The 112,718-nt window shown below is 73.0% G+C and carries 102 protein-coding genes and 1 pseudogene (1 of these 103 running past the window's edge); 49 read left to right on the top strand and 54 right to left on the bottom strand.

The features are described 5' to 3' along the window. Positions 1–499: 499 nt before the first annotated feature. On the top strand, positions 500–1,174 hold the full coding sequence (locus tag ABZ924_RS09250) for a hypothetical protein (protein ID WP_361906202.1): 675 nt from the start codon (positions 500–502) through the stop codon (positions 1,172–1,174). A gap of 191 nt (positions 1,175–1,365) precedes the next feature. Here ABZ924_RS09250 and ABZ924_RS09255 read toward each other — a convergent pair whose 3' ends face one another. Then, on the bottom strand, positions 1,366–2,913 hold the full coding sequence (locus ABZ924_RS09255) for a hypothetical protein (RefSeq protein ID WP_361906204.1): 1,548 nt from the start codon (positions 2,911–2,913) through the stop codon (positions 1,366–1,368). A 205-nt stretch (positions 2,914–3,118) separates the two neighbouring features. Here ABZ924_RS09255 and ABZ924_RS09260 point away from each other — a divergent pair, with 205 nt between their 5' ends. Further along, a complete protein-coding gene (locus ABZ924_RS09260) occupies positions 3,119–3,535 on the top strand; it encodes a hypothetical protein (protein WP_361906206.1) in 417 nt (138 codons plus the stop codon). Between the two features lie 49 nt (positions 3,536–3,584). On the opposite strand, the gene ABZ924_RS09265 is transcribed toward ABZ924_RS09260, so the two are convergent. Both ABZ924_RS09265 and ABZ924_RS09270 read right to left on the bottom strand, forming a co-directional pair. Next, the gene (locus tag ABZ924_RS09265) at positions 3,585–4,496 is read right to left on the bottom strand and encodes a helix-turn-helix transcriptional regulator (RefSeq protein ID WP_361906208.1); all 912 of its coding nucleotides are present in this window, start codon (positions 4,494–4,496) and stop codon (positions 3,585–3,587) included. A gap of 86 nt (positions 4,497–4,582) precedes the next feature. Beyond that, positions 4,583–5,428 (bottom strand): SDR family oxidoreductase, encoded by an 846-nt coding sequence (locus tag ABZ924_RS09270; RefSeq protein WP_361906210.1) that lies wholly within the window; start codon positions 5,426–5,428, stop codon positions 4,583–4,585. A 916-nt stretch (positions 5,429–6,344) separates the two neighbouring features. Here ABZ924_RS09270 and ABZ924_RS09275 point away from each other — a divergent pair. Further along, the gene (locus ABZ924_RS09275) at positions 6,345–8,243 is read left to right on the top strand and encodes a serine hydrolase (protein WP_361906212.1); all 1,899 of its coding nucleotides are present in this window, start codon (positions 6,345–6,347) and stop codon (positions 8,241–8,243) included. A gap of 119 nt (positions 8,244–8,362) precedes the next feature. On the opposite strand, the gene ABZ924_RS09280 is transcribed toward ABZ924_RS09275, so the two are convergent. After that, positions 8,363–8,788: a hypothetical protein gene (locus tag ABZ924_RS09280; RefSeq protein WP_361906214.1), complete on the bottom strand. Its 426-nt coding sequence runs from the start codon at positions 8,786–8,788 to the stop codon at positions 8,363–8,365. Between the two features lie 221 nt (positions 8,789–9,009). On the opposite strand from ABZ924_RS09280, the gene ABZ924_RS09285 reads away from it, so the two are divergent. Then, the gene (locus ABZ924_RS09285) at positions 9,010–10,242 is read left to right on the top strand and encodes a glycosyltransferase (protein WP_361906439.1); all 1,233 of its coding nucleotides are present in this window, start codon (positions 9,010–9,012) and stop codon (positions 10,240–10,242) included. 24 nt (positions 10,243–10,266) lie between these two features. Here the strand turns inward: ABZ924_RS09285 and ABZ924_RS09290 are convergent, their stop codons facing one another. Further along, a complete protein-coding gene (locus tag ABZ924_RS09290) occupies positions 10,267–11,214 on the bottom strand; it encodes an NmrA/HSCARG family protein (RefSeq protein ID WP_361906215.1) in 948 nt (315 codons plus the stop codon). A gap of 191 nt (positions 11,215–11,405) precedes the next feature. On the opposite strand from ABZ924_RS09290, the gene ABZ924_RS09295 reads away from it, so the two are divergent. The 5 genes from ABZ924_RS09295 to ABZ924_RS09315 all read left to right on the top strand — a co-directional run bounded on the left by ABZ924_RS09295 (position 11,406) and on the right by ABZ924_RS09315 (position 13,980). After that, positions 11,406–11,576, top strand: a complete 171-nt coding sequence (locus tag ABZ924_RS09295) for a CsbD family protein (protein ID WP_361906217.1) — start codon at positions 11,406–11,408, stop codon at positions 11,574–11,576. 155 nt (positions 11,577–11,731) lie between these two features. Continuing rightward, positions 11,732–12,208: a metalloregulator ArsR/SmtB family transcription factor gene (locus ABZ924_RS09300; protein WP_361906219.1), complete on the top strand. Its 477-nt coding sequence runs from the start codon at positions 11,732–11,734 to the stop codon at positions 12,206–12,208. Then, positions 12,205–12,624 (top strand): SRPBCC domain-containing protein, encoded by a 420-nt coding sequence (locus ABZ924_RS09305; RefSeq protein ID WP_361906221.1) that lies wholly within the window; start codon positions 12,205–12,207, stop codon positions 12,622–12,624. Before ABZ924_RS09300 ends, ABZ924_RS09305 begins: the two co-directional genes overlap by 4 nt. Positions 12,625–12,760: 136 nt before the next feature. Next, positions 12,761–13,171 (top strand): hypothetical protein, encoded by a 411-nt coding sequence (locus tag ABZ924_RS09310; RefSeq protein WP_361906223.1) that lies wholly within the window; start codon positions 12,761–12,763, stop codon positions 13,169–13,171. A 101-nt stretch (positions 13,172–13,272) separates the two neighbouring features. Then, positions 13,273–13,980 carry a hypothetical protein gene (locus ABZ924_RS09315; RefSeq protein ID WP_361906225.1) on the top strand — a complete coding sequence of 236 codons (708 nt, stop codon included), beginning with the start codon at positions 13,273–13,275 and terminating at the stop codon, positions 13,978–13,980. Positions 13,981–13,982: 2 nt separating this feature from the next. Here the strand turns inward: ABZ924_RS09315 and ABZ924_RS09320 are convergent, their stop codons facing one another. From ABZ924_RS09320 to cseB, 4 genes are all read right to left on the bottom strand, one after another. After that, positions 13,983–16,547, bottom strand: coding sequence for an FtsX-like permease family protein (locus ABZ924_RS09320; RefSeq protein ID WP_361906227.1), 2,565 nt, complete (start codon positions 16,545–16,547; stop codon positions 13,983–13,985). Between the two features lie 72 nt (positions 16,548–16,619). Then, positions 16,620–17,375, bottom strand: a complete 756-nt coding sequence (locus tag ABZ924_RS09325) for an ABC transporter ATP-binding protein (protein WP_361906441.1) — start codon at positions 17,373–17,375, stop codon at positions 16,620–16,622. 228 nt (positions 17,376–17,603) lie between these two features. Beyond that, positions 17,604–18,845: a HAMP domain-containing sensor histidine kinase gene (locus tag ABZ924_RS09330; RefSeq protein ID WP_361906443.1), complete on the bottom strand. Its 1,242-nt coding sequence runs from the start codon at positions 18,843–18,845 to the stop codon at positions 17,604–17,606. Between the two features lie 107 nt (positions 18,846–18,952). After that, the gene (gene cseB, locus ABZ924_RS09335; RefSeq protein WP_361906229.1) at positions 18,953–19,696 is read right to left on the bottom strand and encodes a two-component system response regulator CseB; all 744 of its coding nucleotides are present in this window, start codon (positions 19,694–19,696) and stop codon (positions 18,953–18,955) included. 503 nt (positions 19,697–20,199) lie between these two features. Here cseB and ABZ924_RS09340 point away from each other — a divergent pair. After that, complete coding sequence (locus ABZ924_RS09340; protein WP_361906231.1) at positions 20,200–20,973, top strand: oxygenase MpaB family protein; 774 nt, start codon at positions 20,200–20,202, stop codon at positions 20,971–20,973. Positions 20,974–21,133: 160 nt separating this feature from the next. Then, positions 21,134–22,705: a serine/threonine-protein kinase gene (locus tag ABZ924_RS09345; protein WP_361906233.1), complete on the top strand. Its 1,572-nt coding sequence runs from the start codon at positions 21,134–21,136 to the stop codon at positions 22,703–22,705. 53 nt (positions 22,706–22,758) lie between these two features. On the opposite strand, the gene ABZ924_RS09350 is transcribed toward ABZ924_RS09345, so the two are convergent. The 3 genes from ABZ924_RS09350 to ABZ924_RS09360 form a co-directional block, all read right to left on the bottom strand. Continuing rightward, the gene (locus ABZ924_RS09350; RefSeq protein WP_361906235.1) at positions 22,759–23,859 is read right to left on the bottom strand and encodes a hypothetical protein; all 1,101 of its coding nucleotides are present in this window, start codon (positions 23,857–23,859) and stop codon (positions 22,759–22,761) included. 82 nt (positions 23,860–23,941) lie between these two features. Further along, entirely contained in the window at positions 23,942–24,499 is a 558-nt protein-coding gene (locus tag ABZ924_RS09355; RefSeq protein ID WP_361906237.1) for a hypothetical protein, read from the bottom strand. 39 nt (positions 24,500–24,538) lie between these two features. Next, positions 24,539–24,946 carry a nuclear transport factor 2 family protein gene (locus ABZ924_RS09360; RefSeq protein WP_361906239.1) on the bottom strand — a complete coding sequence of 136 codons (408 nt, stop codon included), beginning with the start codon at positions 24,944–24,946 and terminating at the stop codon, positions 24,539–24,541. Positions 24,947–25,225: 279 nt separating this feature from the next. On the opposite strand from ABZ924_RS09360, the gene ABZ924_RS09365 reads away from it, so the two are divergent. Next, positions 25,226–25,615, top strand: a complete 390-nt coding sequence (locus ABZ924_RS09365; protein ID WP_361906241.1) for a hypothetical protein — start codon at positions 25,226–25,228, stop codon at positions 25,613–25,615. Positions 25,616–25,704: 89 nt separating this feature from the next. Next, positions 25,705–28,935: an amidohydrolase family protein gene (locus tag ABZ924_RS09370; RefSeq protein ID WP_361906242.1), complete on the top strand. Its 3,231-nt coding sequence runs from the start codon at positions 25,705–25,707 to the stop codon at positions 28,933–28,935. Positions 28,936–28,995: 60 nt separating this feature from the next. Here the strand turns inward: ABZ924_RS09370 and ABZ924_RS09375 are convergent, their stop codons facing one another. Continuing rightward, the gene (locus ABZ924_RS09375) at positions 28,996–29,883 is read right to left on the bottom strand and encodes a hypothetical protein (protein WP_361906244.1); all 888 of its coding nucleotides are present in this window, start codon (positions 29,881–29,883) and stop codon (positions 28,996–28,998) included. A gap of 264 nt (positions 29,884–30,147) precedes the next feature. Between ABZ924_RS09375 and ABZ924_RS09380 the strand changes: the two genes are divergently transcribed. Next, the gene (locus ABZ924_RS09380) at positions 30,148–31,713 is read left to right on the top strand and encodes a M4 family metallopeptidase (RefSeq protein WP_361906246.1); all 1,566 of its coding nucleotides are present in this window, start codon (positions 30,148–30,150) and stop codon (positions 31,711–31,713) included. A 94-nt stretch (positions 31,714–31,807) separates the two neighbouring features. Here ABZ924_RS09380 and ABZ924_RS09385 read toward each other — a convergent pair whose 3' ends face one another. From ABZ924_RS09385 to ABZ924_RS09395, 3 genes are read right to left on the bottom strand one after another with little or no spacing between them, the layout of a single operon-like run. Next, on the bottom strand, positions 31,808–33,241 hold the full coding sequence (locus tag ABZ924_RS09385) for an extracellular solute-binding protein (RefSeq protein ID WP_361906248.1): 1,434 nt from the start codon (positions 33,239–33,241) through the stop codon (positions 31,808–31,810). Continuing rightward, the gene (locus ABZ924_RS09390; RefSeq protein ID WP_361906250.1) at positions 33,238–35,979 is read right to left on the bottom strand and encodes a VWA domain-containing protein; all 2,742 of its coding nucleotides are present in this window, start codon (positions 35,977–35,979) and stop codon (positions 33,238–33,240) included. Before ABZ924_RS09390 ends, ABZ924_RS09385 begins: the two co-directional genes overlap by 4 nt. Before the next feature lie 3 nt (positions 35,980–35,982). Further along, a complete protein-coding gene (locus ABZ924_RS09395; protein ID WP_361906252.1) occupies positions 35,983–36,327 on the bottom strand; it encodes a hypothetical protein in 345 nt (114 codons plus the stop codon). Between the two features lie 283 nt (positions 36,328–36,610). Here ABZ924_RS09395 and ABZ924_RS09400 point away from each other — a divergent pair, with 283 nt between their 5' ends. Continuing rightward, positions 36,611–37,702: a PP2C family protein-serine/threonine phosphatase gene (locus ABZ924_RS09400; protein WP_361906254.1), complete on the top strand. Its 1,092-nt coding sequence runs from the start codon at positions 36,611–36,613 to the stop codon at positions 37,700–37,702. Positions 37,703–37,821: 119 nt separating this feature from the next. Continuing rightward, positions 37,822–38,730 (top strand): PhzF family phenazine biosynthesis protein, encoded by a 909-nt coding sequence (locus ABZ924_RS09405; protein WP_361906256.1) that lies wholly within the window; start codon positions 37,822–37,824, stop codon positions 38,728–38,730. Between the two features lie 29 nt (positions 38,731–38,759). Here the strand turns inward: ABZ924_RS09405 and ABZ924_RS09410 are convergent, their stop codons facing one another. After that, complete coding sequence (locus ABZ924_RS09410; RefSeq protein WP_361906258.1) at positions 38,760–39,893, bottom strand: alpha/beta fold hydrolase; 1,134 nt, start codon at positions 39,891–39,893, stop codon at positions 38,760–38,762. A gap of 84 nt (positions 39,894–39,977) precedes the next feature. On the opposite strand from ABZ924_RS09410, the gene ABZ924_RS09415 reads away from it, so the two are divergent. After that, positions 39,978–40,961 carry a winged helix-turn-helix domain-containing protein gene (locus tag ABZ924_RS09415; RefSeq protein ID WP_361906260.1) on the top strand — a complete coding sequence of 328 codons (984 nt, stop codon included), beginning with the start codon at positions 39,978–39,980 and terminating at the stop codon, positions 40,959–40,961. 235 nt (positions 40,962–41,196) lie between these two features. Beyond that, a complete protein-coding gene (locus ABZ924_RS09420; protein ID WP_361906262.1) occupies positions 41,197–42,654 on the top strand; it encodes a M1 family metallopeptidase in 1,458 nt (485 codons plus the stop codon). 17 nt (positions 42,655–42,671) lie between these two features. Here the strand turns inward: ABZ924_RS09420 and ABZ924_RS09425 are convergent, their stop codons facing one another. Beyond that, on the bottom strand, positions 42,672–43,172 hold the full coding sequence (locus ABZ924_RS09425; protein WP_361906264.1) for a peptidoglycan recognition family protein: 501 nt from the start codon (positions 43,170–43,172) through the stop codon (positions 42,672–42,674). A gap of 617 nt (positions 43,173–43,789) precedes the next feature. On the opposite strand from ABZ924_RS09425, the gene ABZ924_RS09430 reads away from it, so the two are divergent. From ABZ924_RS09430 to ABZ924_RS09455, 6 genes are all read left to right on the top strand, one after another. Beyond that, positions 43,790–44,986 carry a DUF1343 domain-containing protein gene (locus ABZ924_RS09430; RefSeq protein ID WP_361906266.1) on the top strand — a complete coding sequence of 399 codons (1,197 nt, stop codon included), beginning with the start codon at positions 43,790–43,792 and terminating at the stop codon, positions 44,984–44,986. An 87-nt stretch (positions 44,987–45,073) separates the two neighbouring features. Then, positions 45,074–46,054, top strand: coding sequence for a GNAT family N-acetyltransferase (locus tag ABZ924_RS09435; protein WP_361906268.1), 981 nt, complete (start codon positions 45,074–45,076; stop codon positions 46,052–46,054). Continuing rightward, positions 46,051–47,409 carry an ABC transporter substrate-binding protein gene (locus tag ABZ924_RS09440; protein ID WP_361906270.1) on the top strand — a complete coding sequence of 453 codons (1,359 nt, stop codon included), beginning with the start codon at positions 46,051–46,053 and terminating at the stop codon, positions 47,407–47,409. Before ABZ924_RS09435 ends, ABZ924_RS09440 begins: the two co-directional genes overlap by 4 nt. After that, complete coding sequence (locus ABZ924_RS09445; RefSeq protein WP_361906272.1) at positions 47,403–48,368, top strand: sugar ABC transporter permease; 966 nt, start codon at positions 47,403–47,405, stop codon at positions 48,366–48,368. Before ABZ924_RS09440 ends, ABZ924_RS09445 begins: the two co-directional genes overlap by 7 nt. Then, complete coding sequence (locus tag ABZ924_RS09450) at positions 48,365–49,234, top strand: carbohydrate ABC transporter permease (RefSeq protein WP_361906274.1); 870 nt, start codon at positions 48,365–48,367, stop codon at positions 49,232–49,234. The genes ABZ924_RS09445 and ABZ924_RS09450 overlap by 4 nt, the downstream gene beginning before the upstream one ends. Continuing rightward, positions 49,231–51,942, top strand: a complete 2,712-nt coding sequence (locus ABZ924_RS09455) for an exo-beta-D-glucosaminidase (RefSeq protein ID WP_361906275.1) — start codon at positions 49,231–49,233, stop codon at positions 51,940–51,942. The genes ABZ924_RS09450 and ABZ924_RS09455 overlap by 4 nt, the downstream gene beginning before the upstream one ends. A gap of 39 nt (positions 51,943–51,981) precedes the next feature. Here ABZ924_RS09455 and ABZ924_RS09460 read toward each other — a convergent pair whose 3' ends face one another. From ABZ924_RS09460 to ABZ924_RS09480, 5 genes are all read right to left on the bottom strand, one after another. Then, positions 51,982–52,419 (bottom strand): DUF6234 family protein, encoded by a 438-nt coding sequence (locus tag ABZ924_RS09460; protein WP_361906277.1) that lies wholly within the window; start codon positions 52,417–52,419, stop codon positions 51,982–51,984. A 143-nt stretch (positions 52,420–52,562) separates the two neighbouring features. Next, a complete protein-coding gene (locus ABZ924_RS09465; RefSeq protein WP_361906279.1) occupies positions 52,563–53,132 on the bottom strand; it encodes a hypothetical protein in 570 nt (189 codons plus the stop codon). Between the two features lie 131 nt (positions 53,133–53,263). Further along, positions 53,264–54,616, bottom strand: a complete 1,353-nt coding sequence (locus tag ABZ924_RS09470) for a S28 family serine protease (protein ID WP_361906281.1) — start codon at positions 54,614–54,616, stop codon at positions 53,264–53,266. A 107-nt stretch (positions 54,617–54,723) separates the two neighbouring features. Further along, entirely contained in the window at positions 54,724–55,134 is a 411-nt protein-coding gene (locus tag ABZ924_RS09475; RefSeq protein WP_361906283.1) for a carboxymuconolactone decarboxylase family protein, read from the bottom strand. Further along, positions 55,131–55,796, bottom strand: a complete 666-nt coding sequence (locus tag ABZ924_RS09480; protein WP_361906285.1) for a class II aldolase/adducin family protein — start codon at positions 55,794–55,796, stop codon at positions 55,131–55,133. Before ABZ924_RS09480 ends, ABZ924_RS09475 begins: the two co-directional genes overlap by 4 nt. Before the next feature lie 137 nt (positions 55,797–55,933). On the opposite strand from ABZ924_RS09480, the gene ABZ924_RS09485 reads away from it, so the two are divergent. Both ABZ924_RS09485 and ligA read left to right on the top strand, forming a co-directional pair. Then, positions 55,934–56,326 carry a MerR family transcriptional regulator gene (locus ABZ924_RS09485; protein ID WP_361906287.1) on the top strand — a complete coding sequence of 131 codons (393 nt, stop codon included), beginning with the start codon at positions 55,934–55,936 and terminating at the stop codon, positions 56,324–56,326. A gap of 91 nt (positions 56,327–56,417) precedes the next feature. Then, on the top strand, positions 56,418–58,481 hold the full coding sequence (gene ligA, locus ABZ924_RS09490; protein WP_361906288.1) for an NAD-dependent DNA ligase LigA: 2,064 nt from the start codon (positions 56,418–56,420) through the stop codon (positions 58,479–58,481). 43 nt (positions 58,482–58,524) lie between these two features. On the opposite strand, the gene ABZ924_RS09495 is transcribed toward ligA, so the two are convergent. Then, positions 58,525–59,574, bottom strand: a complete 1,050-nt coding sequence (locus tag ABZ924_RS09495; protein ID WP_361906290.1) for a helix-turn-helix domain-containing protein — start codon at positions 59,572–59,574, stop codon at positions 58,525–58,527. A 154-nt stretch (positions 59,575–59,728) separates the two neighbouring features. Between ABZ924_RS09495 and ABZ924_RS09500 the strand changes: the two genes are divergently transcribed. Next, positions 59,729–60,559 (top strand): dienelactone hydrolase family protein, encoded by an 831-nt coding sequence (locus ABZ924_RS09500; protein WP_361906292.1) that lies wholly within the window; start codon positions 59,729–59,731, stop codon positions 60,557–60,559. A 28-nt stretch (positions 60,560–60,587) separates the two neighbouring features. Here ABZ924_RS09500 and ABZ924_RS09505 read toward each other — a convergent pair whose 3' ends face one another. The 6 genes from ABZ924_RS09505 to ABZ924_RS09530 form a co-directional block, all read right to left on the bottom strand. Then, a complete protein-coding gene (locus ABZ924_RS09505; protein WP_361906294.1) occupies positions 60,588–61,823 on the bottom strand; it encodes a GNAT family N-acetyltransferase in 1,236 nt (411 codons plus the stop codon). Positions 61,824–62,003: 180 nt separating this feature from the next. After that, a complete protein-coding gene (locus ABZ924_RS09510) occupies positions 62,004–62,471 on the bottom strand; it encodes a hypothetical protein (protein ID WP_361906296.1) in 468 nt (155 codons plus the stop codon). 131 nt (positions 62,472–62,602) lie between these two features. Beyond that, entirely contained in the window at positions 62,603–63,487 is an 885-nt protein-coding gene (locus ABZ924_RS09515; protein ID WP_361906298.1) for an aldo/keto reductase, read from the bottom strand. A 51-nt stretch (positions 63,488–63,538) separates the two neighbouring features. After that, positions 63,539–64,480 carry an NAD-dependent epimerase/dehydratase family protein gene (locus ABZ924_RS09520; protein ID WP_361906300.1) on the bottom strand — a complete coding sequence of 314 codons (942 nt, stop codon included), beginning with the start codon at positions 64,478–64,480 and terminating at the stop codon, positions 63,539–63,541. Positions 64,481–64,575: 95 nt separating this feature from the next. After that, entirely contained in the window at positions 64,576–65,304 is a 729-nt protein-coding gene (locus ABZ924_RS09525; RefSeq protein ID WP_361906302.1) for a hypothetical protein, read from the bottom strand. Positions 65,305–65,391: 87 nt separating this feature from the next. After that, complete coding sequence (locus ABZ924_RS09530) at positions 65,392–65,994, bottom strand: TIGR03086 family metal-binding protein (protein WP_361906304.1); 603 nt, start codon at positions 65,992–65,994, stop codon at positions 65,392–65,394. A 275-nt stretch (positions 65,995–66,269) separates the two neighbouring features. Between ABZ924_RS09530 and ABZ924_RS09535 the strand changes: the two genes are divergently transcribed. After that, positions 66,270–67,676 (top strand): amidohydrolase family protein, encoded by a 1,407-nt coding sequence (locus ABZ924_RS09535; protein ID WP_361906306.1) that lies wholly within the window; start codon positions 66,270–66,272, stop codon positions 67,674–67,676. Positions 67,677–67,687: 11 nt separating this feature from the next. Here ABZ924_RS09535 and ABZ924_RS09540 read toward each other — a convergent pair whose 3' ends face one another. Both ABZ924_RS09540 and ABZ924_RS09545 read right to left on the bottom strand, forming a co-directional pair. Then, entirely contained in the window at positions 67,688–68,557 is an 870-nt protein-coding gene (locus ABZ924_RS09540) for a helix-turn-helix transcriptional regulator (RefSeq protein ID WP_361906308.1), read from the bottom strand. Positions 68,558–68,648: 91 nt separating this feature from the next. Further along, on the bottom strand, positions 68,649–70,070 hold the full coding sequence (locus tag ABZ924_RS09545) for an amidase (RefSeq protein ID WP_361906445.1): 1,422 nt from the start codon (positions 70,068–70,070) through the stop codon (positions 68,649–68,651). A gap of 181 nt (positions 70,071–70,251) precedes the next feature. On the opposite strand from ABZ924_RS09545, the gene ABZ924_RS09550 reads away from it, so the two are divergent. From ABZ924_RS09550 to ABZ924_RS09565, 4 genes are all read left to right on the top strand, one after another. Further along, on the top strand, positions 70,252–70,866 hold the full coding sequence (locus tag ABZ924_RS09550) for a TetR/AcrR family transcriptional regulator (protein WP_361906310.1): 615 nt from the start codon (positions 70,252–70,254) through the stop codon (positions 70,864–70,866). A 114-nt stretch (positions 70,867–70,980) separates the two neighbouring features. Next, positions 70,981–72,264 carry an NAD(P)/FAD-dependent oxidoreductase gene (locus ABZ924_RS09555; RefSeq protein WP_361906311.1) on the top strand — a complete coding sequence of 428 codons (1,284 nt, stop codon included), beginning with the start codon at positions 70,981–70,983 and terminating at the stop codon, positions 72,262–72,264. A gap of 67 nt (positions 72,265–72,331) precedes the next feature. Continuing rightward, the gene (locus ABZ924_RS09560; protein WP_361906313.1) at positions 72,332–74,272 is read left to right on the top strand and encodes an SMI1/KNR4 family protein; all 1,941 of its coding nucleotides are present in this window, start codon (positions 72,332–72,334) and stop codon (positions 74,270–74,272) included. A 37-nt stretch (positions 74,273–74,309) separates the two neighbouring features. After that, complete coding sequence (locus ABZ924_RS09565; RefSeq protein ID WP_361906315.1) at positions 74,310–74,585, top strand: DUF5958 family protein; 276 nt, start codon at positions 74,310–74,312, stop codon at positions 74,583–74,585. 253 nt (positions 74,586–74,838) lie between these two features. Here ABZ924_RS09565 and ABZ924_RS09570 read toward each other — a convergent pair whose 3' ends face one another. Together ABZ924_RS09570 and ABZ924_RS09575 are read right to left on the bottom strand one after the other, a co-directional pair. Continuing rightward, positions 74,839–75,324: a hypothetical protein gene (locus ABZ924_RS09570; RefSeq protein WP_361906317.1), complete on the bottom strand. Its 486-nt coding sequence runs from the start codon at positions 75,322–75,324 to the stop codon at positions 74,839–74,841. A gap of 83 nt (positions 75,325–75,407) precedes the next feature. Further along, the gene (locus ABZ924_RS09575) at positions 75,408–76,217 is read right to left on the bottom strand and encodes an SDR family oxidoreductase (RefSeq protein WP_361906319.1); all 810 of its coding nucleotides are present in this window, start codon (positions 76,215–76,217) and stop codon (positions 75,408–75,410) included. 151 nt (positions 76,218–76,368) lie between these two features. On the opposite strand from ABZ924_RS09575, the gene ABZ924_RS09580 reads away from it, so the two are divergent. Next, positions 76,369–76,980, top strand: a complete 612-nt coding sequence (locus tag ABZ924_RS09580) for a helix-turn-helix domain-containing protein (protein WP_361906321.1) — start codon at positions 76,369–76,371, stop codon at positions 76,978–76,980. A gap of 19 nt (positions 76,981–76,999) precedes the next feature. Here the strand turns inward: ABZ924_RS09580 and ABZ924_RS09585 are convergent, their stop codons facing one another. Continuing rightward, positions 77,000–77,398: a DUF4345 domain-containing protein gene (locus ABZ924_RS09585; RefSeq protein ID WP_361906323.1), complete on the bottom strand. Its 399-nt coding sequence runs from the start codon at positions 77,396–77,398 to the stop codon at positions 77,000–77,002. 83 nt (positions 77,399–77,481) lie between these two features. Between ABZ924_RS09585 and ABZ924_RS09590 the strand changes: the two genes are divergently transcribed. Next, positions 77,482–78,120 (top strand): helix-turn-helix domain-containing protein, encoded by a 639-nt coding sequence (locus ABZ924_RS09590; RefSeq protein WP_361906325.1) that lies wholly within the window; start codon positions 77,482–77,484, stop codon positions 78,118–78,120. An 88-nt stretch (positions 78,121–78,208) separates the two neighbouring features. Here ABZ924_RS09590 and ABZ924_RS09595 read toward each other — a convergent pair whose 3' ends face one another. Further along, a complete protein-coding gene (locus ABZ924_RS09595; RefSeq protein WP_361906327.1) occupies positions 78,209–79,330 on the bottom strand; it encodes a nucleotide disphospho-sugar-binding domain-containing protein in 1,122 nt (373 codons plus the stop codon). A 222-nt stretch (positions 79,331–79,552) separates the two neighbouring features. On the opposite strand from ABZ924_RS09595, the gene ABZ924_RS09600 reads away from it, so the two are divergent. Beyond that, positions 79,553–80,191 carry a signal protein gene (locus ABZ924_RS09600; protein ID WP_361906329.1) on the top strand — a complete coding sequence of 213 codons (639 nt, stop codon included), beginning with the start codon at positions 79,553–79,555 and terminating at the stop codon, positions 80,189–80,191. A gap of 10 nt (positions 80,192–80,201) precedes the next feature. Here the strand turns inward: ABZ924_RS09600 and ABZ924_RS09605 are convergent, their stop codons facing one another. Further along, complete coding sequence (locus tag ABZ924_RS09605; RefSeq protein ID WP_361906331.1) at positions 80,202–81,398, bottom strand: erythromycin esterase family protein; 1,197 nt, start codon at positions 81,396–81,398, stop codon at positions 80,202–80,204. A gap of 58 nt (positions 81,399–81,456) precedes the next feature. On the opposite strand from ABZ924_RS09605, the gene ABZ924_RS09610 reads away from it, so the two are divergent. Next, complete coding sequence (locus ABZ924_RS09610) at positions 81,457–82,206, top strand: TioE family transcriptional regulator (protein ID WP_361906333.1); 750 nt, start codon at positions 81,457–81,459, stop codon at positions 82,204–82,206. A 15-nt stretch (positions 82,207–82,221) separates the two neighbouring features. On the opposite strand, the gene ABZ924_RS09615 is transcribed toward ABZ924_RS09610, so the two are convergent. The 4 genes from ABZ924_RS09615 to ABZ924_RS09630 form a co-directional block, all read right to left on the bottom strand. Further along, on the bottom strand, positions 82,222–83,109 hold the full coding sequence (locus ABZ924_RS09615; RefSeq protein WP_361906335.1) for a nuclease: 888 nt from the start codon (positions 83,107–83,109) through the stop codon (positions 82,222–82,224). Between the two features lie 195 nt (positions 83,110–83,304). Continuing rightward, positions 83,305–83,499: a hypothetical protein gene (locus ABZ924_RS09620; protein ID WP_361906337.1), complete on the bottom strand. Its 195-nt coding sequence runs from the start codon at positions 83,497–83,499 to the stop codon at positions 83,305–83,307. A gap of 39 nt (positions 83,500–83,538) precedes the next feature. Next, positions 83,539–84,507, bottom strand: a complete 969-nt coding sequence (locus ABZ924_RS09625) for an aldo/keto reductase (protein ID WP_361906339.1) — start codon at positions 84,505–84,507, stop codon at positions 83,539–83,541. Positions 84,508–84,547: 40 nt separating this feature from the next. Further along, positions 84,548–85,183 carry an NAD(P)H-dependent oxidoreductase gene (locus ABZ924_RS09630; protein WP_361906341.1) on the bottom strand — a complete coding sequence of 212 codons (636 nt, stop codon included), beginning with the start codon at positions 85,181–85,183 and terminating at the stop codon, positions 84,548–84,550. 112 nt (positions 85,184–85,295) lie between these two features. On the opposite strand from ABZ924_RS09630, the gene ABZ924_RS09635 reads away from it, so the two are divergent. After that, complete coding sequence (locus ABZ924_RS09635; RefSeq protein WP_361906343.1) at positions 85,296–86,156, top strand: helix-turn-helix transcriptional regulator; 861 nt, start codon at positions 85,296–85,298, stop codon at positions 86,154–86,156. A 72-nt stretch (positions 86,157–86,228) separates the two neighbouring features. Here the strand turns inward: ABZ924_RS09635 and ABZ924_RS09640 are convergent, their stop codons facing one another. Genes ABZ924_RS09640 through ABZ924_RS09655 form a run of 4 tightly spaced genes read right to left on the bottom strand, consistent with a single transcriptional unit; the run spans position 86,229 to position 89,789 of the window. After that, positions 86,229–87,458 (bottom strand): ABC transporter permease, encoded by a 1,230-nt coding sequence (locus ABZ924_RS09640; protein WP_361906345.1) that lies wholly within the window; start codon positions 87,456–87,458, stop codon positions 86,229–86,231. Continuing rightward, positions 87,455–88,165, bottom strand: coding sequence for an ABC transporter ATP-binding protein (locus ABZ924_RS09645; protein ID WP_361906347.1), 711 nt, complete (start codon positions 88,163–88,165; stop codon positions 87,455–87,457). Before ABZ924_RS09645 ends, ABZ924_RS09640 begins: the two co-directional genes overlap by 4 nt. Next, positions 88,162–89,286 (bottom strand): peptidoglycan-binding protein, encoded by a 1,125-nt coding sequence (locus ABZ924_RS09650; protein ID WP_361906349.1) that lies wholly within the window; start codon positions 89,284–89,286, stop codon positions 88,162–88,164. Before ABZ924_RS09650 ends, ABZ924_RS09645 begins: the two co-directional genes overlap by 4 nt. Beyond that, positions 89,271–89,789 carry a hypothetical protein gene (locus ABZ924_RS09655; RefSeq protein ID WP_361906351.1) on the bottom strand — a complete coding sequence of 173 codons (519 nt, stop codon included), beginning with the start codon at positions 89,787–89,789 and terminating at the stop codon, positions 89,271–89,273. The genes ABZ924_RS09650 and ABZ924_RS09655 overlap by 16 nt, the downstream gene beginning before the upstream one ends. Positions 89,790–89,878: 89 nt before the next feature. On the opposite strand from ABZ924_RS09655, the gene ABZ924_RS09660 reads away from it, so the two are divergent. From ABZ924_RS09660 to ABZ924_RS09670, 3 genes are read left to right on the top strand one after another with little or no spacing between them, the layout of a single operon-like run. Next, on the top strand, positions 89,879–90,544 hold the full coding sequence (locus ABZ924_RS09660; protein WP_361906353.1) for a response regulator transcription factor: 666 nt from the start codon (positions 89,879–89,881) through the stop codon (positions 90,542–90,544). Positions 90,545–90,549: 5 nt separating this feature from the next. Then, positions 90,550–91,908 carry a HAMP domain-containing sensor histidine kinase gene (locus ABZ924_RS09665; RefSeq protein WP_361906355.1) on the top strand — a complete coding sequence of 453 codons (1,359 nt, stop codon included), beginning with the start codon at positions 90,550–90,552 and terminating at the stop codon, positions 91,906–91,908. A 40-nt stretch (positions 91,909–91,948) separates the two neighbouring features. Beyond that, complete coding sequence (locus ABZ924_RS09670) at positions 91,949–92,752, top strand: polysaccharide deacetylase family protein (protein ID WP_361906357.1); 804 nt, start codon at positions 91,949–91,951, stop codon at positions 92,750–92,752. A gap of 17 nt (positions 92,753–92,769) precedes the next feature. On the opposite strand, the gene ABZ924_RS09675 is transcribed toward ABZ924_RS09670, so the two are convergent. Beyond that, positions 92,770–94,002 carry an FAD-dependent oxidoreductase gene (locus ABZ924_RS09675; protein ID WP_361906359.1) on the bottom strand — a complete coding sequence of 411 codons (1,233 nt, stop codon included), beginning with the start codon at positions 94,000–94,002 and terminating at the stop codon, positions 92,770–92,772. A gap of 88 nt (positions 94,003–94,090) precedes the next feature. Next, a complete protein-coding gene (locus ABZ924_RS09680) occupies positions 94,091–95,068 on the bottom strand; it encodes a nitronate monooxygenase family protein (RefSeq protein WP_361906361.1) in 978 nt (325 codons plus the stop codon). Positions 95,069–95,236: 168 nt separating this feature from the next. Here ABZ924_RS09680 and ABZ924_RS09685 point away from each other — a divergent pair, with 168 nt between their 5' ends. After that, entirely contained in the window at positions 95,237–96,094 is an 858-nt protein-coding gene (locus ABZ924_RS09685; protein WP_361906363.1) for a MerR family transcriptional regulator, read from the top strand. After that, positions 96,057–97,286 carry a glycosyltransferase gene (locus ABZ924_RS09690; RefSeq protein WP_361906365.1) on the top strand — a complete coding sequence of 410 codons (1,230 nt, stop codon included), beginning with the start codon at positions 96,057–96,059 and terminating at the stop codon, positions 97,284–97,286. The genes ABZ924_RS09685 and ABZ924_RS09690 overlap by 38 nt, the downstream gene beginning before the upstream one ends. A gap of 497 nt (positions 97,287–97,783) precedes the next feature. On the opposite strand, the gene gap is transcribed toward ABZ924_RS09690, so the two are convergent. After that, positions 97,784–98,782: a type I glyceraldehyde-3-phosphate dehydrogenase gene (gene gap / locus ABZ924_RS09695; RefSeq protein WP_361906367.1), complete on the bottom strand. Its 999-nt coding sequence runs from the start codon at positions 98,780–98,782 to the stop codon at positions 97,784–97,786. A gap of 120 nt (positions 98,783–98,902) precedes the next feature. After that, positions 98,903–99,949 (bottom strand): helix-turn-helix domain-containing protein, encoded by a 1,047-nt coding sequence (locus tag ABZ924_RS09700; protein ID WP_361906369.1) that lies wholly within the window; start codon positions 99,947–99,949, stop codon positions 98,903–98,905. Between the two features lie 79 nt (positions 99,950–100,028). Here ABZ924_RS09700 and ABZ924_RS09705 point away from each other — a divergent pair, with 79 nt between their 5' ends. Continuing rightward, entirely contained in the window at positions 100,029–102,245 is a 2,217-nt protein-coding gene (locus ABZ924_RS09705; protein ID WP_361906371.1) for a hypothetical protein, read from the top strand. Positions 102,246–102,433: 188 nt separating this feature from the next. Here the strand turns inward: ABZ924_RS09705 and ABZ924_RS09710 are convergent, their stop codons facing one another. The 3 genes and pseudogenes from ABZ924_RS09710 to ABZ924_RS09720 all read right to left on the bottom strand — a co-directional run bounded on the left by ABZ924_RS09710 (position 102,434) and on the right by ABZ924_RS09720 (position 106,874). After that, complete coding sequence (locus ABZ924_RS09710; RefSeq protein WP_361906373.1) at positions 102,434–103,657, bottom strand: M20 family metallopeptidase; 1,224 nt, start codon at positions 103,655–103,657, stop codon at positions 102,434–102,436. 122 nt (positions 103,658–103,779) lie between these two features. After that, entirely contained in the window at positions 103,780–105,951 is a 2,172-nt protein-coding gene (locus ABZ924_RS09715; protein WP_361906375.1) for a tetratricopeptide repeat protein, read from the bottom strand. 600 nt (positions 105,952–106,551) lie between these two features. Beyond that, a pseudogene (locus tag ABZ924_RS09720) lies at positions 106,552–106,874 on the bottom strand (winged helix-turn-helix domain-containing protein). 143 nt (positions 106,875–107,017) lie between these two features. Between ABZ924_RS09720 and ABZ924_RS09725 the strand changes: the two are divergent. From ABZ924_RS09725 to ABZ924_RS09750, 6 genes are all read left to right on the top strand, one after another. Further along, complete coding sequence (locus ABZ924_RS09725; RefSeq protein WP_361906377.1) at positions 107,018–107,281, top strand: GlsB/YeaQ/YmgE family stress response membrane protein; 264 nt, start codon at positions 107,018–107,020, stop codon at positions 107,279–107,281. 251 nt (positions 107,282–107,532) lie between these two features. Next, positions 107,533–107,706: a hypothetical protein gene (locus tag ABZ924_RS09730; RefSeq protein ID WP_361906379.1), complete on the top strand. Its 174-nt coding sequence runs from the start codon at positions 107,533–107,535 to the stop codon at positions 107,704–107,706. 196 nt (positions 107,707–107,902) lie between these two features. Continuing rightward, a complete protein-coding gene (locus ABZ924_RS09735) occupies positions 107,903–108,406 on the top strand; it encodes a hypothetical protein (RefSeq protein WP_361906381.1) in 504 nt (167 codons plus the stop codon). 121 nt (positions 108,407–108,527) lie between these two features. Then, positions 108,528–108,905, top strand: a complete 378-nt coding sequence (locus ABZ924_RS09740) for a CU044_2847 family protein (RefSeq protein ID WP_361906383.1) — start codon at positions 108,528–108,530, stop codon at positions 108,903–108,905. 331 nt (positions 108,906–109,236) lie between these two features. After that, positions 109,237–110,790, top strand: coding sequence for an AAA family ATPase (locus tag ABZ924_RS09745; protein WP_361906385.1), 1,554 nt, complete (start codon positions 109,237–109,239; stop codon positions 110,788–110,790). A 27-nt stretch (positions 110,791–110,817) separates the two neighbouring features. Beyond that, positions 110,818–111,795 carry an aldo/keto reductase gene (locus ABZ924_RS09750; RefSeq protein ID WP_361906386.1) on the top strand — a complete coding sequence of 326 codons (978 nt, stop codon included), beginning with the start codon at positions 110,818–110,820 and terminating at the stop codon, positions 111,793–111,795. Between the two features lie 2 nt (positions 111,796–111,797). On the opposite strand, the gene ABZ924_RS09755 is transcribed toward ABZ924_RS09750, so the two are convergent. Together ABZ924_RS09755 and ABZ924_RS09760 are read right to left on the bottom strand one after the other, a co-directional pair. After that, the gene (locus ABZ924_RS09755) at positions 111,798–112,208 is read right to left on the bottom strand and encodes a VOC family protein (protein WP_361906447.1); all 411 of its coding nucleotides are present in this window, start codon (positions 112,206–112,208) and stop codon (positions 111,798–111,800) included. Between the two features lie 159 nt (positions 112,209–112,367). Further along, positions 112,368–112,718, bottom strand: partial view of a hypothetical protein gene (locus ABZ924_RS09760; protein WP_361906388.1) — the 3' portion only. The gene runs 1,020 nt beyond the window's last position; the window shows 351 of its 1,371 coding nt (coding positions 1,021–1,371); its start codon lies beyond the right edge, outside the window; its stop codon occupies positions 112,368–112,370.

The following is a 112,718-nucleotide window of genomic DNA, read 5'->3' on the forward strand; positions in this document are numbered from 1 at the left end:
CTGCGACGACAACCAGTTAGCCAGCCCCCGAACCCCCTGGCAACGACCCCCCTCTACGACCGCCCATCGCAGCCGGCGAGCGAGAGCTTCCGCCGACCGAAAGCTCTCCGGGCAGGTGAGAGCGGGTTTCCCGCCGGGTCGGGGACCTACTATCCGGGCGCGAATGTGACGCAGGTCCTGTGGGGCGCCTCACCGCCCAGGAGCCGGAATGTCACCTTCCGTGGCCGGTTGTGCCCTTTTAGGGCTGTGTCCCGGGCTACTTTCGGCCCCCGGGGATCGGAGTGCACCGGTGCCCTCGGCCTCCCGCCTGCGTCGCTCTCCGCAGGCCCCGCAACCATGCTCAGGTGCGCCGCGTGTGGTCCGGTGGGGCTGATTTCGCCTGCCTCGCCGCACCGCAGGTAAGGGGGACCTGATGCAGGAGCCGACCGGGGGCACGACATCGCCGTCGAGGCCGGGCACGAGACGGACCGGGACGGTGAGAGGCCGTGTGGGGCGCGCCGTGTTCCGCCTCTTCATGGCCGCTCTGATCACGCTGCTCGCCGTACGCACCTACGAGGAGACGGGCGTCGCACTGGCGCGCGCGAACGGATCGCTGCGCACGGCTGAGGCCACCATCACGGAGCTCACGTCCCACACGGAGTCCGGGAGAAGCGGTGGGGGCCAGGACGGTGGCAGCGGAGACTGGTTCGTTCACACCGAGTACGTGATCGCACTGCGGGTCGACGGCGAGCTGAAGACGGTGGGCGGCGTGCCGGGCCGTGCCGCATCCGGCCTTCGGGAGGGGCAGCAGGTCGCGGCGGGCATGTGGCGGGGGCGGATCGTGGAGATCGACGGGCGTGATATGTGGCCCGGTTGGCACCCCGGGGCGTGGGACATCACGCTGTTCGTGCTGTATCCCCTGGTCATGGGGTACCTGATCGCCCTCGCCGTGGCCGGCGCCGCCCGGCTCGCCCACCTCGGCGGCCGGGGACGGCTGGAGAGGCACGACCGGTTCGGGCCCTGGATGCTCGGGTTCCTCGTCGGAGTGGCGGCGATCCTCGCGCTCCTGGTGTGGGCGGCTTTCGGGAACCGCGCCGCGTTCTGGCCGCTCGTACCCGTCGGCGCCGGAACTGCGGCCGCGCTGGCGCGGCTGGGGGTGGTGGTCCGGCAGGCCCGGTCGGAACGGGATGAGTGAGACCTTGGACTCCGGATCCGGCTGAGGCGCCCCTCCCGGTCGCGCCAACCCCTGCGGTGTAGTCCCACGGACGCATTCCAGCAGCGGATCCGGCCCCGTCAGCTGATGGCCGGCACGATCGCCACCGGTCCGGACGCTGCCGCCGACGGCCCAGGGCGGTCGCGCTGCCCGCCCGGGCCCGGCGGGCAGTACTAGGATTGAGCGCCCTTGAGCCGGCGGTTGACCTCCTCGTTGATGCGGCGGTTCAGTTCGGCCAGCTGCTCTGGGGTGTAAGCAGTGAGGTCGCCGAGGTCCGGTGGGTTGGCCTTGGGGCTGTCCTTTTGTTTTTGGCCCTCGCGGCGTTTGAGCTCCTGCTCCTCAGGGGAGCCGGGCGCCGCGTACGCGCACCGGATCAGCGCGCCGTCGGCGGCCTTCAGGCAGGTCGCCTCGCGGCCCGCGACCTGGCCCTTGCCCTCCACCCGGTAGCGGATGTCCTGTTCGCTGCCGATCGTCGCGGTCCATGTGCTCCCGCCGGTGGGCACCACCTCGAAGACCATGTCGTCGTTGTAGCAGCAGACGTCCCGGTACTCCGCCTTGATCAGCGCGACGATCGCCTTGGGCGAGGACCAGGTCGGATCGAGCCGGTGGACGGTCAGGGGCGCCAGTTGGCCTCCTTGATGGCGCGCCGGCACCGTCGACACGGCGACGACGGAGCTGGCCTCGCCCTGCGGTGTGAGCGGGGTGACGTACACGCTGCGCCCGCTGGTGTCGGCGTAGCGCAGGGTGAACTCCGAGTCGTTCCCCTCGTTCGCCCCGTCCTCGGACGCGTCCCAGCCGCTGCGCTCGAACCACCAGTCGGCGAAGCCTCCGACGGCGGCGGTCGCCTCCCGTTGCCGTGCGGCGAGGCTCAGCGGGTAGGAGGGGCCGGGTACCTCGGCCGTGTCGGTGGTGATGGTGACCTTGCCCGTCCGCCCGTTGTAGAGGGCTACTCCGGCGGGTCGCTCCGTGACGACCAGGACCCCGGTCTGGCGCTTGAGGGGTACGACCACGATGGGCGTGTCGCCCGAGCAGGTCACGTAGGCGTCCTTGGCCTTGAAGCGGACCCAGCGCTTCTGGGCGGAGATCTTGCGGCCCAGGTTGTGGCTGAACCAGCCGCTTATGCGTGCGTCCGCCACGTCCACGTCGAACGAGCAGCGCTGCTGCGAGCGGTTGGTGCCGCCGAGCGGAATGTCCTGCACGAGGCCCACTTCGTACCCGGACAGCCAGCCGCTCCGCTCGACCAGGGTGGCGAACCTGTCCGAGTCGGGCAGGTAGGTGATGTCGGAGATCTCACCGGTGACGTCGCCCAGGTGCGGGGCGGCCTGCGCCTTGCCCACGAGGAAGGGGGCGCGGGGTGCCAGCTGGGGCACGGGCTCGGTGACCACCTGCGTGTGGGCCATGTAGGCGCGGTCCTGCAGGTACGAGCCGTAGATCAGCCAGAAGACGGCGAGCCCGATGCCGACGACGACGCCCAGGCAACCGAGGGCCTGCGCCGCGTCGCTCGGCTCCCCGGCGGGCTCGCCGCGCCGCCTGCGAAGGAGCCACTGCACCAGCCGTACCAGGACGACGAACGCCGCGGCCAGCAGCGGCAGGGCCAGCCATGCGAAGAACTTCCGCAACTCCCACACCAGGATGGTGGTGTAGTACGGGGCGTACAGCGGCGCACATGCCGCCAGGATCACCAACCCCGCTGGTATGCCCATACGCATGGCCCTGCTCATCAGCGCTCTCCCCCACCCGCCGCCTGGTTCAGCCCAATTGTGTAGTGCTGGGCGTGCCTTGTCATGGCTGTACGGAATTTACTCCGGGCCGGCGCCTGCACACCCGGCGCCTGAGCGGGCAGGGGGCGATCAGCGAGGATGAGCGATCGACCCCCGGATGCCGTGGCAGCACCATGCGGGGCAGGAGCCGAGGACGAGGAGCAGGATGATCACGCAGGGAGTGGCGATCGCAACGCGGTGCGATGCCTGCGGCGGTGTACTGGAACGCGACATCGGCCAGTTCGTCGACCGCGGGCGCCTGTGGTGGGGAATTGAGGCAGGCTGCCGGGCATGCGCCGCCGGGTGGTGCGAACAGGGCAGCGGCCGCGAGACGCCGGAGGAGATCCGCCAGGCACTCCTGGCCGAACATGGAGCTGCCCGGCTCCGGCTGACAGGGCCCGAGGCGAGTCCGGTGGCTGTCCTGCGTGTTCTTCGGGAGGTGCATGACCTGACACTCGCGCAGGCGAGGGCCTCGGCGGACGAGTTGCGGACGACCGGGCTGGTGGGAACGCTGGTCGAGATGGAACTCATGGCCGCCCGGCTCCGGCAGCGCTCGGTGGGGGCGGTGGTCGAGCCGTGCTGACCTTCGGCAGCGAAACGTGGGCAGCCCGATCGGTCAACGGCCGCGCCGGCTAGCGATGCGGTGATCTGGAGGGGAGGGCCTGGGACGGGGCCGACCAGGCCAGCAGCATGCGCAGGGCGTCCTGCGCGGGGCTGCCCGGCTCGGCGGTGTAGGTGATGAGCGCCTGGTCGGGGTCGTCGGCCGCGCGCAGCGTCTCGTACGAGAGCTCCAGCTCGCCGACGATGGGGTGGTGGAAGCGCTTGCGGCCCGAGGTCTTGTCCTGTACGGGGTGTTCGGCCCACCAGCGGCGGAACTCCTCGCTGCGCACGGACAGTTCGCCGATCAGCCGGGCCAGCTCCGGGTCCCCCGGTCGGCGCCCGGCCTCGAGGTGCAGGTAGGCCACGTTCTCGCGGGCGCAGCCGGTCCAGTCCGCGTACAGCTCGCGGGCCGCCGGGTTGAGGAAGGTGTTGCGGGCGATGTTGCGCTCGGCCGGGTCGAGGGCGCCGAAGTCGCCGAGCAGCGCGCTCGCCGCCGGGTTCCATGCCAGGACGTCCATCCGGCATCCCATCACCATTGCCGGCACGTCGTGCAGTCCGTCCAGCAGCAGGCGCAGCGTCGGCCGCACCTGCTGGGTGCCGGCGCGCGGGTGGTTCGCGGCCGGGGAGGCCGCACCGACCGGGCGGCGGGCGCGGCGGGCCAGGTGGTGCAGGTGCCGGGTCTCGTCCTCGGTCAGCCGCAGCGCGCGGGCGAGCGCGTCGAGGATCGCGGCCGACGGGTTGGGCACCCGGTCCTGCTCCATCCGCGTGTAGTAGTCCACGCTCACCCCGGCGAGCTGCGCGGTCTCCTCGCGGCGCAGGCCCGCGACCCGGCGCCGGCCGCCGTAGTCGGGCAGCGCGACGTCCTCGGGGGTCAGGCGGGAGCGGCGGGTGCGCAGGAAGCCGCCCAGGCTGGTGGCGGCGGTCGTCGTCGGGTTCGCGGTCATGGACCCGATTGTCGCCCGCGGACCGGGTGCGCTGCCTGGCCCTGCCAGGACCAGGCAGCGCGGGTGACGCCGGCCGGCGGAAGGGCTCAGACGGCCCTGCCCTGCTCCGGCCCGCCCGCCCCGGCCGGGATCGCGGTCGTCAGGCCGCCGTCGACGACGATGTCCTGGGCGGTGATGTACGAGGAGCGCGGGGACAGCAGGAAGGCCACCGCCTCGGCGACCTCCTCGGCCGCGCCCAGCCGGCCCAGGGGGACCGTGGCGGCCAGGGCCTGGTGCACGTCGGGGTCGTCGGGGATGTTGTCGTGGAACATCTCGGTGACGATGTAGCCCGGGCTGACCGAGTTGACCCGGATGCCCTGCCCTGCCAGGTCGGTGGCGAGGGTGCGGGCGAGGTTGTGCACGGCCGCCTTGGTGGCCGCGTACACCGGGGCCACGGCCATGCCGCGGTACAGGGTCCACGAGGCGTTGATCACCACGGAGCCGCCGCCCGCCGCGCCGAGCAGCGGCAGGGTCTTCCGGACGGTGAAGAACGCGCCCTTGAAATTGACGTCGACCAGGTGGTCGAAGTCCTTTTCGGTCACCTCGGCGGCGCGCTGGAACAGCCCGACACCGGCGTTGGCGAACACCCCGTCCAGCCGGCCGTACCGGGCGCCGACGGTGTCGGTCAGCCGGTCGAGGTCGGCGGGGTCCGCGGCGTCGGAGCGGACGGCGAGGAGGCGCTGACCGCCGTCCGCGTACGGGGCCAGCCCGGCCGCGGCGCGGGCCAGCCGGGCCTCGTCCCGGCCAGTGACGACCACGTCGGCCCCGGAGGCGAGCAGCAGCCGGGCGGTGGCCAGGCCCATTCCGCTCGTGCCCCCGGTGATCAGGATGGTGCGGCCCGCGAAGTCGGCAGGACGCGGGAACTCGGTTGCTGTGGCAGTGGTTTCGGTCATGACGTCAGCCTCGCCCGGCGGTCCGGGGGCGAGCCAGGCCCGCCTGAACCCGGGTCTCCCGGGACCACCCACGGCTGCCGGCGCGCCTGCGTCGGCCGCGGCGTGGGGGCGGCGTTCGTCCGGCATGCCGGGCCGAAAAGACACAAGATCGACCAGAGGGAACGATCCGTGCGCTGCATACATCTAGCAATACGGCGGGGCTCCGGAGGGGCCTCGCCGCACGGTATCTGCACGGTGTGAGTGGCAAGGCGGGGCTGGGATGAAGGCGACATCGGTGGCGGGCAGTACTCCGGACGACCCGGAGCTCGAGAGGACCAGCAAAGATGCGGGGGCGGCCGCTGACGACACGGTTGCGGAACCGGACGCTGCGGACATGGGCGAGGCCGAAGAGCAGCCTGCCGTCGTGTCGTCCCCGGCCGACGACGAGGATGCGGACGAGGGCGGGGAGGCCGACGAGCCGGAGCCTGCGCCCGACGCTGCCCGGCAGAAGACGGATGACGGTCCCGGTGCCGACCGTACGGGCGCGGTTTCGCCGCCCGCACCCGGCCCTGCCGTAGGCGGCGACGAAGCCGCGAGCAGCGAAGCGAAGGCCCGTCCCTCGGTCGGCAGTCACGACGACGACGCGGTCGAAACGGGGAGGGGGCCCGGCAGCAGCACGCAGTCCGCTCAGGCGACCGCCGCGTCCGGCGACACCCCCGCGGCCAAGGGAAAGGCTGACCGCTCCTCGGGCGTTGGGAAGCCCGCGGTCGACAGCAAGGCTGAGGCTCGTGCCGGGGGCGAGGACAGTGCCGACGCCGAAGCGGGGGCCGCCCGGGGCGCCACCAAGCCGGAGGCTGGTGCCGCTGCCGTGGCCGCGGGCGATGGGGATGCGGAAGCCCCAGCCGGGCAGGGGAGCGACGAGACACAAGTGCTCGCCATGCCCGCACGCAGCGCCGCCAAGCCCGAGAGCGACAGCGAGGACGACACCGCGCACGGCGGCACGGGAACCGGCGCGTCGGGCGATCAGTCCAGGAGTGGGACTCGATCCACCCCTGACGCCGAGGCCGGGGCTGGTGACGATGAGGACGATGAGGTGGCCGATGGCACCCTCACGCTCGGCAAGCCGGCGCGCGACAAGGTCAAGGCCGCGACCGAGCCCACGGCGCGCGCCGACGCCGCGGCCTCGGGGGCCGACTCCGACGGCGGAGGCGAGGACACGCGAACCGTCGGGTTCCGCGCGCCCGACGCTGCCGTGACGGGCCGGAAGCCGAAGGCAGAGGTCGCGGCGGCCGGGTCCGGGGACGGCAGCGCCGACGCCGACAGCGACGGGGCGGAGGCCCGAGGAGACCGGCCCGACACCGACACCGACACCGAGGCCGAGGACGGCGGCCGGAAGGTGCCCGCGTGGGCCCGGGGCGAGGAGGGCGACTCCGAGCGGACCAGCAAGTTCGTCGCCCTCAAGCCGCTCGACGTGCCGGCGCCCCCCGCGCCGCGGCCCCAACCGCGCCCCGAGGCCCCCGAGCCCACGACGCCCAAGGCGCCGCTGGATCTGCTGGCCGAGCTCACCAACACCCCTCCCCCGCCGGAGACCCCCCGCCGGACCGTGCTGCGCCGCGTCAAGGTGTGGACGCCGATCCTGCTGCTCCTCGCCGGGGGCTCCGTCGGCGCCCAGTTGCTGCGTCCGCTCCCCGCCCCGCGGCTGGTCGCCGCGGAGGCAGCCCACTCCGTCGACGGGCAGTTCTCCATACCCTGGCCCGCCAAGGGCCAGGGGGCAGTCCGCGTCCCGGGCTCCGGCGAGGTCGGCACGTTCGGTGAGCAGAAGCCCGTCCCCACGGCCAGTGTGGCCAAGGTGATGACGGCTTACGTGATCCTCAAGGGCCACCCCCTGCGCAACAACGAGCCGGGTCCCGACATCACGGTCGACGCGAAGGCCGTGGCCGAGGGCAACTCCGAGAACGAGTCCCGGATCCAGGGGCTCACGGCCGGGTCGAAGTTCAGCCAGCAGGACATGCTGAAGATGCTGATGATCCCGTCGGGCAACAACATCGGCCGACTGCTGGCCCGCTGGGACACCGGCAGCGACTCCGAGGCCGCGTTCGTGGAGAAGATGAACGCCGCCGCCAGGGAGCTCGGGATGAAGGACACCACCTACACGGACCCCAGCGGCCTGGACGCCGGCACCGTCAGCACCGCCACCGACCAGTTGAAGCTGGCCGAGGCGGTGATGAAGAACGAGGTCTTCCGCGCGATCGTCGCGATGCCCAGCGCACCCATCAAGGGGCTGGCCGAGCCTCTCATCAACAACAACGAGCTGCTCAGCGTGCAGGGCCTCAGTGTCTACGGGATCAAGACCGGATCCAGCACACCGGCCGGCGGAACGCTGATGTGGGCGGCGCGCAAGTCGGTCGGCGACGAGACCCCGCTGATCCTCGGCACGCTGATGGAGCAGCGCGTGGAGGGCCCGGACCCGAACGCGAAGAAGAGCCTGGCCCTCGTGCTGGCGAACAGCAGGAAGATCATCGAAGCGCTACGGACGGCCCTGGCGTCCACCCCGCTCGTCCGCAAGGGCGACACGGTCGGTTACGTGGACGACGGCCTCGGCGGCCGTACGCCGCTCGTGGCCACCAAGGACCTGAACGTGATCGGCGTTCCGGGCCAGCAGTTCAAGCTCACGCTCGGCGCCGGCACCTCGCAGCTGCCGCACCAGGCGAAGGCCGGTACGGAGGTGGGCACCCTGACCGCCGGTGAGGGTGAGGGGGCCAAGAGCGTGCCGGTGGCCGTCCGGACCGCCCTGCCCGAGCCCTCCGTCCGCGCCCGGCTGACCCGCCTCGGGTGAGCGGGCCCGCCCGCCGGTCCGGCCGCGGGGCCGGGCCGGCGGGCGGGTTCCGGGAGCGTGTCGGAGGCCCCGGGGCAGCCTCGTGGCGGCCGCGTGCCACCACTCCGGGGCTCTCGGGCCTACATCTTCCGGCAGGTGACCTTTGCGCGGTGGTACGGGAAGGTGACGGTGTTGCCCTTCCAGCCCACGCTCCACGGCGACAGCTCCTTGCCGCTGCCTTCACCGAACTCCATGCCCATCAGGTCCTTCGTCTCTCCGGGCACACCGCTCACGTGGTACGGGCCGTCGTCACCCTTGACCTCCAGCTTGCCGCCGGAAAGCTGCCAGGTCCCGGAGCTGCCCTCGCGCCCGCCCTGGCTCACCTGGTACGTCCCGTCCCCCACGGTCACCGTCGCGGAGAGCCCGCGGGCGCCGGCGGCGATCGTGCAGTCCCACGTGCCCTTCGCGGCCTCCTCCAGGGACTTCTCCCCGGCGCAGGCCACCACGGCGAGCGCCATCGGCACCCCCACGGCTCCGACGGCCGCCCACTTCGTCCAGCGCTTCATCGCCCAGTCCCCCCAAGCTCTCCGACTTCCTGTGCGAGCCGGACCCTACCTGAAGTTGATCAAGGAACGCGAAGCCGCCCCGCGCGAGCGGCAACCGGCTGCCTCCCGTCAACCCGAGTCGGCCACCCAGCCGTTTCGGAGGATTTCCGTGCCGCCCGTGCGGGGGCGTGCGGCCGGGGTGCGGACCGGCCGCCACACTGGCGCGCGTGAGGATTGCCATCATGACGGCGGGATCCCGAGGGGACGTCGGACCGTACACGGGTCTGGGGGCCGGACTGGCCCGGGCCGGGCACGAGGTCACCCTGGTCACCCACGGCCTGTTCGAACCGCTGGTGGCCGGGTCGGGGGTGCGCTTCCAGGCCGTTCCCGGGGATCCGAGGGCCGAACTGCACTCGGCGCGCGGTCGGGGGCTGCACCGGAGCCGGAGCGGGGCCGCCAAGCTGCTGCGGGCCGTGGCACTGGCGAGGAGCGTCGCGCCCGGGATGACGCGGCCGATGGTGCATGCGGCGCGCGACGCGGACGTCGTACTGGCCGGGGGAACGGTCGCGCCGCTGGCCTACGCCATCGCCCAGGGCCTCTCCCGGCCCAGCATGGGCCTGTTCCTGCAGCCGCTGCACGGGACCCGCGCGTTCCCGCCGCCGATGCTCGGCACCCGATCCCTGGGCCCGTTGGGCAACCGGATCGGCGGGCACGCCGTCGCCGCGGCCGTCGACCACGTCTTCACCCGGGCAGCACGCATCCTGGCCGCGGACCACGGCCTGCCTTCGAGCCGCCTGTCCGCGGCCCGCCGCGCCCGCGAGCGGGAGGGCTGGCCCGTGTGGCACGGCTTCAGCGAGCTGGTCGTTCCCCGGCCCCGTGACTGGCGTCCCGGCCTGGGGATCTCCGGCTACTGGTGGCCCCACGACAGCGTCAGCCGGCTCCCACCGGATCTGGAGGACTTCCTCGGCTCCGGCCCCGCCCCGGTCTACGTGGGGCTGGGAAGCGCCACCACCCCCGACCCGCGCCGCGTCAGTGCCGACATCGTCACCGCCCTGCGGTCCGCGGGCCTGCGCGGCGTGATCCAGGAAGGCTGGGCAGGGCTCTGCGCCGCCCGGGACGACATGATCACCATCGGTGACGTTCCGCATTCCCTGCTGTTCCCCCGCATGGCGGCCGTCGTCCACCACGCCGGAGCCGGGACGACCGGCGCAGCCCTGCGCGCGGGTGTTCCCTGCGTGCCCGTTCCCGTCCAGTTCGACGGCCATTTCTGGGCCCGCCGCCTCGTGGAGCTGGGCACTGCCCCCGGGGTGGTGCCGTTGCGGCACCTCACCCCCGGCGCCCTCGGCTCCGCGCTCCGGCAGGCGGTGACCGTCCCCTCGTACCGCGAGCGCGCCCGGGAGGTCGCCCGCCGGCTGGCAGGCGAGGACGGTGTTGCTCCGGTCGCCGCCGCCCTGGACCGGCTGGTGGGCGCCTGACGGGTGCGGGTCGGGGGGCAGGCCTCAGGTCAGGTGGAACTGGTCGCGGTGCGCGTACAGCCAGGTCCGGAAGTCCTGGAGGCCGGGGTGGAGGGCGCGGGCGGCGTCGAGGTCGCGGGCGGCGGTGAAACCGTGCTCGCAGTCGGCGTAGTACTGGAACATGTTGCCGACTTCGTCTGCGCCCGGGAATCCGAGCGCGCGGAAGGCGTCCGCCGTCAGGGGCCGGTACCGCACGGGCTCTCCGAGCACGTCGGTCATGGCCGCGGCCATGTCGGCGACGGTCAGGTGCTCCCCGGCGATGCTGATGGTGGCGGCGATGAAGTCGGTGCCGCCTTGGAAGATGGCCAGGGCGATCCGGCCGATGTCGTCGACTGCGATGCCGGAGAGCCTGCTGTCGCCCATGGGAAAGGTGAGTTCGAAGGCGCCGTCCTCGCCGCGGCGCGGGGCGAACATCGACAGCAGGTTCTCCCAGTAGAACGTGGTCCGCAGGAAGGTGGTGGGGACGCCGGCGTCGGTGAAGAAGTGGTCGGCCTCCGCCTTGGCGTCGAAGTGCGGCACTTTGTACGAGCCCTGCAGCGTGGGCATCCGGTCGTCGTCGAGCGGAATGCACTCGCGCGTGTCGTCCAGGGTGGACCAGATCGCGTGCTGCACCCCGGCGTGTCCCGCCGCCCGGGCCAATGCCTGCGCCTGTGCCTGCTCGTGGGCCGCGGACATGTCCTCCCAGAAGTTCGTCACCAGGTAGGCGCCGTAGGCACCGTCCAGGGCCGATTGCAGGCTCGCCTCGTCGTCCATGTCCGCACGGACGATCTCCGCGCCGAGCCGTTCCAGCTGCCCGGCCCTGTCCGAATCCGGCCTGCGGGTCACGGCCCGGACCGTGAAACCGCTGTCCTTGTCCTCCAGGACGGCGCGGGCGAGGGACCCGCCCTGGTGCCCCGTCGCGCCGAACACGGTGATGACCCGCTTGCCGTCCATCGCCAGCACCTCTTCCCTGCCGCAGCCGCCCACAGAACCTGGTAGCGAAACCTACGGTCGCGAAGGCTCCCGCTCGTGCCGCACACGCCGACACCCGTGCTGTTGCCGCTCCAGAGGCGGTGCCCGGAGGTGTAGCGGGCCCCGCACGGGGCAGGCGGCAGCAAAAGGTTCCGATTCGGAGGTGAGCCTTGATGGCCAAGGAGAAGAAGGCCAAGAACATCGGAAAGAACGTCAAGGGCAAGGTCAAGGAAGCCACCGGCAAGGCAGTCGGCAACGAGAGCCTCGAAATGAAGGGGAAAGCCGAGCAGACTGCCGCGAATGCCAAGCAGACCGCCCAGAAGGCCAAGGACACCCTGACCTGACCGTCCGGCAGGCTGGGTGGAGGCCGTCGTCCTTCGAGGACGGCGGCCTCCGACTGCGCCGGCCCCGCAGGCTGCTGTGCGGCCTCGGCCCGGCGGCGCGCACGACGCGTCGGGAAAAGTTGACATGTCGGAGAGTCCCGACGCATCCTGGGGTCATGGAACCCGTCGACGTCTACAGCGCCCTGGCCAATCCGGTCCGGCGCACCTTGCTCGAAAGGCTGCGCGGCGGCGCCCGGGCGGCCGGTGACCTGGCCAAGGACTTCTCCCTGAGCCGGCCGGCCGTCTCCGAGCACCTCGCCGTACTGCGGAAGGCGGGGCTGGTCCGCGAGGAGCCCCGGGGGCGCCACCGCTACTACCACCTGCAAGCGGAGCCCCTCGCCGAGGTCGGCGCCTGGCTGCATCCCTTCGAGCGCTACTGGCACGGCCGCATGAGCGCACTGAGCGACGTGCTCGACGGCCTCGACGTGCTCGACGTGCTCGACGAACCGGGCGAGAACGACCGGCACGGCCGGGACGGCGAGGTCGCCGGCAGTGACCCGTCCGACGCCCCGGCGGGGTCCGCAGCCCACACCGCCCCCGGTACCACCACCCCCCGCACCCACACCCGCACCACAGAGGACGACGCCCCATGAGCACCGAACCCCGGACCATCCACTGCGACCGGTTCATCGCCCACCCTCCGCAGGCCGTGTGGCGGGCGCTCACCGAGCCGGACCTCCACGCGCGCTGGTGGGCCGCCGGCGACGTCCGCGCGGAGGTCGGGCACCGGTTCACCCTCGACATGGGGCCGTGGGGCCACCAGGAGTGCGAGGTCATCGCGGTCGACCCGGAGCGCATGCTGAGCTACAGCTTCGCCCCGGGCACCCTGGACACCACCATCACCTGGCGCCTCGTCCCGGAAGGAACCGGTACCCGCCTCCTCCTCGACCACTCCGGCTTCGACCTCGAATCGCCGCTGGCGAGGGCGGCGTACGAAGGCATGGGCGGCGGCTGGCCGGCCGTCCTGGAGCGGATCGAGCCGGCGCTCGACGACGCGGCCGCCCGCTGATCCGGGCCGCGGGGGCGTTCTGCGTCACGGCTCCCGCGTCCGCGGGGCGGCCGGGCGGGCAGCCGGCCGGGGGAACCGCGGTGCCCTCGCCGTCCGGTTACCCGCCCGCCGGACCGGGAGCTGGTTGGCTGGGCGGGTGAAGTACTTCGTGACGGTCCAGGCGAGCCAGGCGGACTACGACGCGATGACGGGGAAGGCCACACCCTCCTCTCCCTCGTGGAGGCGTCACGAGCTCCTGGCGATGGTCACCTTCATGGACCGGCTGAACTCGGAACTCGCCGCATCCGGGGAGCTCTTGGACGGGCAGGGGTTCACCGCGCCGGCCGAGGCCCGGTTCGTCACCGGCGGGCCCGGGCGCGAACCGGCGGTCACGGACCACCCGTACGACGACGGCGACGTCGTGACCGCGGGCTACTGGCTGCTGGATTGCTCCGGCCTCGACCGGGTCACCGAGATCGCGGCCCGCATCACGCAGTGTCCGGTGCCGGCGGGAACCCCCGAGTACCCCGTGGTGATCCGTCCGGTCGGCGAGGGCCCGCCGGTCTGAGCAACGGGCCCGGCCGGCCGGTTCCTTCGGGACCCCGTTGTCAGTGGCGGGTACGAAGATGTGACCGTACCGCTGAACAGGCACCATCCGAGGGGATCTCCATGTCCGCACCCGCTCCTGCCCCCGCCCCCGCGTCCCTTCCCTTCGCCGCCGGATGGTGCGCCACCGATCTGGGCTCCTACCGGCCGTGCGCATACACCTACGAGGTCTACCCCCTGGAGAGCCTGCCCCCGCTGGACTCCGGCCGCCTCGACGGCAGCTTCTCCTGGCTGGGCGGCCCGGGGGCAGCGGACGGACCGCAGTCGGAGCATGCGGAACAGCTCGCGCGCACGGAGGCGGCCCTGTCGGCCGTCGGCCTGCACCTGCCCGCCGACTTCCGCGCCTTCCACGGCAGCGCCGGCCTCTGCCGCGCCTTCGACGAGGTGTCGGTGACGGCCTGCTGGAGCGACCTGTCCGGCCCTCTGGAGAGCCCGGCCGAGGACGGCGCCCGCCTCGTGCGGTTCCTTCGGGACCAGCAGGACTGCGTCATCTGGTACCTCTACCTGCGCCCCGACCGCGAGGCGTTCGTGGTCGCCTCCCCTCTCGACCTCGAACGCGCCGAACAGGAGCTGGAGGAGGCGCAGCGGGCGGAGTTCCGCACCGCAGCAGCCGGTTCGCTGCTGCGGTGCGCCTCGACCTTCGAGGAATTCGCCTACCGCTTCGTGGTCGAGAACGAGTTGTGGATGCACCTGAACACCACCGGCCCCGATGCCGAGCTCGCCCCTCATCTGCAGGAGTACCTCGGCCACTACGCACCCGCGGCCGGCTGACCTCATCCCTCCGCGACGGCTTCGAGGGGGCTGAGTGCGGCTGCCCGGCGGGCGGGGACGGTGGCCGCGAGTGCGCCGGTCGCCAGGGACAGCAGGCAGATCAGGAGCAGCGTCCCCCACGGCAGGGCCAGCGCGTACTGCTCGATCGCGCCGCCTGCGAGCGAGCCGACCGCCCAGGCGCCGAACAGGCCGCCGGTCAGGCCGAGGAGGGTGCCGAACGCCGCGACCGTCACCGCCTCCAGGCGGATCATCCGCCGGATTCCGGCGCGGTCCATGCCGAGGGCGCGCAGGGCGCCGATCTCGCGGGTCCGTTCGGCGACGGACATGGCCAGGGTGTTCACGATGCCGAGCCCGCCGATCACTGCGCCGATGGCGAGCATTCCGTACATGACGCCCAGCAGGTCCGCCATGGTGCCGGCGGCCTCGCGGACGATCTGCTGCCGGTCCTGCACCTTCAGCAGCGGGTTGTTGCCCACGGCGGCGCGCAGCCGGCCTTCGACGGTCCCTGAGGCCGCGCCGGGGTCGGTGCGGACGAGGACACGCTGGACGGAGCCGGGCAGAAGGCTGTGCCCCGCCACCTCGGTCCGGGCGCCGAGCGCGTCGCGGGCGACGGGGTTGTCCCGGTAGACGCCCACGACGGTGTACTTCTCGAACTGCCGGCTCTGGCCCATGCCGGCGGCCAGCTGACCGCCCGTGGTCACGCCGGCGGCCTTGGCGGTGGTGCTGGAGACGGCGATCCGGCCCGGTCCGAGGTCCTTGGCGGAGCCGCTGACGAAGTGGAGCTTCATGACGGCGCCGACGGTTTCGGGGTCGACGCCGGAGATCTCGCGGACCCCGCCACCGGTGAACAGGGTGGAGTCCGTGACGGCGCTCGCGGTGCGCACCCCGGCGGTGCCGGCCACCCGCCGTACGGCGTCGGGGTCGACGGCCGTCATGGTGGAGCGGGTGCTGATCACGTAGTCGGCGTCGAGTCCGGCGGCGGCCTGGCGGTCGAGGGCCTGCCCGGTGGAGTGTCCGATGACGGCGAGGCCGGCGACCAGCGCGGTGCTGATCAACAGGGTGGCGGCGGTGGCCGCGGTGCGCCGCGGGTCGCGCAGGGCGTTCTCACGGGCGAGCTGCCCGGTGATCCCGCTGCGGCCGGTCAGCCGTCCGGTCAGCCGGATCACCGGGACGGCGAGCAGCGGGGCGAGGACGATCAGGGCGACGGTGAGGAGGAGGCAGTCGGCCATCGCGTCCTGCAGGTTCTCCTCGGAGGCGTCCTTGGCGCCCGTGAGGGAGATCAGCCGGCCCGCGCCGAGGGCGAGGAGGGTCAGGCCCGTCACGGCGCGGATACGGGGACGGCCGGCGCCGGAGGACTCGCCGGCCGTGCGCATCGCCTCGACGGGCGCGACCTTCGCCGCCCTGCGGGAGGGCAGCCACGCGGCGAGCACGGTGACGCCCACGCCCACGCCGAGGGCCGCCGCGAGGGAACGCGGGGCGACCACCAGAGGGCCCTGCGGCAGGGTGTCCTCTCCGGTGCTCAGGAGGCCGGGCAGCACCGAGGCGATGGCGAGGCCGAGCAGGAAGCCCGCCGCCGACGCGACCAGGCCGACCAGGGCGGCCTCCAGCAGGATGGAGCGCGACACCTGGCGGCGGGAGGCGCCGATCGCGCGCAGCAGCGCGATCTCACGGGTGCGCCGCGCCACGAGCATGGTGAAGGTGTTGACGATGAGGAACGAGCCGATGAACAGCGAGACCCCGGCGAAGACCATCGGCACCTTCTGGTAGCCCCTGGTCAGGGTGTTGACGAGGATGGCCTGCTGGGCTGCCAGGGCGGCCCCGGTGGTGGCCTCGGCGCGGTCGGCCGGCAGGACGTCGGTGACGCGGCGGGCGAGTTCGGCAGGGGCGGTGCCGGGCGCGGCGGTCAGGTCGAGGCCGGTGTAGTGGCCCGGTGTCGCGAACAGCTGCTGTGCGGTCTCCCGGTCGAACAGGGTGAGGGTGCCGCCGGCGGTCACGCGCGTGTCGTCGGTGGTGACGATGCCGACGAGGCGCTTGGTCATCACCGGGCCGTCGGTGGCCAGCGTGAGCGCGTCCCCGAGGTGGAACCGCCCGGCGGCGGCCGTGCCGCGGTCCACGGCGATCTCGCCGCTGCCGGCCGGGGCGCGGCCTTCGACGAGCGGGTAGCGGGCGTCCTTGCCGTCCGAGCCTGGGACGTAGGCGGCGGCCGGGTTCGACCAGGCCCGGCCGGCCCGAAGCGGTGTGCCGTCCGCCGCGGTCAGGACGGCCGCCCCGTCGACGGACGGCCGTACGGCGGCGACACCGGGCACGGCGGCCAGTGTGCGGACCAGGGTGTCGTCGAGCACGTCGGCCTGCTGGTCGGCAGGCGCCCCGGGCGGGGGCGTCTTCGCGGTCACGGTGACCGCGATGCCGGCGAAGTTCTTCGAGGCGGCGGCGCGGTGGGCGGCGGCGGTGGAGTCCGCAAAGACGAGGGTGCCGCTGACGAACGCGACTCCGAGGCAGACGGCGAGGACGGTCATGGCCAGGCGGGCCTTGTGGGCCAGGATGTTGCGCAGGGCTGTTCTCAGCATGGGGTTCCGGGGGGTCGGGCTCGACGGCGGCGAGCGGTGGGCCGGTTGGATCCTGGGTGAAGGGTCGAGGGGTCAGCCGGCGTGCGGGGGGCGGGCGCCGGAGGCGGGTTCCGCGCAGTGGTCCGGGTTTCCGCCGGGCAGACGCCGCATCAGGTCCAGGACCCGGCCCGGGGTGGGACGGGTCATCTCGTCGACCAGGCGGCCGTCGGAGAGGAAGACCACGCGGTCGGCGTAGCCGGCGGCGACGGGGTCGTGGGTGACCATGACCACGGTCTGGCCCAGCTCGCGTACCGAGTCGCGCAGGAAGCCGAGGACTTCGGCCCCGGCGCGGGAGTCGAGGTTGCCGGTGGGTTCGTCACCGAAGACGATCGCGGGGCGGGAGGCGAGGGCGCGGGCCACCGCCACGCGCTGCTGCTGCCCGCCGGACAGCTGTGCGGGGCGGTGGCCGAGGCGCTCGGTGAGGCCCACCATGGAGATCACGTGGTCCAGCCACTGCCGGTCCGGGCGGCGCCCGGCGATGGCCGTCGGCAGCGTGATGTTCTCCAGCGCGGTCAGCGTCGGCAGCAGGTTGAACGCCTGGAAGACGAACCCGATGCGGTCGCGCCGCAGCTGCGTGAGCTGCCGGTCCCCCAGGGTGCTCAGTTCGGTGGTGCCCACGCGCACGGATCCGGAGGTGGGGGAATCGAGTCCGGCGGCGCAGTGCATCAGGGTGGACTTGCCGCAGCCGGACGGTCCCATGATCGCGGTGAACTCGGCCTCCCTGAAGGCGATGCTCACCCGGTCCAGGGCCACGACCCGGGTGTCGCCGCTGCCGTAGACCTTGGTCAGGTCGGCGGTGGCGGCCGCGACGCCGGGCGGGGCGTGCGGCGTCGCGTACGGGGCGACGGAATGCGCGGTCACGGGGACTCCTCTTCGAGTGCGGGCGTACGTACTCGAAGGGTGTCCGTGCAACGTATCGGGGCCGGGGCCGCCGTGTATCAGTGGCCGCTCCGCTGTGCAGCAGTTCTGCAGCCGGGCGGCACCCGGGGCTTCGCAGCGGTTCGGTGCGCCGTCCGGTCAGGCCGGCAGGTGCAGCGCGGCGACGGCGCCGCCGTCCGGGGCGTTGTCCAGGCGCAGTTCGGCCCCCAGGACGCGGGCCTGTCCCAAGGCGATGGTCAGGCCCAGGCCGTGGCCCGCGCCGCGTTCGCGCGCGCCGGTGTGGAAGCGGCGCGGGCCGTGGAGCAGCAGGTCCTGGGGGAAGCCGGGCCCGTGGTCGCGTACGACGACCGTGCGCCCCCGGACGGTGACCTGTACGGGGGCGGCACCGTGCCGGTGGGCGTTGACGACGAGGTTGCCGATGATCCGCTCGAGCCGGCGCGGGTCGGTCTCCACGGACGCCCCGGCCGGGCCCGCCGCCGCGTTCTGCGCCGGTCCGTCCTCGGTGAGGGTGAGTTCGGTGTCGAGGCCGGTGCGCGCCACCGCCTCCGAGACGACGGCGCCGAGCGGCACCCGCGCGCGCAGCGGTCGCTCGGCACCGGCGTCCAGGCGGGAAATCTCCAGCAGGTCCTCGACGAGGCCGCGCAGATCGCGTACCCGGGTACGGATCAGGTCCTCCGTCTCCCCCGGCCCCAGCAGGTCGGAGGCGGCCAGCAGACCGCCGACGGGGGTGCGCAGTTCGTGGGCCACGTCCGCGGTGAACCGGCGCTCGGTCTGCAGCCGTCGGCTGAGGGTGTCGGCCATGAGGTCGACGGTGGCGGCGATGTCGGCCACCTCGTCGCCGCCGGGGGTGGGGCCGGTGCGGGCGTCGAAGTCGCCGCCGGAGATCCGGGCCGCGGTCCGGGCGACCCGCCGCAGCCTGCGGGCGAGCAGCCCGGCCCCGTAGACCGACAGGGGTGTCGCCGCCGCGAGCGCGATCAGCGAGGCCGTCACCATCGTCATGTCGAGCTCACGCAGGGTGTGGAGATCGGGGCCCATGTTGATCTGGACGGCGAGGACCGGGCTGCCGGGGCCGCCGGTCCGCTGGGCGCCCCAGACGCTCGGGCCGAGATTTCCCTCCACCCGCCCGTCGTAGGCCGTATGGCGCCTGTCGTCGGCCGGGTGGCGCAGGGCGGTCGGCAGGCCGGCCGGATCGAGCTCGGCACCGTCCGACAGCGCTCCCGTGCGCCGGTAGACGTCCGCGGCCGAGTAGAGCGCGTTGACGGCGCGCGCCTCGGCCCGGTCGCGGACGTCGTCCGCGGTCCACCGGTGGACCAGGACACCGACGGTGGCCGCGACCAGGCAGGCGGTGGCCGCGGCCAGCGCGGCGATCTTCCAGCGCAGGGACCCACGGGTCGACCATGGCCCGCGCGGCTCGTGCGGCCTGTTCGACTCGTTCGGCCTGTTCGGCCTGCTCGGCTCGTTCGGCCTGTGCAACGCGCGCACCGGCCTCAGCGCCTGAACTTGTAGCCGAATCCGCGGACCGTCTCGATCCGGTCCCGGCCCACCTTCCGGCGCAGCCGCTGCACGCACAGGTCCACGACCCGGCTGTCCCCGTCCCAGCCGTAGTCCCATACGTCGCGCAGCAGGGTGTGCCGCTCCAGTACCACTCCGGGGCGGGCGGCGAACTCCAGCAGCAGCTTCAACTCGGTCGGGGTCAGCGCCACCGGGCTTCCCGCGACGAACACCTCCATGCCGGCGGTGTCGATGCTCAGGTCCCCGAACACCAGCACCTCTGCGGCGGACGGCGAACGCCCGCCCCCGGTCGGCCCCGGCTGCGGCTCCGGGGCGGCCGGATAGGTCGCCCGCCGCAGCAGCGAGCGGATGCGGGCCACCAGCACGTACGTCTCCACCGGCTTGACCACGTAGTCGTCCGCGCCGGCCTCCAGGCCGGCGACGACGTCCAGGCCGTCGCCCCGCGCGGACATCATCAGCACCGGCACCAAACTGGTCTCCCGGACCCTGCGGCACAGGCCGATGCCGTCCAGACCGGGAAGCATCACGTCGAGGATCAGCAGGTCGAAGGCTCCGTCGCGGAAGGCCTCCAGCCCCGCCAGCCCGTCGGCAGCGGTCTTCACCTCGTAGCCGTAGCGCTCCAGCGCCAGGGCGAAGGACCGGCGCATCAGGTCGTCGTCCTCCACCAGCAGGACGCGCACGGGCTGCGCGGAACCTGCAGCCGGGAGGGACGAGGACACGCGGAGGACTCCTGTACGCACGATCACGAGGCACCGGCCCCGGGTGCGCTCACGGGCAGCCGGGGTCCGAAAAGGAACGATACGGCAGACTCCCGACCCGCCGACCCCGGCCCGAACCCTCGCCGACCTGCCGGGCCCCTCCCGCCCCCGTGCACCCGGATGCCGGGCGAGGTATCGATTCGGCTTGGGCCCTCCGGGCGACACCCCCTGTGGGGAGGGGTGGACGGGCCGCCAGAACGGGCACGGACACGGCCGGGCCGCAGCCACCGGCGTCCGGCCGGTCCTGTTGTCTCCCCCCACTTCCCCTCACTCTGTTTCCGCGGAGGTACGGCCATGATCGGCTGCGTGCGTACTTCGCCGCCAGCCAGGTCCTGCCCGAGTGGGCGGACCAGGCGCTGAGCCGGCGCGGGCAGGGGCTCCTCGGCCGCTACCAGGGGCACATCGCCTCGAACCTGCTCTGCGCTTCGCTCCCGCTGTGCTACGGCTGCGCGAACGGCGCGCAGGTGCTGCACCTGTCGACCCGGCTGACCGAGGGGGTGTTCCGCAGGCTGATGGAGACGGCTCAGTTCGTCGTCGACGTACTGGAGACCGGCGGTCTGGGCCCGGCCGGCCGCGGGATCCGCTCCGCACAGACGATCCGGCTGCTGCACGCCACGATGCGCTACCACCTGTCGCGCCACGACGCCTGGGACACGGCCTGGGGCGTCCCCGTCAACCAGGAGGACCTGGCGGGCACGTTGATGAGCTTCTCGGTGGTCATCCCGAAGGGCCTCGCCAAGCTGGGCGTGGAGCTCCCCGCGGCCGACCGGGACGCGTACTTCCACCTGTGGCGGGTCGTCGGGCACGTCCTCGGCATCGACGAGCGCCTCAACGCCGATCGGTTCGAGGACGCAGCCGCTCTGATGGACACGATCCTGAGGCGCCAGCAGCGGCCCTCCGAGGCGGGTACCCGGCTGACGAAGGGGGTGCTGGACTTCATCCGCGAGTGTCTGCCCGGCCCGATGTTCGCCGGGGTCGGCCCGAGCCTGATCCGCCATCTGGCCGGGGACCACGCCGCGGACGTCGTCTCCGTGCCGCCGGCCGACTTCCGCAAGCTCGCCCTGCAGGCCACCGACCCGCTGAGCTTCGGTTACGGCAAGAGCGGAGACGCCGTTCCGCTGCTCGCCAAGGCATCCAACGAACTGGGCCTGGCCGTCTTCAAGCAGGGCCTGAAGATGACCAACAAGGGTCAGCGCTACCGCTGGCAGGTGCCGACCGGTCTCGCCCCCGCGAACTGACCCCGGGCAGTCCCTCTCCGCTCCCTCCCCCGGCCGGGGCGGTGCGCCTGCGCACCCCTAGGCCGCCTCGGCCCGTCGGCCCGTCGGTACGTCGCCTAGGGTGGCCCGCAGGACGGCCCGTGTGCGGCGGGTCGCAACGGCCATGGATTGCAGGGGATTTGTGGAGGCACTGCGGCCCGGCGACCCGCCGGAGATCGGCGGCTACCGCCTGCTGGCGCGGCTCGGCGAGGGAGGCATGGGCGAGGTTTTCCTGGCCCGTACCGTCTCCGGCCGGCCCCTGGCCCTGAAGACCGTGCACCGCGATCTGGGCCTCCAGCCGGACTTCGCCGAACGCTTCGCCGGGGAGATACGCACCAACGACCGCGTGCGGTGCGCCTGGACGGTCGCCGTGGTGGACTTCAGCCCGCCCGGCACGGCACCGCAGTGGCTGGCGACGGAGTACGTTGCCGCCCCGTCCCTCGGCGACTGGGTGCGCACGCACGGGCCGCTGGCCCCACCCGCCGTGGTGTGCCTGGCACGGGAGCTGTCGGCCGCGCTCGTCGCCGTGCGAGCGGCAGGGGTCGTACACCGCGACATCAAACCGGGGAACGTACTGCTCGGCCCGGAGCGGCCCTACCTCATCGACTTCGGCATCGCCCGCGCAGCTCAGGACCCGCGCCGCACCCGGACGGGCGCGGTGGTCGGCACGCCCGGCTTCCTGGCGCCGGAGCAGGCGACCGGCGGCGTCGCGGGGGCCCCGGCGGACGTGTTCTCCCTCGCTGCGGTCCTCGTGTACGCGGCCACGGGGCGCAGCCCGTTCCTGGCTGCGGGTGAGGAGCTGGACCTGCCGGCCCTGCTGTACCGGATCGTCCACGACGAGCCCCTGCTCGACGGCGTACCGCAGGAGATCCTTCCTCTGGTGGGGGAATGCCTGGCCAAGGATCCCGGAGGGCGTCCGACCGCCGAGGAGATACGGGCACGGCTCGACGCCGCTGAGGGGCCGGACTGGAGCGGAGCGGTGCCGCCGGCCCTCCCCGCCGAGGTCGCCCGCCGGGAGGCCGAACTCCGGCTCCTGCTCACCCCGCCCCCTTCCGGGGCCGGATCCGTCCCGGCCCCTCCGCCTCCTCCCGGTGCGCCGCCGGAGGTCCCCGTCACGGCGCCCGAGAGAGCGCTGACCTCCCGGGCCCGGGTGTCGCGCCGGCCCGTGCTGCTCGGCGCTGCCGCCGGCGCGGCCGTACTGGCGGCCGCCGCCGTCCTCCCGCTCCGGTTCCCCTGGAGCGGCGACGGAGCCCGGACCGCTCCCCCTTCGGGCAGCCCGGCCGCCTCCCCGTCCGGTTCCTCGCCTTCGGGGCAGGCCCTGCCCGCGTCGTGGGCGGGTACGTGGTCCGGCGTCGGCCCCGGTACTCCGGACGCGGACGGCGTCCTGCGCGCCCGGACGGGACAGTTCACCGTCACGGTCACCCTCAACCCCGGCGCCGTCGGCGAGGTGGTGGGCCGGCAGGTCAGCGAGGTCAAGGAGATGGCCGGCGGACGCGACCTGGGGTGCACGGAGGCCCTCGCACTGCGGCAGGTCGGCCGGAACACCGCCGTCTTCGCTGCCGTGACCAGCCATCCCACGGACCGTGCGGCAACGTTCGACTGCCCCCAGGGCAATCTGTACGTGCTCACCATGGCGGATCCGGACCGGCTGACCCTGGAGTCGGAGGGAGCCCAGTCCGCCGGCGCCCCCACAACCCTGACCCGCCTCCGCTGAACCGGGCCCCTCCTCCGGATGTGCCGGCCGTACAACGGGCTTGCGGCGCGGCATCAGGAGTTGCGAGCGTGGATGTGTGACGTGGAGGGATCGAGGATGTCGCGCAGCCATGGGCTGCGGGCCGCCTCCAGCCGGGCCAAGGTGTGCTTGAACACTGCCCAGTCGATCCGGAACGCGTCATGGACACGCGGTGGGGGCGGATCGTCGCGAAGGACGCCGTCGGGCATGAGCCTCGGCGCGACGACGGGTGGCTGCGGCTCGGGGAAGACCAGCCGGAGCCATACCCCGAACGGCAACGGCACCGAGTACGTCCAGGTGGCGGAGGCGGCCGGGGTCCAGACCTCCCCGGTCTGCGGATGGGACGGCACGAGGAGGATGTCCGCGTCCGGGGCGGGCAGCCCCGGGCCGGCCAGAACGGCGCGCCGTGTCGGCGGGTCGGCCGGCAGCAGGCTACCGAGGGCGTGTTGGAACATCTCCGCGGCCAAGCCGTCCGGGACGGCGACGGCACGGCCCTCCGAAGCCGCCAGGAGGTGGGCGAGCGCCCGCCCGGCTGCCGCCACCCACTGCGGGCTCCACGACCACCGGTCGCCCGACCCCGGCGGCGATCCCCACCGGGTGATGGGCTCGAACAGGGGCACGCCCCTCCCCTCCGCCATCAGCTCCGCCCAGGAGAGCGGCCCCGGGTCGGTGCCTTCGACGGAGCGGCGGCACACGGCGCCCGGGGCGAGCCACGCGGCCTGCCAGAGCGAGCAGTCGTCGATCCGGCTCGCCACCGGCAGACCGCACGCCTCGCAGGCCAGGTTGGGACCGTCGGCCCCGTCGAGGCCGCAGCAGGCGCTGCCGCGCTCCTCCGGGATCAGTACGGTGCCGCGGATATCTCCGGGGGCGATGACGATCGCACCGGGCGCGCCGTCGGACAGGGCGTAGACCGGTGCGTGGACGCCACGGGCCTCTGCCTCGCCCGGCTCGAACTCCTCCCACCTCCGCCATGGCGGCCCCCAGGGCTCAGGTTCCACGGCGAAAGTACCCGGTTCCATGAGCACGGGGAGCTGAAGCCCGTTGCCGAACCGTTGGTGGGCGTGGGCCGGCAGTGCGACCTGGGACAAAGGGGCGGTGACTCCGGCTCCGCACCCCGCGCATACGAAAACGAACAAATGCCCTCCGCTCGGGAAACAGGGGCATCGTCGCAGCCCGGCGGCAGACGGCCTAGCGGTTTTTCGTCCGCCCCGACCCCTATCAGCTCGCGGTCTGGTCTCCGTCGGGTACGTCCTCGACCGTGACGAGGGGGCGGGGCAGGTCGAGCGCCTGGGACACCGCGTCGGCGAGGCCCTCGGGGTCCGGGCGTTCCGGGTACGGCGGCTGTTCGCCGTCGCCGTAAGCCTCGATCGCCTTCACGAAGTAGCTCGGATGCCAGGCGCCGACCGCCCCCTTGACCTGCACTGCGGTCACGGGGCGGTTGCCGACGAGGCGTTTGAGCGCTGCCGGGATCTCATCGGACCGCAGTTCACCCGGTACCTGGAACAGGCTGGCATGAGCACCGACGAGACCGCCGTCCCGCAGCCTCACGGTCACGGTGAGGCAGCTGGTGACGCTCGGGTAGGTGATCACGCCACCCGGGGCGACCTCTTTGACCTGACCTTCCGTGACCGTTGCCTTGTCCGGTGCAGCGGCACGGATGGTGGTCTCGTGGAGGGCGCTGTCAGCGGCTGCGCCGGGTGAGGCGGGGGCCACGGCGCCCGCAAGGGCTGCGGCGAGGACGGCGAATGCGGCTGCGCCGCGCTTGAGTTCGATCACAACCTTGCATTCTCCGTCATCGGCGCGCAGGTTCGGTCGTCAGCCGATCAGCTCCGGCGCGAAGTAGTCACGGAGTCTGGCGATCTTCCCGTCACGGATGCGGAAGATCTGCACGAGCGAAACCGAGACGTCCTCGGCGTCCCCGGCGAAGACCGTGTCGATCTCCGCGATGAACGCGTCGGGGTCGGATGTGGTGTGCAGTACGTATCCCGACTTCTCGGGGTCCGGCTTGCGGTGGTCCTCTGCCTGTCGGCGGTAGTACTCCGCCATGCCGCTGCGGATCTCCTCGCGACCCACCAGCCGCCGGGGAAAGGCCCCGCCTGCCGGCATCAGCGGCGCCTCGAGGATGCCGTCGGGCGTGAAGCTCTCGGCCAGTGCATCAGCGTTCCGGGTGAAGGCTCCGGCGTAGACGTAACTCTGGAAGATCTCCTGCGGCGTTCGGGACACGGCGGCCTCCCTGGGTGCGGATCGGATGTGGGTGTGGGGTGTGCGGGGGCGTGGGGGTCCAGATCATCACAATGGTGCCCGTGGGGGGCGGGTTTCCGGGAGGGTTGCCGTTTTCGCGCTGCGGGCCGCGGGGCCTGTCCGCGCCCGCGCATCGGCGCCATCACTGTGGCAGTTGTTACCGGGGGACGCCGCGGGCTGTGCAAGAGGAAACCGCCTGATCCGGCGAGGGGCAGGTAGGTTGCCCGAGCCGTTGAAGGGCTCGACTCGAGGAGGCAGTTCATGTCAGGAATCTCGCGGCGCTCACTGATCGGGTACTCGGGAACGGCTGCGGCGGGAGCGGTGCTCGCCTCCGGGGCGGCGGCCGAGGCTGCGCAGGTACAGGGCGAGGCGACCAAGAAGGCCGGCGCCGCGGCTGCCGGCGCCGCCGCGCAAGGCACCCAGGCCGCAGCCGCGTTCCCCCGCGGGACCCAGTTCAAGGGCACCAGCATGGTTCCCGGAGTCGGCGGCGAGGTGGTGATCACGTTCAGCGTCTCCACCGTGGACGCCCCGGCCTCGTACGACATCGCTCCCATCGAGCTCGCCAACGCGCTGAACAAGATCGCTCAGGACCACGGCTGGTCCCCGATCACCTTCTACGGCACACCCGCACCCGCCCCCCTCACCCCGTAGCCGAACCCGGCGTTGCCGTGGGCCCGCCTTGATCGTTGAAGCGCCTGTCGAGGGGTCTGCGGGAACGGGAACGGGAGCGGGTGGCCGGTATGGCAGTGGCGCGCAGGACGATCCTCCGGGCGGCGGCGTCCGTGGGGGCTCTGCCCCTGCCCATGGCGGCGGAGCCGACCGCCGTGGCGGTGTCCGTAGGGGGCCTCGGTTCCGGTCAGTCGGCCGGGGACACCGTACGACTGCGGCTGACCGCGGCCACGAACGGGGCGGCCACCGCTGTCGGGGAGCGGGTGGTCGCCGAAGTCCAGGGCGTGCTGTGGTCGCTGCCCGCGGACGGCTCCGCCGCGACCGCCCTCACCCCGGCCGACCTCGAGCCCACCCGTCCGGTGCTCTCCCCGGACGGCCGGCAGGTGGCGGTCAGCGCCTACCGGAGCGGGAATTTCCACATCTGGCTGTTGGGCGCGGACGGTTCCGGCCTGCGCCCGCTCACCGAGGGCCCGTTCGACCACCGGGCACCGGCCTGGTCCCCGGACGGCCGGACGCTGGCGTTCTGCTCCGAACGCGGCGGCGACCCGGTCGCGGGCAGCCCGTACCGGATCTGGACGCTGCCCCCGGCCCCGGGAGGTACGCCCCGGCAGCTGACGGGTCTGTCCGGACAGCAGGGGCCGGGCCAGGACGGGGCCTGGGAGGACTACGACCCGGCCTGGTCGGCGGACGGCCGCCGGGTGCTGTTCGTCCGGGGCACGGCGACCGCGGACGGCCTGGTGGCACGTGTCCTGGCTTCGGTGGCCGCCGACGGCAGCGGCCCCGTCCGCGCCGAGTACACCGCGGCCGAAGGCCGGCTGCTCGCCCCGGCGGTCTCCCCCGCCGGCCGCAGGGCCTGGCTGTGCGCCCTCCCCGGCCCCCGCCGCGCGGAGACCATGACCCTGTGGGTCGAGGGCGGGCGCATCCCGCTGGTCGGCGATCTCGCCGCCGCTCCCCCGCGCTGGATCGGCGACGACCGCCTCCTGGTCACGCTGGACGGGCAGTTCCGGGTGATCCGCCCGGACCGCGGCGCCGCCGGCGCGGAGCCGGACCGGATCCTGGCCTTCCACGCCGAACCGGACGTGCCCCGCCCCCGCTACCGGGTCAAGGACCACGAACTGGAGACCGAGCAGCGGCGCCCCGTCCACGGGATCCATCTCCCCTCCCTGTCGCCCGACGGCCGGACGGTGGCCTTCGCTGCGCTCGGCGCCCTGTGGACCGTCCCCGTGACCGGCGGCGCGCCCCGGCGCCGGGTCCAACTCCCGCCCACCGCCTACGTCCAGGGTCCGGCATGGAGTCCCGACGGCCGGGACCTGGTCTACACGCACGACCGGGACGGGCTGAACACCGTGCACCGCAAAGAGCTATCCGGAGGACCGGAGCGGGCGATCAGCCCGGGCGGCCGCGTGTACGGGACCCTCTCCCCCGACGGATCACGGCTGGCTGCCCTCGACCTGACGGGACGGCTGACCGTCCGCGACCTCGCCACCGGCAGCGAGGCCTCCCTCGCTGCCCCGCTCGGCGCAGGCGGGCTGCCCGGCATGCCCAGCTGGTCGCCGGACGGCCGCTACCTCGTGCTCTGCGACCGCAACCGGCTCAACCAGCGGTTCCGCGAAGGCTACAACCTGATCCGGGTCGTCGACGCCGTGACCGGAGCGGCCCGGCTGTACGCCCTGGCCCCGCACGTCTCGCTGTCCGACCGGTACGCCTCGGGCCCGGTCTGGTCACCGGACGGCCGGCACCTGGCCTGTGTCGCGGAGTCGGCGCTGTGGCTGCTGCCGGTCGGTCCGGACGGCGCCCCGTCCGGACCCGCCCGCCGGATCACCGCCGAGCCCGCCGAACACCCCTCCTGGTCCGGGGACGCCCGGACCCTCCTCTACCAGTCCGGCGCCCGGCTGCGGCTGCTGCGACTCACCGCGGACGGCTCCCCGGACGGACCCGCCCGGACCGTGCCGGTCGCCCTGGACCGCCGCCGGCCCGAACCGGTGGACATGCTGGTGCGCGCCGGGCGGTTCTGGGACGGCACCGGTGCCCCGCCGCGCACCGAGGTGGACGTCCTGATCCGCGGCGGGCGCATCGCGGCCGTCGAGCCGCGGCGCGCGGGCCGCACCCGGCGCCCGGCCGCGCGGACCGTCGACGTACCGGAGGGCACCGTCCTGCCGGGTCTCTGGGACGCGCACGTGCACCCGTACTGCAACACCTACGGCGCCCGGCAGGGGGTCACCGCCCTCGCCTACGGGATCACCACGACCGTGTCCCTCGGCGGCTCCGCCCAGGAACAGGCCCGCCTGCGGCAGGACGTACTGGCCGGACGGCTCGCCGGGCCACGGCTGCTGACCTGCGGGGAGCACCTGGACGGCAGCCGGGTCGCGTACACGATGAGCCGCGCCCATCGCACGCGCGAGGGGGTGGCCCGCTCGCTCGCCCGGGCGGCGGAGCTGGACTGGGACGTGCTGAAGACCTACGTACGGGCACCCGGCTGGCTGATGGCGGAGGCCGCCCGGTTCGCGCACGAGCGGCTCGGCGTGCGGGTCGGATCCCATCTGTGCGCCGCGGGGATCGCCGCCGGGCAGGACCTGACCACGCACCTGGTGGCCACCGAGCGCGCAGAGAGCGGGCACGGTGCCACGGCGCAAGGGTTCACCTACCAGGACGCCCTGGAGCTCTACACCCGCGGCCGGTTCCATCTGATCGCGACCCCGTTCACGGCGCTGCCGCTGCTCGGGGAGGATCCGGCGGCCGCCGAGGACGAGCGGGTGCGGACGCTGATGCCGCCGTGGGACGTCGCCGCCGTGCGGGCCGCGGCTGCCGTACCGCCGAGCGCCGACCAGCTGCTGGCACTGGAGCGTGAGGTGTCGGTCTACCGGCGGATCCTGGCGGGCGGCGGGCTGGTGGCGCTGGGCACGGACGCCCCGCTGGTACCGGTCGGCCTCCATCTGCACCTGGCCCTGCGGGCATTGCACCGGTACGGACTGAGCCCTGCCGAGGCCCTGGCCACCGCGACCCGCGTCCCGGCCCGGGTGTTCGGGCTGGAGGACCGGCTGGGCACCGTCGAGCCGGGACGGATCGCCGACCTGACGGTGGTCGACGGAGACCCGTTCACCGACTTCGCCGATCTGATCCGGATCCGGGCGGCGGTCCGCGGCGGCGTGCTCCACGAACGGGCTGATCTGGTCAGCGCGTTGGCCGGTGGCGGTTCGTCCCGCGCCCCGGAGCCCGAGGGCGGCTGGCGTGCCGTCACCCGCCATCTGCTCCGGGACAGCTGCTGCGGCGGCCCGGACGGGTGGGGCGTCGCGCCAGGGTAGGGGACCGGCCGGGGCCGGCGGGCGTTCCGTGTCGCCCGGCCGGGCGACACGGGGCGTGGGTCAGATCTCGAGGGCGCCGGGGAACGGTCCGTTCCCGACACCGGGCGCGGTGACGGCCAGCCAGCCGTGACCGCTCATGGGGGTGTTCTCGTCGATGTTCTCCGGGTCGACGGTCAGTGATTCCGCCACGCCGTTGGCGCTCGTCTCGCACGAGGCGTTCGCCTCGTACAGGCCGGGTTCCCAGTATTCGTCCTCCGTCTGGGGGGTCTCCCAGGGCATCGGGTCGCCCGTCCAGGCCGGCTCGCGGTAGGTCTGGTAGGAGCGGATCACCCGGCCCTGCTCGGCGATCGCCCAGCTGTGGTAGTCGTCGTAGGCGTCACGGCAGTAGAAGTGGGCCTGCCCGCAGTGCGCGCTGACCCGTGCCAGCACCTCCTCCTCGGCGCACGCGGACACCGGCCCGCCGAACACCATCCGCCAACCGGCGAACTCGGGCGTGACGAAGGCCCGCTGGACGGTCCTCTCCTCGCCTTCGGGGCCGGTCGTCACGGCCGTGCCATGCTCCACTGCCGACATGCCCATGGCCATGGTCGCGGGGATGCGGTCGTACAGCCCCAAGGCGTCGAAGACACCCTCGTACGCAGCGGCCGGCACCGCGATCCACATGAACGGGCAGTGGTGGTCGAGCGGCCGGTCGTCCAGCAGCTTGATCCGGACGAGGCGCTCCAGCGCCCGCCGGTCCCGGTCGTCCAGCTCGTCCCCGGCACCAAGCATCGCCAGCGCGTGCAACGCGTGGCGGCGCAGCGTGCCCGGACCGCCGCGTCGTATCTCCAGCAGGCCGCTGACCCCTTCGGGACCGAGCGCCTTCAGGTCCTTTTCGACCTGCCACAGAGCGTCTTGGCGGGCGATCTGCAGCAGGAGTGGCTCAAGGGGCGGGTTCTGCGTACTCATGACGCCGACCCTAGCGGGCGTGGAGGAAGCCCATGCCTCCCTCCTGGCACGGCAACCCGGCCCCGGCGGCGCGGAGGACGACCGGCGACGGTCAACTCCGGTTCCAGGCAAACGGAATGCACCGTTTTCGTTCGTTGAGCGGACCATGTCCGCCGCTCAACGGACAACGGCAGGTCAAATCCATGTTGCGTACCTGTCATTTCGCTCGTCTTGCTGGCACTCTCTCAGCCAGTCCCCCACGGCCATTAAGGAGAGAGATCCCCCATGTCCTCAACCCCCCACCCCCGCGCGCTGCGTGCCGCCGCGATCGTCGCTTCCGCGGCCATGGTCGCCATCGCCTTCCAGAGCGGCTCCGCCAGCGCGTCGGCCGAGCGGGAGGCGGGTGCCACCGCCGTCACGCTGTCGGCCGGGGCGCGCGCCCAGGCCATCAGCGCGGCGCAGAACGCGTCGGCCGACACCGCGCGCGCCATCGGGCTGGCCGATGACGAGCGCCTCGTGGCCCGTGACGTCGTCAAGGACGCGGACGGTACGGTCCACACCCGCTACGAACGCACCTACGCGGGCCTGCCCGTCCTCGGCGGCGACCTGATCGTCCACCAGAAGAAGGACGGCAGCCGCAAGACCACCAAGGCGGTCGAGGCCCGCATAGCCCCCGCCGGCGCCCGCTCCGCCCTGCGGACGGCTCCCGCCGGCGCCCGCCAGGTGGTGTGGGCCGCCACCGGCACCCCGGTCTTCGCCTACGAGGCCGTCGTCACCGGCACCCAGGCCGACGGAACCCCCAGCGAGCGGCACGTCATCACCGACGCCGCCACCGGCGCCGAGCTCTACTCCTACGAGGCCATCGACACCGGCACCGGCACCAGCGAGTACTCCGGCACCGTCACCCTCGGCACCGCCCCGAGCGGATCGGCGTACAGCCTCACCGACACGGCGCGCGGCGGCCACAAGACGTACGACCTGAACGGCGCCACGTCCACCGGCACGGGGACCCTCTTCACCGACGCCGACGACACGTGGGGCGACGGCACCCCGTCGAACCGCCAGACCGCGGCCGTCGACGCCCACTACGGCGCGGCCGTCACGTGGGACTTCTACAAGACCGAACTCGGCCGCAACGGCATCGCCGGGGACGGCAAGGCCGCCTACTCCCGCGTCCACTACGGCAACGCCTACGTCAACGCCTTCTGGTCCGACAGCTGCTTCTGCATGACCTACGGAGACGGCCAGAACAACCAGAAGCCCCTGACCTCGCTGGACGTCGCCGGCCACGAGATGAGCCACGGCCTGACGGCCGCCACGGCCAAGCTGAACTACAGCCGCGAGTCGGGCGGTCTGAACGAGGCCACCAGCGACATCCTCGGCACCTCCGTGGAGTTCTTCGCCAACAACCCCGCCGATCCCGGCGACTACCTCATCGGCGAGAAGATCGACATCCGCGGCAACGGCACCCCGCTGCGCTACATGGACAAGCCCAGCAAGGACGGCGCCTCCGCCGACTACTGGTCCAAGACAGTGGGCCGGCTCGACGTCCACAACTCCTCGGGCGTCGCCAACCACTTCTTCTACCTCCTCTCCGAGGGGAGCGGCGCGAAGACGGTCAACGGGGTCTCGTACGACTCGCCCACCTACGACGGTTCGACCGTCACCGGTATCGGCCGCACCAAGGCGTACAAGATCTGGTACAAGGCGCTCTCGACCTACATGACGTCGACCACCGACTACGCGGGCGCCCGCGTGGCGACCCTGAAGGCGACGGCCGACCTGTACGGCTCGACGGGCACCGAGTACCAGCAGGTGGCGGCTGCCTGGAAGGCCGTGAACGTCAACTGACGGCCGGTGTGGGGGTGCGGCACCGCGCCGCACCCCCACACCGCACCGCACCCCCACCCCCGCACCGCACCCTGCTCCTCGGCCGGTCGGGCGGTCATCCTCGGGGCAGCGCCCTGCGCAGCCTCGCGTCGAGCTCCTTGGCCAGCTGCGCATCGGACGGCGGGTCGTCGTTCTGGAGCTTGGCCAGTTCGGCCGCGAAGGTCCGGGTGAAGGCGCCGTAGAGAGGGGTGCGCGGCCGCTGGACGGCGTTCTCCAGGGCGGGCAGCAGGGTGGTGCGCGCGTAGTGGGGGCGGCCGTGGGCGTCCCGTGGCATCCGGTCGGTGCGCTCGCTCGTCGGGGCCGCGGTGGCCGTGCCCGTCGGCTTCGCCGCCGTGCAGGTCAGCTTGTCGTCCTCGTACGCGGAGAGCCGGGTGGCCGCGAAACCGGCGTCGAGCAGGCAGCGCTCGCTCTCCCTGCCGGTCAGGAACTCGACGAGCTGCCGGGCTGCGGTGCTCCGCTGCGAACCCCGCGCCACGGCCAGGTTCTGGCCGCCCAGCACCGCCCTGCCGGGCAGCGGGGCGACGCCGAGCTGCTCTTCGGTCAGGGACTGGTGGAGGGTGCGGTAGGCGTACGGCCAGTGGCGCAGGAAAGCGGTGCGGCCGGCCGTGAAGTCGGTGAGGGTGTCCGCCTCGTCGGAGTGGACGGCCTCCGGCAGGGTGTAGGCGGCCTGGGTGCGGTCGCGCAGTTCGTCCAGCCCCGCCTTCAGGCCGTCCACGGAGCCGGCGTAGCGGCCCTCCTCGTCGGTGAGGGCGAAGTCGTCGGCGGCGGAGGCGAAGGCCTCGACGCCGTTCACGGTGAGGCCTTCGTAGGAGGCGTCGAGCTGCGCCGTCCAGCCCTTCCGGTAGGCGTCGGACGGCTTCTTGCCCGGCGCGTCGAGGGCGCGGACCAGCTGTTGGACCACGGGCCAGCGGGTGCCCTTGGCGAGGCCGGGGTCCGCCTCGATGCCCGCGCTCTTGAGGTAGTCGCGGCGGTAGAAGAGCAGCCCGACGTCGCTGTTGAAGGGAACGGCGTACACCTTGTCCTTCCAACGGGCGGTGGCGGCCACGGACTTGATGACGTCGGCGTCGACCAGCGCGTCGGGGAGCGGCTGGACCAGGCCCGCGGCGGCGAACTCCGGCACCCAGGTGACGTCGAGGTTGACCACGTCGTACTCGGCGCTGCCGGACTGCAGTGCGCCGAGCAGCTGGCTGCGCTGCTGGTCCGCCGAGCCGGGCAGTTCGACCAGACGGGCCCGGTAGCCGGAGCCCTTGCGCTCCTGCTCCGCGTTCCACGCCGCGATCAGCTGCTGGCGGATGCCCCCCTTGCCGGTCACGTCCCGGCCGCTGGCCAGCACGATCTCGCCCGGAGTCTCGGCCGCGCCCCCCGGTCCGGCTTTGCCGGCGGCCGGTCCGCCGGTTCGATCGCCGCCGCCGTCGCATCCGGCGCCGGCCAGGAGGGCGAGGACCACCAGAGCGGTTGACGCGCCGCGCCGCCGCAGACCGTGCCTCATCCTTCGCCCCCCGTTCCGGTCCTGGCGACCTCGTCCCGCAGCCGGGCGACGAGATCGCCCTTGGTGTCCAGACAGCGCCCGCCGCTCGCCTCCGAGACGGCCGCGTCCGGTTTGCCCTTGTCGCAGCCGCCGCTGTCCAGGGAGGCCATGACCACCGGGATCTTCTTCTCCCGTGCGGACGCGAGCAGGGTGCCCAGGCGGCCGCCCTCGGTCAGCCGGTTGTTGTCCTCGTCGTCCGTGATGTAGACGATCAGCTGCGGGCGGTGGTCGTCGGTGCCGCGCCGCGCCATGTCGTCCAGGGCTGCGACCAGCGCCTGGTACGGATCGGCCTCCAGGTCCTTGACCTTGGCCCCGGCGTCGACGGTGCGGCGGGCCTCGTCGAGCTTGTGCCTGCCGAACTGCAGCACCTCGCTGTACGCCCGGCCGCCGCCCGGCTCGCTCGCCACGCCCCAGACGCCGTACTCGTCGCGCTCGCCGAGCCCGGCGAGGGACTGCCCGATGATGCCGGGCGCCCCGCCCGGACCCTCCCACAGGGCTCCCATGGATCCGGAGGAGTCCAGCAGGAAGAGCACCCGCCCGGGCCCGTTGGCTTCCCGGTAGTCCTTCAGCGCCTTGTCCATCGTGGCCGGTCGGACGGTGCTCGTGAGCGGCCCGGGGTTCTCCAGGGCGCCGAAGTCGCTGAAGACGATGCCGGCGCCGAGGGGCCGGTGGAGGGTGGACGCGCTGCGGAATCCGTCCTTCCCGAACACGGCGAGTCCACCCGGGGCCCCCGGCGCGGACGCTTGGTCTCCGTTCTGCCCGGCCGCGGTCTTCCCGGCCGCTGCCTTCCCGGCCGCATTGCCGGTCAGCCAGCCGTGGAAGCGCTCCACGGCCTCGCTGCGCGCCTTCGCGTCCCGGTCCGCTCCGCGCCAGCCGACCCGTACGAACGTCGGGGTCAGGCCGGGTACATCGGCCGGGTACGCAGCCATCCGCCGGGCCCGGGTGATGCTGTCGCAGCCGGTTCCGGTGTGGAGCAGGAACTCCGGCACCAGGACGGCGGTCCGCCCGTCCGCTTCGTCGCCGGGCAGGGTGCACAGCAGGTCCGCGCCCGTACGGGAGGGGGGTCCGCTCTGGGCCACGCTGCGCTCGGCAGCGGCCTGGTCCGGTTGTCCCGTGCCGTACAGGCCGACGGTCGCGAGGAGGCCTGCGTCGGTGTACTCCGGGTCCGTGCGCCGTATGTCGGCGCGGTTCTTCAGCGCGGCGGTCAGGGTCGCGAGGCTGCCGACCCGTTCGGAGGCCGCCTCCGCCGCCAGGTTCTGCGGGACCGCGAGCACGAGCGGCGAGTACGCGAAGGGCTCGAGGTCGGGCCCCAGCTCGACGTACGTCCGCTCGCTGGTGGCGGTGCGGGCCCGGTCCACGTCCGCCGATTGAGCCGGGATCCAGATGTCCGGCTGGGGGCCGATGTCGCGCTGCGGATTGTTGTCGTCGCCCGCCGGCCGCTGCCAGGGGTCGGACTGCCGGTTGAACGCGGCGACGGCCGCGGCGGCTCCGGCGCTGTAGACGGTGATGCCGCTGCGCCTGCACGCGCCGTCCGTCACGTTCTCCTGCGAGGTCAGGTACGCCTCGGCGGCCCTGCGGACGGTCGGTTCGAGGTCGGGGTCGGTGAGCAGGCGGAGTTCGAGCGGCGGCTTGCAGGCGGCCCCGTTCCCGCCATCGATGACGGCGAGGCAGCCGATGACCAGGCCGGCGATCGCCGTCGGCACGCCGACGACGGCCGCGAGCCGCCGCCCGGTGAGGGGTCCGAACGGGCGGGGGCCGGGCCGGATGCCCATGTCGCGTCGGCCGGCCCGGCCCGGTCTGACGAGTCGGACGAGCCGGATGAGCCGGACGAGTCCGACGGGCCGGCGGTCGGGCCGGCGGCCGGGCCGCCCGTCGCCGGGCACGTCCGGGTCCCCGGGGGACTCCGGCGGGGGCTCGTCCGGCAAGGGCAGAGGAGGGGCGGCGAGCAGTACGCCGGCCCCGGGGGCGGAGCGGCTCTGCGGCTCCCACGGCTCCGGAGGCTCGCGCAGCGTTGTGTGGTGCTCGGACATGTGGGCCCGGAGCCGGTCGGCGAGCTCGTCGAAGCCGACCTCACCGCCCTGACCGTGCAGACCGTCGCGCAACAGGCGGATGAGGTGCCCGGTGAACGGCGTGGGCGTGTCGTCGTCACCCGCGTCGATGCGGTTGTTGGCCTGCACGCTCATCAGCAGGGAGGTCCGCTGCCGCTGCGCGGTGTCGAGCGCGTCCCAGGCTGCCGAGGCGTTGCCCGCGTAGCAGCAGTCGAGGATGACGACCACGTGCTCCGCCCTGCTGCGGGAGAGCACGGTGAGGACGCTCTTCCAGGGCACCGCACCGAGGAACACGGAATCGGCGCCCGGGACGATGGTCGCCCGCCGCATCAGCAGCCAGAGCTCGTCACCCGTGCTGGGCACCGCTCCGTGGCCGGAGAAGTACAGCAGGAGCAGTCCTTCGGCCGCGTCGACCTCGGCGCCCAGCCGGCGGTCGAACTCGTCCACGGTGCGCGGCCGGGCGACGGTGATCCCGTCCTCGGGGAAGACCCCGCCCTCGCGGAGCGCGCTTGCCAGCCCGGCCAGGTTGTGCTCCACCGCCTTGAGGTCGCCGGGCACTCCGGTGGGGTGCTCGGGCTGTTTGAAGGCGTATTCGGGTACTCCGACGAGCAGCGCCCGGTTCTCCTTCCCCCGGGGGTCGAAGCGCGCCACCGGCTATCTCCCGTCACCGTCGGGCGCGACCTCGACCTCCGGGGGCTCGCCGCTTTCCACGGCGCGGCGGTTCTCCCGCCATGCGCGCACCCCGCTCTTCACCTGCTCGTACACCTCGTCGAACAGCTTGGGCGCGATCGCTCCGATCAGCACCAGCACGATCTCCAGCCCGGCCCCCATCGGGCTGGCGGGCCCGTCCGCAGTGCCCGCCCGCACCCGGATCTCCAGGCCGCCGGCGTCCCTCAGCGCCTCGAGCTTGTGCTCGCGCTCCAGCCACGCCTTCAGCGCCCCGATGTCGCTCTCGCTCGCGCCCTGCGTGAGGCGCACGCGGACAGCGGTGTTCGCCATAGCCTCCCCCTTAGCCACAACTCCCCATGATGGCACGTGATTTGAAAGCAGGGGGACCCTTCGGCAGCGAATCGGACCGCACGGCGAACCGCACGGCGGACCGCACGGCGAACCGGGCGTCGGACCAAGGCGGCGGCCCCCTGCTGCACGGGCGACCACCTTCGCGCCTTTCGCGTCTTTCGCGCACCTATTCGATTACCGGCTGTGCGCCGGCCCCCGGGCGGGCAGCCGGTTCCGATCCGCCAGAGCGCTGTGCCCGCATTACGTAGATATTCTGTGAAGTGTGATCGAGTCTGGACGACCGCGGTTCCGTCGGCGCCCCGGCCCGGGAAGACTAGTGCGGCTGTCGCCGGTCATCCTGACCGTCGTCATCGCCAGCCTGGCCTACTCCACTCCGCCAGAAATGGCCTTCAGCCGCCTCCTGCCCGCGGCGCCGGCCTTGGCCGCCGCCATGTGGCCGGTCCTGCCGACCGTCCTGCTCGGGACGGTCTGCCTCTTCCTGATGATCGGCCTCAGCCTCGTGTTCCCCGATCTGGGTACGTGGTGGACGGCCGCGGGGATCATCGCGGTCACCGTCGCCGCCGCGTACGGAAGTCATCTCCGGCTCGAGCGGGAGCGCACCCTCTTTCAGGTACGGCTCGTCGCGGACGCCGCGCAGCAGGTGGTGCTCAGCCCTCTGCCCCGCCGCCTGGGAGACGTCGAGATCGAGTCGCTGTACCTCGCGGCCGCGGCGGAGGCCAGCATCGGCGGGGATTTCTACGAGGTGGTCGACACGCCCTTCGGGGTCAGGCTGCTCATCGGTGACGTGCGGGGCAAGGGCCTGCCGGCCGTGGGGGCGGCCGCGGCGATCGTCAACGCCTTCCGGGAGGCGGCCTACAGCGAGTCCGAGATGGTCGACGTCGCACGCCGACTCGACGCCAGCAGCACCCGTTACAACGCCGCCTTTCCGCCCGACGGGCCGATGGAGCGCTTCGCCACCGCCCTCCTCGCCGAGATCCCGCACGGGGGCAGACGTATCCACATCCTCAACTGCGGACACCCGCCGCCGCTGCTCCTGAACCGCGGGAAACTCCGCGTCCTCGAGCCCGACACCCCCTCCCCACTGCTCAGCCTCGCGGAGCTGATCGGCGATCACTACAACGTCGACACCTTCAGCTTCGCCCCCGGCGACCTGCTGCTCCTCTATACCGACGGAATCGCCGAGGCCCGTGCCCGCGGGGGCGAGTTCTTCCCGCTGACCGCATGGATGCGTCGACAGCCCCCGACGCCGCCCCGCGAACTGCTCACGGTCCTCCACCGCGACCTCCTGCAGCACAGCAAAGGCCACCTCGACGACGACATCGCCGCCCTCGCCGTACGCCGGCGCGAGCCGTGAGGTGTTCTCCTGCGTGGGGTCCGGTCTGACTCGGGCGGGTGGGGTAACCGTGGAGACCGGGTGGGCAGAGCCTCCGTGTCAACCACGACACAGAGTGGAAAGGGCCCGCCAGGATGGCCATGTCCGATACGACCTTGCTCGTCCATGCCTGTCTGCGTGACGGTCGCGGCGGGAGCCCCACTGCAGTGGTGCTGGACGACGAACGGCTGAGCGATGAGGACCGCCGACGCGTGCCCGCGGAACACGGGACCTCGCACGCGGTCTTCCTCCACGTGGATCGCACGAGGGCCCGCGAGCGTTCCTCCGAGCCCTCCGTGGACGGGCAGCCCGTGGTCGGCCTGCGTTTCTTCACCCGTGAAGGCGAGCTGCCCGCCTGCGGCCACGGCACGGTCGCCGCCCTGGCCGTCCTCGCCTCCCGGGCCGGGGCCGCGGCGCCCTACCGGGCCCGCCTCCGGACGTCCACCCGCATGTTCGACGGGTGGGCGGTGCGGGACGGGGCTCGCATGTCCGCGGGCTTCGACCCCGGCCCCGTAGGCCTTCGCCCTGCCACCGCCGCAGAGCGGGGGTCGGTGCTTGCGCCGTTGGGTGGTGCCGCGCAGGACGCCGGGCCGGTGGTGTGGGTGGCCGGGGTGGGCCGGGACCGCCTGCTGGTGCCCGTCCCCGACCGCGCCGCGCTCGCGGCGATGGACCCTGACCTCGAAGGGCTCCGTGAGGCCTGCGACCGCCTGGGGCTGCTGGGCGCGTACGTCTACTCGCCGCCCTCCGCCACGGGCCGGTTGGCGGCCCGCATGTTCGCACCCTCGATCGGGGTCCCGGAGGACATCGCCAACGCCAACAGCACGGCGTGCCTGGCCGCCGTCCTGGCGCGGCAGGGCATCGCGCACGTCGCCGTCGACATGGGCGATGCGGTCGGCAGCCCCGCCACCGTCACCGCCGCGTCTCGCCCCTTCTCACCTTCAGGCCTCCGGATCAGCGTGGGAGGCACCGCCACGGCCGTCGGCCTCCCCCCACACGCCGCCCGGTCATGACGACCGGCAGGCTCCCCCGGCGCGGGAGCTCATGCCGGCAGGTGGCGGGCGAAGAACGACCGTACGAGGTCGCGCACGGCCGGTACGGTCACGCAGGGGTCCGCCCGCCCGACCATGGCGGCGCGTCCACCCCCGGTCATCAGGCCGGCCTTGTGGAGCTGCGGGACGAGGGCCGCGTAGTCGGTGAAGACCCAGTGCGCGGCGTCGTCGAGCTGCCGCCGGGTGACGGGTCCGCCGTGCCCGAGGAGGGTGGCCCAGGACCGGTCCAGCCGGGCGTCGCGGAAGCCGTCGCTGCCGGCCAGGAGCAGCGGCCGGTCCGTCCCGTCCCGGGCCACCGGGAAGAGTTCGCCGTCCATCCGGTCGAGGTACCCCTCCAGGTTGACGGCGGCGGCGATCCGCCGGTCCTCGTGGAGCGCCTGCGCGGCCGCGGTGCCGCCCGCCGAGTGCCCGTAGACACCGACCCGGTCCAGGCCGAGGGCGTCGAGGACGAAGCGGAGGTCGGCGACGCGGGTGTCGATCATCGTACGGAAAGTCGCCGCGTCGATGTCCGGGCGCAGCGCGGTCGTCCGGACCCGGGCGCGGCCCGGCCGCTCGTCGGGGAACTCCACCTCGCTGGCGTCCCCGGGGTGGTCGACGGTGATGACGGTCCAGCCGTACGAGGCGAGGTCGATCGCCAGCGAGCTGCCCATCGTGCGGGCGTCGCCGCCGCCGGGGCTGTAGAGCAGCACGGGGCTCCGGCCGGACATCGGCGGGGCGCCGGCCCGGGCGTGGGTGAGGGTGGCCGCCCAGTCCACCCCGGCGGCCGGCAGGTGCGGATGGATCAGGGGCGCGAGGAAGGCGAACTCGGCGGCGGCGCCCGGAGCGAGCTGCGGGGCGCGCGGGAAGCCGCGGCCGAACACGGTCGGCCGCAAGGCGGTGACCATGAGCTCGCGCACGCCGATCCGGGGTTCCCAGGGGTCGTTGCGGGAGCCGTCGACGAGGTGGAGGGTCCGGGCGCCGACCGGGTACGGGCCGGTGGGCGCCGGCAGCCGGAGGAGGAACGGGCCAGAGGGCCCGGCGGCCGAGGCGGAGCCGGGGGCGGCGGCGGTGAGGAACAGGCCGGCGGCGCCGGCGAGGGCGCTCTGGAGGAGGATACGGCGGCCGGGTGTGGAGGAAGCGGTCATGGACGGCATCCTGGGGGCGGGCGCGGCGCCGGGGCGAAGGTTGCGGCGGGGCCCGAAAGGCTTGCGCGGAGCGGGGGGATGTGCGTGATCCGGATCCATTTCACTGCGGACGACCTTGCCCGGGTGCGGTTCGCGCGGCGTCCCTCGCCCGTCCCCGAACTGCACGCGGCCCTGATGCTGCTGGGCGCGGCGCACGAGGAGCCGCTGCTCGGGCGGTGGCGGCACCGACTGCTGCGGAGCCTGCCGGGCGCGGTCGAACCGCTCGCGGACCTGGTGCCGGGTGGGCCGGGGGCGGCCCCCGCCTTCCTCGACGTCCTGGGCGACTCACTGGACGAAGGGGTCGCGCTGATCAGGGCGGCCCGCCCGGAGTCGGTGCGGGCCGGGATCGAGCAGGTGTACGCGCGAAGGCCGGCCCCACCGTGGATCCGGGCCCTGCACGGCGGGGACGCCGGAGCCTGGCGGATGGTGGAGCGGGCGCAGCGGGCGGCGTTCGAGTCGGTGCTCGCCCCGGTGTGGCCGCAGGTCCAGGACCTGCACCGGACGGAGTTCACCCGGCATGCCCTGGCGGTCGCCGAGCACGGCATCGGCGCCGCCCTGACCGGCCTGGCGCCCGGATCGCGGCTGCGCGGCGGAGTCTGGGAATGGCCCCTGCCGGGCGCCGGGGGCGTGCGGGAGGTCCACCTGGGCGGGCGCGGGCTGATCCTGCGCCCGACCTTCCACTGGCGTCGCGGACCGCTCGTCCAGGACCTGCCGGGTCGGCCGGCGGTGCTCTCCTATCCGGCGGGCCGGGGGCTGCCGCCCGTACCGGAGGGGGACGGCCCACCGCAGGAGCCCCTCGCGGGCGTCCTCGGACGCACCCGGCTCGCGCTGCTGCGCGCCTTGGACGAAGCGTGTACGACCACGGGACTGGCCCGCCGCATCGGCGTCGGCAATGCCACCGTCTCGGCCCACGCCTCGGCGCTGCGTGCCGCCGGTCTCCTCACCACCACCCGCACGGGCCGCTCGGTGCACCACGCGCGTACGGCCCTGGCAGAGCTGCTGCTGCTCGGCGACGCGGCCGGCGGCTGACGGGAGGTCCAGGGGCAGGCGCAGGGGCAGGGGCACCCTGTCGGCGGCCGCCGCCACCGGCCCCCGCGACGACGCACCGGCTCACGGGGCGGCGCACCTCAGGACCGGACGGGGGGCGTCCCCCCTCGCGGGGACGCGCCGCGCCGGGCGTGGTGGCCTGCGGACGGCGGCATCCGGGCCGCTTCCGCGGCGTGGCGAGGCCGGGTCGGCGCAGGGTTGACTCATGATCGGCCGGGTGAAGACCTACGGACGTCCGGCCGCCTTCGCGGTCGCGGGGCTGCTCGCCGTGCTCCCTGCGTGCTCGCAGTCCGGTGGCGGCGGGGCGGCTGCCCGTACCGGCAGCGCGGACCCCCCTCGGGCGGGGGCTGCCGGCGCGGTGTTCCGCGGGGGACACCCTGCCGCCGCGGGCGCCGGTGACCCGTACTTCCCGAAACTCGGCAACGGCGGCTACGACGTCACCCACTACGGCCTGACCCTGACCTACGACCCCGACAGCGGCCGCCTCGACGGAACGGCCGAGATCACCGCGAAGGCGACCGAGCACCTCAGCGCCTTCAACCTCGACCTCCGCGGCCTGAAGGTGCTGAGCGCCACCGTCGACGGCCGCGCGGCCGGGGTCCGGCAGGACGGGCAGGAGCTGACCCTGCAGCCGCGCGACCACCTCAGGAAGGGCACCGTCTTCCGCAGCGTCGTGCGCTACGCGGGCACGCCGGAGCCGATCACCCACGACCACGGGTGGCGCGAAGGCTGGCTGAGGACGGAGAACGGAGCCGTGGCGTTCGGTGAGCCGACGGGCTCGATGTCCTGGTTCCCGGGCAACCACCACCCCTCGGACAAGGCCTCCTACGACATCTCCGTCACGGTCCCCGAGGGAGTGCAGGCGATCTCCAACGGACAGCTGCGCGAGCAGCACACCAGCGGCAACCGCACCACCTTCCACTGGCACGAGGCCGAGCCCATGGCCAGCTACGTGGCGACGGTCGCCATCGGCAGCTACGACATCAAGACCTCCCGGACCCGTTCGGGCGTCCCCGTCGTCTCAGCCGTGGACACCACCGCGGGCGTCGACGAGGACGGGGCGGTCCTCGGCCGGTTCCCCGAGATCATGCAATGGGCCGAGGAGAGGTTCGGCCCCTATCCCTTCTCCTCCGCCGGGTTGATCGTCGACCGGGCGGCCGACGTGCCCTACGCCCTGGAGACCCAGACCAGACCCACCATTCCGGCCGGCATCTTCCACACCACGAACGTGGTGCACGAACTGGCCCACCAGTGGTTCGGCAACTCCGTCACCCCGCGGACCTGGCAGGACATGTGGCTCAACGAGGGCTTCGCGACCTACGCGGAGTGGCTGTGGACCGAGGACCACGGCGGGGCCACCGCGCAGGAGCACTTCGACCGCAACCACGCCAAGGCCGCTGACGACGACGAGTGGGACTTCCCGCCCGCCGAGCCGCCGACCGCCGCGGACATCTCCCGCCAGCCGGTGTACGTGCGCGGCGCGATGGTGATCCACAAGATCCGCCTGGCCGTGGGTGACGAAGCCTTCGGGGCCCTGGTGCGGGGCTGGACCCTGCGCCACCGCCACGGCTACGCCTCCACCCGCGACTTCACCGCGTACGCCCAGGCCCAGACCGGCCACGACCTCGATCCGATCTGGGACTCCTGGCTCTACGGCGACGGCAAACCCGCATGACCGGGGGCGAGGCGGTGTCAGGTCTTGATGCGCCGGCGGGCGCTCTTGACGAGCTTCATGTACTTGTCCCACTCCCACACGGGCCCCGGGTCCTCGTGAGAGGCCTCCGGGACCTCGACGTGGCCCAGGATGTGGTCCCGGTCGACCGGCACGTCGTACTTCGCGCAGATCGTGGCCGTGAGCACGGCAGACGCCTCGTACATCCCGTCGGAGTAGACGGGCTGGTCCACCCACCCTTCGTGTTCGATGCCGATGCTGCGCTGGTTGTACCAGACGTTGCCGGCGTGCCAGGCGACGTCGCGCTCGCGCACGCACTGGGCGATCCGCGTGCCGCTCGAGCTGATGACGTAGTGCGCGGACACGCCCTCGCTGGGGTCCTGGAACATCCGCAGCATGCGCGGCAGGACATCCGTCGTCAGGTGGATGACGACGTAGTCGATGGGGTACTCCTCGGGGCGGTCGGCGGACATGTAGTTCGTCTCGCAGGCCTCGACCCAGACGGCGGGCGCATAGTCCACCGAGGAATCCCGCCGCCGCACCGCGGTCGACCCGGCGGCGCCTCCCGCCTTGCGCACGGGAACCGCCGGCGCGGCCTGTGCCCCTTTCCCCCCGGGCCCCATCAGCTGGGACAGTCCGGCAACCGTCAGAGCCGTACTCGCCGCTCCGGCAGCGCCCCACAACAGCCGTCGCCGGCTGAGCGGGCTCTCCTCCATGACCACTCCTCAGGAAATCGGACAGACAACGAACGGCACACCGCGAAACGTGACATCCCGAAAGATTCGCGGTGTATCGGGCAAACTGATCCTTCACCAGTGCCCACACCCCAGCAAGCCGACCCCTCGCCCCCACCACGACCAAACAGCCCACACCCCTACCCCCCGCCCGTCCCGCCGCCCACCCCGACGGACGGCGCGTACGCCGCACCGACCAGCAACGACGCCCCGTCAAAACCCGCCACGCGCACGAGCCGACGGGCCCGTCCGGTGGGGGACGTCGGCGCCGTGTCCGTGGGCCAGCCGGTGGAAGATCCGGGTGATCGTGCGCCGCGCCTGCGGGGCGCATCCGCATCCGTACGGGACATACCAGTAGATTTCTCGCCTCGGTTTCGAGACGTCACCGGCAGACGGGGCAAAGGATGAGCACGGACGACCGCGTCGCGGTGGCGACCGGGATCGCACGACTGCACGCGTCGCCCGGACTCGCCGGGCCCGGCCGGATCGGCCTGGTGACCAACCACACCGGCGTCCTGCCCGACCTGCGCCCCGCCGCACCCGCGCTGCTCGAGGCCGGCGCGCGGCTGGTCGCCCTGTTCGGGCCGGAGCACGGGCTGTACGGGACCGGCCAGGCCGGCGAGAGCGAGGCCTTGCATGCGGACCCCGCCACCGGTCTGCCGGTCCACGACACGTACCGGTGCAGCGGCGAACTCCTCGACAAGCTGCTGATCGGCAGCGGTGTCGACGCCCTGGTGTACGACCTGCAGGACATCGGGGCGAGGTTCTACACCTACGTGTGGACCATGTTCGACCTGATGGTCTCGGCGGCCCGCACGGGCGTGCGGTTCGTGGTCGCCGACCGGCCCAATCCCCTCGGCGGACTCCTCAGCGAGGGCCCGCTGCTCGACCCGGCGTGGGCCAGTTTCGTCGGGCGCGCCGCGGTACCAGTCCGACACGGGCTCACCTGCGGCGAACTTGCCCGGTACCTCAACGCCTCGGCCGTGTGCCACGTGGCGGGGCGCCCGGCGGACCTGAGGGTGATCGAGGCCGTCGGCTGGCAACGCGCCCTGCACGCGGAGGCGACCGCCCTGCCGTGGGTGGCGCCCTCGCCGAACATCCCGACGCCCGCGACGGCCGCCGTCTACCCCGGGACGTGCCTGTTCGAGGGTACGAACGTCTCGGAGGGCCGGGGCACCACGCAGCCCTTCGAGATCGTCGGGGCCCCCTACATCGACTCGCGGTTCGCACCCGCCCTCGCCGAACTGGACCTGCCGGGCGTGCACTTCCGCGACCTGCGGTTCGTACCGACGTTCCACAAGCACGCCGGGCAGCTGCTGCGCGGGGTCCAGCTCCACGTCACCGACCGCGAGGCCTTCGCTCCGGTACGTACCGCCGTGGCGATGCTCCGTACCCTGCGGCGGCTGTACCCGGACCACTTCGCGTGGCGCACCGCGGACGCCGGGGTCGAGGGGGGCGACCGGCGTCCCTTCATCGACCTGCTGTGGGGCTCCGACCGGTTGCGGCGTGCCGTCGACGCGGGCGAGGACCCGCTGCCGCTGTGCGAGCCGCCGGCGCCGCCCGGCCGGTGGGCCGGCGAGGACGTGCTGCTCTACCCCTGAGACCTGCTGCCGCACCGGGCGGCCTGCTGCTGTTCCCCGAAGGAAGCGGACGCTGATGCAGAGTGCGTACGGAAGGAAACCCCGCCGATGACGGATCGCACGACGAGGTCCCGGGCCGGCATCCGCGGCTTTCGTGCCGGCGACGGACCGCAGGTGGTGGACGTGTGGCGGCGCAGCGCGCCGGCCGACTCCATCACCGCGGACCGCTTCCGCTCGCTGGTGCTGCTCGACGCCAACTTCGATCCGGAGGGACTGCGGGTCGCCGTCGAGGGAGACCGCATCGTCGGTGCCGCCTACGCGGTGCGCCGTCTGACGCCGATGTCCGGCACCGACCTGGAGCCGGAGCAGGGCTGGATCCCGTTCTTCTTCGTCGACCCGGCCGCCCGCGGGCAGGGCATCGGCCGCCGGCTGGTAACCGACGCCCTGGACTGGCTGCACGGCCACGGCCGCTCCCGGGTGGACTTCTCCTCGTACACGCCGAACTACGTCCTTCCCGGCCTGGACGCCGAGGCGTACCCGGAAGCGGCCCGGCTGCTGGACTCCCTGGGCTTCCACACCCTGTACGAGGCGGCGGCGATGGACCGCGGCCTGGTCGGCTACCGCTTCCCCGAGGACGTCGCGCGCCGGGCGGAGGAGCTCAGGGCGCGTGGCTACCGGTTCGCCACCCCGTCCGACGACGACCTGGTGGACCTCTTCGCGCTCGCCGGGAGCCACTTCGGTCCGGACTGGGCGTGCACCATCCGGGCGTGTCTGGCCGCGGGCACGCCGCTCGACCGGATCGTCGTCGTCCGGGACCCTTCGCAGCGCATGGTCGGCTGGGCGATGCACGGTGCGTTCGACGCGGTGGACGAGCGGTTCGGCCCGATCGGTGTCCTGGAGGAGATGCGCGGTACCGGACTCGGAGAGGTCCTCCTGCACCTGGTCCTGGAGAGGATGCGGGCGCGCCGCGCGCACTCCGCGTGGTTCCTGTGGACGGGCGCGCAGTCCCCGGCGGGCCACATGTACCGCAAGACCGGTTTCACCACGACCCGCGTGTTCCGCGTGATGCGCCGGGAGGCCGCTCGATGACGCCGAGGGGGCCTGCGCTCCGTACCGGCGGGCTGAGCCGGCGCCGCTTCGCGTTCGCACTCCCCTCTGCGCTGCTCGCCTCCGGATGCTCCGCACCCCACCGGGGAACCGGGCGGCCCGGGGATCCGATCGTCCTCACCCTGCTCTCCCACTACGCGAGCGGGGTGCTCAAGGAGGCCCTGCAGGGCCCGGTCGACGAGTGGAACGCCACCCACGACCGGGTCAAGGTACGGACCGAGGCGGTGGAGTTCACCGACCTGCTGACCACGTTCATGGTCCGCCAGGCCGCGGGCCGGGGTGCCGACATCCTCCACCCGTACTGCTTGTGGAACGGCCAGCTGGTCCAGGCAGGCGTCCTGCGACCCGCTCCGCCCGAGCACGCCGAGGAGATCGGGCGCGGCTACGGCAAGGCTGCGGTCGCCGCCGCATCGGTGGGCGGCCGGATCCACGGCTACCCCACCGAGGTGCAGACCTACGCCCTCTACTACAACAAGCGGCTGCTGCGCGAAGCCGGCGTCCACGGTCCGCCGCGCACCTGGCGGGAGCTGGAGGAGACCGCCTACCGCACCTCCAGGCGCGACCGGTACGGGAACACGCTGGTCCAGGGCTTCGGGCTGTCGACGGCCGACGACTCCACCACGGTCGGCCAGACGCTCGCCCTCCTCAACGCCGCCGGCGGAACCTTCGTCTCCGAGGACGGCAGGAGCACCGCCATCGACTCGCCGGCCGGCAGGGCCGTCTTCGACCTGGAGCACCGCCTCGTCGCCGGAGGTGCCAGCGCCCCCGGGGTCAACGTCTACAAGGCGTTCCGGTCCGGGCAGGTGGCCATGGTGGTCAGCGCCGGCTGGTGGACCGGGAGCCTGAAGGAAATGATGGGCGAGGACTACCGCGACGTGGGCGTCGCCCCGCTGCCCCTGCCCGAGGCGGACGGCAAGCGCGCCACGCTCTCCACGGGCTTCATGCTGGGGGTCAACGCGGCGAGCAGGCACCCGGGCGCGGCCTGGGAGTTCCTGCGCTGGCTCAACACCGAGAAGGTCGGCGTGAGTGGCGTCAGGGGTGCCCGGGCGGGCGGGAGAGCGACCCGGATGAGCTCCCTGCAGGTGTCCGTCGGCTCCCTGACCGGCCGCTCCGACGACATGCGCACGCTCCTGGGTGCGCACGGCGACGCGAACCTGCGTCCCTTCCTGGACGCGCTGGCGTACTCGGTGCCGGAGCCGAACGTGCCCGGCGCACAACAGGCCAAGTCGCTGCTGCGCAGGAACATCGAGGCGCTGTGGACCGGTCAGCAGACGGTCGAGCAGGCCCTGCGCACCACCCGCCGTCAGGTCGACCGGGAGATGTCGCGCTCATGGTGAACACCCTGCCGCCGACCACGACGGAGCGGGCGGCACCCACGACGACGCGCTCGGCCGGGCCCGTCGTCGACGGCCGCGCCCGGACCCGGCGCCGCCAGGTCGTCGTCGCGTACCTCTTCCTGGCGCCGACGCTGCTGTTCTTCGCCGTGTTCCTGATCCTGCCGCTCGGCTTCGCGCTGCTGCTGTCGACGTCCCGCTGGGCCGGGTTCGACCTCGGGGACATCCGACCGGTCGGCGCGGTGAACTTCCGGAGCCTCTTCGCCGACGGATCGACGTTCCTCGCGCCGATCCTCACCAACACGCTGATGTTCGCCCTGGGCACGGTGGTCCTCGCGCTCGCCGGCTCCGTGGTGGTCGCCACCTGCATCGACAACCTGCGGTTCCAGGGGCTGTGGCGCACCCTGTACTTCCTGCCGATCGTGACGACCGTCGTCGCCGTCGGCAACGTGTGGAAGTACATGTACGAGCCGGGCGGCCTCGTCAACGGCGCCCTCAACGCCCTCGGGTTCGGCTCGGTGGCCTTCCTCCAGGACCCCGGCACCGCGCTGCCCTCGGTCGTGGTCGTGCAGGCCTGGGCCTCGGTCGGCTCGGCGATCCTCGTCCTGACCGCCGGGCTGAAGTCCATCCCCGAGTCGTACTACGAAGCGGCGGCGCTGGACGGCGCCGGGCCGGTCACCGTCTTCTGGAAGATCACGCTGCCGCTGCTGCGGCCGGCCCTGCTGCTCGTGTGCATCACCCAGCTCATCAGCGGTCTGCAGTCGTTCGCGCTGATCATCGTGATGACCAAGGGCGGGCCGGGCGGCGCGACCGACGTGGCTGCCCTGGAGATGTACCGGCAGGCCTTCTCCTACGGCCGCTGGGGCCCGGCGAGCGCCGCCGCCTTCGTGCTGTTCGTGGTGGTCCTCGTGGTCACCCTGGTGCAGTTGTGGATCTTCCGGCGCAAGGGGGAGGACGCATGATCCGCCGCCGTTTCCCGTGGTTCTCGTATCTGGTGGTCGTGACCGGCGCCGTGCTCACGGTGGTGCCGTTCCTGGACATGGTGATGACGTCGTTCAAGGGGGCCGGGGAGGCCGGCACGCTGCCGTACCGGTTCCTGCCGAAGGCGTTCGACCTGTCGAACTACCGGGCGGCGATCGAGCAGCTGGATCTTCCGGTGCTCTTCCGCAACAGCGTCATCGCCACCGCTGTGATCACCGGTTCGGTGCTGCTCACGTCGTCACTCGCCGGCTACGCGCTCGCCAAACTCCGCTTCCCCGGCCGGACGTTGATCTTTCGGCTCGTGCTGTCGACGATGATGTTCCCCCCGTTCCTCTTCTTCATCCCGCACTTCCTGATCCTGGTGCACTGGCCGCTGGCGGGCGGCAACGACCTGTTCGGACGCGGTGGGGCGGGCCTGACCGTCAGCATCGCGGCGCTCGCCGTGCCGTTCCTGGTCAACGGCTTCGGGATCTTCCTGATGCGCCAGTTCATGGTCTCGATCCCGGACGAGGTCCTGGAGGCCGCGCGCATCGACGGCGCCGGCGAGTTCGCCGTGTGGTGGCGGATCGTCGTGCCGCAGACCAGGCCGGTCGTGCTGACGCTCGGTCTGCTGACCTTCGTCAACGCCTGGAACGAGTACATCTGGGCGCTGCTCGTCTCGACCGCCAACCCGGACGTGATGACCCTGCCCGTCGGCATCCAGCTCCTGCAGGACTACGTGGACCCGACGCGCACGATGCCGATCGTCATGGCCGGTCTCGTCCTGAGCGTCCTGCCGGTGCTGGTCCTCTTCCTGCTGCTGCAGAAGTACTACATCCGCGGTGTGATGCTGAGCGGCCTCAAGTGAGAGGCCGGTCCGTCGTCTCAGGTCCCCTCGGGCTGCTCTTCCTCTTCTTCCTGGCCTCCGCCTCCGCCCTCGCCCCGGCCGGCCCGGCGGGACGGGGAGCGACCGGTCCGCCGGCGGCCGGCGCGGCCGCGGTCGCCCGTGGCTCCGGCACCCCCCTGGCCGGGTTCATGATCCAGTCGACCGCCCGGGTGGCGGACCCGGCGGCCGAGGTGTCCAGCCCCGGCTATCCGACGAAGGGCTGGTACCGCGCCGGCCCGCGCTCCACCGTCCTCGCGGCCCTGCTGGCGGCCGGCATCCACCCCGACCCGTTCCGCTCCACCCAGCAGAAGCTGATCCCCGCCGCCGATTTCGCGGTGCCGTGGTGGTACCGGTCCGACTTCTCGGTCGACGGACGGGGCACCCGCACGCATCTCGACTTCAGCGGGGTGACCTCGGCCGCCGACGTCTTCGTCAACGGCCGGCAGGTCAGGACGGCGAGCGCGGTCGCCGGGACCTACACGCGGCACGAGCTCGACATCACTGCTCTGATCAGGCCGGGCACCAACACGGTCGCCTTCCGGATCCGGCCCAACGATCCGCGCAAGCACCTCACCGTGGGCTGGCTCGACTGGCTGCAGCCGCCACCGGACCGGAACATGGGCATCGTCCGCGATGTCGTGGTCCGCCACAGCGGCCCGGTGGCCCTGCGTGACGCCCACGTCGTCACCGACCTGGCCGTGCCGTCGCTGGCATCCGCGGATCTGACCGTCAAGGCCCGCCTGCGCAACGACTCGTCCCGCACCGTCACGGCGGTCCTCTCCGGCACCGCCGGGCCCGCGGCCCTCAGGCGGCAGGTGACGCTGGCGCCCGGGGAGAGCCGCACGGTGGTCTGCTCCCCCGCTGACCACCCCGGGCTCCATGTGCCTGCGCCACGCGTGTGGTGGCCGGCCGGGACGGGCGGGCAGCCCCTGCACGACCTCGACCTGACCGTGGCGGTCGACGGTGTCACCTCCGACACCGCCCGCACCGCCTTCGGGATCCGCGACGTCCAGGCACCGGTCAATGCCGACGGCGCACGCCAGTACCGGATCAACGGCCGCCCGCTGCTGGTCAAGGGCGCGGCCTGGTCCCCCGACGAGTTCCTGCGCTGGGACCCCGGCTACGCCGAGGACCGTATGCAGTACGTCCGTGACCTGGGTCTGAACACCCTGCGCCTGGAGGGCCACCTCGAGCCCGACGAGTTCTTCGAGCTCGCGGACCGGTACGGAATCCTCACGCTCCCCGGCTGGGAGTGCTGCACCAAGTGGGAGGGAGAGGTCAACCGCGAGGGGTCCGGCGAGGAGTGGGACGCCGCCGACCACGCGGTCGCCCGGGCGTCGATGGCAGCCGAAGCGGCCCGGCTGCGCAACCACCCCAGCGTGATCTCGTTCCTGATCGGCAGCGACGCGGCGCCGAACGCCGAGATCGAGGCGGAATACCTCCAGGCGCTGCGGGCCGCCGACTGGAACGTGCCCGTCATCCCTGCCGCCTCCGAGGAGTCGGCGCCCGTCACCGGCCGCTCCGGGATGCGGATGACCGGCCCCTACGACTGGGTGCCGCCCGGCTACTGGTACGACAAACGCGAGGGAGGAGCCACCGGCTTCAACTCCGAGACCAGCGCCGGCCCGAGCATCCCCACCCTCGACACGCTGCGGCGGATGCTGACCCCGGACGAGCTGGAGACCCTCTGGAAGCAGCCGTCCGCTCCCCAGTACCACCGCTCCCCCTCATCCGTGTTCTCGACGCTCACGCTGTTCAACGCCGCGCTCGCCGGCCGCTACGGAAGCCCGGCCGATCTCGACGACTACCTGCGCAAGGCCCAGCTCGCCCGGTACGAGAACGTGCGGGCGCAGTTCGAGGCGTACTCCCGCAACGCCGAGGACACCACCGCCCCCGCGACCGGTGTCATCTACTGGATGCTCAACAGCGGCTGGACCTCCCTCCACTGGCAGCTCGTCGACCGCTATCTCGACCAGAACGGGGCCTACTTCGGCGCGAAGAAGGCCAACGAACCCCTCCACGTCCAGTACGGCTACGACAACCGCACGGTGAGCATCGTCAACAACCGCCCGACCGCCGCCTCGGGGCTGAACGCCCGGGTCACGCTCTTCACCACGGACGGGACCGAGACGTACGACCGCACGGTGACCGGTGTCCACGTCGAGGCCCGCGGCGTGACCAGCACCTCGCTGACCCTCCCGGCCACGGTCCCCGGCCCGGCGGGGACGTATCTGGCCCGGCTGCTGCTCACCGATACCACCGGCCGGGAGCTGAGCCGCAACGTCTACTGGCTCTCCACCCGTGTTGACGTCCTCGATCACGCCCACGGCGACTGGTACCACACGCCCACCAGCTCCTACGCCGACCTGACCGGACTGGGCTCGATGTCGAAGGTGCCCTTGCGCGTGACAGCGGCAACGGAGCGCACCGCGGCCGGAACGTCGACGACGACCGTGACCCTCCGCCACCCGGGCACCACGAAGACCCCCGCTCTGCTCACCGATGTCGACCTGGTCTCCGCAGACGGGACTCCCCTCCTGCCCGTCCGCTGGAGCGACAACCAGAGCAGCCTGTGGCCGGGCGAATCGGTGACCCTGAAGGCCACCCACAGGACGGTCGATCCGCACGGCACCCCGCGCGTACGGGTCTCCGGATGGAACGCCCGGGCCGTCACCGTCCCGGCCGGCTGACCCCGGGCGCCCCCTCTGCTCGGCAGCCCCGTGGCAGCCTCAGTTGCACCGGCCGCTGCCGCTGTGGCACGGGACGTACTCCGGGCCCGGGCGGGGAGCCGGGGTCGGGTGGGCTCGGTCGTAGTCGTGCTGGGCAAGGACGAGGAGGGCGGCAGCCGCGGCCGCGGCCAGGAATTGGGACACGGCCGTCCAGCGGGCGCGGGACAGCATCGCCAGACCGGCGAGGACGAGGGTCGCGAGGAGGAAGTGCGACATCCAGGCGATGTCCGCGAGCCGGGCCGCGTCGATCCGCTCCTGGTTCCCCTGCGCAGCCCATGCCTCCATGCCGTATCCGAAGGCGGCGAGCAGGAACACGACCACTTCCACCAGGAACAGCAGTACGGCGACGGTGACGTCCGCGCCGGTGGACGTCCTGTGCGTCCAGGGCCGGTTGCGGCGGCGCTTGGGTGCCGGCGGTGCCGGGGCTGCGTGCGTCATGGGCCCACCCTGCCGGGCAGCCGCCGGACGTGCATGAGTACCCGTACTCAGAGCCGGGCGGCGGCCGGCCGGGCTCAGTCACCTGCGGCTGAGCCCGGCGGCAGCGCTGGAGGGCCGCCACACCCGGCGGTCCGGCGGCCGGGCTACTTCTTGATCTGGTTGAGGCAGAGCACGAACTGCTTGCCCGAGCTGCGGCGGGAGCCCCGGGTCTGCTCGTAGTAGCCCATGTCCGACTTGCCCTCGCAGCGGTGGGTGTCCAGCGTGCCGGATATCACCTCGACCACCTTGTACGTGGCCCCGGCGGCACCGCAGTCCACCACCTGGAGGTCCAGGCTCGCCTCCGTGGTCCCGTTGTTCTTCAGGCAGTCCCCGGCCTTGGCGTGGTCGGCGTCGTCCTGGCTGAGGAAGTACCCCACGGCGCAGGCGATGAGGACGATGACGACGCCGATGCCCTTGAGGATCTTCATGATGCCGATGCCGCCGCTCCGGGCCGGCGGAGCAGGCGTAGCCCCCCACTGCTGCTGGGGCGGCGGCGGCATCTGCATCTGCGGCTGCGGCGGGTACATCTGCTGCTGCGGCGCTCCGCCGTACGGCGGCTGAGGCTGCTGCGGCGGATACGCGTACCCGGGCTGGGGCGGATACCCCTGCGGCTGCTGGGGGTAGGGGCCGGGCTGGCCGTACGGGCCGGGGCCCTGCTGCGGCGGATAGGTCATACGGGAATCCCTCAACGATCACGCGATACGTCAATTTGACGTGGGCACGCTATAGCAATCGATCACCATCCCTGCAATCCGTCCGCCGCCGCGCGGCTGCGCCCGCCCCGGTCCCGCGGGCCGTACGCCGCTCAGGACTGCGTGCCCGCCCGCTCGCCGGCCCACCGGCGCAGGGAGGCCGTGGCCCGTTCGCCGTCGGCGGGACGCAGGCCGCCGATGGATATGTGGTGGTTGCCTGCGGGGACTTCGTAGGCGGAGGAGTCACGCGTGCCCGTGCCGAGCCGGAAGGGCTCCGCGACCGCTATGTCGTTCTCGCCGTTGACGAACATCAGGGAGGTGCCGTGGAGCCGCACCCAGCGGTCGATGTCCGCCATCGCGCCGGCCTGGAACCGCAGGGGAATGTCCCGCGGTACGTAGGAGCGGACGTCCTGGACGCCGGGGTGACGCAGCAGGCCCTCCAGGTGCGGAGCGGCGAAGTGCGCGTACCCGAGCTGCGTGCCGAGCTGGTAGAAGTACGGGGTGAACGCCTGGAGCGTCTGGTCGGTGTAGACGGGGAGCTGGGTCACCTCGGCGACCCAGGTGTACAGCGCGTCGTCCGTGGCGTCGGCCGGGGGAACCGATGCGCAGCTGCCCTCGGGCTGATGCATCCAGAACATCATCGGCAGGCGCAGCACGGCGAGTTCGAAGGCGCGGTCCGTGCTGCCGATGGTCTGGAAGGTGGCCTTCGCCTCCGCCGCCCACCGCCCGTACCGCTCGGTCATCGCCTCGCGGCGTATCAGGGCCTGCTGCTGGGCGGACTTGAGGGCGGCGCGGCATTCGGCCGTGCCGAGCCGTTCCAGCCGGGCGTCGTACGCGCTGTCGTCCTGGTCGTCGGTGTTGTTGGGCGCGCCGTAGGCGACCGTGCCGGCCACATCGTCCGGGTAGAAGCGCCGGTGGTAGACGGCGGTCATCCCGCCCTTGCTGCCTCCGGTCGATATCCACGAGCCGCGGTACAGCTGCTTGAGCGCGGTGATCAGCCGGTGGTGATCGCTGGCGGCCTGCCAGATGGTGAGCGTGGACCAGTCGGCTCCCCCGGGCCGCGACGTTCCGAAGAACCGCTGCTCGGTGGTGATCTGATTGGCGTCCAGCAACACGGCCGGCTCCGACAGGCGCTGCGGGGACGATCCCAGGTCGTATCCGCTGGAGTACAGCACCATCGGCTTCTCGACGGACTTGTGCACCAGCGTGACCCGCTGCTCGAAGGACCCGCGACCGGGATGGCGGTGGTCGGTGGGCTGGCGGAAGGACAGGTCGAGCACGGTCTGCCCCGGGGCACCCGGGCGTTCGCCGAGCAGACGCATCCCGGGGACCGCGGCGATCCTGGCCCGGATGTCCCCGTCGGCCGCGGTGCCGGCCGGCCGGGCCAGGGCGGGGGCGGACACCCCCGTCGCCGCCAGCACACCGCACACCACCACCATGACCAGGCGTTTCATCGTGTTCTTCATGCCTTCCAGAGAACACCGTCCGGCGGCGGTCGCGGCTCCCCCGAGCGGGGAAAAGATCTCCCCCTCATGGGGGAGGACCGCCTGCACGTGATGTGCAAGCGCCCCCTTCAGTACCCCGGGCCGACGTCGTCCGCCGGCGGCAGGAATTCGGCGATGATCTCGGTGCCGAGTGCGTACGCCGGGACGCCCGCGGTGATGAGCGCCGTCTCGGCGACCCCGATGAGGTCGGCGATGCCGGCTCCGGCGTGCAGTGCGCCCTGGGCGTGGATCCGGGCGGGGTGCTCCCGGCCGAGGGCCAGCAGCTGCCCGAAGTGGACGAGCTGCTGCACGCGCGCCCCCAGCGGATTGCCGGTCAGCACGATGTGGCGCAGCGCCGCGATCGCCTCTTCGGTCGGAAGCCGGCCGAACTCCTCGGCCAGGCGCAGCCTCTGCTGCACGCCGCCGGGCACGGCTCCGAGGGTGGAGCGGTAACGGTCGCGTACGGCCTCCGTACGGGAGGCGAGGGTGTCGTCGGTCATGACGCGACCCGCGCGATCGCGGCGCGGACGGCCTCGCGGGCGCCCGGGGGGAAGTCCACTGCGCCGCCGATCGCCGCGGCGGCGATCTCGGCTTCGGCGCTCTCCTCGATCGCCACCACGAGGTGGGCGGTGGCCGCCGCATCGGGGCCGAACACCAAGAGGCCGTGGTTGGCCAGCAGGACCGCGGCCGTCGTCGGGCGCCGTTCCAGCACGTCGACGATGCCGCGCACCGACACGTCCGATCCGCGCGGCCCCCAGGGAACCACGGGGACCTCCTCGGCCTGTCCGAAGCGCAGCATCGGCTCGGTGCGGCAGGGCAGCGGCCGGTGGGCCACGGCGAAGGCGGTCGCGGAGGGCGAGTGGGTGTGGATGACCGCGCCCACGTGGGGGCGGGCCTCGTACACGGCGCTGTGCATGGCGATGATCTCGGCGCTGACGGACTGCAGCCGCCCTTCGAGGACCTGCCCGTCGAAGCCGACGGTCGCCAGCTGTTCGGGCCGCAGGCCGCGGACGAACCCCGGAGTCAGCAGGAGGCGCTCGCCGTCGAGCCTGGCGCTGAGGTTGGCGTGTCCGGAGTGGGACATCACCCCGGCCGCGAAGAGGCTCTCGGCGGCTTGCACCAGCTGGTCGGCCCGCTCTTTCCGTACGACTGCATCGCTCATGGCGGTGTCTCCAAGTGTGTGCTGCCAGCGGCCGCTCGTTCGCCGCTGTCCACGTGCCGACCACTCTTCAACTTGAACTAAGGTTCAAGTCAAATGCCGGGACCGACGGGGAGCTCGGGGAGCAGGAGGAGGGGAACGTGCGCATCACGATCGGCCGGCTCGCCGAGATCACGGGAGTGCCTGCTTCGGCCATCCGGTACTGGGAGCGCCACGGCCTGCTGCCCGTGCCCGAGCGGGAGAGCGGGCAGCGGCGCTATCCGCCGGAGGCCGCCGAGCGGATCACGGTGCTGCGCAAGTGTCAGCAGGCCGGGCTGACCCTGGTCGAGATCGGCGAGTTCCAGCGGGAGCAGTCGCGCAGAGCGGCGGTGATCCGCGCCAAGATCACCGAGATCGAGCAGCGCATGGTCGATCTCGGCCACGCCCACCAGCTCCTGACCCATGCCCTCAAATGCAGCGAGGAAGACATCGTCAGGTGCCCGAAGTTCCGGGAGCAGATGGCGGGGTGGCAGGTGCCCGACCCGGCGCCGTGAGGCGTGTCGAGGGCAAGCGCGTACACCTCGGCGGGGCAGGCCGGCTCCGGTGTCGGCGGCCGTTGTCAGTGCCTCGCGAGAGGATCTCCTCATGACGATTCTCACCGCCGAAGAGGCGCTGTTCAGCCTGTCCGACCGTGCCGCGTACGAGGCCGCGCTGCGGCGCCTGCGCGAGGCCTCGCAGGCGTACTACGGCGACGGCGACAGCGATCTCGACGACGCCTCGTACGACCGGCTCAGACTGGCCGTCCTCGCCTGGGAGGAGGAGAACCCCGCAGAGACCGGCGAGGACTCCCCGACCGGTCTGGTAGCCGACGGCGCTGCCCCCGTCGGGGACGTCGCGCACACCACCCGGCTGCTGAGCCTGGACAACGTCTTCGACGCCGACGGGCTGGTGGCCTGGGGGGCGTCGGTCCAGCGGCGTCTGGGGCGTGCCCCCGAAGGCGGGTTCACGGTCGAGCCGAAGATCGACGGGGCGGCCGTTGCCGCCCGCTACCGCGGCGGGCGCCTCGTGCAGGTCATCACCCGCGGCGACGGCAGCCACGGCGAGGACATCAGCCACGTCATAGGCCAGATCGACGGTCTGCCCGAGCAGCTCGCCGCGCCGGCCACGATCGAGGTCCGGGGCGAGGTCGCCTTCACCCAGGCGCAGTTCGAGGCGGCGAACGCCGTGCGGGCCGCGCACGGCGCACCGCTCTTCGCCAACCCGCGCAACGGCACGGCGGGCACGCTGCGGGCGAAGGACCGGCCGTACCGGCTGCAGATGACGTTCTGGGCGTACGGTGCGGTGGAGCTGGACGGCGAAACGTTCCTGCCCGGCGGTGCCACGCACGCCGAGGCCCTCGCCGCGGTGGCCGCCGCCGGCGTGCAGACGACGGCGGCCTCCGCGGCCGGGCTCCGTGTCGTCGCCGACCTGGCCGAGGCGCAGCAGCGGGTCGACGCGATCGCCGCCATGCGCGAGCAACTGCCCGTCGGGATCGACGGAGTGGTGGTCAAGCTGAACGACACGGCCGAGCAGACGGCGGCCGGCTTCGGCACCCGCTTCCCGTACTGGGCGATCGCGGTCAAGCTGCCCGCGGTCGAGCGGCAGACGGTGCTGGAGGACGTCGTGTGGGAGGTCGGCCGTACGGGTGTGCTCGCCCCGACGGCGGTCCTCAGGGCCGTGGAGATCGACGGCTCCACCGTCACGCGGGCCACCCTGCACAACCCCGCCGACATCCGCCGCCGCGACCTCCACCTCGGCGACACCGTGACGGTGTACAAGGCCGGCGACATCATCCCGCGCGTCCGGGCGGCCGTGGTCGCGCTGCGCCCCGCCGGGGCGGAGCCGGTGCCGCTGCCCGGGGTGTGCCCGCGCTGCGGCAGCGAGATCGACAAGGCCCAGGAGCGGTGGCGCTGCGCGAAGGGCACCTCGTGCGCCCTCCCGGCGCTGATCGAGTACGCCGCCGGGCGCGAGATGCTCGACATCGACGGCCTCGGCAAGACCTATGTGGCGGCGCTGGTCGAGTCCGGCGACGTCACCGACGTCGCCGACCTGTTCACGCTCACCGTCGAGCAGCTCACGGCCGCGTCCGGCAGCGCCAGGCGGGGCGCCAAGCTGGCCGAGCAGATCACGGCCGCCAAATCCCGTCCCCTCAGCCGTGTCTTCTGCGCCCTGGGCGTGCTCGGCACCGGGCGCAGCATGTCGCGGCGCATCGCCCGGCACTTCGGCACGATGGAGGCGATCCGGGAGGCCGACGCGGCCGCCATGCAGGACGTGGAGGGGATCGGCCCGGAGAAGGCCCCGGTCATCGTCGAGCAGGTCGCGGCCCTGGCCCCGGTCATCGACAAGCTGATCGCAGCCGGAGTCAACCTGGCCGAGCCGGCGGAGCCTGCGGCCGCGCAGGGTCCGGGGCCGCTGGACGGCAGGGTCGTCGTGGTCACGGGCAAGATGGCCGGCCCCCTGGAGGGCTACGGACGGACCGAGATGAACGCGCTGATCGCGAAGGCGGGCGGGCGCGCGGGCAGCAGCGTCAACTCGAAGACCTCGATCCTGGTCGCCGCCCCGTCCGCGAGCGGCAAGCCCAGCTCGAAGGCGGTCAAGGCGGCCGAGCTCGGCGTCGAGGTCCTCACCCCGGAGGCCTTCGCCGAGCTGGTCGCCGACCACCTGGACTGAGCAGGCGTACGCCCCCCCGGGCAGGCGGCGCGCGGTTTCCGCCTCACCTGCCCGCGGGTTCGCGGCGGCGGAAGGCGGCCCGGTAGGCGCTCGGGCGGTGGCCGGTGTGGCGGGCGAAGAGGGCGGCGAAGGTGCCGGGGTCCCGGTAGCCGACGGCCGCGGCGACGGCGGCGACGGTGCGGTCGGTGGTCTCCAGGAGGTGGCGGGCGCGGCGGATGCGCGAGGCCTGCAAATGGGCCAGTGGGCTGCGTCCGGTCTCCTCGGCGAAGCGGCGCAACAGGGTGCGGGTGCTGACCTGGAAGGCGGCCGCGAGCGCGGCGAGGTCGTACGGCTCGGCGAGGTGCTGGTCGAGCCGCCGCATGACCCGCTGGGAGAACTCCCGGCCGGGCTGCGGCAGGAGCCGCGGGTCGACGTACGGGGCCTGGGAGGTCCGCGCGTCGTCGACGAGCGCCACCCGGGCGGTGGTGCGGGCCACCCGGGCGCCGTTGTGCCTGCGGATCAGGTCCAGTGCGAAGTCGTACATGGCGGAGAAGGCGGCCGTGGTCGTCACCCCCGTGTCGGTGACGACCAGGTGCTCGGGGCGCACGTCGGCCTCCCGGCAGCGCCTGGCCAGTTCGGCGGCGTGCAGCCAGGAGGTGGTGGCCCGGCGCCGGTCGAGGAGCCCGGCCTCGGCGAGCAGGAACGCGCCGACGCACAGGGAGACGACGGCGGTACCGGCGGCGGCCTGCGCGCGGATCGCCGCGATCTCGGGGGCCAGCCGGGCGAGCCGAGCGTCGAGGCCGGCGTCCGGGCGCAGTTCGAAGCCGGGGACCACCAGGACGTCGACCTCGCGCAGGGGACGCACGTCCAGGACCGCGCCGCCCGAGGCGGTGACCCGGCGGCGGGGCGAGAGCACCGACACCCGGTAGCCGGGCGCGTCCGGTCCGGCCACGTGCCCGGCCATCGTCAACAGGTCCGGGACGCCGAACACTTCGGACGCGAAGCAGTCCGGGTACGCCAGGACCCCGACCCGCAGCGCACCCGGTCCGGCGCCCCGACCCGCACCCGCACCGTCCTCCGGCTGCCGTGCCGCCTCTGCCGCCGCCTGCGCCATCGCTCCCGTACTCCTCCGGTGTCGCCGGCGGCCGCGGATCGCCGACCGCGTACCGCTCGGCCTGGTCCATCCGGCTTGCGCGTGGCGAGATTACCCCCGCCCTTGGCGATCCGGCCCCTCATCCGGCGGCCTGTCCCGGGACCAGGCTGGCCCCATGAGCAACGACGATCCGATCACCGACTTCACCCGCCGGAGCGTGGCCGTGGAGGGGGTGGAGAAGACGGTGTACGTGGCCGGGGCCGGGCCCGCGGTCGTGGTGCTGCCCGAGATGCCGGGCATCAGTCCCGATGTCCTGCGGCTCGCGCGCTGGGTGCGGGACGCGGGCTTCACCGTCCACGTGCCCTCCCTGTTCGGGACCGACGGTGCCTTCCCCACCGTCGAGGGCGGCCGGGAGGTGGTCCGCCGCGCCTGTGTCAGCGCGGAGTTCCGCGCCTTCGCCGGGGGCGGCACCAGCCCGGTGACCCTCTGGCTGCGCGGCCTGGCCCGCCAGGCCCACCACGCGTGCGGCGGGCCGGGGGTGGGCGCGATCGGCCTGTGCTTCACCGGCAACTTCGCCCTCACCATGGCCCTGGAACCCGCGGTGATCGCCCCCGTGGTCAACCACCCCTCGCTGCCGCTCGACGACCCCGGCGGACTCGAACTCGACGCGGCGGACGCGCGCGCGGTACGCGACCGGCTGGACCGCGACGGACTCACCGTCCTGGCCTACCGCTTCGAGGGCGACCGCTGGTGCACGGGGCAGCGCTTCGCCGCCTACCGCGCACTGCTCGGTGACGCCTTCGACGGGCGCGTCCTGTCGGACAGCGCGGCCAACCCGGCACCGCCGCCCTTCTTCGCCGACCTGGTGGAAACCCCGCACAGCGTCGTCACCGCCCATCTCGTCGACGAGGCCGGCCACCCCACCGTCCGGGCCCGCGACGAGATCCTCGCCTTCCTCACCGAACGCCTCCACCCGGACGGGAACCGGCCCGGGCCCGCCACCTGACCGGGCGGCGGGCACGGTGGAGCGCGGGTCAGAACCAGTGCAGGCAGTGCGGGGTGCGCTCGGCGCGGAAGAGGGCGTCGGCGAGGACGGCTGCGCCCGGGCGGTGGGCCCGGACGTGTCCGGCGCGCACGAGCGTGCTCGGGGCGGTGCCGCCGAGGTAGATCGAGCCCAGGTCGCTGACGTCCAGGCAGAGGTCGGGCTCCCGGCCGGTCGGAACACAGACGGCCTTGCCGTCCCGGACGGTCAGCAGGTAGCGGCCGTGCTCGCCCAGGAACGGGTCGTCGACGTCGAGGACGAGCTCGCCGTCGGTAAACCAGCCGCGCGAGGTCAGCGCACGCGGCACGTCCAGCAGCCGCACCCAGAGCCAGTCGGTGTCGCCGCTCACCTCGCCGGCGCGGAAGTCCTCGAACTGCCAGCGCAGCGGATGCCCGGTGGGGACGTGCTTGAACACGATCCGGGTGACCAGGTCGTGTCCGAGCAGGAACCGGGCCAGGGCCGTGTAGACGGCGTCGCCGGTGGCGATGGTCTCGTCGACGGTCAGGGTCTCGGATTCGCCGATTGAGTAGCTCGTGTACCCGTCCGGGACGCCGTCGGCGTCGCGGTGGACGGCGATGTACCGTGGCGCCCGCGAGATCGGCGGCTGACCTGCACCCAAGGACCACCAGCGGTGCGGCCGGGACAGCGCCCCGGGCTGTGCGCGGCGGTACCGGTCGTAGACCGCTTCCAGGATTTCGCCGCACTCGGCGCGCCGCAGCACCTCGATCGAGCCGGTGCCCGATCCCTTCGCCGGCGTGTCGGCCGCGCCGCGCGCCCGGGGAAGTCCCAGGGCCGCCTGGTGACGCGGCACCGTCAGCCGCGCCGTGTAGGTCGCCGGTCCGTAGCCGAACCGGCGGTAGATCAGGGCCTCGGAGGCGAGCAGCACGGAGAGGCACTCCCCGCGGTCCCGCAGCGCGGTGAGCTGGTGCCGCATCATCGCGGTGAGCACGCCCTTGCGCCGGTGCGAGGGCAGGACGCCGACGGCGGTGACCCCGGAGGTCGGGAGGAGGACCCCACCGGGCAGGGTGAGCTCGAAGGAGTACGCACCGGCGGTGCCGACGGGCCGCCCGTCCGCCGTCCTGGCGAGCAGGTTGCGGTCCATTTCGTACGCCGACCAGAAGACCCCGCCGCCGTCCTCGGCCGGGGTCTCCGGGAAGCGCCCGAACGCCGCATGGACGGTGTCGACGAAGACCTCGTGGTCCTGCTCGGTCGTGGGACGAATGTCCATTGCTGCCGCTGCCTCCCCTGGATGCCGACACCACGCCCCGCGGTGTCCCCGCCACAGTGCAGCCCCAGCGCGTCGCCAGGTCAAACGGATTTCGCAGGGGCCCGCGCCGGGGGGCGAGCGCGGGCCTGACGTGGGGGGCATCGCCCCCCCCACTCACTGCCGTGCAGGCGGCGGGCGTTCTCAGCAGGTGACGGTGACCTCGTGCGCAACAGGCCGGGGCGTCCAGGGGAATGAGGCCACGCCGAACGTGCCGCGGACCGTCGAGCCACAGGGGACGGTGCTCACCAGGCCGCGTACCTCGAGGGTCGTCGAGGTGAAGATGACCGGCCTGTCCTGAGTGGCGGGCGAAGCGCCCCCGACGACCCCGGCGGACAGCGTCGTGGACAGCTCCTTCGGCTGGGGCGTCGGGCTGCCGGGAGAGGGCGGCCCGGCGAGGCTGACCCGGCCGTAGAACTCCACCACGTTACCCGTGACGTCCGCGCACAGCCTGGTGGCCAGGCCCGCCTGGAGACCCGAGTTCCCGCAGGTGGTGACGGTCTGGGTGGTGGCCGCGGCGCTGGTGGCGGCGGTCGTGGTGGCGGCAGCCGGGGCGGCCGCCAGAGCGGTCAGGCCTGCAACTCCGAGCGCGAGAAGGGATAAGCGGTTCATCGGGACTCTCCTTGGTCGTGGGAGCGCACGCCCGGAGACCCGGGCGCGCCTACGTCATGTGATATTTCACATTACACACGAATGCAAGGTGATCACGATCTGAACTCCTCCCGCCCCACGGTGAACAGGAGTCAGCTCGGCGGTTCCTGGCAGAGCAGCCCCAGCTCTGCCTCGGTCAGGTCGAGTTGTGCGGCGCGGGCCGAGTCCGTGATGGAGGCCGGGCGGCTGGCTCCCGGCACCGGGATCACGGCCGGCGAGCGGGTGAGCAGCCAAGCCAGCGCGATCTGCTGCGGGCTGACGCCCCGTTCGGCCGCAACACGGTGGAACGCGGTGCCCCTGGAGGTCGGGCCGGAAGGCCCGTCGAGGGAGCTGCGGGAGATGCCGCCGAGGGGGCTCCAGGGGAGGAACGCCAGGCCCAGTTCCGCACTCAGCTGCAGTTGCGGCTCGCTGTCGCGGACGGCGGGCGAGTACTGGTTCTGTACGGAGACGAGTCCGTCGCCGAGGATCGCGTGCGCCCGGCGGATCTGGGCGGTGGTGACGTTGGAGATGCCGGCGGCCCGGATCGTGCCCGCGTCGAGCAGTTCGCGCAGAGCGCCCACGGACTCCTCCCAGGGGACGGACGGGTCCGGCTTGTGGAGTTGGTACAGGCCGATCGCGTCGACGCCCAGCCGCTTTGCGGAGGCTTCGGCAGCGCGCTTGAGATGTTCCGGGGCGCCGTTGACGGTCCAGCTGCCGTCGCCGGGGCGGCCGCGACCGCCCTTGGTGGCGACCAGGATCCCGGAGGTGTCGCCGCCGTAGCGGGCCAGGGCCCGGGCGACCAGCAGCTCGTTGTGGCCCGCCTCCCCGGCGTGCCAGTGGTAGCTGTCGGCAGTGTCGATGAGCGTGACGCCGGCATCGAGGGCGGCGTGGACGGTGGCCACGGCCCGGCTCTCGTCCGGGCGGTGCTCGATCGACAGCGGCATGGCTCCCAGGCCGATGGCGCTGACGGCGGTGCCTGCGATGGTGCGGTACTGCACGGCGGTTCTCTTTCCTTGAGTTCTTTACGTTCTTCGCGTCCCCTGCCTTCCTTACGCGGTGGTGGCTGCGGATGCGGTGAGGGCTTCGGCGGCGGCGCCGGGCAGCCAGTCGAGGGTGCGGGAGAAGGTGAATCCCAATTCCTTCGCGCGGGCGTTGCCCATGGCGTAGTGGCGGTCGAAGGAGAACGGCGATGCCGTCCCGCCCGCGGCGACCATTCGGTAGAGGGGCTCCCGGCCGACCTCTGCGGCGACGGTCGCGGCAAGGGCGCGTACGTCGAGCGGGCCGTCGGAGCAGGCGTTGAGCGGACCGCTGAAGTCGGTGCCGGCGGCTGCCCACAGCAGCAGGTCCGCCAGCTCCTCGTGATGGATGAACACCGTGGGCAGCGCCTTCGCGTGCACAGCGATCTCTTCGCCCCGGCGGATGCGCTCGGTGTAGTGCGCCAGCCGGCCCGTGAACTCCTGCGCGCCGCCGCCGAGCACGTGCGCGCTGCGCACGGCGGCGAACGCGAATCCGCCGGCGCGGGTGAAGACGGCCTCGGCCTGGCGCTTGCCCTCGGCGTAGTGCGCCTCCAGGTACGCCTCGTCCTGCCACGGCAGGTCCATGGCCACCGGCCAGCCGGCCGGGTCCACGTTCTGCTCCGGCACCGGGGTGCCCGCCGGCACGGCCGGCAGCGCGGCCGTCGCCGGGTCGTAGACCTCGATCGTGGAGGTCATGACGTAGCGGCGGGTGCGGCCGGCGAAGGCGCGGGCGGCGATCGCAGCCTGCACGGGCGTGTAGCAGACCTGGTCGACCACCACGTCGAAGGTACGGGCACCGAGCGCGGCGACGAGAGCGGCCTCGTCGTCGCGGTCGACGACGAGGTGCTCGGCACCGGCGGGCGGAGAGGTGGAGCCGCGATTGATCACAGTGACCTGGTGACCGGCGCCCAGCAGGCGCTCGACCAGGAGCTTTCCGAAGTACCGGCTACCGCCGATGACACAGATCCTTTTCATGCACCCCACCCTGTACGCCGATCGGTATCAGCAGAAGTGGCGGCTTACTGGATGCGTGTTAAGGAAAACTGTTGACTGATGGCCGCGTGGGACCGTCAGCCGTAGGGGTGGCGCTGGTGGTGGCCGGGCTGCTGGGGCGCATAGCCCTGCGCGTGGCCCTGCGCGTGGCCCTGCGCGTGGCCCTGCCAGGGCTGGTGCATCGGTGTGCCGTGCGCGGGCTGCTGATAGGGCGTCGGGGCCGGGCGGGAGCGGCGCAGCAGCGTGTCGAAGCGTTCGTACAGGTCGCGGGCCTTGTCGGCCGGCGGAACGTAGGCGGTGACGGACCCGTCGGTGAGCTGCACCGTGACCACGACGGCGCCGCGGGGGTCCGCTTGGTGCCAGACACCGGCGAGGGCGGAGCCGGGTACCCAGCCGGGCTCCGTCTCCGGGCCGCCGCCGCCCCACCGGCGCTTGACGGCCCGCCGGTAGCCCGGAATCAGCAGTGCAGGGAGTGTCACCACGACGAACAGGAAGAACACGACGCTCGAGACCACTCCCGCGGTCCAGTGCAACAGCGCGAGGAGCGCCCCGTAGCACGCCGCGACGATGAACACCCACAGGCAGGCCGTGATGGCGGCGTCCGGCGCCCCGATCTTCCGGAGCAGGCTGAAGAGGCCGATCGATGCGAGCAGCACCAGTGCGGTGACGCATCCGGCTTCTTCGCCGAAGAGCTTGTCGGCGACGCTGTCACCCTGCCCGTCCGATGTGACGACGAAGCCGTGGTCGTGGAACTGGAGGGCGCTCGCTCCTCCTGGCGTGGCTGTCACGCCGTTAATCTCGTACATGGCGATCACGCTAGCGTTGACGTGCACCCGTCGAAGAACTGCCCCCTCGGTTCGTGGCCTCGGGTGCCGGCGGGATCACCCTCCGGGCTACGGCGACGTCGGCGGCGTCCAGCCCGGCTCGCGCCCGCTCAGTGCGACGGCCCGGTCCAGCAGCGGGGCGTCGTCCGGTACGGGCACGACGGGTCCGAAGATGCCCCCGCCGCGGCTGTCGTCCTCGGCGGCCGCCAGCAAGAACGCGTGCGAGGCGTGCAGCGCGGCCGGATCGGGTGCGTAGGCCTGGCCGGTGGCCCGGGCGAGGTCCCAGCCGTGGATGACCAGTTCGTCCACGGCCACCATGCCCGCGACGTCACCGGGCAGGTCCACGCCGCCCGCACGGGTCATGCCGCTCCAGGCGGCCGGATCCCGCCAGGCTTCTGCCAGTTCGCCGAGGACCCGGGGCAGCTCCTCGCGCCAGGACGCCGGCAGGGAGGGCGCGGCCGCGCCGGGGGCCGTGTCCGTCGTGGGGCCCAGGTCCTTGCGTGCTGCGTCGCGGAAGGCGACGGCGAGGTGGGCGAGGTGGCCCAGCAGGCCGCTGACCGCGTATGCGGGGCAGGGCGTCCGGTCGGCGAGCCGGGCGTCGGGTACGCCGGCCACCAGGCGGGCCACGATCCCGGCCTGTGGTCCGAGGTCGAGAGTCGCCGTATCGGTCATGTGCCGCTCCCTCCGGGACGATGGCTCGAAGGGTAGACCGCCGGCCCGGTCCGTACCCGGCGCAACGCGGCACCGGCGCGCCCGCGCATCCCGCGGTGAGCCGGGGTGCGTTCTGCCCGGGTGTACGGCGGCCTGGTTGCCGCTGCCGACCGGGCGGACGCTGGAGGGCACCACCCGGGTGCCACACCCGGACAGCACCCCGGGCAGCACCCGGGCATTGCCCACCCACCCCCGCACGGGCCCCACCGCCCTGGCATGACGAACTGGACCTCCCGTTGCCCCTCTCCGACCACACCGGCGCCGACCTGCTCGAACAGCTCCGGCGCCGCTCCGCCGACCCCGAGCGGCGCATCCTGTTCACCGGCGCGACCATCGTCACCATGGACCCCGACCACGGCGTCCTGAAGGGAGCCGATCTGCTGATCGAGGGCGACACGATCGCCGCGATCGGCCGCGAGCCGGGCCGGGACGGCGCGGTGGTCGTCGACGCCGCCGGTGCCGTCCTCACGCCGGGCTTCGTCGACACCCACCGGCACGCCTGGCAGACCCAGTTGCGCCGGATCATGCCGGACGTCGACGACCTCGGTGCCTACGTGAGGTCCACCCTCGCCGGCTACGCCCCGGTCTACCGACCGCAGGACATGTACGTCGGAACGCAGCTGGCCGCCCTGACAGCGATCGACAGCGGCATCACGTGCATGCTCGACTTCTCCCACAACTCCCGCACCCCCGAACACTCCGACGCCGCCGTCCAGGCCCTCATCGACACCGGCATTCGCGGCGTGCACGCCTCCATGGGCCCGCACTTCGGGCCTTGGGACGGACGGTGGCCCGGCGACCTGGCCCGCCTCAAGGAGGAGTACTTCGCCGGCCACGACGGGCTGCTGACCCTGCGCCTGGCCGCCCTGGCGACCGACGGGATCGCCGGTCCCGCCCTCGCCTACGGCCCCGAACTCGCCCGCACCGCACAGGACCTGGGCCTTGGCGTGAGTGTCGACGCCGTCTTCGGTGCTTCGTCCTCCCGGGCCGTCCTGGACTGGGAGAAGGACGGCCTCCTGGGCCCCGACCTCACCCTCGTCCACGCCACGGGCCTGAGCCCGGAGGCGTGGAAGGCGATCGGAGAGAGCGGCACGACCGTCTCCCTGGCCCCGACCTCGGACGCCCAGATCGGTCTGGAGACCGCGGTCCCCGCGATCGACGAGGCCCTGGCGGTCGGGGTCCGCCCCGGCCTGAGCATCGACGTCGAGGTGGCGCTGGTCAGCGACATGTTCACGCAGATGCGGACCCTGCACGCGATCCAGCGGATGCGCGCGGTCAACGGCGTCTACGGCACCGACCGGCAGCCGGCGCGCATCACCACGTACGACGTCCTGGACTTCGCCACCCTCCAAGGTGCCCGCACCAACGGCCTGGCGGACGTCACCGGCTCGCTCACCCCGGGCAAGAAGGCCGACCTCCTGGTCATCCGGGCCGACGACCTCAACAACATGCCGCTGAACGACGCGGTCGGCACCGTCGTCCTGGGCTCCGATGCGCGCAACATCAGTGCCGTCCTCATCAACGGCGAGCCCCGTAAGTGGAACGGCCAGGTCCTCGATGTCGACCTGTCCGCCCTGCGCGACGAGGTCCACGCCTCCCGGGAGTACGTGCTCGGCGCTCCTGCCGCGTTCCGCGAAGGCTGAGCCGCCGCTTCTCAGGGCGACGCGTGATGCCACGGCTCCGCGGAGGGCCCCTGGAGCCGGGCGGCGTGGAGACTGCCGAGCAGGGACAGGGCGCGAGAGGCGGGGCTTCCCGGTTCGGCCTGGTAGACCACCAGCTGCTGGCCCGACGCTCCGCGGACGTCGAAGGTCTGGAACGTGAGGTCGAGGGGCCCGACGTCCGGGTGCAGGAGGCGCTTGTCGTCACGCGTCTTTCCGCGGACGGTGTACGCGGACCACAGTGCGGCGAACTCCTCGCTCGCCCCGGCCAGGAAGCCGACGAGGTCGCGCAGGCGCCGATGGGACGGGTCGAGGCCCGAAGCGTGGCGCAGTTCGGCCACGACGGCCTCGGCTGCCCGGCCCCACTCGGTGAAGAACCCCCGGGCGGCCGGGTCGAGGAAGATCATGCGGGCGAGATTGTCCGCGTTCCCGAACGGTGAGAACAGTGCCTCGGCCAGAGCATTCGCCGCCAGTACGTCGGTGGCCGGGTTCAGGACGAACGCCGCGGCGTTCGGGTATCCGTCGAGCAGTTGCCGCAGTGCACGGCTGACCGCCTCCTGCGGCTGCGGCCGCGGCGGCCGCTGACGCTCCGGCGCGGCGCCCGCCAGCCGGAACATGTGCTCCCGGGCATCGTCGTCCATCCGTAGCGCGCCGCCGATCGCCGCGAGGATCTGCGCGGAGGGACCGCGTTCACGGCCTTGTTCGAGGCGGGCGTAGTAGTCGGTGTTCATGCCGGCCAGGACGGCGACCTCCTCCCGCCGCAGCCCGGCCACGCGGCGGGTGCCGTGGGAGGGGAGCCCGACGTCGTCGGGGCTCAGGCGGGCGCGGTGGGCGCGCAGGAAGTCGCCCAGATCGTTGCTGGTCATCCGATCAGGCTAGGTCGCGGCCCGGCGGCGTGCCCGGGTGCGCGGTACCCGGGCACGGCCCGTCTTCCCGGCCGCCTTCCTCGGACAGGCCCTAGCCGGCGGTGCGGGGGTCGACCGGCGTGAGGACGCCGAGGCGGTCCTCGACCGCCTGGGCGGCGGCCAGGCACAGGTCCTCGCGGAAGGCACGCCCGATGATCTGCACCCCGCTGGGGAGCCCGTCGCGCAGCCCGGTCGGGACGGCCACGGCGGGTACGCCGACGAAGCTGGTCGCCGTGCACAGCCGCATGCCGGAGGCGACCCGGTCCCGGCCCGCCCGGTCGCGTGACTCAAGCCCCGGCTCGACGGGCGGCTCGGTGAACGAGGGGCCGAGCACCAGGGGGTACGTGTCGAGGAAGCCGGCCCAGGAGCGCCGGATGTTCAGCCAGGTGCCCATCAGCTTCACGAGTTCGTCCGCGGTGGCGGGCGGCGTCCGTTCCATCGCCAGCTGGATGTAGCGGCCCCCTCCCTCGCCCAGGAGCGTGCGGACCATGGGCCAGGTCGGGGCGAACTCGGTCAGGGTGATGCGGTCGTACGCCGCGAGGGTTTCGTCCAGCCGCGGAACGTCCGGCACTTCGCACACCTCGTACCCGGCGTCGTGGAGCGCGTCGGCCGCGGCGGCGACGGCGGCGCGGACCGTGGGGTGGACCCCGCGGCCGCCGGGGTCCGCCACGACGGCGACCTTCACCGGGCCGGGGAGCGGAGGGCCGTAGGCGGGTACGGGTACGGCCCTCGGGTCGCGGGGGTCGGAACCGGCCAGGGCCTCGTAGGCCAGGCGGAGGTCCGCCACGGTCCGGGCGAACGGGCCGTCGGTGACGAGCATCTGGGAGGCGGGGCCGGGGTCGTCGGGGCCGAGGACACGGTGGTCGGCGGGGAAGCGGCCGGCGGTCGGCTTCAGTCCGGCCGTCCCGCAGAACTGGGCGGGGACGCGGATGGAGCCGCCGGAGTCGTTGCCGAGGCCGAGGGCGGCCATGCCCGTGGCGACGGCCACCGCGTCACCGCCGCTGGTGCCGCCCGGGGTCCGGCCGGGGTCCCACGGGTTGACGGTGTCGCCGAAGAGCTCGCTGCGGGTGTGCATCCCGGCCAGGACCAGGGTGGGCATGTTGGCGTGGCCGATCGGGATGGCCCCGGCGGCGCGCAGCCGGGCCACGGGCGGTGCGTCGGCCTGCGCGACCAGGTCGCGGAAGCGCGGCACGCCGAAGGTGGTCGGCACGCCTGCGACCGGGGTGGTCTCCTTCACGGTGAAGGGCACGCCCGCGAGAGGGCCGAGCTCCTCGCCGGCGGCGCGCCGGCGGTCCGTCAGCGCCGCGTCCTCGCGCGCCTGCTCCGCCATGAGCTGGGTGACGGCGTTCACCTTCGGGTTGACCTCGGCGATGCGTTCCAGATGGCTCTCGACCAGTTCGACGGCGGACACCTCGCCGCTGCGCACGGCCGCCGCCTGGGCGGTTGCGGGCTTCTGCCACAGGGCTTCCTTCATGGATGGCACTCTCCGGTCCTCCTTTTTTCGATGCGCTTGCATCGATTCGCTTGCATCGGAACCGTACAACGGAAACCGATGCGGATGCATCGAATAAGCTGTGCGGTGCGAGCGTCCGCGGTGGAAACCAAGGAGCGCTGGAAGCGCTGGAAGCGCAGGGAGCGCAGGGAGGCGAAGGCACATGCCCAGGCAGGTGGACCACGAGGGTCGGCGTCGGCTCATCGCCGAGGCGGTGTGCCGGCTCGCCGACGAAAGCGGGTTGGAGGGCGTGACCCTGCGCGATGTCGCCGGCCGGGCCGAGGTGTCGATGGGCGCCGTCCAGCGCTGCTTCCGCACCAAGGAGGAAATGCTCGCCTTCACCCTCGGGTACGTCGGGGAGCGGGTCGGCGAACGGGTGCGCGCCCGGCTCGTGCGCAGCCCCGCCCAGTCGGCCGCGTCCGCCCTGGGCCACGCGGCAACGGAGGTCGCCCTGCTGCGCGAGGAGCACCGCGCCGAGGCCCGGGTCTGGCTCGCCTTCGTCGCGCAGGCGGCGGTCAGCGCACCGCTCGCCGAGACCCTCCGGGTGAACTACGCCGGCCTGCAGGAGGTGTTCGCCCGGCTCCTCGCGGAAGCCGCCGAGGACCGCGCCCCCGCCGCGGACCGCTCCCCCGCCGCGGCCCTCGACCCGCAGCGGGAGGCCCGCGCCCTCCTCGCCCTCGCCGACGGCCTCACCACCCACGTCCTCATCGGGCACCTCACTGCGCGGCAGGCCCAGGAGGTCCTCCATGCACACCTGGCCCGCCTCTGGGAGGACTAGAGCCGGAGGGAGGACAGCCGATCCGCGGCTCTCCACAAGTGGTCATGCGCCTGACAGTGTTGGCAAGGCACCACTCCCCCGAACCGCACCCCACCCGATGGGAGCGATCAGCGCATGGCCCAGCCCGAGAGCGCGGGATACGACTACGACGTCGTCATCAGCGGAGCCGGCCTCGCCGGCAGCGCCGCGGCGATCCTGCTCGCGCGACGCGGCGTCCGCGTCGCGCTGTTGGAACGCCGCTCGGACCCCGCCGCGTACAAGGTGCTCTGCACCCATTCCCTCCAGGCCAGCGCCTACCCGGTGCTGGACGAGCTCGGCCTCGTCCCCGAGCTCGAGAAGGCCGGAGCCGTCCGCAACGACGCCCGCTGGTACACCCGCTGGGGGTGGATCGAGCCGAGGGCCGTGCCGGGCGGACCGGAGCTGCCGTACGCGTACAACATCCGACGCAGCACCCTCGATCCGCTCCTCAGGTCCCGGGCGGGGGCGACCCGCGGCGTCGATCTGCTCCTCGGCCACCAGGTGACCGGGCTGGTCCGGGAAGCGGGGCGGACCGTGGGGGTGCAGGCGTCGACGCCGGAGGGCGAGCGTGAGATCCGGGCCCGGCTGGTGGTCGGCGCCGACGGCAAGGACTCGGCCGTGGCCAGGTTCGCCGGGGTGCCTGCTCGGACGTACGAGAACGGGCGGTTCGGCTATCTCGCGCACTTCCGCAACCTTCCGCTGCGAGACGGGATCGGTCACACCTGGTTCCTCGATCCCGACATGGCGTACGCGTTTCCCAATGACGACGGGGTGACGGTCATCGCGGTGCTCCCGGAGAAGAAGCGGCTGCCGGCGTTCCGGGAAGACCTGGAGGGCAGCTTCCTCGCGTTCGTCCGCGCCCTGCCCGAGGCACCGCCCATCGACTCGGCCGAGCGCATCACGAAGATCATCGGTGCGGTCAACTACCCGCTCCACAGTCGCAGGCCGACCGCGCCGGGCGTCGCGCTCATCGGTGACGCCGCCCTGACCGGCGACCCCTTGTGGGGAGTGGGGTGCGGATGGGCGCTGCAGTCCGCGGGGTGGCTGGCAGAGGCGGTCGCCTCCGCCGCTACCGGTCGGGGCGATCTCGACCGGTCGCTCGCGGTGTACGCACGCAGGCACCGGCGCCGGCTGAGTGGTCACCAGTACCTGGGCGCGGACTTCGCCAAGGGCCGCCCGCTCAATCCCATGGAGCGGCTGATGTTCTCGGCGGCGGCGCGCGATGAGTCGCTGGCGCGGCACATGTACCTGTTCGCGTCCCGCCTGATCGGACCGCTGCGCTTCCTGAACCCGGTGGCGGTGGCGAGGGCTTCGAGCGTCAACGTGAGGCACCTGAGGACGGGGCGGCCGAGGGAGCACGTGTCACACACCGGGTCATGACGGGGGTGGGGCGGGTATTTGGCGGGGCGTTGTGGCGTTGTCAGTGGTGGGTGGCAGCATCGGGAGCATGACGGACACCGCGACATTCGACTGGCTGCCCTTCCTGCTCAAGTGGAGTGGGGAATGGTCGGATTGCCCGGCCGACGGTGAGACACCGAGCGAGGGTGACGAGGCCGCCCGGCAGGCGCGGTGGCTGGGGTTCCCGCCCGCATCGGAGGAGCGGATCGCGGCCATGGAGGAGCGCCTGGGCCGGCGGATGCCTCCCTCGTACCGGGATTTCCTCAAGGTCAGCGACGGGTGGCGGCATGCGGGCGGTTTCGTGTGGCTGCTGGCGGGGGCCGGGGATGCGCACTGGCACGACAACGAGTCCGGACTCGCGGACATGTTCGAGGAGGACCTGGAGGAGGACGCCGGGCCCGAGGAGCGGCTGGAGGCGGACATCTGGCGGCGCGGGCTGCAGCTCGACGTCGAGTCCGATATCACCTATGTCCTCATGGACCCCGAGGACGTGGGTGAGGACGGCGAGTGGGCCGTGTACACCTGGGCCGGCTGGCGGGGCGAGGCACCCGAGCGGCACGCGAACTTCCTCGAGTTCATGCAGAGCATGTACCGGGAGTTCCATGCGCTGCAGGCGCACCGGGCTGACGGGGAGCCGGTGTTCGCCAACGACACGACGCGGGAGCTGGATGCCCGGGTGGAGGCGGCCCGGCTGGAGGCGCTGCGCGGCAACTGGGAACGGGCCCTGAAGGCGCTGGACGAGGCCAGGGAGTACGGCAGGCCGCGGGCCGGCGGACTGGGCGACCAGATACGGCGCCTGCTGGGCCAGACCTCCATGGTGAACTTCGAGCACGTGGTGACGGACCCGCAGTACGCGGCCGAGCTGCTGCCCCCGCTGGTCGGCGAACACGCGGCGCACTCGTTCCGGGACGACTCCACGCTGAAGTTCGATCTGCGGGGCGCCGGTGACGAACTGGTGACACTGGCGTACGCGACGTTGGAGCAGATCCGAGGCCGCACGTACCGGTACACGGCGACCGGACCCTTCGGTGAGGCGGTCGAGCGGGCACGTGAGCTGGCGCGGTGGGGCGACACCGACGGGGCGTGGCGGACGCTGCGGGAGGCCCTGCCCCTGTGGGAGCCGCTGGGGCCGGACCACCTGGCGCCGCTGGGATGGGTTGCCGACCCCCTGCTCGGGCCGCTGCTGACCCCGGAGCGGGGCCGCGAGCTGCTGTCCACGCCGAGGGGCGGGCAGGCGGGCGAGACACCGAGGCCGACGGCCGGGCTCGACGGGCGCGATCTGGCGTGGCTCGCGGGGCCGGACCGGGGCAACGGCCGGACTTCCTACCGGTTCGTCCTGGTGGAAGGGGTGGAGCCGGAGGATCTTCCCGGCCGTCTCGCGGACGAGGCCGAGGCCGGAAACAGGAACGGGACCGGGACTGGGACCGTGCTGAACGAACCCATGACGTTCCTGGAGGCGCGCGAGCGGTCGCTGCAGGGGAAGAGGGAGTTCTCGTCCTACGACGACAAGGCCCTCATGGCGATCGGCCGGGCCGGCGCCCGTTGGAGCTTCGCCTTCGACGGCGATCCTGCTCCGTTCGACGATCAACGGTTCGTCTCCCCGGCCGCGGCCGCCGGCGCGGGCACCCGCGCGGTGGTGGTGTGGAGCGGCCTGAGGACGCGGCACGGGAAACCCTTCTTCCACCTTTCCGTAGCGCGAGGCGGCACCGAGCAGTACGCGTTCACGTACGAGGACGGGAAGGTCCGGCGCAGCGGGGAGATACCACCGGCTCTGGACCCGGACCGCTTCATCGGGCACGGGGAGGACAGCACCCAAGTGGAAACTTCTCTACTGGAAGCGGTGAGCGCGGAGTTCGGCGCCCATCTGCCGCGCCATGCGATCACCCACGGACGGCTGCACACCTTCACCTCCCGTTCCTGGACCCGGCCGCCGAGGAAGGACGAGACGTACAGCGTGATCCACATGTCCATGGGGAATCCGCCGGCCTGACCGGTCCGGCCGACCGGCATCGTGGAATGATCAACAGATGACCGAGCAGGGCAACGCGTACGACAGTGCGTTCCGGCGTGAGACCGAGCGGATCGTCAACGAGATCGCCCAGGAGCTGCGCACACTGGACGACGGGACGGCGTGGTTCTCCAGCCTCTCCCCAGCGCGTCGGCAGGGGGTGCTGCAGGAGGTGGCCGGCTATGCGATGCAAGCCGTGTTCGCCGTCGCCGACACCCGCCGCCGGCAGACCTCTTGCAAGGGCACCTGCGGACATGCGTGGCACAACCTCACCGCGGGGGAAGAGCAGTCTTAGCGGCGGCTGCTCCCCGTCGCCTTCGGGCGGTGCGGCCGCGGGGGCCCTCGGGAGCGCCGCCCCCTGTGACGGTCTTCGTTGGCTCCGCAATGGGGCCTCCGGCCTTGGGTCCGGCATGACTCCCCCTGTTGTTCATGATCCGGGGTGGTGGTGTCACCGGGTCCGAAGGCACCGAGGGACGCCGCTGAGGGGGGCTTGAGCACCGGCTAGCTCCGCGACGGAACCTTCTGCGAACCGCAGCCGTCAGCCTCAGTCACCTGACCAGCGGGTCTGCAAGGACAACGACTCGATCGGCCTCGACATCGAAGCCGATCACCGGATGGCCATTGTCGCCCTGCGGGTCCATCAACACCGGCTTGCCCAGCCGCCGCCCGATCTCCCGAAGGAAGCCGCAGAACACATCGAGTCGATCCTGGCCCTGTAGCTCCCGCAGGTCGACGTCGAAGTCGACCTCATCGTCGGCATGGAAACGGAAGATCGCCAACACATCGGCGGCCGGCCAGACCCGCAGGTCCGGGTGCTCGGCATCAGCTGGACGGGACAGCACGGCCTCTGCCCGAGGCACCGGAAGCACCATCCCTCCCTCGGAGTACTGGCACTTCCAGCCCTTCTCCGCAACAAGATCGAGGACCGCCTGCCAGTCCTCCACCGAGGCATCCGGGACGCGCACGTCCGGCAACGACCCCGTCAAGTCCGGATCGAAGAAACAATTGACGTCATCCCACAGCAGATCAGCCACCCCACCATGCTGCCCGGCTCACCGTCCCCAGGCGCCCCCGTTTCCCTCGACCCAAGAGACAGGAGCACCCCCGCAGGTCTGCGTCAGGCCGTCGTCCGCTGCACGGTCTTGGGTACGTCCCGGACGCCGCGTGAGAGGCGCTCGGCGATCGCCGCGACCATCGTGCGGGGCCGGCGGGGTGACAGGTGGGCGGTCACCGCGTTGCTCAGGCCGGGGGTGACGTACGCACGGTCGCGGTCGAGGGCGCGCAGCGCAGAGCGGACCACCGGCTCCGGCGTGGTGAACGACCCGGTCACGGCGGCCTCCCGGGTCCCGATGACGTCGAAGAACCCGGTCTCCACCGGTCCCGGGCAGAGCGCGAGCACACGGATGCCGCGGCGCCGGTACTCCTGGCGCAGCGCGAGGCTGAAGTCGAGCACGAAGGTCTTGGAGGCGCCGTACACGGCGAAGTACGGCGTCGGCTGGAAGGCGGCGGTGGACGCCACGTTGACCACCGAGCCACGGCCGCGGGCGAGCATGCCGGGCAGTAGCTCGTGGGTGAGGTCGACGAGCGAGACGACGTTGACCATCAGCTGGTCGTGGTCGCGCTGACCGTCGATCTCCTCGAACCGGCCACAGGTGCCGAAGCCTGCATTGTTGACCAGCACGTCCACGCTCAGGCCCCGGTCGGCCAGTTCGGCGCCGACGCGGCGTGCGGCGTCCGGCTGGGCGAGGTCCTGGACCAGGACGTGGGCGTTCACCCCGTGGGCTTGGCCGAGCCGGTCGGCGAGGGCGGCCAGGCGGTCGGCGGAGCGGGCCACCAGGACGAGGTCGTGGCCGCGCGCGGCGAGTTGCGCGGCGAACTCCGCACCGAGGCCGGAGGACGCGCCGGTGATCAGAGCAGTGGTGCGCACAGTGGTGCCCCTTCTCTCATGCTTCCTATCATCGCTTATCTGCGACATGAGAGTATCGGATTTGGATCTATCTGCAACATCAATGTTGCAGATAATGGTCGAGTCGCGCCCTCGCTGTAACGTCTGCTTGTTGACTGGCTGGAGGTACGACATGAGCAAGACGGCAGGCCGCCCGCTGCGGGCCGATGCCGAACGCAGCGTCCGCGCGATCCTGGCGGCCGCGGAGCAGGTGTTGGCCGAGAATCCGGCCGCGTCGATGGAACAGGTCGCGGAGGCGGCCGGAGTCACCCGCACCACCGTCCACCGGCGGTTCGCCAACCGGCAGGCCCTCGTCGACGCCCTGGCCGCCGAGGCCGCGCTGAAACTCGCCGAAGCCGTCGAGGACGGCCATCCCGAGACAGCCCCTCCGCTGGTGGCGCTGCACCGCGCCACCGCCAACGTGTTGCGCGTCAAGGGGGCTTGGGGGTTCGCCCTCGGGCCGGCCGCGGCCCAGAGCGAGCAGGCCGCCCGGACGCACGAGGAGATCGCGCACCGCTGCACCGAACTGCTCGGCCGGATGCAGGCCGAGGGCGTGATCGCCCAGGACGCGGACCTGGAGTGGGTGCGGCGCGTCCTCTATGCCCTCATCAGCGAAGCCCTGCACGGAGGGGCAGACGCCGCCGACAGCCGTCGCGAGCCGGCCCCGGACCCCGACCCCGACGCGCTCGCGGCCCGCATCATCGACACCCTCCTCCACGGCGTGGGCCCGCGGTCTTCCTCCTGAGCCCCGCCCGCACCCGCGCTCACTTCACCCCCGCGAGCGCCTTCTCCTCTGCGTCCGCCAGCCAGAAGAACACCGGCGACAGCACCAGTTCGAGGACCGTCAGCGCCACCTGGAACCAGTGCGGCCATCCGGATGCCGCGAGCGAGAGCAGCCGTCCGAGAGCGCCCAGCAGGAACACCGCGGCCAGCCCGCGCACGGCCGAGGCAGGGATGGGTGAGCGCCGGGCCGCCCAGAGCCAGGCCAGCCCGTACCCGGCGAAGACCGCCCCCAAGAACCGCCCGAGGCTGTCGATCGTCGGACCGGCCGAACCGGCGCCCGGGATCGCCAGGTTGCCGAGCAGCACGTGCATGAGCCCGATGGCGAGGCACGCGTACCCCATCGCCCGGACGAGTCCCCGCAGGATCCTGGCCTTGGCCATAGCCGGTCATCCCCTCCGCCTACTAGACGTGTGTCAACCAAGCTAGCCACCGCTACTGGACACATGTCAAGTAAGCTGGATCCGTGCCTCCCCGCAAGCGACTCAGCCCCGCCGAACGCCGCGCCCAACTCCTCGACGTCGCGGCCCGGCTCTTCGCCGCGCACCGCTACGACGACGTGCTGATGGAGGACGTCGCCGAGCGCGCCGGGGTCTCCCGCGCCCTGCTCTACCAGCACTTCCCGAACAAGCGGGACCTCTTCGCCGCCCTCTACCGGCAGGTCGCCGAGCAACTGCTCGCCAGGACCCGGCTCGATCCCGCGGACACCCTGGTGGAACAGCTCACGGAGGGACTGGACGCCCACATCGCGTACTTCGACGAGAACAGCAACACGGTCCTGGCCGCCAACCGCGTCCTCGCCGGCGATCCCCTGGTCCAGACGATCATCACGGACGAACTCGACGCCCTGCGCGAGCGCCTCCTCGGTGTCCTCCCGCTCGCCGACGCCACCAGCCGGGAGGCCGTGTCGGGCGTACTGAAGAGCTGGCTGGTCTTCGTCCAGGTCCTGTGCGTGGACTGGCTCACGCAGACGACACGGCAGAGGTGTACCCGCACCGAACTGCGCGACGTCTGCATCGGCGCACTCCTGGGCGCGATCCGCCCGCTCCTCGCCGAGGACCCCGCCCCCGACTGGCCGCGGACCTCTTCGAAGCCCCTCGAGTAGAGAAGCACCTCAAGTAGAGCGGTGCGGCCCGGCCGGGCGAACGGAGGAAACCCGCCGTCGCCTGCCGAGCCGCACCCATGCACCCGGCCTAGGAAGCGGCCAGGGCCTCCAGGGCGGGGACCGTCTGGGCCGGGGTCGGCAGAGCGGCGTTCTCCGCCTCGAGGCGTACGGCGGCCTCGCGCAGCGCCGGGTCGGTGATCAGCCGGTTCAGGAGCGGGGCGTCGACGTCGTCGGAGGCGGAGCGCAGGGCGGCGCCGGTTGCGGTGAGGGCGTCGGCGTTGGCGAAGTGGTCGGCGCCCTGGGGCAGCAGGAGCTGGGGCAGACCGGCCTGCAGGGCGGTGAGCAGGGTGCCGGAGCCGCCGTGGTGGATCAGCGCGTCGGAGGCGGTCAGCAGCTCGGCGAGGGGGACCCAGGGCAGCGGGCGGACGTTGTCGGGGAGGGTGCCGAGCGCGGTGAGGTCGGCGTCGCCGACCGCGAGGAGGAACTCGGCATCCACCGAGGCAGCGGCTTCGATCAGGCGGACGATGGCGCGGACGCCGTCCATCTCGGTGAGGACGGTGCCCAGGGTGATGGCGACGCGCGGGCGGGTGCCGCGGCGGAGCAGCTCGGCCGGGATGGTGCCGCCGCCGTTGTAGGGGACGTAGCGCATCCGCAGGCCGCCCGGGTCGCCGCCGAGCGAGGCGGGGACGATGTTCAGCGGGGTCGGCGCGGCGGGGCCGGCGACCTTGTACGACTCGTACGCCTCGGTGAAGTGCGCGGCGATCCGGCCGACCATGTCGAGGCCGGAGGTGACGCCGAAGTTCTGGATCGCCGACGGGATCTTCAGCTTGGCCGCGACCAGGGGGGCGGAGGCCTGGAAGGAGTCGTAGACCAGCAGGTCCGCGCCCCAGCCGTCGGCGACCTCCAGCAGGCCGTCCACCGTGGGGAGGGAGACCAGGGCGAAGCCGTGGGCCGCGCGGTCGAGGATCTGCTCCGTCGTCATGTCATGGGCGACGTACTTCACCTCCTCGCCGGTCGCCTGCTCGAAGACGTCACGGACGGTGCGGCCGTCACCGATCTCGACGATCGGAAAACCCGCCTCACGAAGCTGGCCCAGCGGCTGCGAGCCCGCGAAGAGCACCTCGTGCCCGGCCGCACGCAGCGCCTGCGCCGTCGGAACCATCGGGAAGAGGTGGCCGGCTGCCGCCGGACCGGTGAAGAGTATGCGCACGGTGTCTCCTTGCCCACGATCTGTCGTGCCGGGGTGAGCCGTGCCGGACTCCCCCCGGTTCCCCTCGGTGAACTCACGGGAAGGCGCACTGTGTTCCCCTTACAAGCATCGAGAATCGGACAATCGCGGACCGCCGTTTCGGACGGGACCCGGCGTTCTCCACGGGGCAGCGTGACGGGTCCCAGAGGCGGGGCGGGTGGGCGGCACGGATATCCTGCGGGGATGTACCGGGGGAGAACTCTGATCCTGTCGATGGCCGCGATCGCGCTCGCGGCCGGCTGCACCACGTCGGCGCCGGCGTCGTCGCCCGACGCCTCCGCGTCGTCCGCGGCCGGGGGCGCGTCGCCGTCGGGGGGAGCGGGCGGCCTGGCCGATCCGGCCGCGCTGCAGGGCCGCTGGTGGAGCTGGGCCGCCTCCGCTCCCCGGGACTCCAACCCGGTGAGGGACCCGGACGGAACCTTCTGTGCCGAGAACCAGGCCCCGGACGTGTGGTTCCTCGCCGGCAACTTCGGCGGGGAGAGCCGGCGCACGTGCTCCGTGCCCGCGGGACTGCCCGTGGCCTTCCCCGTGGTGAACTTCACCGGTACCGCGGACGACTGCAAGACCGCGATGGCCGACGCCAACGGCACGGCCGTGCTCGACGGCAAGCCGCTGGACGTCGTCCGGCACGCGGCGGTGCCGATCCGCATCAAGGGGGTGCAGGGCAACCCGGTGACCCGCGAGGCCGGCACGTTCAGCACACGGGCCTGCGGACTGTGGGTGAAGCTCGATTCCCTCCCGACCGGTCCGCACAGCCTCAGCATCTCCGGGTCCTCGGGGGACTTCCGGCTCGATGTGACCTACGCGCTCCAAGTCGGGTAGTGAAGCGGCGCTAGGAGACGTCCTTGACGAAAACGAGGCCGTCGATGGTCGCCACGTCGGCCGGATTCAGTGGGGCGTAGCCGAACCAGGGGGACTCCCGGAGCGCGTGGGGCGTGGTGGTGAGCGTCGCGGCCAGGCTCCGGGGGTCGACGACGTGGTGGCCATCCGGGAGTGCGTACAGGATCCCTTCGACGGTGTCCGGCGGCGGGGTGTCCACTCCCCGGTGCCGGATCGTGCCGAGGGCCGTGGCCACGAAGGCGTAGTCCTCGCCGAGTCGGGTGCTCACCAGTGCGCCGGCGCTCCACCACTGCAGCGGCGTCCCGCCCATCCGCATCGTGCTCTTGCCCCGCTGGAGGTGGGAGTTGTGGGCGTGGACGAACACCGGACCCCGGGCGGCGAGGGCGAGGAGGTTGTGGGCCATCATCTGGTCCCGCACGCTCACCAGCCGGGTCATGCGGGCCGGCGAGGTGTCGGCCATCGCCTGGTGGTAGCGCAGCAGCCCGAGGGCGGTGCGCCCGTACAGGTGTGCCCGGTACCGGTCCTCCTGCGAGGTCGTGGTGAGGAGGTGCGGCATCTGCTGGTCGAGCAGCGCCACCAGGTCGTCGGCGAGCAGCCGCAGTCGGGCGGCCTCCGCCGACTGCCCGACGGACCGGGCCGGGTCCATCATCGCGGCGGGGTCGGTCCACCGGTCGTCGGTGCCGAGCAGGCGGTCGAGCGTTTCCGCGGTGCAGGGCAGGAGGTCTTCGTCCACGCGGGTCGAGAGGAAGTGGTGGAGTGCGGTCAGGGCCTGCCGGGGGCTCGCGGCGTCGGTGATCTCCAGCGGGCCGTCGAAGCCGGCGAAGCGGATCTGCTCGGGCGCGGGCCGGCCGTCGTTGTAGGCGCGCATCCAGCGCACGAGCTCGCGGTTGGCGGGGAAGGCGCCCCACCCGTGGCTGAATCCGTGTTCCATGGCCTCGTCGAGCGTGCCCGTGCCGGAGGTGATGTGGTCGTCCGCGACCACGCCCTTCAGGCAGTCGCTCTCGATCGCGATCGTCCGGTAGCCCTCCTGCTCGACGAGCTGCCGGAAGAGCTCGTTGCGCAGGTCGAGCAGGGTCTCCTCGCCGTGGGTGGGCTCGCCGAGGGCGAGCAGTCGGGGCCGGGCCGGGAGCAGCCGCATAACGGCGGCAGCGTCGACGGCGCGGGCGGTGTCCTTGATGTCGGTCGCCATGCCTTCAACGGTATCGTTGAACCCTCGGTTGAAGGTTTTGCCGGATATCGTCGGGGGCATGGGGAAAAACCTTCAAAGCGGGGAGCGGCTCAGGCCGGTCGATCTGGCGCGCGGGCACGGTCTGTCGACGCAGGCGGTCAGGAACTACGAGGAGGCCGGCATCCTTCCCGCCGCCGACCGCACGGCCCACGGCTACCGCACCTACACCTCGCTGCACGCGGGGGCCCTGCGCGCGTTCCTCGCCCTGGTTCCCGGCCATGGGCACCAGGCGGCGACGTCGATCATGCGGGCCGTGAACCGGGGAGCGGTGGACGAGGCGTTCCGCCTCATCGACGAGAGCCACGCCCAGCTGCTCGGCGACCGGCGGACCCTGCAGGCGGTGGAGACCGCACTGCGCGATCTGCAGCCCGGTACGGAGCGCGGGGGCGGTGAAGGGTCCGGGGCCGGCGCGGGATCCGGTGCCGGGGGTACGTTCATCGGGCCGCTGGCGGTCGAGCTCGGGATCCGGCCCGCGACGCTGCGCAAGTGGGAGCGGGCCGGGCTGGTGCGCCCACGCCGCGACCCGCTCACCGGGTACCGCGTGTACGACGAGGCCGCCGTACGGGACGCCCGGCTGGCCCAGCAGCTCAGACGGGGCGGCTACCTGCTGGAGCAGATCGCCCCGCTGATCGCCCGGGTCCGGGCGGCCGGCGGTCTGGAGCCGCTCCAGGGCGCGCTGTCCGACTGGCACGGCCGGCTGTCCGCCCGCGGGCGGGCCTTGCTGGCCGGGGCCGCGGAGCTGGAGGCGTACCTGCTTCGGCGCGGGTGACGCGAGGGGGCGCGCTCACTTCTCCGTGAAGACGATCTCCCTGGACGGGTGGGTCATTCTCACGACGTTGTCCGAGGTGACCTCGACGATCTGGTGCAGGCCCTTGAAGAGCGTTGCGCCGTCCGGGAGGAGGCGGTACTCGTCCTGGGCGCCGGCCAGGAAGGCGCGGAAGCACGCCATGGAGGGGGTGTCGTTGCCGGTGAAGTCCAGGTAGTCCTTCAGCCGGCGGAACAGCTTCGGCAGGATCACCGCTCCGGTGAGCTCGTGCGTGAGCGAGGTCATCCCGGTGACGGTCGCCCCGTGCAGGGTCTTGTCGACCGCCCACACGCCCTTCGCGGACGCCCTCGCCTTCTCCGAGGCGTCGGTGAGGAGTTCACGCAGGTAGACGGGCAGGCCCGAGTAGAAGGTCGGGTAGGCCAGGCCGAGCAGGAGCAGGTGGTGGTTGGCGGTCCTCTTCAGCAGGTCCTCGTCGACCCCGGTCCAGTAGCCGCTGTACACGGGCGGGGTGCCCTTGCCCACGAAGGCCACGCAGCGGCCGTAGGCATCGGCGCCCCGGGTGAGGATCCAGCCGGGCACGCTGTCCGGTGTGGTGGCGACGGTTTCGTCGTCGTCGCGCAGGACGGTGTCGAAGCCCAGGTGTTTCAGCAGCGCGTCGGCGGCCTGGTGTGCGAGACCCAGCGGCTGGTGCTCGATGTGGGGCGGCTTCTCGCCGTAGTGGGTCTCCAGGGCGTCGATCCCTTCGAGCCGGACGGCCGCGCGCCCGTCGGCCTTGGGCACGACCTGGCCGTCGCCGGGCACGAGCTTCCAGTCGGCCACGTTGTCCGGGATGAACGGGAGGGTGTCGCCGTCCGGCTTGGCGCCGCCCTCGACCCTGAACTTTCCTCTGATCAGCAGCATGGACATGGTGACTCCCCTATTTGGCGTGCCGGGAGGGGCTCAGACGCATTCGGCCTCATCGGCGCACCTCGCCATCGCCTGGTTCAGGCGCGCGGGAAGGATCCGAGCGGAATGCGGTGCGTCTTCATCGTCGCGCCGCCGCCCGGCCGCGTCCACCGCAGGCCGCGCGGCGGCGGGCCGGCGCATGCGTGGGACGGCCGGTCAGCCGGCTTCGCTCTCGGGGTGGGTCTGCGTCTTCAGGGCCCAGTACTCCCCCAGGCACACGTCCGGCAGCGGCGGGAAGCGGTGGCCCTTCACGTCGGTGCTCCAGTGGTGCTCTCCGCCGCAGTCGCACTCGTAGATCCCGCTGGCCGGGACGATCTCCCCGGGGTGCCAGGACGTCTTCTCCTCGCTCATGGTGTCAGCGTACGACCGCACCGCGGCGCCCGCCGGAGTTCAGAAGCCGGTGGGCAGGCGCGGTGTGTAGCTGCTCTCCAGCTCCCGCGTCTCCTCCTCGTCCAGGCGTACGTCCAGGGCTGCCACCGCGTCGTCGAGGTGGGCGGGTTTCGTCGCGCCGACGACGGGAGCGGCGACGGACGGGTTGTCGAGGACCCAGGCGAGTGCCACCTGGGCCATGGGGAGGCCGCGCCGTGCGGCGATGCGCTGGACGGCCTCGACGATCGGCCGGTCGACGGCGGCGGCGAACCGCCGGCCCACGGGGTCGTTCGCCGTGCGGCTCGTGCTCCGTCCGTACGGCCGGGCCAGATGGCCCTTGGCGAGCGGGCACCACGGCAGGCTGACGACGCCCTGATCGGCGAGCAGGGGGAACATCTCGCGCTCGTCCTCGCGCTGGACGAGGCTGTACTGGTTCTGCATCGACACGAACCGGGTGTGTCCGCGGCGGGCAGCGGCCTCCTGCATCTTGGCGAACTGCCAGGCCCACATGGACGAGGCGCCGATGGCTCGGGCCTTGCCCGCCTTGACGACCTCGTGCAGGGCCTCCATCGTCTCCTCGACGGGGGTTGCCGGGTCGAAGCGGTGGATCTGGTACAGGTCGACGTAGTCGGTGCCCAGGCGCGTGAGCGAGGCGTCGATCTGGCGGTGGACCGCTCTGCGGGAGAGGCCGGAGCCCTCCGGGCCGTCGTGCATCGGCAGTCCGACCTTGGTGGCGATGACCACGTCGGACCGGCGCGTGTACGTCCGCACGGCGCGGCCGACGATCTCCTCCGAGGTGCCGCCGGCGTAGACGTTGGCGGTGTCCCAGAAGTTGACGCCGAGTTCGACGGCCCGCCGGAAGACCGGTGCGGCGGCCTGCTCGTCCAGGGCCCAGGGGTTGACACCCTGCGTCGGGTCACCGAACCCCATGCAGCCCAGTGCGATGCGGCTGACCTTCAGGTCGGTGCCGCCGAGCGGGACGTACTGCATCTGCATCACCCTTCGCTCGCCCTTTGCGTCTTCTCGTTCCTCATGCCGGGTAGGGGACGGTCTCGCGCGCCGTGCGCAGGGCCCCGGCCCACCAGGCGAGTTGGTCGAGCAGGACCTTGGCGTATCCGGCGGCCCCGGAGTCCAGCGGGCGGCCGTCCTCCCATGCGGTGAAGTAGTTCGGGAAGGCCAGGCCGTCGCGGATGGTGACCGCGTGCAGCTCGGTCAGGACGTTCTCCAGGTGCAGCACCGCGTGCCGGCCTCCCGCCGCGCCGCCGTAGCTGACGAACGCGACCGGCTTGGCGGTCCACTGGGTGAAGTGCCAGTCGATGGCCGCCTTGAGGGAGGCGGGGTAGCTGTGGTTGTACTCCGGGGTGACGATGACGAAGGCGTCCGCGGAGTCGAGGGCCTCCGTGAGCGCCGCCATGCCGGCCGGACGGGGGTAGTCGTCCCCGGCGAACTTCGGCGATGCCGCGGGGAGCTCCAGCGGGATGTCGGCCTCGGCGAGATCGACGACCTCCACGTCGAACCCGCCGTGGGCACGGGCCTGTTCCGCCACCCACGAGGCCACGACCGGGCCGAAGCGGCCCTCGCGGACGCTTCCGGTGATGACGACCAGCCTGTGCTGCGTCTGCTGCGTGTGCTGAGTCTGCTGCGTGTGCTGCTTCGTGTTCTCCATGCCCTCCACGATCGGGGCGCCGCGGAGCCGCAACCAGACCGTGCCCAGACTGGCCCCGGCAGGGCCACCCTGAGCACCCCTCGGCCGCAGCGCCGCGGCTTATGCTGCCGACATGGGTACGCCACTGGGGGACTTCGTCCGTGCCAAGCGCGACAGCATCCAGCCCGAATCGCTGGGGCTGCCCGCCCACGGGCGCCGCCGCTCGCCGGGCCTGCGCCGCTCGGACCTGGCGGCGCGGGCCGGGATCAGCGTCGAGTACCTGACCCGCCTGGAGCAGGGCCGGGACCGCAATCCCTCGGCCGCGGTGGTGAACGCGCTGGCCGACGGGCTCGGCCTCGACCCGGCGGAGCGCAACCACCTGCGCTACCTGGCGAAGATCACCGGTGGTGCCTGCACCGGCCATACCCGGCCGGCGCCGCCGAGCCGTGCGGTGCGGCCGGGCGTTCTGGACACGCTGCGCCTGCTGGAGCCGGGTATCGCCGCGGTGGTCAACCGACTCGGCGATGTGCTCGCCCACACCGCCTCGTACCGGTGGGTGCTGGGCGCCGCGGGCCTCTTCGACACCGCCACCGACACCGACACCGGCACCGACGTCCCGAACCTCACCCGCTATGTCTTCACCGACCCGCGGGCCCGGACCTTCTTCGCCGACTGGGACGACGTCGCCGACGAGCAGGCGTTCGACCTGTGGCGCGGGCCGTCCGTCGAGAACTCGGAGTGGATCAGCGCGAAGCTCGCGCCCGTCGCCGGCCCCGACTTCACGACCCGGCTGAACCACCACAGAGTTCCCCGGCGCGGCGTCCTCCGGCTCGCCCACCCCTCGGGGAACGAGCTCCGCCTGTCCCGCGAGACGCTCGAACTTCCCGCGGACGAACAGCAGTTGGTCGTCCTCCTGCCCGCCGACGACGCGACGGCCCACCACGTGCAGCAGCTCGTGCACGGGGCTGCGCCCCGGCTCCGGGCGATCTCCTGACGCAGTGTGCCGTGCGCAGTGCGCCGTGCGCCCCGCACCGGCCGCGTCTCGCCCGGCCGGTGCGGGGCCTCGTTACGCTGCCTGGAGGGCCAGGGTCGGGGAGAGGCGGGCGGCGCGGACCGCGGGGTAGAGGCCGGCCAGGGTGCCGATGGCCAGGGTCGCGGCGAAGCCGCCGGTGACCGCCCACAGGGGCACCACCCAGGGGAGGTCGCCGGTGCGGGCGTAGACCGCGGTGGCCGCGGCGCCGAGGGCGATCCCGGCGAGCCCGCCGAGTCCGGACAGGAGGAGGGACTCCGTCACGAACTGGATGCGGATCTGGCCCCTGGTCGCGCCCAGCGAACGGCGCAGGCCGATCTCGTGGCGGCGCTCCAGCACCGAGATGATCATCGTGTTGGCCACGCCGACCCCGCCCACGAGCAGGGCGATTCCGCCCAGGCCGAGGAGGAGCGTGCTGAAGGCGCCCTCGGTGGCGGCCTTCGCCTGCAGGGCCGCGGACGGGTCCGTCACCGACACCGTGCTCGGGCTCTGCGGGTTGGCGGTCCGGGCGATCAGGGCGCGTACCTGCGCGACGCGGTCGTCCGCCGAGCGTTCGTAGACGGCCGTGGGGTGGCCGTCGAAGCCGAACAGTTCCTCGGCCGCCTGCCAGCCGATCAGCGCCGAGCGTTCGATCTCGGGCGCCAGCGGGACCGGGTCCAGGATGCCGATGACCGTGAAGTACCGGCCGCCGATGAAGACCTGGCCGCCGGGGCCGGTGATGCCGAGCCGCTCCGCCGTGACGTGCCCCAGGACGACGGAGGGATAGCGGGAGGTGGCGTCGTTCAGCCAGACACCGGAACCCATGCGGGCGCGCAGGACCGCCAACAGGTCGTCCTTGGCTGCTTTGAGGGCGATGCCGCCGGTCTCCTCCTTGGGGATCTTCTCCGAGCGGCGGACCGGTTCCGGTACGTCGCCCGTCGTGCCGACCGACTCCACGCCCTCGACGCGGGAGATCATGCCGGGGGCCTCCTTGGGCAGTTTCGTGTCCTGGCCGGCGAACAGGGACTGGCCGGGGGTGACGACCAGCATGTTCGTGCCCAGCCTGTCGAGCTCCTGGAGGAGTTTTGCCTGGCTGGAGGAGGAGACCCCGACCACCGCGATCATCGTCGCGATGCCGATCGCGATGCCGAGGGCGGACAGGAACACCCGCATCGGGCGCGAGCGCAGTCCTGCCGAGCCGACGTGCAGTACGTCGCGGGGGCCGAGGCGCGGCGGCCGGAGCCCGGACGCGCTCCGGCGGGCGGGGTCGCGTACGCGGTGCTTCACGACGGCTCCTCGTGGCGTTCGTCGGAGACGATCTCGCCGTCCCGGATCCGGACGGACCGCGGCAGGCTCGCCGCGATCTCCTGGTCGTGGGTGATCACGGCGATGGTGGCCCCGTCCTGGTTCAGTTCGTGCAGCAGCTCCATCACCGACCGCCCGGACGCCGTGTCGAGCGCGCCCGTGGGCTCGTCGGCGAGCAGCAGGTCGGGCTCGCCGGCGACCGCACGGGCGATCGCCACGCGCTGCTTCTGCCCGCCGGACAGCTCGTGCGGCCGGTGTTCCATCCGGTCGCCGAGGCCCACGCGCTCCAGGGCGGCCGCTGCCCTGCGGCCGCGCTCGGCCCGGGAGAGACCGGAGTAGCGCAGGCCCTCGGCGACGTTGGCCCGGGCGCTGATGCCCGGGACGAGGTGGAAGGACTGGAAGACGAAGCCGACGTGGCGGGAGCGCAGTGCGGACAGGGCGCGGTCGGGCAGGGCCGCCACGTCGTGCCCGGCGATGGCGACCCGGCCGGCGCTCGGCCGGTCGAGCGTTCCGACGATGTGCAGCAGGGTGGACTTCCCCGAGCCGGACGGGCCGACGATGCCGAGGAGTTCCCCGTCCAGGACGGTCAGGTCCACCCCGCGCAGCGCCTTCACGCCGCCCGGGTACTCCTTGGTGACGCCGGTCAGCTCCACGACCGGGCGGGCGGGGCGGGTGCGGGAGCGGTTCATGCGGCCGGCACCCCCACCTGCATGCCCTCCTTCAGGGCGTCGCCCTTGACCTCGACCCGGCCCTGGCCGAACATGCCGAGCTCCACCGGGACCTCCCGTACGGTGCCGTTGTCGACGACCTGGACGCCGAAGCCGCCGCCGGCGAGGGCCAGGAGGGAGTTGACCGGAACGGAGAGCACGCCCTTGCGGGTCTCGCCGGTCAGCCGGACCGACACCGGGGACCGGTCGGGGCCGTTGATCCGGGCGGCGTCGTCCAGCGTCACCGTGATCTGGACCTTCGGCTTTCCGCCTCCGCCTCCCCCGCCGCCGGAGCCGGAGCCGGAGCCGTTGCCCTCGCCGTCGGGGCCTGCGGTGCTGCCCACCGAGTCGATCCTCCCGGTGGCCGTTCCCCCGCCCGGGAGCGTCACGGTCACCGGGTCGCCGGTCCTCGCCGCGCCCGCCTTGGCCGCGTCGAGCTGGAAGCGGACCATCCGCTCGGTGCCGGTGAGCGTGAGCACGGGCTTGCCCGGCCCGGGCTCGTCGCCGACCTGGGTGTCGCCCCGCTGCACCCGCTGCGGGCCGGAGGCGAAGGCGATGTCCTCCTTGCCGACCTCGCCGGTCTCGGCCGCCCCGTGGGCCTTCTGCCAGCGCTTGACCGCGGTCGCGGTGCCCGCCGTGAAGGTGCCGTCCTCCGGGTCGAGCCCGGTCCCGTACCCGAGGGCGAGGAGGTTCCGCTTGAGCTGCTTGACGTCCTCGCCCTTGTCGCCCGTCCTGAGCTGCCGGTACATGGGGGTGGTCCCGTACATCAGGCGGACCGGTCTTCCGCCCACGTCGTAGAGCCTGCCGTCCCGTTCGACCGTCGTGCCGGCGCTCGCGGCCCAGGTGAGGAGGCCGGGGCCGGCGACGTTCAGCTTGCGTTCCTGCGCGTAGCCGAGGGTGCCCTCGACCGTGAGACCCGAGCTGAGGTCACCGCGCCGGACCGGTTCGGTCCGCCGGGGCAGGCCGTCGGCGCGCCGGTCCCCGTCCGCCGACGGATCCGTACCGGGCCGGTCGGTCACCGCGTAGCCGCCGCCCGTGGCGGCGACGACGACGGCGAGCGAGCCCAGCAGCCACTTGCCGCGCCGGTTCACGCGGCCTGGCACTTCTTCTGGGCCTCCTCGAAGGCCTGCTCCTGTCCTTCGGGGATCTTGGTGGAGCTCATGGCGTTCCCCTTGAACTCCGGGTCCGGGACGTTCACCCCGTTGTCGCGCATGCACTTGGCCCACTTCAGGGCCTTGTCCTTCTCCTGCTGCGGCATCTCGCCCGTGCCGGGGGCCTGCATCCCGCAGGCCTCGAAGGCCTTCTTCAGTGCTTCGGGGTCCTCGCTGCCGGTGCCGAGGGTCATGCCGCGCGGGTCCTGGCCGGGCTGGGGGTCGGGGGCGTCGATGCCGTGCTCGCGCAGGCACTTGCGTACCTTGAGGGCCTTGTCCGCGTCCTGGCCGGTGGTGCCGTTGCCCTGCGGGGCGCCGCTCTTCTTGCCGTCCGGGGAGCCGGTGCCGGTGCCCGTGCAGGCGGTGACGAGGAGGGCCAGGCCGGTGACGACGGCCGCCGCGGGCATGGTCATGCTCGTGGACCGGTTCAAGGATCGGTTCAGGGATCGGTTCATGGGGCGGAGCCTGCCGGGAAGGGCGGTTTCGCTTCCTTCACCGATCATGTTTATGACGAGGAAATCCGGCTTTCGAGTAGAGAGGACACATGCGAGTTCTGGTGGTGGAGGACGAGGAGTTCCTCCGGGAGATGATCGCCGAGGGGCTGCGCCGTGATGCGCTGGCCGTCGACGAGGCGGGCGACGGCCTGGAGGCCCTGCGGCGCCTGCGGTTGGGCGCGTACGACGTACTCGTCCTGGACCGCGATCTGCCCGGGCTGCACGGGGACGAGGTCTGCCGCCAGCTCGTGCGCGAGCGGCTGCTGACGCGGGTGCTGATGCTGACGGCCTCGGGGACCGTGCGCGACCGGGTGGAGGGGCTGGGGCTCGGCGCCGACGACTACCTGACCAAGCCGTTCTCCTACGACGAGCTGCTGGCGCGGGTGCTGGCGCTGGGGCGGCGGGCGCATCCTGCGCTGCCGCCGGTGCTGGAGCGGTGCGGTGTCGCCGTGGACACGGCGCGGCGGACCGCGACCCGGGACGGGCGGCGGCTCGCGCTGTCCCGGAAGGAGTTCGCGGTGCTGGAGGCGCTGCTGCGGGCCGAGGGGGCGGTGCTGGGCAACGACGACCTGATCGAGCAGGTGTGGGAGCAGGACACCTCGTACCGGACGAACGCCGTCCGGGTGACGCTCAGCAAGCTGCGGGCGAAGCTGGGCGAGCCGCAGTTGATCGAGACCGTGCCGGGGGCCGGCTACCGGATCGCCGATCCGCTGTGAGAGCAGTGCTCCGATCCGAGCGCGCCCGTCTGACGGCGCTGTACGGCTCCCTGCTCCTCCTCGCCGGCGGCGGGCTGATCACCCTGGTCAACGTACTGCTCCGGGGCGGTCTGTACGCCCGTATCAGCGGCGCGGTGACCACCGCGGTGCCCCGCGGCGACTTCCAGAAGGCCCTGGTCCGCGGCGACAGGCCACCCGTTCCGGCCCAGTCGCTGCCGCCCGACCAGGTGCCGAGCCCGGAGCAGCTCCAGAGCTACGCGGTCACCCGCAACCTCTCCACCGCCGTCGAGCAGGCCACCCTGCACGAGCTCCTGCTCGTCTCCCTCATCGCCCTCGCCGTCTTCGCCGTGCTGTCGATCTGGCCGGCCTGGTGGATGGCGGGCCGCGTCCTGCGTCCGGTCGGGGTGATCACCGAGACGGCGCGCCGCCTGTCCGGGGCGAACCTGCACGAGCGGATCGCCCTCGAGGCCCCGCCCGGGGAGCTCAAACGGCTGGCCGACACCTTCGACGGGATGCTCGACCGGATGGAGAGCCTGGTGGGGGCCCAGCGGCGGTTCGCCGCGAACGCCGCCCACGAGCTGCGGACGCCCCTGGCCGTACAGCGGGCGGCGGCCGAGATCGGCCTGGCCGGGGATCCGCCGCCCGAGAAGGTGGCCCGGATCCGGGAGCGGCTCATCGGCATCGCCGACTCCAGCGAGCACCTCATCGAATCGCTGCTGCTGCTCGCGGTGTCGGAGGAGGGCCTTGAGGCCACCGAGCCGGTGGACCTCGCCGCCCTGGTCGAGGCGGACCTGGCAGAGGCGGGCCCGGCGGCGACCGGGCACGAGGGCCTGACCGTCGTCACCGACCTCGCACCGGTGACCGTGCGGGGCGACCGCGCCCTGCTGGACCACCTGATCCGCAACCTGCTGGCCAATGCCGTACGCCACAACCGCCCCGGCGGCCGCATCGAGGTGTCCACGGCGCCGGGCCCGGCCGGAGGCGTCCTGACGGTGTCGAACACCGGGCCGGTGATCGACCCGCAGGACGTGCCCCGGCTGCTGGAGCCGTTCCGCCGCCGGGCCGAACGCCGCCACACGGCGGGCGAGGGCGCCGGTCTCGGCCTCTCCCTGGTCGCCTCGATCGCCCGCGCGCACGGCGCCCGGCTCCTGGCGGAGGCGAACCCGGCGCCGGCCGGGGGCATGACGCTCCGGGTCCGCTTCGAGGCTCAGGACGGCCCGACGGGCGGGCCGGCGGCGATGCGGCGGGCCGGGCCGGCGGTGCGTCGGGCCGGGCCGGCGGGCGGGCCATCTGACCGATTCGCCCGGTCCGCGGCATGTGAGGAGGTTCACCCCTCCTTGACCCGGGGCGGAGGCGCTCCTTAGCGTCGATGGCCGGGACCGACCGTGGAGGATGAACGCGCCCATGCGCATGACCAGCACTTCCGTACGCCGCCGACGGGCGGGAGCCGCCGTGGCGGCGACCGCGCTCGGTCTTCTGGCCGCAGCCGTGGCCCCGGCCCTCGCCGCGACGGACGCCTCCCCCACCGGCCGCTCCCGGGAGACGTCCTCCTCCGGCTCGGCCACGGGTTCCGGGGCCCGCCCGGCCCGCACGGTCATTTCGCCGGCCATCTCCCGGCTGGCGCAGGGCACCGGGCGGGACATCGCGATCACCATCGACGACGGTCCGGACCCGAAGTGGACCCCGCAGATCCTGCGGGTGCTCCGGCAGAACAACGTCAAGGCCACCTTCTGCATCGTCGGCACGCGCGCGCAGGAGCACCCCGAGCTGGTGCGCGCGGTCGCGGCCGACGGACACCAGCTGTGCGACCACACCGTCGACCACGACGTGACGATGGACCACAAGCCGGTCGCCTACCAGCGCCAGCAGATCCTCGACGGCAAGGCCATGATCGAGAAGGCCGTGCCGGGCGTCGCGGTGAACTACTACCGCGCCCCGGGCGGCGCCTTCACCCCCGAGAGCCGCGCGATCGCCGCGGCGAACGGGATGCGGCCCTTGGGCTGGAGCGTGGATCCCCAGGACTGGAGCCGCCCGGGCCTGCCGGCCATCGTCTCCGCGGTGGAGGGCAAGCTGCCCGAGCGTCCCACGGTCCTCTTCCACGACGGCGGCGGCGACCGCAGCCAGACCGTGGCCGCCCTCGAGCAGTACCTCCCGTGGCTCAGGGCCCGGGGCTACACCTTCACCTTCCCCGCCCGGACCACGCCCTGAGGCCCTGACGAGCCGCGTCAGCGCAGCGACTCCCTCGGCGGCCGCTCGCGCTGGGCGCCGTACGCGATGAAGTAGGCGGGCACCCGATTCAGCCACCGCGAGTCGGTGATCAGCTCGGTCAGCCGCTTCGCCCTGCGGGGGTCGCCGAACGCGGCCCGGCCCGCCAGCAGCGGCTCGATGACCTGGGCGTGGGCCACACGCTGGAGCCCCTGGGTGGCCACGGTGGTGGGCCAGCGGCGGCGCTGGACGCGGCGCACGTCCCGCAGTCCCACGGTCCCCTCCCGCAGCGGGCCCACCAGGTACCGGGCGGCGGCCACCGCGTCCTGTACGGCCAGGTTGATGCCGATGCCGAAGACCGGGGACATGGCGTGCGCTGCGTCCCCGATGCACAGCAGCCCGGGGCGGTGCCAGCGGCGCAGCCGTTCCAGGCGTACGTCGAGCAGCTTCACCTCGTCCCAGGAGCTGAGGGCGTGCGCCCGGTCGGCCAGCCAGGGGGCGGCCTGCGTGAACTGGGCCATGAAGTGGTCCAGGCCCGCGGCGCGGCGCTCGGCGTCGGTCCCCTTGGGGATGAGGGCGGCGCACTGCCAGTAGTCGCCGCGGTCGATGAACGCGGTGAAGAACCTTTCCCCCAGGCCGCCGACGAGCCCGCTCGGGTCCGCCTCGCGGCGGGGAAGCCGGAACCACCAGGCGTCCATCGGGCACGCGAAGCCCTGCAGCCCGAGCTCGGGCAGCTCCCTGGCCAGCGAGCCGCGGCCGTCGCAGGCCACGGTCAGGGTGGCCCTGAGCTCACCGGTGCTGCCGTCGGCGGTGCGGTAGCGCACGCCCCTGACCCGGCCGCCCTCCATCAGGAAGGAGGTCGCCTCGGTGTGCATGCGCAGCCGGAAGGACGGTTCCCGGCGCGCTTCGTCCGCGAGGAGGTCGAGCAGGTCCCACTGGGGCACCATCGCGATGTAGTTGTACTTGCCGTGCAGCGCGCCGATGTTGCCGATCGTCACGAGGGACCGGTCCGGGGCGAGGGGCAGCTGCACCGAGGACACGTGGCGCTGCGGCAGCCGTGCGAAGCGTTCGGCGAGGCCGATGTCGTCGAGCAGCGAGAGGGTGGACGGGTGCACGGTGTCGCCGCGGAAGTCGCGCAGGAAGTCGCCGTGCTTCTCCAGCACCGTCACCTCCACGCCTGCCCGGGCCAGCAGCAGTGCCAGGACCATGCCCGCGGGCCCGCCTCCCACCACGCAGCAGGTCGTTCGCTCCACGGCAACCACTCCCTTCGGGGCCCCGGGGGTGAGCCCAAGGGGACGTATACCGTACGGACGCCCGGGCGGCCGGGAGGAACCGGCGTGGTCAGTCCGCGGCGGCCCGGGAGGCGGTGCGCAGGACCGCCTCGGCCTCGCCGGCAAGGCGGTGGACGAGGTCGGCGGCGGGTGCGACGTCGCCGATCAGGCCTGCGCACTGGCCGGTCAGCGGCAGGAGCCGGTGGGCCGTGCCGTTCTGCATCGCCGTCATGACCTGGTTGCGCAGCACGTCCGCCCTGTCGGCGGCCTCCTGCCCGCGGGCGTTCCACTCGTCGACGAACCCGGTGCGCAGCGAGCGCGGGACGGTCTCGTACCCGCCCTCGGTGGGAGGCGGCAGGACGTGCTGGGCGAAGGCCACCTTGACCGCGTCCTGACTGGCGGCGGCACCGATGGCCGCCTTCCACTCGTCGGGGACGGCGCATTCGGCCGAGGCGAGGAACCGCGTGCCGATGCTGACGCCTTGGGCCCCGAGCACGAGGGCCGCGGCCAGACCCCGGCCGTCCGCGATTCCGCCGGAGGCGAGGACCGGCAGCGGCGCCACCGCGTCGACGACCTGCGGCACCAGCACCATCGTGCTGACCTGGCCGCTGAAGCCGCCCGCCTCCGCGCCCTGGGCGATGATCACGTCGGCTCCGGCCTCGGCCGCGCGCAGGGCCTGCTCGACGGTGGTCACCTGCTGTACGTAGAGGGCCCCCGCATCGTGGACGCGTCCCACCAGATCGCCCGGTGCGCCCAGCGCGAGCGAGAACACGGGCGGGCCCGCGGTGATGACGGCATCGAAGACCTCCGGGTCGAAGGGGCGGCGGGTCATGTTGACCGCGAACGGCCTGTCGGTGAGCTCGCGCAGGCGGGCCATGTCCTCGCGTGCCTGCGCCGCGGTGCGCAGGGCGGTCGGGACGCTGCCGAGTCCGCCGGCGTTGCTCACCGCGGCGGGGAGCTCGACGCCTTGCTGCCACGGCCCTCCCAAGGCTCCCTGCACGATCGGCACGTCGATGCCGAGTACGTCGCACACCGGTGTCCTGAGCACGGTCCTCCGTTCACGCCCGCCCGTTCGGTCCCCGTCACGGGTTCTGCTACCGGGTAACTGTCCACGCTCCGGGCCCGAAAGGCCGCCAGGCACGCCCGGCGACCGCCCGCCGGGTTGACCCTCCCCTTGCGTCAGGGTTGAGGCTGGGGACGAACGAAAGGGCAGGCCATGGGATACACCGTGGGTCAGGTCTCGGCCTTCGCCGGGGTGACCGTACGCACGCTGCACCACTACGACAGGACGGGACTGCTCTCGCCCGGTGACCGCAGCCGGGCCGGCTACCGCCGCTACGACGACGCCGACCTCGCACGGCTCCAGCAGATCCTGTTCTACCGCGAACTGGGCTTCCCCCTGGAGGAGATCGCCGAGATCCTCGCGGACCCGCAGGCGAACGCGCTGGAGCACCTGCGGGCCCGGCAGCGGCAACTGGCCGAGGAGATCGGCCGGCTGCAGCGGCTGGCCGAGGTCGCCGAGCGGGCGATCGAGGTCCAGCAGACCGGCGTGTCCCTTGCGCCCGAGGAGCGCTTCGAGGTCTTCGGCGAGATCGCCTTCGACCTCACCTACGCCACCGACGCGCAGCTGAAGTGGCAGGACTCCCCGGGACACCGGGAGGCCATGGCCCGGGCGTCCGCCCACACCAAGGAGGACTGGGCCCGGCTCATGGGCGAGGCCGCCGCCTGGCGGGCCGAACTCCTCGCCGCCTTCGACGACGGCGAACCCGCCGACGGGGAACGGGCCATGGACATCGCCGAGGAGCACCGGCTGCACGTGACCCGCTGGTTCACGCCCTGCCCGCCCGACATGCACCGGCGCATCGCCGAGGACTTCGCCGCCGACCCGCGCGCCTTCGCCCTCGTCGTGCCGCCCTCGCAGCAGCGCCCGGGCCTGGCCGCCTATCTGGCCGGGGCGGTGCACGCCAATGCGTCCCGCCGCGGCGGCGCCGGCGCCGCCGCAGCCGTACCGAACGAACCACAGGTGAGGAAGACCGATGAGAATCCTGATCGCCACGGCCGGATCGCGCGGTGACGTCGCGCCCTACACCGGGCTGGGCGCCGCCCTGCTCCGCGCCGGGCACGAGGTCGCCCTCGCCGCCACGGACGCCTTCGCGCCCCTGGCCGAGGAGGCCGGGCTGGAGTTCCGGCGGCTGCCCGCGGACCCCAGCGCGCACGGCGGCGTCCGGTCCCAGCGGGAACTGCTGCGGGCGGCCTCGGCTTTCATGACCGAACTGGGCGAGGGATTCGCCGGCGCCGTGGCCGAGGGCACCGACCTGCTCCTGCTGTCGACGACCACCGCCCCGCTCGGCTGGCACGTCTCCGAGGCCACCGGGATACCGGGCCTGGGCGTCTACCTCCAGCCCACCGCCCCGACAGGCGATTTCGCCCCGACCGTGATGGGGACCCGGTCGCTGGGCCGGTTCGGCAACCGCGCCGCCGGGCGGTTCGCCCTGCGCATGGCCGACCGGGTCTTCGAGCCGGCGGTGGCGCGGCTGCGCGACCGCCTGGATCTGCCCGCACTCACCTCCGTACGGATGCGCCGGCGCCAGGACCGGGCCGGCTGGCCCGTCCTGCACGGCTTCAGCACGGCGCTCGTGCCGCGCCCGTCCGACTGGGCGGCCGGGCTGGAGGTGACCGGCTCCTGGTGGCCGTACGTCGAGCCGGACGCACAACTGCCCGCGGTCCTGGAGGACTTCCTGGCGGCCGGGCCGCGCCCGGTCCTCGTCGGCTTCGGCAGCATGGCCGCCGGGGAGGGCGAGCGCCTCGGCGGGATCGCGGTGCGCGCACTGCGGCGGGCCGGGCTGCGCGGCGTACTGCAGTCGGGCAGCGCCGGGCTCGCCGCCGACGGGGGCGGGGGCGGGGGCGGGGACGACGTGCTGACCATCGGCGACGTGCCGCACGCCCTGCTGTTCCCGCGGCTGGCCGGCGTCGTCCACCACGCCGGGGCCGGCACCTCGGCGGCGGCCCTGCGCGCCGGGGTTCCGTCGGTCACCGTGCCGGTGGCCGCGGACCAGCCCTTCTGGGCCGCGCGGCTCGCCTCGATCGGCGCGGCCCCGGCCCCGATCCCGTTCCGCTCGCTGACGGCCGAGAACCTCGCCGACGCGCTCGTGGACATGGTGCGGGAGCCCTCCTACGCGCACGCCGCCGCGGCCGCCGCGCGGCACATGGCGCAGGAGGACGGAACGGGCGCCGTGGTGGCGGCCGTACGACGGCTGGCCGGATGAGGGGACGGCGCCCTCGCTGGCGCGGGCGCCGCAACTCGCCGGGCGTCAGCCGCAGGGCGCGCCCTGCGCCGGCTGTCCGCCCGTGCTTCGCGGGCCCGGGTGCTGGTGGTCGGCTACCCGGCGGTGCGCCCCGACGACCCGGTGACCTGCCTGGGCAGGATGCCGGTCACGACCGGCGATCTGCGCTTCCTGCGCTCCGTGATCGGCGTGCTCAACGAGAGTCCGCCTCGGCCGCTGCGGCGGCGGGCGCCGCGTACGTCGACACCCTCGGTCCGACCAGGGGCCACGACAGCGACAGCTGCTCGGCGTCCCCCTGGATCGAGGGCCTGCTGCCGGCCTCGCCCGCCGCACCCCCGCACCGCACCCCCGCACCCCGATGCGGCCGGTGAACGGGCCATGGTCCAGGCGGTGTTGAAGGCGCCGGCTCGCTGAACCGGTCGACCGCTCGAGCCACAGGCCCCTCCGCCCGCGCTGCCGCGGGCGGAGAGGGTGCGGTGTCAGCGGGTGGCGAGGAGGGTGAGCGTGTCGATCACGCGGTTCGAGAAGCCCCACTCGTTGTCGTACCAGGCGACCACCTTGACGTGGCGGCCGTCGACGCGGGTGAGGGCCGAGTCGAAGATCGACGAGGCGGGGTTGCCCACGATGTCGGCCGACACGAGCGGGTCGTCCGAGTACTCCAGGACGCCGGCCAGCGGGCCCTGCGCCGCGGCGCGGTACGCCTCCAGCACCTCCTCGCGCGTCACGTCGCGGGCGACGGTCGTGTTGAGCTCGACGATCGAACCCACCGGGACCGGCACGCGGATCGAGTCGCCCGACAGCTTGCCGTCGAGGTTCGGCAGGACGAGCCCGATGGCCTTGGCGGCGCCCGTCGTGGTCGGCACGATGTTGACGGCGGCGGCGCGGGCGCGGCGGGGGTCGCGGTGCGGACCGTCCTGCAGGTTCTGCTCCTGCGTGTAGGCGTGGACCGTCGTCATGAAGCCGTGCTCGATGCCGGCGAGCTCGTCGAGTACGGCGGCCAGCGGCGCGAGCGCGTTCGTCGTGCACGAGGCGTTCGAGACGATGGTGTGACGGGCCGGGTCGTAGGCGTCGGTGTTGACGCCGTACGCGAGCGTGACGTCGGCGCCGTCCGAGGGGGCGCTGACGAGGACCTTCTTCGCACCGGCCTTGAGGTGGGCGCGGGCGGCCTCGGCGGACGTGAAGCGACCGGTCGCCTCGAGCACGATGTCGACGCCGAGCTCGGCCCAGGGCAGCTGCTCCGGCTCCCGCTCCGCTAGCACCGTGATGCGGCGGCCGTCGACGACGAGGGCGTTGCCGTCGACCGTCACGGGGCGGCCGAGCCGGCCGGACGTGCTGTCGTAGGCGAGCAGCCGGGCGAGCGTGGTGGGCTCGGAGAGGTCGTTGACGGCGACGACCTCGAGGTCGCTTTCGCGTTCGAGCAGCGCGCGCAGCACGTTGCGTCCGATGCGGCCGAATCCGTTGATGGCGATGCGAGTCATGAGCGGTGTCCCCTTCTGTTCGCCACCAGACTCGCGCCTGCCGACCGCCCCCGACAGTGGCGAGATTGCCACGGTTCGAAAGTATCTCGCCAGCTCGTCGATCAAGCGGGGCGCGGCGGGCTATTCGCCCTGGGTGAAGGTGCGCCGGTACTCCGTCGGAGTGGTGCCGAGGATGCGCTGGAAGTGCAGCCGCAGGTTGGCGCCGGTGCCGAGGCCGACGTCGGCGGCGATCTGCTCGACGCTCCGCTCCGAGCGTTCGAGCAGCTCACGGGCCACGTCGACCCGGGCCCGCATGATCCACTGCATGGGGGTGTACCCCGTGTCCTGGGCGAACCTCCGCGAGAACGTGCGCGGCGACACCGCCGCGTGCTGGGCGAGCGCTTCGAGGGTGAGGGGCTCGCCGAGCCGGTGCAGCGCCCACTCGCGGGTGGCGGCGAAGCGTTCGCCGAGCGGCTCGGGCACGCTGCGCGGGAGGTACTGCGCCTGGCCGCCGCTGCGGTACGGGGCCGCGACCAGGCGCCGGGCCGCGTGGTTCGCCGCGGCCACGCCGAGGTCGCGGCGCAGGATGTGCAGGCACAGGTCGATGCCGGAGGCGGCGCCGGCGGAGGTCAGGACGCTGCCCTCGTCGACGAACAGGACGTTCTCGTCGAGCCGGACGAGCGGATGCCTCGCCACGAGTGCCCGGGCGTAGTGCCAGTGGGTGGTCGCGCGCTTGCCGTCGAGCAGGCCCGTCGCGGCGAGGGCGAAGGCGCCCGTCGAGATGGCGGCGAGCCGCGCGCCCCGCCCGTGGGCGGCGATCAGCGCGTCGACCACCTCCTGCGGCGGGTCGTCGCGGTCCGGGAACCGATAGCCGGGGACGAAGACGATGTCGGCCCACTCCAGCGCGTCGAGCCCGTGGGTGACGTAGTACGACAGGCCGTCGCCACCCGTCACGAGGCCCGGCGCGGCGCCGCACACCCGCACCTCGTACGGCATGCTCGCCCGGGTGCTGAAGACCTGCGCGGGAATGCCGACGTCGAGCGGCTTGGCACCCTCCAGCACGAGGACGGCGACGCGGTGCAGGCGGGGAGCGGGAGGGGGAGGGGGAGCGGAGGCGGACACGTGACAGAGGGTACGCGGGGGTGCGGACGGCCTGGAAAACGCGTATGCCGGGGGTGCGGACGGCATGGAAAACGCGTGTGCCGGGGTGCGCAGGTCCCAGAAAACCCGTGTGCGCCGGCTCGGACAGCTTTGGGATCATGCCCGGATGGCCCACCCTCTGGAATCCCTGGTCATCCGCCACACCCACCGCCTGCCCGTGCCCTCCGGGCCCGCCGGGCGGGGCGACGTCGCCGCGCGGCAGTTCGACGCCGCGCTGCTGTCCGTCGGCTTCAAGCTCTCGGCGGAGCTGCTGGAGCGCCTCTCCGGGCTGGACGGGGAAACGGTTCTCCAGACGGCGTCGCGCACGCTCGACACCGTGCGCGCCATGGTCGGCGACCACGTCCGACACAACGTCTGCTTCATCGACTTCCCGGCCAACGTTCCGGACACCTTCGACTTCTGGATGCAGTGCATCCGCGAGGCGCTCGTTGACGACGCCTCCCGCCCGGGCACGCTCGACCGGCTCCGGACCGGCGTCGTCGACCTGCTGACCCTCCCCTCGTACGGCAGCTACCGGCACACGTACGCGCAGATGCTCGCCGCGCACGACGAGCTGATCGCCGCCGCGGGGGACCGCATCACGGTCCTGCACCCGGGTGGCACCGCGGAGGAGGAGGTGACCGCCCTGTACCTGGCCCTGGCGGGCAGCACCACGCCGCTGGGCGAGGAGGGCCTGCGCGACCTAGGGCTGCTCGCCGGGCACTGCGCCGACGGCCCCCGGCCCGAGGAGATACCGGTCCGGGAGAACCGCGCCGTGGTCAACCGCGCACGTCTCGCCTGCGGCGCGGACCTGCTGGTGGACACCGTCACCGACGTGCTCCGCCTGGCCTGCGCCCTGTCGGACGGGGACGTCACCCTCACGGAGCCGACCCGGCTGCGCTCGATGTCCCGGCCGGTGCGCCGTGCGCTGCTCGCCGCCCTCGACGGGCTCGTCGCCGCGGCCCCCGCCAAGCTCGCCGACGTCGCCGCACACCGCGAGGCGTTCAAGCGCCTCGGCGAGCGCCTCCACCCGCACGAGTATCCGCGCCGGCCGCACGCCGCGGAGGTGTTCGCCGTCGCCCGCGGTGAGAAGCGGGCCCGGACCCTCGGCGGCCGCATCGAGGAACTGCTCGGCGCCGGCGACGTCGCGGGGGCGGCTCGGCTGCTGGCCTCGGCCGCCCCGGGCAGGCTGCTGCGCTCCCTGGACCGGCTGCTGCGGGCCTGCGCGGACCAGGACGGGCGCGACGCCGTCGTGGCCGCCGCCGAGGAGGCCGCCCCGCGGGTCTCCGGGCGGGTCCTGCTGTCGGTCCGCGAGCACTTCCACAACCGGACGCTCCGGACGACGCGGACGCAGGAGGCGCAAGGAGAAGCGGAAGCGGGGCGGCGCCGCGTCTTCGTCAACCGCTTGGGCCGCGCCTGGGTCACCGCCGACACCCGTGCGCCCGTACCGGCGCCCGAGGTCGAGCGCCTGATCGCGGCGCTGGACGCGGAGACACGGCGCCGCCTGCCCGAGCCGGGGCCGTTGCTGATCGACCCCCAGGTCCTCGACGTCGCCCTCCCGCTCAGCGGCAAGGCCACGGCCGAAGGTCTCGGCGTGCTGCCGCGCGGCTCGCTCTCCCCGGTCGACGGGGAACTCCTGCGGTTCTTCGTCCACTGGCAGCAGACCCGGGAGAGCACCGACTACGACCTGTCGGCGCTGATGCTGGACGCGTCGTACGCCACTGTCTGCTGGCTGTCGTACACCGCCCTCCAGGCGGTCGGCGGCGAGCACTCGGGCGACATCACCGACGCGCCCGGGCCCGACGGCGCCTCGGAGTTCATCAACCTGCGCCTGGACGCCGTGAGCGGCGACTTCATCGTGCCGCAGGTCAACATCTACTCCGGGGAGGGCTTCGAGGAGGCCGCCGAGTCGTTCTTCGGCTTCATGCTGCGCGACGCCGAGCAGCACGGGCGGCCCTTCGAGCCGCGTACGGTGCGCACGAAGTCGGAGCTGCGGGGGCCGGGCAGGGTGGCGCTGCCGCTGGTGTTCCTGCGCGGGAGCGACGGCCGGTGGCGGGCCAAGTGGCTGCACCTGTACCTGCGGGGCAGGCCCAGTGCCAACCGGGTCGAGGGGAACCGGGTGACGGTCGGCACGCTGGTGCGCGGCATCGTCGAGCACGACCACCTCACGGTGCGGTACCTGGTCGGGCTGCTGGCGGACCGGGCCCCGGCCACCACTTGGTGGGACGGCACGGAGCTGCCGGCCGGGCCCGTGACGTACATCGGCCTGGAGCGCCCGGAGGGGCTGCATCCGGATTCGTTGGTCGTCACCCCGGAAAACCTGCGTGCCCTGGTCCCCCGCTGACTGTTACCGTGGGCCCCGGCGAGGCCATGGGTGGACTTCCTTCTCAAAACCCTCGGGGGCTTCCCCCGATTTACCACTAGTCCCCCCGCTTTCCTCGCCCTCGACGTCGAGCCGGGATGCCCAGTGCGTCCCGGCTTCGTCATGTCGCCCTTGACCGAAGGCCTAAGGCTACGGCCCACGGCCGCGCGTCAGCCGGTCAGGTGGCCCAGGGCCACCGCGGCGTGCAGCGCGATGCCCGTGGCCATCGCGGCCTCGTCGAAGACGACGCGGTTGGAGTGGCAGTCGGGGGTGCCTTCGGCCGGAACGCCGGACGGGCGGGCGCCGAGGACCGCCATGGTGCCGGGAACGCGTTGCAGGACGTACGAGAAGTCCTCGGCACCCATGACCGGGTCCGGCAGGTCGAACACGGCCCCCGGCCCGAGGAGCGCGGTGGCGGCCCGGTGGGCGGCTGCGGTGAAGGCCGGGTCGTTGAGCAGGGGCGGGTAGCCCTCGATCAGGGTCACCTCCGCCTCGGCGCCGTGTGCGGCCGCGATGTGGCGGGCGGTGCGTTCGATGCGGGCGCGCACCGCCTCGCGGGTGGCGGGGGTGAGGGTGCGGAAGGTGCCGTGCAGTTCGGCGGTCTCGGGGATGACGTTGGTGGTGGTGCCGGCCTCGATGCGGGCGATGGTGACCACCGCCGGGTCGAAGACGTCCACGGTGCGGGTCACCATCGTCTGCAGGGCCCCGACGATCGCGCAGGCCACCGGGATCGGGTCGAGGGCGCGGTGCGGGGCGGCGGCGTGGCCGCCGTGCCCCCGTACGGTGATGTGGATCTGGTCGGCGGCGGCGTACGTCGGTCCGGGCCGCAGGTGCACGGTGCCGGACTCGAAGCGGGTGGTGACGTGCATCGCGAAGGCGGCGTCCACGCCCTTGCCGTCCGCGGTGTCCAGGACGCCTTCGTCGATCATGTGTGCGGCGCCGCCGCCCTTCTCCTCGGCGGGCTGGAACATGAACACCACGCGCCCGGGCAGTTCTCCGCGGCGGGCCGCCAGCAGGCGGCAGGCGCCCACGAGCATCGAGGTGTGCAGGTCGTGCCCGCAGGCGTGCATGGCGCCGGGCAGCTGTGAGGCGTACTCCAGGCCGGTCTCCTCGCTCAGGGGCAGGGCGTCCATGTCGGCGCGCAGCAGGATCGTCGGGCCGGGGCGTGCGCCGTCCAGGGTGGCGGTGAGGGAGCTGAGGCGCCGGCCGGTGGCGATGGTCAGCGGGAGTCCCGCGAGGGCGTCCAGGACCTGCTTCCGGGTGTGGGGCAGGTGCGCTCCCACTTCGGGATGGCGGTGCACGGCGCGGCGTACGGCGACGATGTCCGGCAGCAGCGCACGGGCCTCGCGCAGGAGTTCGGCCGGCTGCTTGGTCGTTTCGCCCTGGTCGGTCATCAGTGGCTCCCTGTGCGGCTGTCGGCGGCGTGCTCGATGTGGTGGAGGAGGATACGGGGGTGTCGTCGGGCCGGCCGGGTACAACGCCGACCGCTCTCGGCGCACGCAGGGTCGGCGTCGCCTCAGGCCTGGTCCGCCGGTGCGAGGGCGGCCAGCAGTTCGCGGCCGAGGCGCAGGTGGCGGTGGCCGTGTTCGAGGAGTGCCGCGGCCTCGCCGAGGGTCCGCCTCAACAGGGCGCGGGCTTCCTCGGGGCGGGCGGCGGCCAGGGCGCGGGCCCATTCCAGCCGGGCGTAGACGGTGTGCGGGTGGTCGGAGCCCATGACGCGCGTACGGTCGGCCACGAGTGATTCCCAGGCCGTGACGGCCTCGGCGGTCCGGCCGGCCCGGGCGGCGAGCGCGGCGCGGCTGCTGCGGACGGCGAGGGTGTGCGGATCGTCGGGGCCGAGGGTGCGTTCGGCGTCGGCGAGCAGTTCGGTCAGTTCCTGCTCCCTCCGGGCGGGGTCGCCTGCGCCGTACCAGATCAGGCTGCGCCGGGTGGCCAGCACCTGGGGGTGCTCCGGGCCGTGGACGCGCAGCCGGTCGGCGAGCAGCCGGCCCAGCTGCCGGGCGGCCTCGGCCCTGGCACCGGCCTGTCCCGTGAAGTAGGCCAGCTGGTGCCGGGCGGCCAGGGTGTCCGGGTGGTCGGCGCCGAGAACCGCCGCCGCGTCTGCGGCCAGGGTCGCGAACCGGGCGGCCGCGGCGTGCGGGTTGCCTGCCTCGCCGGTGAAGTAGGCCAGCTGGTGGCGTGCGGCCAGGGTGTCGGGGTGGCGCGGGCCGAGCCGGTCCTCCCGGCGCCGGGTGATCCCGGCGAGCTCGGCGGCGGCCCGGCGCGGCCGGCCCGCGTCCCCGACGGTGATGGCGAGCAGGAAGTCCGCGCCCGCCACCCCGTTCAGCCGGGCCCGGGACAGCGCCTCGGCGGCCCGTCGCGGGCGGCCGTCCTGGTGGGCCTGGAGCCCGATGTCGTAGGTCTCGGCCGCCGTCACCCTGCCGATCAGCGCCTGCCAGAGGTGGTCCGGGACCGGCGCCAGGCCCGGCGCGTTGAGCAGGTAGTCGAAGGCCGCGTAGCCCTGGGTGTAGTTGCCGATCAGCAGGCCGCTGGTGGCGTAGGCGGCCGTGCAGGCCCAGTCCATCGCCGCGTCGAAGGGTTCCGGCTGCAGGTCACCGCCGCCGCGGGCCGTCAGGTACGGCACGTGCAGCTCGCGCAGCCACTCCCGGCTGACCGGCCGGCGCAGCCCGGCCCGCCGGCAGTCCACGGCGGCGGCCACCACCGCCGCGCCGCGCGGATTGGCACCGGGGGCCCAGGCGTCCTGCCACGTGGCCAGCAACTCCGGTCCGGCGGCGAGGACTTCGGCGATCCCGAAGCGCTCCCCGGCCCGCAGTGCCGCGCCGATGCGCGGATCCTCCCGGTGGGCCAGGGCCCGTCGGCGCTCCGGCACCGACCAGTGCCGGGCGAGCCGGACCACCACCGCCTGCTGGAGCACGTCCCGCTGGGTGCGCCAGGCGTCGCGGTCCGAGCCGGTCAGCCGGCTCTCCTCCCGGGCGTCGAAGCGGCGGAACTCCTGGGTGCGCATGGTGGCCAGCACCACCCGCCGTCCCGGCCGGCCCGCCGACAGCCCGGCCAGCATGGCGGCGGTCAGGCCGCCCGCGCCGAGGAAGTCCTCCAAATCGTCCAGCCACAGCACGGATCGCCGCCGGCGCGCCGCCACCCGTAACGCCTCCGCGAGTGCGGCCCGGCTCAGCGGGCGGACGAAGGCGTGCCGGGGAAAGAGCCCGCGGGCCACCTCGTGCGCCAGCCGGGACTTGCCGGCCGTGGACTCCCCCACCAGCAGGACGAATCCGGCCCGGCCAAGGGCCTCGCGCAGCTGCGGCTCCACGTCGCGGCGGATGTACGCGGGCGGCGCGCCCGGGATCCGGCTCCCGTCGGCCGGGTGGCCGTCCGCGGGGTGGGCGCCGGCCAGCTCGGGGCGGTCCACCCGGCGCAGCGAGGGGATCCGGCCCGAGGGCGTGCGCAGCAGCCCGCCCGCACCGCCGGTCGCGTGCGCACCGTCCCGGCCTGCGCCGGTGGCGCGCTGCGGCTGGAGCCGCTCGGCGATCAGGCCGGACAGCGTGGTCACGGCCGCTCCGATGCCGGTGGCCCATGCCCCGCTGGTCCACAGCGAGGCCAGGGCCAGCGCCACCGCGCCGAGGCCCACCGCCCCGAGGTAGGCCGGCCAGCCGGGCGCGCGGCCGTTCCCCCGTACCAGCAACAGCGGCATGTCGCCCCCAGCACGTCCCGTGGCCTGCCGCCATTCTCACCCGTGCGCGCCGATTCGGTACCCGGGTTGGCCGCCAGGATCTGCGGCCGCGCGACCGGCCCGCCCCGTCCCGCTGTGTCACGGATCGCTGCGCTGTCCGGTCTCGAGCGGTGAAGGACGACGAGGTCCAGGGCAGGAGCATGATCGACGGTGCGGGTGTTCGGGGCACGCAGGGGCCGGCATGACCGGGACGGCGGAAAAAGCCGCGGAGTTCGAGGGGCTGCGACCGCGCGGTGGTCGTGCTGCGGAAGCTGTTCGCGTTCGGCTTTCCGGAGATCGCCACGGCGGTGGGCCGCTCCGGGCGTGCGCGTTGAGCTCGTGATGGTCAAAGCCGGGCCTGTCGGCGACGCCCGGCCTGACGGGCAGTCGGCCCCCGGCGCAACATCACTCGGGTGCACGCCGGGCCCCTGGTCGAGGCACGGCGTCGCCACCCCGTGTCATGACCTTGTCGCGGAGTGGTTGCCTACGGAAGATCACTATCGGACAGCGAAGGTCGGCAAAGCGCCGTCGGCCCGCCCCCGGCACGGATAGCGGCCTCGTGTGTCCCGGCACGCGGCGGAGTCATCTACTGTCCTGCCTCGTCCTCGAAGACGATCCAGCCGTCGCACGCCGCCGCGGTGCTCTTACCCGCGGCCGGATCTCCTTCTTCCACAGCTCCACCGCCGCGTCGTCACGCTCGATGGCCCGCCGGGCGGGATGCTGCCACGACCAGCCGTGCCGCTTCAGCAGGGGCCCACGCGCCTTCCACCGTGTAGGAGCACCCGTAACGCTGCCGCGATCTCCCGGTTCCTCTCCCCGCGGCCGAAGCGTTCCACGGCCTCGAGCCGGATCCGCTCCCGCGTAGCCCTCCCGGCGTCGGTCAGCCCGCCGCCAGCAGTCGCCACGACCTGAGCCCTCGCCCCTCGGTCGGACGGGTTTTCCCGACCAGGGCCCCCGGTTTCCGATAATCCGAATTCCCATGTTTGAAGTCCCGCGGGCGGCGCATACGGATGGACGTAGGGTTCATACGCTCGCGAAGGGATGCTCCATGGGCATCATCGGCTGGATTCTCCTGGGCCTGCTCGCCGGCATCATCGCAAAGGCCTTGATGCCGGGTCGGGACCCCGGCGGATGCATTCTGACGATATTGATCGGCATTGCCGGTGCCCTTCTGGGCGGATGGCTCGGAAAGGTCATTTTCGGTGTCGACTCCATTGACGGGTTCTTCGAGCTGTCGACGTGGATCGCTGCAATCGTCGGCTCCCTGATCCTCCTGGGGATCTACCATCTCGTGGCCGGCAGGAGACATTGATGAAGTCCCCCCTCGCACGGCGGGGACACAGGAGGTGGAGGCGGCGATGGACGCCTCGGGCCGTCCGCCGCCGCATCCTGCTGCGGAGTGCGAGATGGGGGATGCGGCTGATGGCGGCGGGCGCCCTGCTGGCGTTTCGGCGCGCGCTGCGGGGCGCGTTCCGGGCCATGGTGCCCCACGGGCTTCGACTGGAGAGCAATGGGTGAACGGCCGGTGACCACCGCGCCGACCGCTGTGAGAGAAGGGTCGCCATGAGCGCCAGTGAGAAGATGAAGGCGAAGGCCGAGCAACTGGTCGGGAAGACGGTCAGGAAGACGGCGCACGCCTTGGGCAACAAGACCACCGAGGCCAAGGGCAGCGCTTTGGAGGCCCGCGGAAAGGCCCGGGAATTGAAGGAACGGGGAAAGGACGAACTCAAGCCTTGACCCGGATCCGGCGGCGTCCGCGGTGGGTCGCGTAGGCGGGGTCCCGATGGACCCCGCCTACGGGTGTGCGCCATGGACGGCGTCGAGACCCCAGGGCGCGCAGGCCCCGTCGGCCGTGATTGGATCTTTGGGTCTCGCGTTTCCTCCGCCAGGAGGGCACGTGAATCGTGAAGTCCGAGAACGGAGAACGGGGAACATGCGCAAGACGGTTACCGGGGTGGCACTGGTCGTGGCGGCGGCGCTTTTGACCGGTTGCGGGAGTGACGGCGGGAAGAAGGGCGGCGGCGGGGCGGACGGTGCGGGCGCGAAGGTGCCGGCGGCCCAGAGCCCCTCCCCCGCGGCCACGGCCACGGCCACGGCCACGGGCAAGGCCGCGGCGGGCAAGGGCGGTGGTGGCGGCGACGGTGCGACCCACGAGGTGACGCTCGAAGTCTCCGGCCAGGGCAAGACGCAGATCATGTACAACGCCGACACGAGCGGCTTCGACCAGCAGACCCTGCCCTGGACGAAGACGGAGACCGTCAAGCTCACCGGCGCGGAACAGAAGGTGGGTTACCTGGTGACGGTCGTCCCGGGCTCGATCCAGGGCGCCGACGGGATGCTGCAGCAGGCGCCGTGCGTCATCAAGGTCGACGGCAAGCAGGTCGCCGACAACGACGGCGGGAAGAACCCCAAGGGCTGCACGTACAAGATCAAGTAGCGTCGCCGGACCGGCCGCGTCCGCTTCGGGCGGTTGTCAGCGGTCGTCAGCGGTTGTCACCATCTGCCCCCGATGGCTCAAGTGCCGCTACGTCCCAGCACTTGACGATGGGGAGGCTGCCATGGGCGAGCAGTTGGTTCGTACGGTCGAGGTGCCTTTGCAGGACGGTGGCGACGACACCATCCGGGTGCAGATCCGCGAGGTCGACGAATCCCTCGTCCGGGTCGGCCGCGGCGGCCGGGCGGTAGCGCGGGCGGAGCGGACGTTCGGCCAGATGCTGGACACCGTACGCCCCGTGGCGGAGAGCTTCGTGGGGCGGTTCCGGCAGCTGGCCGATGCACCGGACGAGATCACCCTGGAGTTCGGGGTCTCGCTGTTCGCCGAGGCGGACCTCGTCATCGCGAGCACCGCGACCGCGGCCAATTTCTCCGTGAGTCTGACGTGGAACAGGCCTGACACGAACGCCGCACCTGCCGAGAATGCCCCGCAGAGCGAGTGATGTTGGCAGGCGCAAGTCACGTCATGGGTGGGCGGCGCGGTGGCGGGTGCACGGTCGCGGAGCGCGGACGAGGCGCTGGCCTCGGCGGTCGTCCGGATCAGGGGGCTTGACGGCACGGTCTGCGGTGCGGGCGCGCTGGTCGCTCCGGACCTGGTGCTGACCTGCGCCCATGTCGTGTCGGACGCGCTCGGGCTCCCGCGCCACGATCCGGTTCCGCCGACGGGGCCGGGCACGCCCGCGGAGCCGGCCACGCCGCCGGAGCACGGCCCGGTCGAGGGCACCGTCGACGTCGATCTCCGCTCGCCGGTCCGGCGGTCGCCGGAGCCGGCCCGTGGCCCGCCGACGTGGAGCGCTGGAGCGCTGGGTCCCGACCCGGCAGGACCGCACCGGCGACATCGCCGTGCTGCGGCTGCGGGAGCCCCTGCCCGGGGCGCGTCCGCTTCCCGTGGCCGACCCGCCGGAGCTGTGGGGGCACGGGGCGCGGGCCGTGGGGTTCACGGGCGGCGAGCCCGGCGAGCTGTGGTTCCGGGGCCGGTTCAGCGGGCCGACGGCGGAGGGCTGGATCCAGCTCTCCCGGGCCGACGGCGAAGGCTCGTACGTGAAGCGGGGCTTCAGCGGCAGTCCCGTCTGGGACGACGAGCCGGGAGCGGTGGTCGGCCTCATGGTCGCGGCGCAGCCCGAGCGCGAAGCCCAGCAGGCGTTCATGCTGCCCACCGGAACGCTGCTGCGGGAGATACCCGAGCTCGCGCCGGTCCTGCTGCCCGCCACGCCCTTCCGCGGGCTGTCCGCGCTCCAGGAGCACGACGCGGACGTGTTCTTCGGGCGGGACGACGACGTCGACAAGGTGGTGGCAGCGCTGCTGGGCACCCACCCGGCCGTCACCGTGTACGGGCCCTCGGGCTGCGGGAAGTCGTCCCTGGCCCTCGCCGGCGTGGCCCCGCGCATGCGCCGGGCGGGCCATGAGGTCCTGGTGGCCGATTTCAGCGGCGCCACGTCCCCGAAGGCCGTCCTCGCGACGGAGCTGTTCGAGGTGGTGCGGTCGGGCCAGGATGACGGCCCCGCACGGGCCGAGAACGCCGATCAGGTGGAGCGGTGGCTGGACCGGCTCGGGCTCATGGGCGCCTTCCACCGGGCCACGGGCCGGCGGGGGCAGAAGGCCCGGCTCCTCGTCGTACTGGACCAGGCCGAGGCCCTGTTGAACCGCTCCGAGGCGGAGATCGAGCAGGCCGTCGCGCTGCTGTTCCCCGAGCAGAGACCGCCCGGCCTGCAGGTGCTGCTCACCCTGCGGGCCGACTTCATGGATGCGGCCCTGGGCGATGCGCACCTCGGCCCCGTCCTCAGGCGCGGAGTGACGCTCCCCCTCACGCCCATGACGCGGGACCAGCTGGACGCGGTGATCACCGAACCGATCGAGCGAATTCCGGCCGTCGCGTACGACCCCGGGCTCGACCGGCGCATCCTGGACGACGCGGGTGGCGAGCCGGGGATCCTCCCGCTCCTCGGGTTCGTCCTGGAGCAGCTGTGGGAGCGGCAGGCCGCCGGACGGCTCCGGGTCGCGGCGTACGAGGAGCTCGGCGGGGTGTCCGGTGCCCTGCGACGCCATGCCGAGGCGGCGTGGGCTGCGTGCGTCAGGCCCGGGGACGAGGGCGCACAGGCGCAGGCGCGGCTGGTGCTCACCGGGCTGGTAAGGGTGCTGCCGGGCGGCGAGGCCCCGCTGCGGCGCGCCCTGACCCGGGAGGAGGCCGGGGAGGAGCGCTCCCGCCTCGACCCCGCCCTGTGGAAGCGCCACCTGTGCGCCGTCCTCGGCCGCGGACTCACCGCCGACGAACGCGGCGGCCTGCCGTCCGGTCTGCTGGCCGAGATCTGCCCGGCGGGGCGCGGCTGAGGTCCGGCGAACCCGTAGAGTCGGGGCGTGACGAAGGATGCGAACGCGAGTACGGGCCGACCGCTGTACGGGTGCATGGGCCTGGGCGGCACCTGGGGCCCCGAGCCCTACGGCGCCCCGGAGATCGCGACTGCGGAGGCCGCGGTCACGGCGGCCCTGGAGATCGGGATCACCGCCTTCGACCACGCGGACATCTACCGCCACGGGAAGTCCGAGGCGGTCTTCGGTGAGCTCCTCGCGCGCGATCCCGGGCTGCGAGCCCGGATCACACTGCAGACGAAGTGCGGGATCCGCCTGGCCGACGGGGCGCACCCCGGCATGTACGACCTGCGCGGCAAGTCCGTGCTGCGCCGGGTCGAGGAGAGCCTGGTCCGGCTGCGCACCGACGTGATCGACGTCCTGCTGCTGCACCGCCCCGACCCGCTCGCAGACCCCGACGACATCGCGGAGGCCCTGCACTCCCTGCACGCCCAGGGCCTGGTACGCCGCTTCGGTGTGTCCAACATGGGGGCGGCGCAGATCGCGGCGCTGCAGTCCCGGCTGGGGCTGCCGCTGGTGGCCAACCAGCTGGAGATGAGCCTGCACAAGCGCGACTGGGTCGAAGCCGGGGTCCTGCTGAACACCCCCGAGGGGGCTGCCAACGGCTTCCCCCACGGCACTCTGGAGCACTGCCGCGACCAGGGCATCCAGGTGCAGGCATGGGGCGCGCTGGCTCAGGGCCGGTTCACCGGACGGCCCGCCACTGCGGAGGACCAGGCGGCCGCCGAGCTGCTCGCGGCGCTGGCGGAACGCAAGCAGGTGGCTCCGGAAACGGTGCTGCTGTGGTGGCTCCAACGGCACCCGGCCGGGATCGCACCGGTGATCGGCACCTCCGATCCGGGGCGGATCCGGGCCTGCCGGGAGGCGGGGGGGGGGGGGGCGGCGGGGGGCCCCGACGCGTGGTTACGGCGGTGGGGGGGGGCGCGCGGCACGGCGCGGCCGGTGGCGGGCGCGCCTCGGAGCTGAGGTCAGGGGCGGTCGCTCGGAGCTTGGTCGGCCGGCGTCATCGCGGCTCGGTCGGACTCGCTGCGCAGCACGCAGAATTCATTGCCCTCGGGATCGGCAAGGACCGCCCAGCCCGAGCCATCGGGGTTCCGGTGATCGGTGACGAAGGTGGCGCCGAGCCCCAGCAGCCGTTCCACCTCCTGCTCGCGCGAGGTTTCCGGGCGCAGGCACAGATGGATCCGGTTCTTGATCGTCTTGGCCTCGGGCACCCGGTTGAAGTACAGGACCGGTCCCTCCGCCAGCAGCACCTGAGCCTCCGGATCACCCGGTTCGTCCTCCGGATGCAGAGGGCGCCCGGTCACCTTGCTCCAGAACCGGGCCAGCTCGTAGGGGTCCGCACAGTCGATCGCCATGTTCTGCACTACCGAAACCATGGCCCCGAGCTTTCCTGACATCCGCTCCGAACGCCAACGGGTTGCGCTCGTTCCTTGCGGATGCGGCTCCGCGCTCCGGCAGTCGGCGGCCTTTCGGCTGCCCCCCGGCACGCAGCCGGGGCCCGTCGAAACGGGCCCCGGCCGCAAGACCACCACCGGTCAGTGCTTGACCCTCGGCACGATCTCGGTGTGCGCGGTGTCCTTGTTGTTCTCCTTGTTCGGGTCCGCGTCGTCCCCGAACACCGTGGCGGTGTTCCTCACCTTGGTCGGCTCGGAAACGTCCGCGGCGGTACCGGTCACCTCGATCTCCGCCTCCTCGCCCACGGCCAGCGGACCGCCTGTGCAGGACAGGCGACCGTCGGTGATCTCGCAGCCCTCGGTCTGCGTCTCGGGCGACAGGATCTTCGCCGGGAGGTCGTCGGTCAGGGACCAGCCGGAGGAATCACCGATCCCCTCCCCCCGCCCCTTGTCCTTGTCCTTGCTCGTCCCCTTGTCCTTGTCCTTGCCCTC

Source organism: Streptomyces sp. NPDC046876, assembly GCF_040645035.1.
Classification (GTDB): Bacteria; Actinomycetota; Actinomycetes; order Streptomycetales; family Streptomycetaceae; genus Streptomyces.

Coding starts and splice junctions, on each gene's coding strand:
- ABZ924_RS09255 (WP_361906204.1), bottom strand. CDS start 2,913: ATGAGCAGGGCCATGCGTATGGGCATACCAGCGGGGTTGGTGATCCTG.
- ABZ924_RS09260 (WP_361906206.1), top strand. CDS start 3,119: ATGATCACGCAGGGAGTGGCGATCGCAACGCGGTGCGATGCCTGCGGC.
- ABZ924_RS09265 (WP_361906208.1), bottom strand. CDS start 4,496: ATGACCGCGAACCCGACGACGACCGCCGCCACCAGCCTGGGCGGCTTC.
- ABZ924_RS09270 (WP_361906210.1), bottom strand. CDS start 5,428: ATGACCGAAACCACTGCCACAGCAACCGAGTTCCCGCGTCCTGCCGAC.
- ABZ924_RS09275 (WP_361906212.1), top strand. CDS start 6,345: ATGCCCGCACGCAGCGCCGCCAAGCCCGAGAGCGACAGCGAGGACGAC.
- ABZ924_RS09280 (WP_361906214.1), bottom strand. CDS start 8,788: ATGAAGCGCTGGACGAAGTGGGCGGCCGTCGGAGCCGTGGGGGTGCCG.
- ABZ924_RS09285 (WP_361906439.1), top strand. CDS start 9,010: ATGACGGCGGGATCCCGAGGGGACGTCGGACCGTACACGGGTCTGGGG.
- ABZ924_RS09290 (WP_361906215.1), bottom strand. CDS start 11,214: ATGGACGGCAAGCGGGTCATCACCGTGTTCGGCGCGACGGGGCACCAG.
- ABZ924_RS09295 (WP_361906217.1), top strand. CDS start 11,406: ATGGCCAAGGAGAAGAAGGCCAAGAACATCGGAAAGAACGTCAAGGGC.
- ABZ924_RS09300 (WP_361906219.1), top strand. CDS start 11,732: ATGGAACCCGTCGACGTCTACAGCGCCCTGGCCAATCCGGTCCGGCGC.
- ABZ924_RS09305 (WP_361906221.1), top strand. CDS start 12,205: ATGAGCACCGAACCCCGGACCATCCACTGCGACCGGTTCATCGCCCAC.
- ABZ924_RS09315 (WP_361906225.1), top strand. CDS start 13,273: ATGTCCGCACCCGCTCCTGCCCCCGCCCCCGCGTCCCTTCCCTTCGCC.
- ABZ924_RS09320 (WP_361906227.1), bottom strand. CDS start 16,547: ATGCTGAGAACAGCCCTGCGCAACATCCTGGCCCACAAGGCCCGCCTG.
- ABZ924_RS09365 (WP_361906241.1), top strand. CDS start 25,226: ATGTCAGGAATCTCGCGGCGCTCACTGATCGGGTACTCGGGAACGGCT.
- ABZ924_RS09370 (WP_361906242.1), top strand. CDS start 25,705: ATGGCAGTGGCGCGCAGGACGATCCTCCGGGCGGCGGCGTCCGTGGGG.
- ABZ924_RS09375 (WP_361906244.1), bottom strand. CDS start 29,883: ATGAGTACGCAGAACCCGCCCCTTGAGCCACTCCTGCTGCAGATCGCC.
- ABZ924_RS09380 (WP_361906246.1), top strand. CDS start 30,148: ATGTCCTCAACCCCCCACCCCCGCGCGCTGCGTGCCGCCGCGATCGTC.
- ABZ924_RS09385 (WP_361906248.1), bottom strand. CDS start 33,241: ATGAGGCACGGTCTGCGGCGGCGCGGCGCGTCAACCGCTCTGGTGGTC.
- ABZ924_RS09395 (WP_361906252.1), bottom strand. CDS start 36,327: ATGGCGAACACCGCTGTCCGCGTGCGCCTCACGCAGGGCGCGAGCGAG.
- ABZ924_RS09405 (WP_361906256.1), top strand. CDS start 37,822: ATGTCCGATACGACCTTGCTCGTCCATGCCTGTCTGCGTGACGGTCGC.
- ABZ924_RS09410 (WP_361906258.1), bottom strand. CDS start 39,893: ATGACCGCTTCCTCCACACCCGGCCGCCGTATCCTCCTCCAGAGCGCC.
- ABZ924_RS09430 (WP_361906266.1), top strand. CDS start 43,790: ATGAGCACGGACGACCGCGTCGCGGTGGCGACCGGGATCGCACGACTG.
- ABZ924_RS09435 (WP_361906268.1), top strand. CDS start 45,074: ATGACGGATCGCACGACGAGGTCCCGGGCCGGCATCCGCGGCTTTCGT.
- ABZ924_RS09440 (WP_361906270.1), top strand. CDS start 46,051: ATGACGCCGAGGGGGCCTGCGCTCCGTACCGGCGGGCTGAGCCGGCGC.
- ABZ924_RS09445 (WP_361906272.1), top strand. CDS start 47,403: ATGGTGAACACCCTGCCGCCGACCACGACGGAGCGGGCGGCACCCACG.
- ABZ924_RS09450 (WP_361906274.1), top strand. CDS start 48,365: ATGATCCGCCGCCGTTTCCCGTGGTTCTCGTATCTGGTGGTCGTGACC.
- ABZ924_RS09460 (WP_361906277.1), bottom strand. CDS start 52,419: ATGACGCACGCAGCCCCGGCACCGCCGGCACCCAAGCGCCGCCGCAAC.
- ABZ924_RS09465 (WP_361906279.1), bottom strand. CDS start 53,132: ATGACCTATCCGCCGCAGCAGGGCCCCGGCCCGTACGGCCAGCCCGGC.
- ABZ924_RS09470 (WP_361906281.1), bottom strand. CDS start 54,616: ATGAAGAACACGATGAAACGCCTGGTCATGGTGGTGGTGTGCGGTGTG.
- ABZ924_RS09475 (WP_361906283.1), bottom strand. CDS start 55,134: ATGACCGACGACACCCTCGCCTCCCGTACGGAGGCCGTACGCGACCGT.
- ABZ924_RS09480 (WP_361906285.1), bottom strand. CDS start 55,796: ATGAGCGATGCAGTCGTACGGAAAGAGCGGGCCGACCAGCTGGTGCAA.
- ligA (WP_361906288.1), top strand. CDS start 56,418: ATGACGATTCTCACCGCCGAAGAGGCGCTGTTCAGCCTGTCCGACCGT.
- ABZ924_RS09495 (WP_361906290.1), bottom strand. CDS start 59,574: ATGGCGCAGGCGGCGGCAGAGGCGGCACGGCAGCCGGAGGACGGTGCG.
- ABZ924_RS09500 (WP_361906292.1), top strand. CDS start 59,729: ATGAGCAACGACGATCCGATCACCGACTTCACCCGCCGGAGCGTGGCC.
- ABZ924_RS09505 (WP_361906294.1), bottom strand. CDS start 61,823: ATGGACATTCGTCCCACGACCGAGCAGGACCACGAGGTCTTCGTCGAC.
- ABZ924_RS09510 (WP_361906296.1), bottom strand. CDS start 62,471: ATGAACCGCTTATCCCTTCTCGCGCTCGGAGTTGCAGGCCTGACCGCT.
- ABZ924_RS09520 (WP_361906300.1), bottom strand. CDS start 64,480: ATGAAAAGGATCTGTGTCATCGGCGGTAGCCGGTACTTCGGAAAGCTC.
- ABZ924_RS09525 (WP_361906302.1), bottom strand. CDS start 65,304: ATGTACGAGATTAACGGCGTGACAGCCACGCCAGGAGGAGCGAGCGCC.
- ABZ924_RS09530 (WP_361906304.1), bottom strand. CDS start 65,994: ATGACCGATACGGCGACTCTCGACCTCGGACCACAGGCCGGGATCGTG.
- ABZ924_RS09540 (WP_361906308.1), bottom strand. CDS start 68,557: ATGACCAGCAACGATCTGGGCGACTTCCTGCGCGCCCACCGCGCCCGC.
- ABZ924_RS09545 (WP_361906445.1), bottom strand. CDS start 70,070: ATGAAGGAAGCCCTGTGGCAGAAGCCCGCAACCGCCCAGGCGGCGGCC.
- ABZ924_RS09550 (WP_361906310.1), top strand. CDS start 70,252: ATGCCCAGGCAGGTGGACCACGAGGGTCGGCGTCGGCTCATCGCCGAG.
- ABZ924_RS09555 (WP_361906311.1), top strand. CDS start 70,981: ATGGCCCAGCCCGAGAGCGCGGGATACGACTACGACGTCGTCATCAGC.
- ABZ924_RS09560 (WP_361906313.1), top strand. CDS start 72,332: ATGACGGACACCGCGACATTCGACTGGCTGCCCTTCCTGCTCAAGTGG.
- ABZ924_RS09565 (WP_361906315.1), top strand. CDS start 74,310: ATGACCGAGCAGGGCAACGCGTACGACAGTGCGTTCCGGCGTGAGACC.
- ABZ924_RS09580 (WP_361906321.1), top strand. CDS start 76,369: ATGAGCAAGACGGCAGGCCGCCCGCTGCGGGCCGATGCCGAACGCAGC.
- ABZ924_RS09585 (WP_361906323.1), bottom strand. CDS start 77,398: ATGGCCAAGGCCAGGATCCTGCGGGGACTCGTCCGGGCGATGGGGTAC.
- ABZ924_RS09600 (WP_361906329.1), top strand. CDS start 79,553: ATGTACCGGGGGAGAACTCTGATCCTGTCGATGGCCGCGATCGCGCTC.
- ABZ924_RS09605 (WP_361906331.1), bottom strand. CDS start 81,398: ATGGCGACCGACATCAAGGACACCGCCCGCGCCGTCGACGCTGCCGCC.
- ABZ924_RS09610 (WP_361906333.1), top strand. CDS start 81,457: ATGGGGAAAAACCTTCAAAGCGGGGAGCGGCTCAGGCCGGTCGATCTG.
- ABZ924_RS09615 (WP_361906335.1), bottom strand. CDS start 83,109: ATGTCCATGCTGCTGATCAGAGGAAAGTTCAGGGTCGAGGGCGGCGCC.
- ABZ924_RS09620 (WP_361906337.1), bottom strand. CDS start 83,499: ATGAGCGAGGAGAAGACGTCCTGGCACCCCGGGGAGATCGTCCCGGCC.
- ABZ924_RS09625 (WP_361906339.1), bottom strand. CDS start 84,507: ATGCAGTACGTCCCGCTCGGCGGCACCGACCTGAAGGTCAGCCGCATC.
- ABZ924_RS09630 (WP_361906341.1), bottom strand. CDS start 85,183: ATGGAGAACACGAAGCAGCACACGCAGCAGACTCAGCACACGCAGCAG.
- ABZ924_RS09635 (WP_361906343.1), top strand. CDS start 85,296: ATGGGTACGCCACTGGGGGACTTCGTCCGTGCCAAGCGCGACAGCATC.
- ABZ924_RS09645 (WP_361906347.1), bottom strand. CDS start 88,165: ATGAACCGCTCCCGCACCCGCCCCGCCCGCCCGGTCGTGGAGCTGACC.
- ABZ924_RS09655 (WP_361906351.1), bottom strand. CDS start 89,789: ATGAACCGATCCCTGAACCGATCCTTGAACCGGTCCACGAGCATGACC.
- ABZ924_RS09660 (WP_361906353.1), top strand. CDS start 89,879: ATGCGAGTTCTGGTGGTGGAGGACGAGGAGTTCCTCCGGGAGATGATC.
- ABZ924_RS09670 (WP_361906357.1), top strand. CDS start 91,949: ATGCGCATGACCAGCACTTCCGTACGCCGCCGACGGGCGGGAGCCGCC.
- ABZ924_RS09685 (WP_361906363.1), top strand. CDS start 95,237: ATGGGATACACCGTGGGTCAGGTCTCGGCCTTCGCCGGGGTGACCGTA.
- ABZ924_RS09690 (WP_361906365.1), top strand. CDS start 96,057: ATGAGAATCCTGATCGCCACGGCCGGATCGCGCGGTGACGTCGCGCCC.
- gap (WP_361906367.1), bottom strand. CDS start 98,782: ATGACTCGCATCGCCATCAACGGATTCGGCCGCATCGGACGCAACGTG.
- ABZ924_RS09700 (WP_361906369.1), bottom strand. CDS start 99,949: ATGCCGTCCGCACCCCCGGCATACGCGTTTTCCAGGCCGTCCGCACCC.
- ABZ924_RS09705 (WP_361906371.1), top strand. CDS start 100,029: ATGGCCCACCCTCTGGAATCCCTGGTCATCCGCCACACCCACCGCCTG.
- ABZ924_RS09710 (WP_361906373.1), bottom strand. CDS start 103,657: ATGACCGACCAGGGCGAAACGACCAAGCAGCCGGCCGAACTCCTGCGC.
- ABZ924_RS09715 (WP_361906375.1), bottom strand. CDS start 105,951: ATGCCGCTGTTGCTGGTACGGGGGAACGGCCGCGCGCCCGGCTGGCCG.
- ABZ924_RS09725 (WP_361906377.1), top strand. CDS start 107,018: ATGGGCATCATCGGCTGGATTCTCCTGGGCCTGCTCGCCGGCATCATC.
- ABZ924_RS09730 (WP_361906379.1), top strand. CDS start 107,533: ATGAGCGCCAGTGAGAAGATGAAGGCGAAGGCCGAGCAACTGGTCGGG.
- ABZ924_RS09735 (WP_361906381.1), top strand. CDS start 107,903: ATGCGCAAGACGGTTACCGGGGTGGCACTGGTCGTGGCGGCGGCGCTT.
- ABZ924_RS09740 (WP_361906383.1), top strand. CDS start 108,528: ATGGGCGAGCAGTTGGTTCGTACGGTCGAGGTGCCTTTGCAGGACGGT.
- ABZ924_RS09755 (WP_361906447.1), bottom strand. CDS start 112,208: ATGGTTTCGGTAGTGCAGAACATGGCGATCGACTGTGCGGACCCCTAC.